106 protein-coding genes and 6 tRNA genes (1 of these 112 running past the window's edge) are annotated in these 115,343 nt (G+C 39.2%); 55 read left to right on the forward strand and 57 right to left on the reverse strand.

Annotation, left to right across the window (positions count from 1 at the left end):
- Positions 1-138: 138 nt before the first annotated feature.
- The 7 genes from F968_RS02280 to F968_RS02310 all read left to right on the forward strand — a co-directional run bounded on the left by F968_RS02280 (position 139) and on the right by F968_RS02310 (position 5,060).
- Positions 139-438 carry a hypothetical protein gene (locus F968_RS02280; RefSeq protein WP_004789841.1) on the forward strand — a complete coding sequence of 100 codons (300 nt, stop codon included), beginning with the start codon at positions 139-141 and terminating at the stop codon, positions 436-438.
- A gap of 116 nt (positions 439-554) precedes the next feature.
- Positions 555-2,063, forward strand: coding sequence for a glutamate--tRNA ligase (gltX, locus tag F968_RS02285; RefSeq protein WP_004789843.1), 1,509 nt, complete (start codon positions 555-557; stop codon positions 2,061-2,063).
- A gap of 57 nt (positions 2,064-2,120) precedes the next feature.
- Positions 2,121-2,196, forward strand: a tRNA-Ala gene (locus F968_RS02290).
- A gap of 25 nt (positions 2,197-2,221) precedes the next feature.
- Positions 2,222-2,297: transfer RNA gene (locus F968_RS02295), tRNA-Glu, on the forward strand.
- Between the two features lie 128 nt (positions 2,298-2,425).
- Positions 2,426-3,847, forward strand: a complete 1,422-nt coding sequence (locus tag F968_RS02300) for an amino acid permease (RefSeq protein ID WP_004789844.1) — start codon at positions 2,426-2,428, stop codon at positions 3,845-3,847.
- Between the two features lie 119 nt (positions 3,848-3,966).
- The gene (locus tag F968_RS02305) at positions 3,967-4,863 is read left to right on the forward strand and encodes a lipase family protein (protein ID WP_004789846.1); all 897 of its coding nucleotides are present in this window, start codon (positions 3,967-3,969) and stop codon (positions 4,861-4,863) included.
- Between the two features lie 121 nt (positions 4,864-4,984).
- A tRNA-Glu gene (locus tag F968_RS02310) sits at positions 4,985-5,060 on the forward strand.
- Between the two features lie 86 nt (positions 5,061-5,146).
- Here the strand turns inward: F968_RS02310 and F968_RS02315 are convergent.
- Positions 5,147-6,097, reverse strand: a complete 951-nt coding sequence (locus F968_RS02315; protein WP_004789848.1) for a hypothetical protein — start codon at positions 6,095-6,097, stop codon at positions 5,147-5,149.
- 274 nt (positions 6,098-6,371) lie between these two features.
- On the opposite strand from F968_RS02315, the gene F968_RS02320 reads away from it, so the two are divergent.
- The gene (locus F968_RS02320) at positions 6,372-6,710 is read left to right on the forward strand and encodes a hypothetical protein (RefSeq protein ID WP_004789850.1); all 339 of its coding nucleotides are present in this window, start codon (positions 6,372-6,374) and stop codon (positions 6,708-6,710) included.
- A 19-nt stretch (positions 6,711-6,729) separates the two neighbouring features.
- On the opposite strand, the gene F968_RS02325 is transcribed toward F968_RS02320, so the two are convergent.
- The 5 genes from F968_RS02325 to F968_RS02345 form a co-directional block, all read right to left on the reverse strand.
- Positions 6,730-7,686, reverse strand: coding sequence for a cation diffusion facilitator family transporter (locus tag F968_RS02325; RefSeq protein WP_004789853.1), 957 nt, complete (start codon positions 7,684-7,686; stop codon positions 6,730-6,732).
- A 131-nt stretch (positions 7,687-7,817) separates the two neighbouring features.
- Positions 7,818-10,976, reverse strand: coding sequence for an efflux RND transporter permease subunit (locus tag F968_RS02330; protein ID WP_004789855.1), 3,159 nt, complete (start codon positions 10,974-10,976; stop codon positions 7,818-7,820).
- Entirely contained in the window at positions 10,966-12,186 is a 1,221-nt protein-coding gene (locus F968_RS02335) for an efflux RND transporter periplasmic adaptor subunit (protein ID WP_004789858.1), read from the reverse strand. The genes F968_RS02330 and F968_RS02335 overlap by 11 nt, the downstream gene beginning before the upstream one ends.
- A gap of 2 nt (positions 12,187-12,188) precedes the next feature.
- Positions 12,189-13,604: a TolC family protein gene (locus F968_RS02340; RefSeq protein WP_004789860.1), complete on the reverse strand. Its 1,416-nt coding sequence runs from the start codon at positions 13,602-13,604 to the stop codon at positions 12,189-12,191.
- A gap of 54 nt (positions 13,605-13,658) precedes the next feature.
- Positions 13,659-14,057, reverse strand: coding sequence for a cation efflux protein, CzcI-like (locus tag F968_RS02345; RefSeq protein WP_212749648.1), 399 nt, complete (start codon positions 14,055-14,057; stop codon positions 13,659-13,661).
- Positions 14,058-14,214: 157 nt separating this feature from the next.
- On the opposite strand from F968_RS02345, the gene F968_RS02350 reads away from it, so the two are divergent.
- Entirely contained in the window at positions 14,215-14,907 is a 693-nt protein-coding gene (locus tag F968_RS02350) for a YidX family protein (protein WP_004789865.1), read from the forward strand.
- Positions 14,908-15,268: 361 nt separating this feature from the next.
- Complete coding sequence (locus tag F968_RS02355) at positions 15,269-15,652, forward strand: tetratricopeptide repeat protein (RefSeq protein ID WP_004789868.1); 384 nt, start codon at positions 15,269-15,271, stop codon at positions 15,650-15,652.
- 44 nt (positions 15,653-15,696) lie between these two features.
- Here F968_RS02355 and ettA read toward each other — a convergent pair whose 3' ends face one another.
- The gene (ettA, locus tag F968_RS02360) at positions 15,697-17,358 is read right to left on the reverse strand and encodes an energy-dependent translational throttle protein EttA (RefSeq protein ID WP_004789871.1); all 1,662 of its coding nucleotides are present in this window, start codon (positions 17,356-17,358) and stop codon (positions 15,697-15,699) included.
- Positions 17,359-17,653: 295 nt separating this feature from the next.
- Here ettA and F968_RS02365 point away from each other — a divergent pair, with 295 nt between their 5' ends.
- Both F968_RS02365 and F968_RS02370 read left to right on the forward strand, forming a co-directional pair.
- Positions 17,654-18,931 carry an O-acetylhomoserine aminocarboxypropyltransferase/cysteine synthase family protein gene (locus tag F968_RS02365; RefSeq protein ID WP_004789874.1) on the forward strand — a complete coding sequence of 426 codons (1,278 nt, stop codon included), beginning with the start codon at positions 17,654-17,656 and terminating at the stop codon, positions 18,929-18,931.
- 272 nt (positions 18,932-19,203) lie between these two features.
- Entirely contained in the window at positions 19,204-20,094 is an 891-nt protein-coding gene (locus tag F968_RS02370) for an SDR family NAD(P)-dependent oxidoreductase (protein ID WP_004789875.1), read from the forward strand.
- 65 nt (positions 20,095-20,159) lie between these two features.
- Here the strand turns inward: F968_RS02370 and F968_RS02375 are convergent, their stop codons facing one another.
- Positions 20,160-22,346 carry a solute carrier family 23 protein gene (locus tag F968_RS02375; protein ID WP_004789877.1) on the reverse strand — a complete coding sequence of 729 codons (2,187 nt, stop codon included), beginning with the start codon at positions 22,344-22,346 and terminating at the stop codon, positions 20,160-20,162.
- Positions 22,347-22,643: 297 nt separating this feature from the next.
- Positions 22,644-24,992 carry a Tex family protein gene (locus F968_RS02380; RefSeq protein WP_004789878.1) on the reverse strand — a complete coding sequence of 783 codons (2,349 nt, stop codon included), beginning with the start codon at positions 24,990-24,992 and terminating at the stop codon, positions 22,644-22,646.
- A 668-nt stretch (positions 24,993-25,660) separates the two neighbouring features.
- On the opposite strand from F968_RS02380, the gene ompR reads away from it, so the two are divergent.
- The 5 genes from ompR to F968_RS02400 all read left to right on the forward strand — a co-directional run bounded on the left by ompR (position 25,661) and on the right by F968_RS02400 (position 30,167).
- Entirely contained in the window at positions 25,661-26,425 is a 765-nt protein-coding gene (gene ompR, locus F968_RS02385; protein ID WP_000060753.1) for an osmolarity response regulator transcription factor OmpR, read from the forward strand.
- 17 nt (positions 26,426-26,442) lie between these two features.
- The gene (locus tag F968_RS02390) at positions 26,443-27,900 is read left to right on the forward strand and encodes an ATP-binding protein (protein WP_004789880.1); all 1,458 of its coding nucleotides are present in this window, start codon (positions 26,443-26,445) and stop codon (positions 27,898-27,900) included.
- Positions 27,901-27,927: 27 nt separating this feature from the next.
- Complete coding sequence (locus F968_RS19505) at positions 27,928-28,056, forward strand: hypothetical protein (protein ID WP_081399465.1); 129 nt, start codon at positions 27,928-27,930, stop codon at positions 28,054-28,056.
- Positions 28,057-28,091: 35 nt separating this feature from the next.
- The gene (locus F968_RS02395; RefSeq protein ID WP_004789882.1) at positions 28,092-29,606 is read left to right on the forward strand and encodes an acetyl-CoA hydrolase/transferase family protein; all 1,515 of its coding nucleotides are present in this window, start codon (positions 28,092-28,094) and stop codon (positions 29,604-29,606) included.
- Between the two features lie 129 nt (positions 29,607-29,735).
- A complete protein-coding gene (locus F968_RS02400; RefSeq protein WP_004789884.1) occupies positions 29,736-30,167 on the forward strand; it encodes a GNAT family acetyltransferase in 432 nt (143 codons plus the stop codon).
- 174 nt (positions 30,168-30,341) lie between these two features.
- On the opposite strand, the gene F968_RS02405 is transcribed toward F968_RS02400, so the two are convergent.
- A tRNA-Phe gene (locus tag F968_RS02405) sits at positions 30,342-30,417 on the reverse strand.
- 104 nt (positions 30,418-30,521) lie between these two features.
- On the reverse strand, positions 30,522-30,905 hold the full coding sequence (locus tag F968_RS02410) for a GNAT family N-acetyltransferase (protein WP_004789887.1): 384 nt from the start codon (positions 30,903-30,905) through the stop codon (positions 30,522-30,524).
- A 102-nt stretch (positions 30,906-31,007) separates the two neighbouring features.
- Here F968_RS02410 and hisB point away from each other — a divergent pair, with 102 nt between their 5' ends.
- From hisB to hisA, 5 genes are all read left to right on the forward strand, one after another.
- Positions 31,008-31,601: an imidazoleglycerol-phosphate dehydratase HisB gene (gene hisB / locus F968_RS02415; protein ID WP_002116767.1), complete on the forward strand. Its 594-nt coding sequence runs from the start codon at positions 31,008-31,010 to the stop codon at positions 31,599-31,601.
- The gene (hisH, locus tag F968_RS02420; protein ID WP_004789889.1) at positions 31,601-32,218 is read left to right on the forward strand and encodes an imidazole glycerol phosphate synthase subunit HisH; all 618 of its coding nucleotides are present in this window, start codon (positions 31,601-31,603) and stop codon (positions 32,216-32,218) included. Before hisB ends, hisH begins: the two co-directional genes overlap by 1 nt.
- A gap of 150 nt (positions 32,219-32,368) precedes the next feature.
- Positions 32,369-32,917 (forward strand): DUF805 domain-containing protein, encoded by a 549-nt coding sequence (locus F968_RS02425; protein ID WP_004789892.1) that lies wholly within the window; start codon positions 32,369-32,371, stop codon positions 32,915-32,917.
- 86 nt (positions 32,918-33,003) lie between these two features.
- Positions 33,004-33,645, forward strand: a complete 642-nt coding sequence (locus F968_RS02430; protein ID WP_034596091.1) for a 3'-5' exonuclease — start codon at positions 33,004-33,006, stop codon at positions 33,643-33,645.
- A 94-nt stretch (positions 33,646-33,739) separates the two neighbouring features.
- A complete protein-coding gene (gene hisA, locus F968_RS02435) occupies positions 33,740-34,471 on the forward strand; it encodes a 1-(5-phosphoribosyl)-5-[(5-phosphoribosylamino)methylideneamino]imidazole-4-carboxamide isomerase (RefSeq protein WP_000905538.1) in 732 nt (243 codons plus the stop codon).
- A 70-nt stretch (positions 34,472-34,541) separates the two neighbouring features.
- On the opposite strand, the gene F968_RS02440 is transcribed toward hisA, so the two are convergent.
- Positions 34,542-35,093, reverse strand: a complete 552-nt coding sequence (locus tag F968_RS02440; RefSeq protein WP_004789897.1) for a helix-turn-helix domain-containing protein — start codon at positions 35,091-35,093, stop codon at positions 34,542-34,544.
- Positions 35,094-35,190: 97 nt separating this feature from the next.
- Here F968_RS02440 and F968_RS02445 point away from each other — a divergent pair, with 97 nt between their 5' ends.
- Positions 35,191-36,093, forward strand: a complete 903-nt coding sequence (locus F968_RS02445) for a DMT family transporter (protein WP_004789898.1) — start codon at positions 35,191-35,193, stop codon at positions 36,091-36,093.
- A 33-nt stretch (positions 36,094-36,126) separates the two neighbouring features.
- Here the strand turns inward: F968_RS02445 and F968_RS02450 are convergent, their stop codons facing one another.
- Genes F968_RS02450 through F968_RS02460 form a run of 3 tightly spaced genes read right to left on the reverse strand, consistent with a single transcriptional unit; the run spans position 36,127 to position 38,151 of the window.
- The gene (locus tag F968_RS02450) at positions 36,127-36,522 is read right to left on the reverse strand and encodes a DUF4870 family protein (RefSeq protein WP_004789900.1); all 396 of its coding nucleotides are present in this window, start codon (positions 36,520-36,522) and stop codon (positions 36,127-36,129) included.
- Between the two features lie 36 nt (positions 36,523-36,558).
- Positions 36,559-37,188, reverse strand: a complete 630-nt coding sequence (locus F968_RS02455) for a DUF1294 domain-containing protein (protein ID WP_004789901.1) — start codon at positions 37,186-37,188, stop codon at positions 36,559-36,561.
- Positions 37,189-37,200: 12 nt separating this feature from the next.
- Entirely contained in the window at positions 37,201-38,151 is a 951-nt protein-coding gene (locus F968_RS02460) for a homoserine kinase (RefSeq protein WP_004789904.1), read from the reverse strand.
- Between the two features lie 112 nt (positions 38,152-38,263).
- Between F968_RS02460 and hisF the strand changes: the two genes are divergently transcribed.
- Positions 38,264-39,022, forward strand: coding sequence for an imidazole glycerol phosphate synthase subunit HisF (gene hisF, locus F968_RS02465; protein WP_004789907.1), 759 nt, complete (start codon positions 38,264-38,266; stop codon positions 39,020-39,022).
- A 41-nt stretch (positions 39,023-39,063) separates the two neighbouring features.
- On the opposite strand, the gene F968_RS02470 is transcribed toward hisF, so the two are convergent.
- On the reverse strand, positions 39,064-39,702 hold the full coding sequence (locus F968_RS02470; protein WP_004789908.1) for a hypothetical protein: 639 nt from the start codon (positions 39,700-39,702) through the stop codon (positions 39,064-39,066).
- 108 nt (positions 39,703-39,810) lie between these two features.
- On the opposite strand from F968_RS02470, the gene F968_RS02475 reads away from it, so the two are divergent.
- Both F968_RS02475 and aqpZ read left to right on the forward strand, forming a co-directional pair.
- Positions 39,811-40,815: an AraC family transcriptional regulator gene (locus F968_RS02475; RefSeq protein WP_004789910.1), complete on the forward strand. Its 1,005-nt coding sequence runs from the start codon at positions 39,811-39,813 to the stop codon at positions 40,813-40,815.
- Positions 40,816-40,947: 132 nt separating this feature from the next.
- Positions 40,948-41,637: an aquaporin Z gene (aqpZ, locus tag F968_RS02480; RefSeq protein WP_004789911.1), complete on the forward strand. Its 690-nt coding sequence runs from the start codon at positions 40,948-40,950 to the stop codon at positions 41,635-41,637.
- A gap of 221 nt (positions 41,638-41,858) precedes the next feature.
- Here aqpZ and F968_RS02485 read toward each other — a convergent pair whose 3' ends face one another.
- The 3 genes from F968_RS02485 to F968_RS02495 all read right to left on the reverse strand — a co-directional run bounded on the left by F968_RS02485 (position 41,859) and on the right by F968_RS02495 (position 43,923).
- Complete coding sequence (locus F968_RS02485) at positions 41,859-42,101, reverse strand: hypothetical protein (protein WP_004789912.1); 243 nt, start codon at positions 42,099-42,101, stop codon at positions 41,859-41,861.
- A 45-nt stretch (positions 42,102-42,146) separates the two neighbouring features.
- Positions 42,147-42,746, reverse strand: a complete 600-nt coding sequence (locus tag F968_RS02490; protein WP_004789913.1) for a LysE family translocator — start codon at positions 42,744-42,746, stop codon at positions 42,147-42,149.
- Positions 42,747-42,843: 97 nt separating this feature from the next.
- A complete protein-coding gene (locus F968_RS02495; protein ID WP_034596117.1) occupies positions 42,844-43,923 on the reverse strand; it encodes a DNA/RNA non-specific endonuclease in 1,080 nt (359 codons plus the stop codon).
- Positions 43,924-44,178: 255 nt separating this feature from the next.
- Here F968_RS02495 and F968_RS02500 point away from each other — a divergent pair, with 255 nt between their 5' ends.
- Positions 44,179-44,619, forward strand: a complete 441-nt coding sequence (locus F968_RS02500) for a hypothetical protein (protein WP_004789916.1) — start codon at positions 44,179-44,181, stop codon at positions 44,617-44,619.
- A gap of 56 nt (positions 44,620-44,675) precedes the next feature.
- On the opposite strand, the gene F968_RS02505 is transcribed toward F968_RS02500, so the two are convergent.
- Positions 44,676-46,553: a potassium transporter Kup gene (locus tag F968_RS02505; RefSeq protein ID WP_004789917.1), complete on the reverse strand. Its 1,878-nt coding sequence runs from the start codon at positions 46,551-46,553 to the stop codon at positions 44,676-44,678.
- A gap of 118 nt (positions 46,554-46,671) precedes the next feature.
- Here F968_RS02505 and F968_RS02510 point away from each other — a divergent pair.
- Positions 46,672-46,761 (forward strand) — tRNA-Ser (locus F968_RS02510).
- 65 nt (positions 46,762-46,826) lie between these two features.
- Here the strand turns inward: F968_RS02510 and F968_RS02515 are convergent.
- Together F968_RS02515 and F968_RS02520 are read right to left on the reverse strand one after the other, a co-directional pair.
- Positions 46,827-47,168: a DHCW motif cupin fold protein gene (locus tag F968_RS02515; protein ID WP_004789919.1), complete on the reverse strand. Its 342-nt coding sequence runs from the start codon at positions 47,166-47,168 to the stop codon at positions 46,827-46,829.
- Positions 47,169-47,320: 152 nt separating this feature from the next.
- Complete coding sequence (locus F968_RS02520; RefSeq protein ID WP_004789921.1) at positions 47,321-47,878, reverse strand: NAD(P)H-dependent oxidoreductase; 558 nt, start codon at positions 47,876-47,878, stop codon at positions 47,321-47,323.
- 116 nt (positions 47,879-47,994) lie between these two features.
- Here F968_RS02520 and F968_RS02525 point away from each other — a divergent pair, with 116 nt between their 5' ends.
- Both F968_RS02525 and F968_RS02530 read left to right on the forward strand, forming a co-directional pair.
- Positions 47,995-48,330: a winged helix-turn-helix transcriptional regulator gene (locus F968_RS02525; protein ID WP_004789923.1), complete on the forward strand. Its 336-nt coding sequence runs from the start codon at positions 47,995-47,997 to the stop codon at positions 48,328-48,330.
- A 27-nt stretch (positions 48,331-48,357) separates the two neighbouring features.
- Positions 48,358-48,576, forward strand: coding sequence for a DUF6500 family protein (locus F968_RS02530; protein ID WP_004789925.1), 219 nt, complete (start codon positions 48,358-48,360; stop codon positions 48,574-48,576).
- A gap of 83 nt (positions 48,577-48,659) precedes the next feature.
- Here the strand turns inward: F968_RS02530 and F968_RS02535 are convergent, their stop codons facing one another.
- Together F968_RS02535 and F968_RS02540 are read right to left on the reverse strand one after the other, a co-directional pair.
- Complete coding sequence (locus F968_RS02535; protein WP_004789927.1) at positions 48,660-50,516, reverse strand: NACHT domain-containing protein; 1,857 nt, start codon at positions 50,514-50,516, stop codon at positions 48,660-48,662.
- Positions 50,517-50,615: 99 nt separating this feature from the next.
- A complete protein-coding gene (locus F968_RS02540) occupies positions 50,616-51,164 on the reverse strand; it encodes a TetR/AcrR family transcriptional regulator (protein WP_004789930.1) in 549 nt (182 codons plus the stop codon).
- 758 nt (positions 51,165-51,922) lie between these two features.
- On the opposite strand from F968_RS02540, the gene F968_RS02545 reads away from it, so the two are divergent.
- Together F968_RS02545 and F968_RS02550 are read left to right on the forward strand one after the other, a co-directional pair.
- Entirely contained in the window at positions 51,923-52,825 is a 903-nt protein-coding gene (locus F968_RS02545) for a helix-turn-helix domain-containing protein (protein ID WP_004789932.1), read from the forward strand.
- 111 nt (positions 52,826-52,936) lie between these two features.
- Positions 52,937-53,938, forward strand: a complete 1,002-nt coding sequence (locus F968_RS02550) for an aldo/keto reductase (protein ID WP_004789934.1) — start codon at positions 52,937-52,939, stop codon at positions 53,936-53,938.
- Positions 53,939-53,985: 47 nt separating this feature from the next.
- Here F968_RS02550 and F968_RS02555 read toward each other — a convergent pair whose 3' ends face one another.
- From F968_RS02555 to F968_RS02580, 6 genes are all read right to left on the reverse strand, one after another.
- Positions 53,986-54,378, reverse strand: coding sequence for a hypothetical protein (locus F968_RS02555; protein ID WP_004789937.1), 393 nt, complete (start codon positions 54,376-54,378; stop codon positions 53,986-53,988).
- A 22-nt stretch (positions 54,379-54,400) separates the two neighbouring features.
- On the reverse strand, positions 54,401-55,144 hold the full coding sequence (locus F968_RS02560) for a hypothetical protein (protein ID WP_004789940.1): 744 nt from the start codon (positions 55,142-55,144) through the stop codon (positions 54,401-54,403).
- Positions 55,145-55,335: 191 nt separating this feature from the next.
- Positions 55,336-56,532, reverse strand: coding sequence for an ATP-grasp domain-containing protein (locus F968_RS02565; protein ID WP_004789942.1), 1,197 nt, complete (start codon positions 56,530-56,532; stop codon positions 55,336-55,338).
- Positions 56,529-57,740, reverse strand: coding sequence for an ATP-grasp domain-containing protein (locus tag F968_RS02570; protein ID WP_004789944.1), 1,212 nt, complete (start codon positions 57,738-57,740; stop codon positions 56,529-56,531). Before F968_RS02570 ends, F968_RS02565 begins: the two co-directional genes overlap by 4 nt.
- Before the next feature lie 14 nt (positions 57,741-57,754).
- Positions 57,755-58,645, reverse strand: a complete 891-nt coding sequence (locus tag F968_RS02575) for an FAD-binding oxidoreductase (RefSeq protein WP_004789947.1) — start codon at positions 58,643-58,645, stop codon at positions 57,755-57,757.
- Between the two features lie 15 nt (positions 58,646-58,660).
- Entirely contained in the window at positions 58,661-59,341 is a 681-nt protein-coding gene (locus tag F968_RS02580; RefSeq protein ID WP_004789949.1) for a hypothetical protein, read from the reverse strand.
- 351 nt (positions 59,342-59,692) lie between these two features.
- Between F968_RS02580 and F968_RS02585 the strand changes: the two genes are divergently transcribed.
- On the forward strand, positions 59,693-60,577 hold the full coding sequence (locus F968_RS02585; protein WP_004789951.1) for a DMT family transporter: 885 nt from the start codon (positions 59,693-59,695) through the stop codon (positions 60,575-60,577).
- 7 nt (positions 60,578-60,584) lie between these two features.
- On the opposite strand, the gene sxtR is transcribed toward F968_RS02585, so the two are convergent.
- Positions 60,585-61,496 carry a multidrug efflux pump transcriptional activator SxtR gene (sxtR, locus tag F968_RS02590; protein ID WP_004789953.1) on the reverse strand — a complete coding sequence of 304 codons (912 nt, stop codon included), beginning with the start codon at positions 61,494-61,496 and terminating at the stop codon, positions 60,585-60,587.
- Between the two features lie 141 nt (positions 61,497-61,637).
- Here sxtR and sxtP point away from each other — a divergent pair, with 141 nt between their 5' ends.
- The 4 genes from sxtP to F968_RS02610 all read left to right on the forward strand — a co-directional run bounded on the left by sxtP (position 61,638) and on the right by F968_RS02610 (position 64,270).
- A complete protein-coding gene (sxtP, locus tag F968_RS02595; RefSeq protein ID WP_034596118.1) occupies positions 61,638-62,882 on the forward strand; it encodes a multidrug efflux MFS transporter SxtP in 1,245 nt (414 codons plus the stop codon).
- A 23-nt stretch (positions 62,883-62,905) separates the two neighbouring features.
- A complete protein-coding gene (locus F968_RS02600; RefSeq protein WP_004789956.1) occupies positions 62,906-63,232 on the forward strand; it encodes a gamma-glutamylcyclotransferase family protein in 327 nt (108 codons plus the stop codon).
- A 111-nt stretch (positions 63,233-63,343) separates the two neighbouring features.
- Positions 63,344-63,419 (forward strand) — tRNA-Thr (locus F968_RS02605).
- A gap of 467 nt (positions 63,420-63,886) precedes the next feature.
- Positions 63,887-64,270, forward strand: a complete 384-nt coding sequence (locus F968_RS02610) for a hypothetical protein (RefSeq protein WP_004789957.1) — start codon at positions 63,887-63,889, stop codon at positions 64,268-64,270.
- Between the two features lie 544 nt (positions 64,271-64,814).
- Here the strand turns inward: F968_RS02610 and F968_RS02615 are convergent.
- From F968_RS02615 to F968_RS02630, 4 genes are all read right to left on the reverse strand, one after another.
- The gene (locus F968_RS02615) at positions 64,815-65,237 is read right to left on the reverse strand and encodes a GFA family protein (RefSeq protein ID WP_004789959.1); all 423 of its coding nucleotides are present in this window, start codon (positions 65,235-65,237) and stop codon (positions 64,815-64,817) included.
- 8 nt (positions 65,238-65,245) lie between these two features.
- Entirely contained in the window at positions 65,246-66,073 is an 828-nt protein-coding gene (locus tag F968_RS02620) for an SAM-dependent methyltransferase (protein WP_034596094.1), read from the reverse strand.
- A gap of 4 nt (positions 66,074-66,077) precedes the next feature.
- Positions 66,078-67,376 carry an FAD-dependent oxidoreductase gene (locus F968_RS02625; protein ID WP_004789961.1) on the reverse strand — a complete coding sequence of 433 codons (1,299 nt, stop codon included), beginning with the start codon at positions 67,374-67,376 and terminating at the stop codon, positions 66,078-66,080.
- Between the two features lie 434 nt (positions 67,377-67,810).
- Positions 67,811-68,683: a pirin family protein gene (locus F968_RS02630; protein WP_004789962.1), complete on the reverse strand. Its 873-nt coding sequence runs from the start codon at positions 68,681-68,683 to the stop codon at positions 67,811-67,813.
- A 277-nt stretch (positions 68,684-68,960) separates the two neighbouring features.
- Here F968_RS02630 and ycaC point away from each other — a divergent pair, with 277 nt between their 5' ends.
- Together ycaC and F968_RS02640 are read left to right on the forward strand one after the other, a co-directional pair.
- Entirely contained in the window at positions 68,961-69,587 is a 627-nt protein-coding gene (gene ycaC, locus F968_RS02635; RefSeq protein WP_002052204.1) for an isochorismate family cysteine hydrolase YcaC, read from the forward strand.
- 20 nt (positions 69,588-69,607) lie between these two features.
- On the forward strand, positions 69,608-70,582 hold the full coding sequence (locus F968_RS02640; RefSeq protein ID WP_004789965.1) for a LysR substrate-binding domain-containing protein: 975 nt from the start codon (positions 69,608-69,610) through the stop codon (positions 70,580-70,582).
- A gap of 103 nt (positions 70,583-70,685) precedes the next feature.
- On the opposite strand, the gene F968_RS02645 is transcribed toward F968_RS02640, so the two are convergent.
- Together F968_RS02645 and gabT are read right to left on the reverse strand one after the other, a co-directional pair.
- Positions 70,686-72,134, reverse strand: coding sequence for an NAD-dependent succinate-semialdehyde dehydrogenase (locus F968_RS02645; RefSeq protein ID WP_004789967.1), 1,449 nt, complete (start codon positions 72,132-72,134; stop codon positions 70,686-70,688).
- Positions 72,131-73,423: a 4-aminobutyrate--2-oxoglutarate transaminase gene (gene gabT / locus F968_RS02650; protein WP_004789969.1), complete on the reverse strand. Its 1,293-nt coding sequence runs from the start codon at positions 73,421-73,423 to the stop codon at positions 72,131-72,133. Before gabT ends, F968_RS02645 begins: the two co-directional genes overlap by 4 nt.
- Before the next feature lie 156 nt (positions 73,424-73,579).
- Here gabT and F968_RS02655 point away from each other — a divergent pair, with 156 nt between their 5' ends.
- Complete coding sequence (locus tag F968_RS02655) at positions 73,580-75,079, forward strand: MocR-like pyridoxine biosynthesis transcription factor PdxR (protein ID WP_004789971.1); 1,500 nt, start codon at positions 73,580-73,582, stop codon at positions 75,077-75,079.
- A gap of 65 nt (positions 75,080-75,144) precedes the next feature.
- Here the strand turns inward: F968_RS02655 and F968_RS02660 are convergent, their stop codons facing one another.
- Together F968_RS02660 and F968_RS02665 are read right to left on the reverse strand one after the other, a co-directional pair.
- Complete coding sequence (locus F968_RS02660) at positions 75,145-76,587, reverse strand: amino acid permease (protein WP_004789973.1); 1,443 nt, start codon at positions 76,585-76,587, stop codon at positions 75,145-75,147.
- Between the two features lie 327 nt (positions 76,588-76,914).
- Positions 76,915-77,463, reverse strand: a complete 549-nt coding sequence (locus F968_RS02665; RefSeq protein WP_004789974.1) for a helix-turn-helix domain-containing protein — start codon at positions 77,461-77,463, stop codon at positions 76,915-76,917.
- A gap of 68 nt (positions 77,464-77,531) precedes the next feature.
- On the opposite strand from F968_RS02665, the gene F968_RS02670 reads away from it, so the two are divergent.
- Both F968_RS02670 and F968_RS02675 read left to right on the forward strand, forming a co-directional pair.
- Positions 77,532-78,227 carry an AzlC family ABC transporter permease gene (locus F968_RS02670; protein ID WP_004789976.1) on the forward strand — a complete coding sequence of 232 codons (696 nt, stop codon included), beginning with the start codon at positions 77,532-77,534 and terminating at the stop codon, positions 78,225-78,227.
- Complete coding sequence (locus F968_RS02675; RefSeq protein ID WP_004789977.1) at positions 78,224-78,547, forward strand: AzlD domain-containing protein; 324 nt, start codon at positions 78,224-78,226, stop codon at positions 78,545-78,547. The genes F968_RS02670 and F968_RS02675 overlap by 4 nt, the downstream gene beginning before the upstream one ends.
- A gap of 41 nt (positions 78,548-78,588) precedes the next feature.
- On the opposite strand, the gene ssb is transcribed toward F968_RS02675, so the two are convergent.
- From ssb to F968_RS02690, 3 genes are all read right to left on the reverse strand, one after another.
- Positions 78,589-79,179 carry a single-stranded DNA-binding protein gene (gene ssb, locus F968_RS02680; protein ID WP_004789979.1) on the reverse strand — a complete coding sequence of 197 codons (591 nt, stop codon included), beginning with the start codon at positions 79,177-79,179 and terminating at the stop codon, positions 78,589-78,591.
- A gap of 51 nt (positions 79,180-79,230) precedes the next feature.
- Complete coding sequence (locus F968_RS02685) at positions 79,231-80,595, reverse strand: MFS transporter (protein WP_004789981.1); 1,365 nt, start codon at positions 80,593-80,595, stop codon at positions 79,231-79,233.
- 147 nt (positions 80,596-80,742) lie between these two features.
- Positions 80,743-81,825, reverse strand: coding sequence for a DUF475 domain-containing protein (locus tag F968_RS02690; protein WP_004789983.1), 1,083 nt, complete (start codon positions 81,823-81,825; stop codon positions 80,743-80,745).
- Between the two features lie 262 nt (positions 81,826-82,087).
- Between F968_RS02690 and tenA the strand changes: the two genes are divergently transcribed.
- From tenA to F968_RS02705, 3 genes are all read left to right on the forward strand, one after another.
- A complete protein-coding gene (gene tenA / locus F968_RS02695; protein WP_004789986.1) occupies positions 82,088-82,762 on the forward strand; it encodes a thiaminase II in 675 nt (224 codons plus the stop codon).
- 65 nt (positions 82,763-82,827) lie between these two features.
- Positions 82,828-83,199 carry a MerR family transcriptional regulator gene (locus F968_RS02700; protein ID WP_004789987.1) on the forward strand — a complete coding sequence of 124 codons (372 nt, stop codon included), beginning with the start codon at positions 82,828-82,830 and terminating at the stop codon, positions 83,197-83,199.
- A 103-nt stretch (positions 83,200-83,302) separates the two neighbouring features.
- A complete protein-coding gene (locus tag F968_RS02705; protein WP_004789989.1) occupies positions 83,303-84,109 on the forward strand; it encodes an SDR family NAD(P)-dependent oxidoreductase in 807 nt (268 codons plus the stop codon).
- Positions 84,110-84,152: 43 nt separating this feature from the next.
- On the opposite strand, the gene F968_RS02710 is transcribed toward F968_RS02705, so the two are convergent.
- From F968_RS02710 to F968_RS02725, 4 genes are all read right to left on the reverse strand, one after another.
- Positions 84,153-84,494, reverse strand: coding sequence for a GlpM family protein (locus F968_RS02710; protein WP_004789991.1), 342 nt, complete (start codon positions 84,492-84,494; stop codon positions 84,153-84,155).
- 52 nt (positions 84,495-84,546) lie between these two features.
- Positions 84,547-84,900: a DUF1304 domain-containing protein gene (locus tag F968_RS02715; protein WP_002053763.1), complete on the reverse strand. Its 354-nt coding sequence runs from the start codon at positions 84,898-84,900 to the stop codon at positions 84,547-84,549.
- A 66-nt stretch (positions 84,901-84,966) separates the two neighbouring features.
- Entirely contained in the window at positions 84,967-85,944 is a 978-nt protein-coding gene (locus F968_RS02720; RefSeq protein ID WP_004789994.1) for a zinc-binding dehydrogenase, read from the reverse strand.
- 3 nt (positions 85,945-85,947) lie between these two features.
- Entirely contained in the window at positions 85,948-86,550 is a 603-nt protein-coding gene (locus tag F968_RS02725) for a TetR/AcrR family transcriptional regulator (RefSeq protein WP_004789996.1), read from the reverse strand.
- A 295-nt stretch (positions 86,551-86,845) separates the two neighbouring features.
- Here F968_RS02725 and uvrA point away from each other — a divergent pair, with 295 nt between their 5' ends.
- Positions 86,846-89,677: an excinuclease ABC subunit UvrA gene (gene uvrA / locus F968_RS02730; RefSeq protein ID WP_004789997.1), complete on the forward strand. Its 2,832-nt coding sequence runs from the start codon at positions 86,846-86,848 to the stop codon at positions 89,675-89,677.
- A 69-nt stretch (positions 89,678-89,746) separates the two neighbouring features.
- Positions 89,747-91,081 (forward strand): anti-phage deoxyguanosine triphosphatase, encoded by a 1,335-nt coding sequence (locus tag F968_RS02735; RefSeq protein WP_004790000.1) that lies wholly within the window; start codon positions 89,747-89,749, stop codon positions 91,079-91,081.
- A 37-nt stretch (positions 91,082-91,118) separates the two neighbouring features.
- Here F968_RS02735 and F968_RS02740 read toward each other — a convergent pair whose 3' ends face one another.
- Positions 91,119-92,828 (reverse strand): GGDEF domain-containing protein, encoded by a 1,710-nt coding sequence (locus F968_RS02740; RefSeq protein ID WP_004790002.1) that lies wholly within the window; start codon positions 92,826-92,828, stop codon positions 91,119-91,121.
- 1,005 nt (positions 92,829-93,833) lie between these two features.
- On the opposite strand from F968_RS02740, the gene omp33-36 reads away from it, so the two are divergent.
- Entirely contained in the window at positions 93,834-94,739 is a 906-nt protein-coding gene (gene omp33-36 / locus F968_RS02745; RefSeq protein ID WP_004790004.1) for a porin Omp33-36, read from the forward strand.
- 62 nt (positions 94,740-94,801) lie between these two features.
- Here omp33-36 and F968_RS02750 read toward each other — a convergent pair whose 3' ends face one another.
- From F968_RS02750 to F968_RS02765, 4 genes are all read right to left on the reverse strand, one after another.
- The gene (locus F968_RS02750; RefSeq protein WP_004790005.1) at positions 94,802-96,769 is read right to left on the reverse strand and encodes a BCCT family transporter; all 1,968 of its coding nucleotides are present in this window, start codon (positions 96,767-96,769) and stop codon (positions 94,802-94,804) included.
- A gap of 167 nt (positions 96,770-96,936) precedes the next feature.
- Positions 96,937-97,629, reverse strand: a complete 693-nt coding sequence (locus F968_RS02755; protein ID WP_004790006.1) for an ion channel — start codon at positions 97,627-97,629, stop codon at positions 96,937-96,939.
- A gap of 171 nt (positions 97,630-97,800) precedes the next feature.
- Positions 97,801-99,516, reverse strand: a complete 1,716-nt coding sequence (locus tag F968_RS02760) for a cation acetate symporter (protein WP_004790007.1) — start codon at positions 99,514-99,516, stop codon at positions 97,801-97,803.
- 1 nt (position 99,517) lies between these two features.
- Positions 99,518-99,850, reverse strand: coding sequence for a DUF485 domain-containing protein (locus tag F968_RS02765; protein WP_004790008.1), 333 nt, complete (start codon positions 99,848-99,850; stop codon positions 99,518-99,520).
- 181 nt (positions 99,851-100,031) lie between these two features.
- On the opposite strand from F968_RS02765, the gene F968_RS02770 reads away from it, so the two are divergent.
- Together F968_RS02770 and F968_RS02775 are read left to right on the forward strand one after the other, a co-directional pair.
- Positions 100,032-103,529, forward strand: a complete 3,498-nt coding sequence (locus tag F968_RS02770; RefSeq protein WP_034596099.1) for a hybrid sensor histidine kinase/response regulator — start codon at positions 100,032-100,034, stop codon at positions 103,527-103,529.
- Between the two features lie 388 nt (positions 103,530-103,917).
- The gene (locus F968_RS02775; protein WP_004790012.1) at positions 103,918-104,685 is read left to right on the forward strand and encodes a hypothetical protein; all 768 of its coding nucleotides are present in this window, start codon (positions 103,918-103,920) and stop codon (positions 104,683-104,685) included.
- Positions 104,686-104,728: 43 nt separating this feature from the next.
- Here the strand turns inward: F968_RS02775 and F968_RS02780 are convergent, their stop codons facing one another.
- Positions 104,729-105,379: a response regulator transcription factor gene (locus F968_RS02780; protein ID WP_004790013.1), complete on the reverse strand. Its 651-nt coding sequence runs from the start codon at positions 105,377-105,379 to the stop codon at positions 104,729-104,731.
- A gap of 376 nt (positions 105,380-105,755) precedes the next feature.
- Here F968_RS02780 and msuE point away from each other — a divergent pair, with 376 nt between their 5' ends.
- Both msuE and sfnG read left to right on the forward strand, forming a co-directional pair.
- Positions 105,756-106,493 (forward strand): FMN reductase, encoded by a 738-nt coding sequence (msuE, locus tag F968_RS02785; RefSeq protein WP_004790014.1) that lies wholly within the window; start codon positions 105,756-105,758, stop codon positions 106,491-106,493.
- Between the two features lie 44 nt (positions 106,494-106,537).
- On the forward strand, positions 106,538-107,650 hold the full coding sequence (sfnG, locus tag F968_RS02790) for a dimethylsulfone monooxygenase SfnG (protein ID WP_004790015.1): 1,113 nt from the start codon (positions 106,538-106,540) through the stop codon (positions 107,648-107,650).
- 91 nt (positions 107,651-107,741) lie between these two features.
- Here sfnG and F968_RS02795 read toward each other — a convergent pair whose 3' ends face one another.
- Complete coding sequence (locus F968_RS02795) at positions 107,742-108,155, reverse strand: Lrp/AsnC family transcriptional regulator (protein ID WP_004790016.1); 414 nt, start codon at positions 108,153-108,155, stop codon at positions 107,742-107,744.
- Positions 108,156-108,260: 105 nt separating this feature from the next.
- Between F968_RS02795 and F968_RS02800 the strand changes: the two genes are divergently transcribed.
- A complete protein-coding gene (locus F968_RS02800; RefSeq protein ID WP_004790018.1) occupies positions 108,261-108,803 on the forward strand; it encodes a cysteine hydrolase family protein in 543 nt (180 codons plus the stop codon).
- A 42-nt stretch (positions 108,804-108,845) separates the two neighbouring features.
- On the opposite strand, the gene acs is transcribed toward F968_RS02800, so the two are convergent.
- On the reverse strand, positions 108,846-110,795 hold the full coding sequence (gene acs, locus F968_RS02805; RefSeq protein ID WP_004790021.1) for an acetate--CoA ligase: 1,950 nt from the start codon (positions 110,793-110,795) through the stop codon (positions 108,846-108,848).
- 294 nt (positions 110,796-111,089) lie between these two features.
- On the opposite strand from acs, the gene F968_RS02810 reads away from it, so the two are divergent.
- Together F968_RS02810 and F968_RS02815 are read left to right on the forward strand one after the other, a co-directional pair.
- Complete coding sequence (locus tag F968_RS02810; protein WP_004790022.1) at positions 111,090-111,665, forward strand: DUF805 domain-containing protein; 576 nt, start codon at positions 111,090-111,092, stop codon at positions 111,663-111,665.
- Between the two features lie 114 nt (positions 111,666-111,779).
- The gene (locus F968_RS02815) at positions 111,780-112,760 is read left to right on the forward strand and encodes a mechanosensitive ion channel family protein (protein WP_004790025.1); all 981 of its coding nucleotides are present in this window, start codon (positions 111,780-111,782) and stop codon (positions 112,758-112,760) included.
- Here the strand turns inward: F968_RS02815 and F968_RS02820 are convergent.
- The 3 genes from F968_RS02820 to F968_RS02830 form a co-directional block, all read right to left on the reverse strand.
- Positions 112,740-113,447 carry a 16S rRNA (uracil(1498)-N(3))-methyltransferase gene (locus F968_RS02820; RefSeq protein WP_004790027.1) on the reverse strand — a complete coding sequence of 236 codons (708 nt, stop codon included), beginning with the start codon at positions 113,445-113,447 and terminating at the stop codon, positions 112,740-112,742. The genes F968_RS02815 and F968_RS02820 overlap by 21 nt on opposite strands.
- The gene (locus F968_RS02825; protein WP_004790029.1) at positions 113,444-114,736 is read right to left on the reverse strand and encodes a 3-deoxy-D-manno-octulosonic acid transferase; all 1,293 of its coding nucleotides are present in this window, start codon (positions 114,734-114,736) and stop codon (positions 113,444-113,446) included. The genes F968_RS02820 and F968_RS02825 overlap by 4 nt, the downstream gene beginning before the upstream one ends.
- Positions 114,737-114,893: 157 nt before the next feature.
- Positions 114,894-115,343, reverse strand: the end of a protein-coding gene (locus F968_RS02830; protein ID WP_004790031.1) for an alkene reductase. 609 nt of this gene lie beyond the right edge of the window; the window shows 450 of its 1,059 coding nt (coding positions 610-1,059); its start codon lies beyond the right edge, outside the window; the stop codon is at positions 114,894-114,896.

Here is a 115,343-nt window from a genome sequence, read left to right on the forward strand (position 1 = left end):
GATAATTTTTGTAAAAAGTGTGACACAGTTCCACTTTTTTATTAAGATTTATGTTTAAATCGTAGCATTACCGTAATTTTACATTTCGTTAAACTCAAAAAATAGATGAAATGTAATAAACAGAGGGGATGATTAATAATGAGAATTCATTATGGAAAAGCGTTAAGCTTAAGTTTGGTGCTGGGTTTAGCATCACAGTTTTCTGCAGCAGCAGTACTTAAAGATACCCCAAATAAAACCGGGTCAGATAAGCAGACTTCGCTTATTGAAAAAGCTTTAGATCAACAGAAACGTAATCCTATTGTATTACCTTCTTCAGATGATGAGCTTAAGGTACTCAATACTATTCGCGTTACACCGACTCAAAATTTTCTTGCCGCACAACACGAACGTTTTTCACGTTTTGTTCAGGCAATCTTCCAGCCGCATGCTTCTTAAAATCTGAAACACCCCCTCTTCGTTTCAGTTTTAGCCCAGACTGACGTTAAATAAAACGTCAGAATACTGGGCTTTTTCGTTATAATAGTTTCAATTTTTATTTTGACCCATTACCTATGAAAGTTCGTACTCGTATTGCACCTTCTCCTACCGGTTTTCCTCATGTCGGCACTGCCTACATCGCTTTATTTAACATGTGTTTTGCGAAACAACATGGCGGAGAATTTATTTTAAGAATTGAAGATACAGACCAACTTCGCTCTACACCAGAATCTGAAAAAATGATTTTGGATTCATTGCGTTGGTTAGGATTAAACTGGTCTGAAGGTCCAGATGTAGGTGGTCCTCATGCACCGTATCGCCAATCTGAACGTATGGGAATTTATAAGCAATACGCATTAGAACTTGTTGAAAAAGGTCATGCTTTTTATTGTTTCGCTACTGCTGAAGAACTAGACCAGATGCGTGCTGAACAACAAGCACGCGGTGAAACACCAAAATATGATGGTCGCGGGTTAAAACTTTCTCAAGAAGAAGTGACTCGTCGCTTAGAAGCTGGCGAACCCCACGTCATCCGTATGAAAGTACCTGAAGAAGGTATTTGTAAATTTAATGACTTATTACGCGGGGAAGTTGAAATTCCTTGGGCACAAGTCGACATGCAAGTTCTTCTTAAAAATGATGGCTTACCAACTTATCATTTAGCGAATGTGGTTGATGACCATTTAATGGAAATCACTCATGTATTACGTGGTGAAGAATGGCTTCCATCTGCACCGAAGCATCAGTTGCTTTACCAATATTTTGGTTGGGAAATGCCGACACTTTGTCACATGCCATTGCTGCGTAACCCAGATAAATCAAAATTATCTAAACGTAAGAATCCAACATCAATTAACTACTACCGCGATATCGGCGTTTTGCCAGAAGCCTTATTAAACTATTTAGGCCGTATGGGCTGGTCAATGCCAGATGAGCGTGAAGTGTTTACGCTACAAGACATGATGGATAGCTTTGATATTCAACGTGTTTCACTAGGTGGGCCAATTTTTGATGTTGAAAAACTGAATTGGTTAAATGGTCAATGGATCAAAGGTTTAACACCTGGCCAATTATTAGACCGTTTATTAACATGGAAAAGTGATCGCAGCACTTTAGAAGATATTGCAGCTGCCATTCAACCACGTATTAATTTACTTTCAGAAGCTGTGAATTGGGCTGGTTTCTATTTTAACCATATGCCACAAATTACTGCTGAAATGTTTGAAAGCAAAAAATTGACTCAAGAACAGGTTCGTCAAAGTCTGCAATTTGCAATTTGGCGTCTTGAAGGCCAGTTTACTTGGAATAACGACACTGTTAGCCAGACCCTCATGGATCTTGCGAACCAGATGGAGATTAAATTACGCGATTTCATGCCAGCGTTCTTTATTGCAATTGCAGGTTCAACTAGTTCAACACCTGTAATGCAGTCGATGGTGACCCTTGGGCCTGATTTAACTTTTGCTCGTTTACGCCGTGCCTTAGAAGTTGTGGGTGGACCAAGCAAGAAAGAAGTTAAAAATTGGGAAAAACTCAATGAGAGCCTAAAATTGCCTAAAAATGAAGCAACTAGCGAAGCTTAATTCATTTTTTTGTTGACGTGTGAGCGCATCCCCCCTAATATTGCGCTCACACAAACTGGGGTCATAGTTCAGTTGGTAGAGCGCTACAATGGCATTGTAGAGGTCAGCGGTTCGATCCCGCTTGACTCCACCACGCTCCTTTGTGTTTGCCTCATCAAGTCCCTATCGTCTAGAGGCCTAGGACATCGCCCTTTCACGGCGGTAACCGGGGTTCGAATCCCCGTAGGGACGCCATATTCTGCTTTAAAAATTATAAAAAGACTCTATCGTCACCTTACTGTTTATTCTTTATCTCTTTCTAGATTGCACATTTGTCTATTTTATCTAAAATAGCGTCTTTCTTAATTCTCTCAATGTGTAATATGCAGCCATCTGACAATCAACTAGATGCTCATCAGCATCAGAACAGTACTGCACCTTTAAAAAGAGCCATGAGTACTCGCCATCTTGTGATGTTATCACTAGGCGGAGCTATCGGAACTGGTCTCTTTTTAGGTTCAGGGGAAGTCATTTCACAAACTGGAGCTATTGGCGCAATTATTGCCTACATTCTTGGTGGCGCGATCGCTTATATGGTCATGCTTTGCCTAGGAGAGCTTGCTGTACACATGCCTGTTTCAGGCTCTTTTGGTGCTTATGCCAAAAAATATATTAGTCCTAGTACTGGCTATATGATTTCTTGGATGTACTGGCTTACCTGGACGGCAACACTTGGAACTGAGTTCACAGCTGCGGCTTTACTCATGCAGGAATGGTTCCCCCATATTTCAATGTGGATCTGGACAATTGTTTTTGCAATCACTATTTTTGGCTTAAATATTAGTTCAACTCGCATTTTTGCTGAGTCTGAGTTTTGGCTCGCTCTTGTTAAAGTCATTACCGTTATTGCTTTTATTGTGCTCGGCCTGCTAGCAATTTTTGGTTTAATTCCTTTTCATGGCAGTCAAACTGCACCGCTATTTAGTAATCTTACAGCCCAAGGCTGGTTCCCACATGGTTTAATTCCTATTTTCACCACCATGCTGATTGTTAACTTTGCTTTCTCAGGCACAGAATTAATTGGCGTAGCAGCAGGTGAAACCAAAGATCCAGCTCAGAATGTACCCAAAGCAATTAATGCCGCGATTTGGCGTCTCCTTATTTTCTTTGTGGGTACCATTATTGTTATTAGCGCTTTGCTTCCCTTCCAGCTTGCAGGTTTAGGCGGTGAAAGCGTAAGTAGTAGTCCATTTGTTACTGTATTTAATTATATTGGCATTCCATATGCGGATGACATTATTCGATTTGTAATTATTACAGCTCTGCTTTCGGCAGCAAACTCAGGACTTTATGCCGCTTCACGTATGATGTGGTCACTGTCGGAACAAAAATTACTGCCTAGCGTATTTGCCACTCTATCAAAAAGTGGAACACCGATTGTAGCTCTAGTGGTAACGATGTTCGGTGCAATTCCGGGTTTATTGTCAGAGCAATTTGCACCAGAGACTATTTTTAAGAATCTACTCGGTGTAGCTGCTTTTACCATGGTTATTGTCTGGATGAGCATTTGTTTAAGTCAGTTCAATTTCCGCCGCCAATGGTACAAATCTGGTCATACTGTTAAAGACTTGCAATATGCCGCTCCATTATTTCCTATCGTTCCAATTTTAGGTTTTATTTTCTGCTTTATTACTTGCTTAAGTATGGCTGCAGACCCTGAAATGCGTGCTGGTTTTGTGGGCTGTCTGATTTTTACAGCTTTATGTTATGTCAGCTATTTTATTTTTTACCGCAATAAAGTCTAAATCGTTTTGATTGTTTTAAAGTGTAGCAAAAAGCTACACTTTTTTTTACCTAGATACTGGCTTTATAGAATCTACCGTTGTAGATTAAAATTTATATTAAAAACAATTCTTTGCCTACAATGAAAATTATATTTATCCATGGGATGAATCAACAGAATTACACAGCACATCGTTTAAAGGAGCATTGGCTAAAAGTATTTAAACTGGGCTTAAAACAATTACATTGTAGAGTTAATTTAAGAGATCTACATATACATATGCCATTTTATGGCGATTTAATGACGAAATATCAATTATCTAATCAATTAGACCTCAACACCTTACTTCCAAAATCTTTTAACTTTCATTTACCTATCCACTTAAACCAGCAATCCCCTACACCTAAGGAACACACTCCTTTTGTACCCCATCTTCCTCTTTCTCCTGACCAACCTGCAGAAAGTTTATCAGAACGCTTATATCTGACTTCACAGTTAGTAAAAGATCGTGTTCTTAAAGAAATGGTTGTGCTTTTAAATAACTTTCCCAAACTACATGAGAGCTTAATTCAACAATTCTTGATTGAAACGTACATGTACTTATCTAATCCTGATTTTATGTACGAAGTTCACCAAAGAATTTTAAAACAAATGCATGATGATGAAGACTGCATTGTAGTCGCACACTCTTTAGGTTCTGTGATCGCATTTCACTTGCTATCAGATCCCTCTTATCATTTTGCAGTACAACGCTTTGTTACCTTAGCTTCACCACTTTCTTTTCGGGTGATTCAAAGTAAACTTCCTATTCCGATTGAACGACCAAAATGCCTCAATGGTGATTGGTATAATTTCTACTCAAAAGATGATTTTTTAACTGCTTTTCCGTTAAGTGAAGCACCTTTTAATTTTACTCCGCCCATCATTAATCAAGAGATTTTTACTTTTGCCAACCAGCCGCATGAGATTTTAGGGTATCTACAACATCCGTCCGTTATAAAGGCAATTATTGAGCCTTTTCAGAAAAATGAAGGATAAATGTATATATTTTCTACAATTAGAGTTATTTTTAATCGGTTGACTCTTTTTTTTAATATTTCTTCAGAAAACTATTTGACACTTTTATTAAATCGACCTAATATACGCCCACCTCTGAAACGTCCCTATCGTCTAGAGGCCTAGGACATCGCCCTTTCACGGCGGTAACCGGGGTTCGAATCCCCGTAGGGACGCCAAATTCTAAAAAGCCACTGCAAATGTCAGTGGCTTTTTTCTTGCCTAAAAAATAAAAAGCCAATCAATGATCAGCTTTTCCTACGCTCTATGAGCTTGCAATTCCCACTTGTACTTCGAGGCGACCCGACTGTACCCGTAGTCCTCTAATTTCAAATTGATCTACCAATTGCTGGACCAACTCTCGACTTTCTCTCAAAATATTCAAACCAGGTAAAATACTAAAATCAGTCAAGCTCAAAAGCTTTTCAACCATCCAAGAGCGGTTATTAATAAAGTCAATAAATCCCGCCTGCTCTAGGTCAATAAACCACATACGGTGACCATCACGTTGGATACCCGGAATATCACCAATCAAATGATTAATAAGTGAGGGAATGGGTAACATATTTACGACTTCAAAACCAACCCGACCAATACGGCGCACAGCCCAATTTGACAGTGTTCCTCCATGACGAATCTGGACATCAAGACTTTCATCCATTTGACGTAGGCGCAAAAATTTTTCCTGCCCAATACGACATTCCAATACTTTAAAATCTAAACTTAAACGGTACATGAACCGATGATAATGCCCATCAATTTCGACTTGAAAACTATCATTCCCGCACTTAATTTTAATATCATCAATTTCAGAGCGATCAATGCGCTTACGAATTTGATTATTTAATAACATTTCAGGTAAGTACAACGTTAAGGTACTCTTCCCCAAAAATGTACGCGCCATTATCAATGCGACTTGGCGTGCGGTTTCACTGGTTTCAGACACCATCTCTCTTACAGTGCCGGCCGCCAGATTTGTCATTCCAACAACTCCACGTCTGGTGTGGGTAGTCACTTGATCGAGCGCATCTAAAGCAGCGTCAGCAACCTCTGCAATATTACGTGTGGTGTCGCTAGCAAACCCGACTGCATCTTGGGCATGTTGCAATGTCTTATGCAGTAATCGACGAGATAATGACGGTTTTGCGGTATCTGGGTTAGCTAAAACCGATGCTGTCGTTGTAGGCTGCGACTTATTGTCATCTTGTTGACCCAAGTCCCTCTCTCCTTTTTATATTTATTCCACGTCCTATTTACGAGTATTTAAGCTCATTTATAGTGCTAATCACACTTCATTTTTCTGTAGATTAGCATGCTCTACAATATTATTTTAATTTTTATGTGTACGGATAAATCATCAGTTTTTTATATTTCTTTGTTTATTCATAAGTAATTTTTTGCTAACTCACAGCGCTTCATCGATATCTTACAAATTTTTTTCTTTTCCGACATTTCCGTTAGAATAGATTCAAACTAAATGTGGAGTTCTCATGCAATATCGTTGCCCTCAATGTCAGAGTGTTAAAATTATGCCTGTAAGCCAAGGCATTAACAGCGTAAAACCAGCAGTTCCTAAAAGCCTTGCTATCTTGATTCCTGCACTTTTTGTACTTTTGCTCTTGGTTGTGATTAGCATTTTTATGTGGATTTTTGGCAATGGTGCAGGTAGCACTCTTCAAATTGCAACAGTAGTTGTTTTTGTTGTGACTGTAGGAGCAGGTTTTATGTTTTGGCGTGATTTGCCAGACTTTAAACTGTCTATGCAAGCATTTATGCAGTCACAAAAACATTGGAAATGCCGTGACTGCAATCACGAATGGGAAATTTAAAAAAAGTGTTCACATCAGCTTAATGCTGATGTGAATGTTCTTTGTCATTGTCATCATGCTCGTGTGAAGCATGTTGAGCAATATGCTGACAATTAATCTCAGCATCGTCTTCAATTTGCAATGTCACTTCGCCAATACCATGTTCATGAGAAAGCATTTCAACAGCATCTTGATAGAGCTTGGTACGGTCCGCTTGAGGCGCAAATAAGTGCACCGTTAAATGGATATTTTTAGAAGTAATCGCCCATACTTTAAGTTGGTGAATACTCTCCACACCGTTTAAAGAAAGCAGATCTGTACGTAACTTCTCAATATCCACTTCTTCTGGCACGCCTTCGAGCAAAATATTAATACTTTGTTTAAGTAAAACCCATGTTCTTGGTAATACCCAAAAGCCAATCAATACTGCAATAATTGTATCGACCCAGTACCAGTTGGTGAAGTAAATGATGAGTGCCCCAATAATAACGCCGACTGAGCCTAGCGCATCACTCAATACCTCTAGATAAGCACCTTTAACATTTAAGCTACTATTAGCACTCGACATGAGAATTTTCATTGAGATGAGATTAATCACCAAACCAATGGTCGCCACAATGAGCATTCCCATACTTTGAATTTCAGGTGGCTTAGAGAAGCGGATATAGGCCTCATATAAAATATAAATTGCCACCACAAAAAGCATGAGTGCATTAAATAAAGCAGCCAGAATTTCAAAGCGCTGATAACCGAAAGTGCGTTTATTATCGGCAGGACGTTTGGAAATTTGAATGGCGACCAAAGCAATTGCCAAAGCAGCTGCATCTGTAAACATATGCGCAGCGTCAGAAAGCAATGCCAAACTTTGTGTGATTAAACCTGCAATGACCTCAACAATTAAAAACGTTGTCGTAAGCGCTAAAGCAATCGTTAATTTCTTAGCATTACCTTCAGTCACTACAGCATGACTATGATCATGACCATGATGTCCACCCATTTTGCGGACTCCTTTTTATTTATCTTTATGGTGAGTTAAAAGTAACGATGAAGACACCATTACCTTTAACTCTTTCAAACACTTTTTTGAGTTGACTCTGTCATCAAAAAAGATATCTCAAATCGATGACATTATGAATGCTCAACACTTTTCGTCTTGCCTTCATTCATCCATCGATAAATGACTGGTAATAAAACCAGCGTTAATATCGTAGATGAAATAATGCCACCGATTACTACAGTTGCCAAAGGTCGCTGTACTTCTGCACCAGTTCCAGTTGCCAAAGCCATTGGAATAAAGCCAAGAGATGCGACACAAGCCGTCATGAGTACAGGTCTTAAACGTAAGATTGCTCCATTCCATGTTGCAGTTTGAATATCAAATTTTTCTCTAAGCTCTTTAATAAAGCTCAGCATCACTAGACCATTCAAAACAGCGACACCCGACAAAGCAATAAACCCGACACCAGCCGACATAGACAGCGGAATATCTCTTAGCCAAAGGGCAATAAGACCCCCTGACAAAGCAAACGGCACGCCACTAAAGACCAACAGGCTTTCTTTAACATTATGAAATACAGCCATGAGTAAAATAAAAATCATAGCAAGCGCCAATGGAACAACAATTTTCATTCGGGCAGCAGCTGAGGCTAAATTTTCAAATTGACCACCATATTCCAACCAATAACCTGCTGGCAGTTGTTCTTTTGCGAGTGTTACTCTTAATTCTTGAACAAATGATCCTAAGTCACGGCCTTCTACATTTGCAGTAATAATGACACGGCGCTTACCATTTTCACGTCCCACCTGATTTAAACCTGAGGTACGTTCAACTTTAGCGACATCTTGAAGCTGAATGAGTCCACCATTTGGTAGCTGAATCGGAAGTTGAGCTAAGTTTTGGATGGTACGCTGCTGGTCTTCTAGACGAATTTCAAAATCAAATCGTCTATCCCCTTGTAAAATCTGTCCAACATTTTGTCCACCAACACTTGCTGCCATAATATCTTGAATAGCTTTTGCAGATAATCCGTATTGCGCAGCCAGAGGTCGGTTAATTTCAACACTCAGCACCGGTAAACCACTCGTTTGTTCTACCTTAACCGCTGTGGCACCTGAAATTTTTTGTACTTTCTGAGCGAGTGCTTGAGCCTGCTCATTGAGTACTTGCATATCATCGCCAAAAATCTTGACACCAATATCACTCCGGATCCCTGAAATTAGCTCATTAAAGCGTAGCTCGATCGGTTGAGAGAACTCACTGTTATTACCGGGTAATGTCGCTAAGAAAGCTTCCATACGTGAACGCAGCTCAGCTAGCGTCTCTTTAGAGTTTGGCCACTGATTATGCGGTTTAAGTAAAATAACTGCATCAGAGATATTAGGCGGCATCACATCCGTTGCAACCTCAGCCGTGCCTGTTCGAGCAAAAACAGCTTTCACCTCTGGAAAGTTTTTCAAAATGAGCTTTTCAGTATTTTCCTGCATTCGCAGTGATTGCTCGAGCCCAGTACTCGGTGAACGCATTTGCTGCAAGGCAAAATCACCTTCGCTGAGTTGCGGTGCAAATTCACTGCCCATTTGGATAGCTAACACGCCTGTGAGCACTAAAATACTTAATGCAAAACTAACAACCACTATCTTAAGCTGATAAGCCCGATCGAGGACATCTCGGTATTTCTGCTTTAAAAGCTGCATCCAACGTGTTTCTTTTTCTTTTACTTCACCCGTAACAAAAAGAGCAACTGCCGCAGGTACAAATGTCACAGAAAGAATCATGGCACCCAATAATGCAATCACCACTGTCATCGCCATTGGATGAAACATTTTGGCTTCAACACCAGATAAAGCAAAAATAGGTAAATAGACCACCAAAATAATCATTTGCCCAAAAATAAGTGGTCGACGAGCCTGTTTTGCTGCAAGAAATACTTCTTTGAATCGCTCAGCTCGGGTAAGGGGTCGATGTAAAGCATGCTGTGCTTCTGCTAGACGTCGAATACAGTTCTCTACAATAACAACAGCACCATCTACAATAATCCCGAAATCAAGCGCTCCTAAGCTCATGAGGTTGGCACTAATGTTTTGTTCAGCCATACCTGTTAGGGTAAATAACATCGAAAGTGGAATAACGCAGGCTGTGATTAAAGCAGCTCTAAAATTGCCTAGAAAAATAAACAAAATCACAATAACTAGAATGGCACCTTCAACAAGGTTCTTCTGTACGGTTGCAATTGCTTTGTTTACTAAAGTTGTTCGGTCATAAACCGTTTCGATTTCCACACCTTTAGGTAATGTAGGCTGAATTTCCTTAATTTTGTTATCAACCGCCTGAGCAACGGTACGGCTATTTTCTCCCATCATCATCATGGCAATGCCAAGAACCGTTTCCTCACCGTTGTAAGTTGCAGCTCCTGTTCTTAAATCATGCCCAATAGAAACATTTGCCACATCGGTCACACGAATTGGTAACCCATTTTTGGTGCTCACAGTAATGTTTTGAATATCTTGAACACTACTTAGCATGCCTGGCACACGAACGGTGAGTTGCTCTCCATTTTCTTCAATGAAACCAGCACCACGATTTTCATTATTTTCTTGCAGAGCAGTTTGAAATTCATTGATTGAAATCTGAAGCTGCTGCAAACGTTTTAAATCAGGTGACACAATATAGGTTTTATTGTAGCCGCCAATACTGTTAATCTCTGCTACGCCTTTCACACGCTGCAATTGAGGACGCACAATCCAGTCCTGAATTTCACGTAAGTCCATGGCTGTATAGGCCGTACCATCTGCTTTCTTAGCGCCTGATTTTGCTTTTACCACCCATTGGTAAATTTCACCTAAACCTGTAGAAACAGGAGACATGACTGGATCGACTGATTCGGGCAGTTGCCCGTCCGCCTCTTGTAAACGTTGGTTAATCAGTTGTCTTGCCCAATAAATATCGGTTCCATCTTTAAAAATGATGGTGACTTGGGAAAGCCCATAACGTGAAATAGAGCGGGTTTGTTCCAGATTAGGAATACCAGCCATCGCATTTTCAATAGGATAGGTAATCCGCTGTTCAACCTCTAAGGCGGTATACCCATTGGCTTGAGTATTAATCTGAACTTGCGTATTAGTAATATCTGGAACTGCATCAATAGGAAGCTTTTGATAACTCCAGATCCCAACTCCAATCCAAGTCAGTACAAATAACATGACCCAAATAGCATTTTGAATAGCAAACTGAATAACTCTATCAAACAACCCTTCTGGTTTGGGTAGCTCTGGTTTATTAATGTCCATGCTCCGCCTCTCCTTTTTCCAGTTCGGATTTCAGCAAGAAGCTACCTTCTGCCACATAGCGCTGGCTTGGATTAATACCTTTTACAACTTCGACCCACTGACCATCTTTAGAACGTTGTCCCAACTGTACTGTGACAGGTTCAAACTCAAAGCCTGTTTTGACCATTTTTGGGGTAAAGATAACGTCTTTACCTTCGACTTGTTGAATCGCCTGAGCTTTTACACGGGTCACTTTTTGCATTGTGCCTGAAGAATTCAGCTCAACATTAACCATTAAGTTTGGACGCAATTCATTACTATTTGCCAAGACCTTGGCACGCACTTGTAAACGCCCCGTTTGAGCATCGGCTTCAGTTGTTAAACTTTGAACTTGAGCTTTAAATGCATTCCCAGTTTGTAAAGATTTAAATTCAATCTGCTGATTTGGCTGTAAATTCAGATTTGCGGTGCTTGGTAATATAAACTCCAGCCACAACTGATCAAGCTGATTAATAATAAAAAGCTGGTCTGCTAGCTGTACGTTTTCACCTACCACAATATCTTTGTTACTCACCATCCCAGCAATTGGCGCCGTTAAGGTATAGCGCCCTCCTGAACCCGAACCCACCCCGAAAGCACTTAGACGTGAGCGAGCTGCTTTCACTTGAATTTGTGCTTGTTGATAGGCGTTATAAGCTCGTTGATAATCTTGTTTGGCAGAAATTCCTTGAGACCATAAGCTACGTTCACGCTCGCAGTCCTGACGCGCTAAATCAAGATTAGACTGTGCAATTTGCAAATTCGCTTGTTGATCGACCAGATCTGGAACCAATAAGCTTGCGAGAGCCTGCCCTTTTTTAACCTGTTGCCCTAATTCAACATATACCGCTTCGACACGACCACTAAAGCTTGGCGAGACATGGGCTTGTCGGTCTGTATTCACAACCAGTTTTGCTGGATAAGTTTGAAGTTGAGGAACTTCACCTAGTTCAGCTTGTTCAATTTTTAAATTTTGTTCCTGCATTTGCTGAGCAGTGAGTAGCAGTGGTTTTTCACCTTCTTCATGGTGTTCTTCACCCTTTTCTTCAGCATGCCCGTGACCTTCCGATGCTTCAGAAGAATTAGATTTGTTTTTTGAATTTAAAACCAGTAAACCAATTAATAGTGCAGTGATTGCAGTAATCACCCCGACCCAAAGCCATTGAGAATTTTTCTTTAAATTTGTCGACATTATTATTCTCCTGCCTGAGTTGGGAATGTTTGACTTTGTTGCCAAGCACGTTGATTGAGTTGCATTAAGGCATCTTTCGCCATGATTTGCTCTGGTTCTAACCCAAGACGTAAACTTTGAATTTCAATTGAATTTTGCCAAGCTTGTTTTAATAGCTCGACTTTACGTAAGCGCACGTCTTGCAATTGCATGGTGGCTTGTTGAACATCGGTAACGGCGAACTTACCCAAACGGAAACCTTGCAATGTTTTTTGCTGAACTTGAATAGCAAGAGGAACTTGCTGATCATTCAGTTGTTTAAACTGGATGCGTAAACCTTTTAACTCTGATATTAGGGTTTCAATATCAACCTGATTTTGCTGTCGATAAAAGCTTTGCTGGCGTTGAGATAACTCTTGTTTGGCCTGAGCAATCTTGATTCCGTATTGCTGGCGATTAAAAAGATTTAAAGGAATTTCCACACCTAAACGAATTTGGTTATCCGTACTCTGTTCTGGAGAACGAGTGTTATTAACACCTAAAGTTACAGTAGGCTGCGGTCTTGCTTTTGCTTTAAGCTGTTGAATATTGGCTTGCTGCGCAAGAGCATCTAACTGGAAAGAACGCTCTAATAAATTATTTTGCACATCTTGGCTTGGTTCTACATTCGCTGCCAATGCCCATAACTGATTTGGACTTTGGAATAGCTGAAACTGACTTGAACCACCTCCCCATAAGTTCACCAATTGCTGTTTCGCAACTTGAAGTTTTAAATCAACTTGTTGGTATAAACGCTGATTTTCCAAGTGAGACATCCGCACTCGATCTACATCCACTTGCGCAATACTTCCTGCTTGATAACGCTTTTCCGATGCCAACAAATTTTCTTGGCTGACTTCTAGCTGCTCTGCAATAAGAAACTTTTCAAGCTCAAGCAAAGCTACTTGTGACCAGAAATATTTAACGATTAATCCAAGTTCAGCTTGATAACGCTGCTCGGCCAAATCAATTTTTGATATTTCCACTTTTGCCAAGTTTTGCGCAGCCTTACGTTGTCCAAAAATATCTAAAGGCTGAGAAATGCCTATCGCAAGTTCTTTTTCTTGATCACTTTGGAAACCAGTTTGTTCAATAGAAAGACTTGGGTTGGCCCATAAACGACTTTGCTTTAAATTGGCCTCAGCCATTTGCTGCTGTGCTTGCCAAACCCCTTGCTGACTTTGATATTTTTGTACCTGCTCTAAGGCTTGGTCAAAAGTAAACGCTGCTTTTTGAATATAACGTTCTTGTTGAATCTCAGACTGAGCCATCGCTACTTGTCCAGCCAATAGCATGGCAACAGATAGGCTTGAGATTGTTAAAACTTTTTTTAACGTTATCTTAACGTTATTCTCTAAGTGAGAAGTAGAACTCAATCGAGTTGAAAAAATAGAAGACATGTTTTTGCCCCGCAATAAATAAGAGATGCGGTGGGCTCGTTTTGGCTACCCCACCTATAGCGGGGATAAAACAGGAGGAGGTTTTAAAGCAGTAAGATGGGGCGACTGGTAAGAATTAGACCAGTGATAAATTTGTGAGAGTTCCTGCACATGCACTACAGGTGTTTCAGCTTGCTTTGCAACTTCAGTCATCACCACATGAAAACATGAAGGCAAATGATCATGATGATCTTGCAAATTTAAAGGCGGTTTATGAGAGGCGTTTCCAGCATCTTTCTGTTCAGTATGAGCTTGATGTGAAGGTTGGTATACATCTAAAGCTGCGTGATGCCCGAAATGATGCAATGCTTTTTCCTGATTTTCATGCGCGCAAAATGCAGCTGCCACATTCCATAAACTCTGGAATATGAGCAAACTAAACAAGACGGACATAAAAATTGCGGAACGTAGCAAAAGCACACCATTGAACTAAAAAGTTGAACAAAGGCACTATAACAGGCTCTAGGCATGTAATAAAATTACAAAACCTCGATTCATAAATCTCCGTTTTTTAATTTAGAACTTATCTCACGTTATACGAGACAAAAATAATTTCTTTTGAGTAACCTTTATGTACAAGCTTTTTTCTGCATCTATATTAACCATTTGTCTAGGCTTAACGGGCTGCGCGACCAATATGTTGTCCACCGCTTTACCAAATGAAACAACTGAAATTAAAACAACCACTTTAAAAACCGATCAAATTATTGCCTTAGGTCAAGCAGTTAAAAATGATCAAGAACAAGGCTTTGTATTTATCGGTCAAGATTATAATTATTTAATGACTGACGGTAGCTCAAACCTTTTAAATATTATCAAAAGTATTCCAGCAGAGCAGAGAACAATAAAGACACCATCACCTCTTGTACTTGAGATGGATGATTCCACCCATTTCCATGGAGAAATAACGATTCGTTATAATATCCCTACGTCCAAAATGGATGAAAAGCAAAAGGAACTTTTAAAGACCTTAGGTTTTAAGAATCAATTCATGGCAATGGAAAATCAACAACAAGTTTTTTATCCTTTCACCATCATCCGCTTTAAAGGAAAGATTTACCAAAAAGCAGAGAATCAAAAAATTCAACAGCAACTCTCAGTTCCCTATCCAGTCGCTTTACAGCAAAAAGATGAAATAACCAAGAAACATCCGTTTAAACGTGTAACACGCATGGCATTATACCCTTTAGCAATGACCTTTGATGTGATTACGGTAGCTCCATCATTAATATGGTCAGATTTACATGGTGACTTTAATAAATAAGATCTTTCACTCTTAAAATAAAAAAACCAGCCCTTAGGCTGGTTTTGTTTAAAAAAATTTCTTTTGTTTGATATTTATAACTTTTAATTAAACGTTCTAGTCAAAATAAATTGAAGAAAAAATCAAAAAATATTGTTTTCTATTTTTTTAAAACTCGGTCATACGCTAGGTATAAAGAGAAGCTCTAATTAATCTTCTTAACATAAAAACACGTGTAACTTTTATGTAAGCCAAAACTTCATTATTTTTCATCCAAAGGCGCTATATCACATTTACAAAAAAAAACATAAGATTTCAATATAAGGGACTAGCTTAAAAGTGTGAGTCAATTCAATCAAATTGAGGAACAAGGGAGACTATCATGAATATGAAATCAATCAAGCATGGGCTTAATCACTTGTTTGCTTTTGAAAACTTGCCATCTGATATGCATTCGCAAGCTGTAGATGAAATTGAACAAGGCTTACGCTTTGAAGAGTTAGCCGTACAAGATCATGAACGTATGCAAAATTGGTTAGATATTACTCCAAACGACCGCAATGCAATGTGGTGCTATCTCCGTGCAGCTTTAAGAGGTAACGCCGATGCTTCCTTTAAACTCGGTATTGGTTATCTTAATGGTCAATTTGGCCTAGATAAAAATTATAGTGAAGCTGAAAAATGGCTGAAAAAAGCAGCCAGTCAAGGTCACCCCGATGCGGAGCGTCGCTTACAAGAAGCTTTTAGTAAACTAGCTTTCTCATAAAACAAAAAACCAGCCCTTAGGCTGGTTTTTTCAATTAGCAGAGATTAACCGCTAATTTTTTTGTATTTCGTACGTTTTTGAACAGCGTCATCACCTAAACGTGACTGACGATATGCTTCATATTCTGCATAGTTACCTGCGTAGAATTCTGGCTGTTCATTTTCAAATGACAAAATATGTGTCGCAATACGGTCAAGGAACCAACGGTCATGCGATACCACCATTACCGTACCTGGGAATACAAGAATTGCATCCTCAAGCGCACGTAAAGTTTCAATATCCAAGTCGTTCGATGGCTCATCCAGTAAGATAACGTTTGCACCTAACTGTAAGATCTTCGCAAGTTGTAAACGGTTACGCTCACCACCAGACAATTCACCTACACGTTTTTGCTGATCTTGACCTTTAAAGTTAAAACGGCCGATATAAGCACGTGATGCGATTTCGTAATCACCGATTTTTAAGATATCTAAACCGCCAGAAACTTCTTCCCAAACAGTTTTATTATTATCCAAAGTGTCACGAATCTGACCAACATAAGCCACTTTAACTGACTCACCTAAGGTCACAGTACCTGTATCAGGTTGCTGTTCGCCAGTCATCATACGGAATAAAGTTGTTTTACCCGCACCGTTTGGACCAACGATACCAACAATCGCTGTTGGAGGTACGGTAAAAGTTAAGTTTTCGTACAACACGCGACCGTCAAATGACTTACTGATACCTTCAACTTCCACCACTTTGTTACCCAAACGTGGGCCAGGTGGAATGTAGATTTCAGATGTTTCATTACGTTGTTGGAATTCTTTAGAGTTAAGCTCTTCAAAACGTTCCATACGCGCTTTGTTTTTCTTTTGCTGACCTTTAGCATTTGAACGAACCCATTCAAGTTCTTTTTTCAATGCTTTAGCAAAAGACTCTTCTTGTTTATTTTCCTGCTCTAAACGAGCATTCTTTTGTTCTAACCAAGAAGAATAGTTACCTTGATAAGGGATGCCCATACCACGGTCAAGTTCAAGAATCCACTCAGCCACGTTATCCAAGAAATAACGGTCATGCGTAATCGCAACGATAGTGCCCGGGAAATCTTTCAAGAAACGTTCTAACCAAGTTACAGATTCTGCATCTAAATGGTTCGTTGGCTCGTCCAGAAGTAACATATCTGGTTTCGAAAGCAATAAACGGCACAGTGCAACACGACGACGCTCACCACCAGAAAGTAATGTTACGTCTGCATCCCAAGCTGGAAGATTCAAAGCATCCGCAGCAATTTCAAGCTGGTTGTTTAGGTTGTGTGCATCCCAAGCATGGATAATTGATTCTAATTTTTCCTGCTCTTTTGCAAGTGCATCAAAATCTGCATCTGGGTCTGCATATTCTGCAAAAACCTGATCAAGACGTTCTAACGCATCTAAAGCTTCACGCACGCCATCTTCAACGTTACCACGAACGTTTTTAGTTGGATCTAGCGGTGGTTCTTGCTCTAAATAGCCGATTTTAATTCCAGGTTGTGCACGAGCCTCACCAGAGAAATCTTTATCTACGCCAGCCATAATACGAAGCAGGGTAGATTTACCTGCACCGTTCAAACCGAGTACACCAATTTTGGCACCCGGGAAAAATGATAAAGAGATGTCTTTTAAGATTTCGCGCTTTGGCGGAACCATTTTAGACACTCGGTTCATCGTATAAATATATTGGGCCACGCAGGACTCCTCAATTGAAAAACCAATACATCGCATAAGCGATAAATAATCGCGCGTATTATACGCTGAAAACCTCATTGACTTGAAGTTATGATTTCCATCGTACGGATTTATCAAACAATTTTCTTTTTCAATAAGTTGCAAAATGTTTATGTATAAGATTTATACAGCGTTTCAGCGTATATTTTTCTATCTTTATTCCTAAAATTAGAAAACAAACCAGAATTTCTGCAATTTTCTATACCAATTTTAGGCTAGACTCGCTCAATATTTAACTCACGAAGATGAAGTAATCATGACGTATAAAGATGAAACCTTAGCCATTCATGCAGGCTATTCACCAGAGGCAACCACAAAAGCTGTTGCAGTCCCTATTTATCAAACTACCTCTTACGCATTTGATAATACCCAGCACGGTGCCGATCTTTTTGATTTAAAAGTTCAGGGTAATATCTATACCCGTATTATGAACCCGACCACTGCTGTACTTGAGCAACGCCTTGCTGCACTCGAAGGCGGGATTGGTGCTTTAGCCTTAGCTTCTGGAATGGCAGCAATTACTTATTCAATTCAGACGATTACCGAAGCTGGAGATAATATTGCTTCTGTCTCAACCTTGTATGGCGGAACGTATAATCTATTTGCCCATACCTTACCCAAACAAGGCATTGAAGTTCGCTTTTTTGATTATCAAAAACCTGAAAGCTTACGTAATTTAATTGATGATAAAACTAAACTTGTTTTTGTTGAGTCGATTGGTAACCCGCTCGGAAATATCATCGATTTAGAAGAAATTTCAAAAATTGCCCATGAATATGGTGTACCTGTCATTGTCGATAATACGGTTGCCACCCCTGCTTTATTAAAACCATTTGAATATGGCGCAGATATCGTCATTCACTCTCTTACAAAATATATCGGCGGTCATGGCAATAGCATTGGAGGGGCGATTGTAGATAGCGGCAAATTCCCTTGGGGTAAATATCCGGAACGTTTTAAAGTTTTGAACACCCCTGATCCAAGTTATCACGGTGTAAATTATGTCGAAGCTTTAGGTGAAGCTGCTTATATTGCACGAGCTCGTGTTGTACCACTACGTAATACAGGTGCGGCAATTAGCCCGCTTAGTGTTTTCTTGATTTTACAAGGCTTAGAGACCTTAAGCCTCCGCATGGAACGTCATACTGAAAATGCTCAAAAAATTGCGGAATATTTACAGACTCATCCAAAAGTAAAATGGGTTAATTACGCAGGTTTAAAAGATCATCCACAGCATCAACTTGCTCAAAAATATGTAAAAGGTAAACCTTCTGCAATTTTATCTTTCGGCGTACAAGATGGTCTCGAAGGGGGGACTCGCTTCATCGATGCACTTCAGTTATTTACTCGTCTCGTAAATATTGGTGATGCAAAAAGTTTGGCGTGTCATCCTGCAACGACGACTCATCGCCAGCTTAATGAACAAGAACTTAAATCTGCTGGTGTAAGCGAAGATATGGTACGCCTTTCAATTGGAATTGAGCATATTGATGACTTAATTGCCGATTTAGACCAAGCACTTTCAGCTGTATAACTTTTAAACTATTCAATAAGCCTCTAGAAGTAGAGGCTTTTTTATTTTTCATTTATTGCATAACTAAAAGAATTAATAGATTAAGATCGTATTTTAGAGTTTTTACTCTAAATAAATTGTTAAATTTCATATATTTACAGACTAGACAATTTTTAAACATCTATTAAGATAATAGCCATATTTATGAGTTCATTTGGATGAACCTACGGTTGTAAAAAATAAAAATTACATACCGGAATAAATAGTCCCTGCCCCTACTTAGGTAAAATGCTGTGAATAAAAAATTAGAAGCTCTGTTCCAGGAAAAGGTACAAGATAAAGTCATTTTAGTGACAGGCGCCTCGAGTGGAATCGGATTAACGATTTCAAATAAACTTGCTGATGCTGGTGCCCATGTTTTACTGGTTGCCCGTACACAAGAAACTCTGGAAGAAGTGAAAGCAGATATTGAAAGCCGTGGCGGTAAGGCATCAATTTTCCCGTGTGATCTCAATGACATGGACATGATTGACCAAGTATCTAAAGAAATTTTAGCAACTGTTGATCACATTGATATTTTAATTAATAACGCAGGTCGCTCTATTCGCCGTGCCGTACATGAGTCTTATGATCGTTTTCATGACTTTGAACGCACGATGCAATTAAATTATTTTGGTGCAGTACGCCTAGTTCTTAATATTTTGCCACATATGATTCAGCGTAAAGATGGACAAATTATTAATATTAGCTCGATTGGTGTGTTAGCAAATGCGACTCGCTTTTCTGCTTATGTTGCGTCTAAAGCAGCGCTTGATGCATTTAGCCGCTGTCTATCGGCCGAAGTTCATGCACACAAAATTGCGATTACTTCAATTTATATGCCATTGGTTCGTACCCCAATGATTGCACCGACTAAAATTTATAAATATGTACCAACACTTTCACCTGATCAGGCTGCTGACTTAATTGCTTATGCAATTGTGAAACGCCCGAAACGTATGGCAACTAACTTAGGCCGCTTAGCTTCAATGACATATTCGGTTGCACCAGGCATCAACAATATGTTTATGTCGATTGGTTTCCGTTTGTTCCCAAGTTCAGATGCAGCAAAAGGTGAAAAAACCGAGAAATTAAACTGGGCACAAAAAGCATATGCACGCATTTTCCCAGGTGAGCACTGGTAATTTTGAGTTGATGCCATAGTGAAAAAAAGCGCCTTATAAGGCGCTTTTTTTAATTCAAGAGCTGATCAATCAAGAAATTGGACATGCCCTGTTTTTACATCGTAAATTGCACCAACAACTACAATCTCACCTCGTTCCACCATATCTTGAAGCACACTGCTGTTGTTAATAATGTACTGGATGTTGTAGTGAACATTCATTGCTGTGACTTGACTGATAAAAGCATTACCTAATTCACGTGGCTGCATAATGTCATATACGCTATCAACCGAATGCATCAATGGCCCAAGCACATATTGAATGTGTGGCATTTCCTTCACATCAGACACTTGCTTTTGTTCTAGACGTAATTGGCATGCACTCGTCACAGCACCGCAATCGGTATGTCCTAAAACAACAATGACTTTAGAGCCTTTAGCCTGACAAGCAAACTCAAGAGAACCCAGTACTTTTTGCCCCGCAATATTACCTGCAATTCGTAAGCTAAACAGATCACCAATACCTACATCAAAAATCATCTCGGTAGGTGCACGTGAATCCATACAACCAAGCACTGCTGCAATCGGATGCTGCCCTTCATCTGCAGTAACACGAATTTGTCGATAAATATCTCTTTGTAGACGTTCATTTTTTACAAAACGTTCGTTCCCTTCTTTAAGTAAGTTGACGACCTGTTGAGGACTCAGCTTTTGTTGCAAGTCATGTGTACTAATATCAATATCAAGTACGGCATCATCAACATCTTGATAGTGCTGTTTAAACCCGACCAGTTTAAGATTTACTTGGCGTTTAATAGCCGTTTCACTTTGATAATCTTGAATAACTTGATAGATATCAGGATCGATTGAATCACATTGAGTCGCATCAATAATGAGTTGTTGATGTTTATGCACATGTTCCAATGCTGAAATAAGTGCAGAACGATTAAGAAAAGTCACTTGTGACGGAAGCTCAATACGAGTCACTACGCCATGTAAGCGCTTCTCTCTATAAACACGAATACCTTTATTAAAATTACCATAGAGAATAAAAGCACTACTGGTGAACAGACCAATTAAAATTCCCATTAAAAGATCGGTCAGTAAAATTGCAACTAAGGTAATAATAAAAGGTAAAAACTGTTTCCAACCTTTTTGATAAAGCTGTTTAAAGAGTTTTGGGTGGGTAAGCTTAAAGCCTGTCACGATTAAGATTGCAGCCAATGCCGACAGAGGAATCATGTTCATTAATGGCACAAAGAACAAAACCGCTAGCAGCAACAATACGCCATGAATAATGGTAGAGCATTTACTACGCGCGCCTGTATTTGCATTTACCGAACTACGTACAATCACTGAGGTCACAGGCATTCCACCAATTAAGCCAGAAATGATGTTACCTGTACCTTGTGCCCAGAGTTCACGGTTAGGAGGAGAAGAGCGTTTTTGAGGGTCGATTTTATCTGCCGCTTCCAGATTCAATAATGTTTCTAACGATGCAACGACAGCAAGCGTAATTGCTCCTGTGTAAATCATAGGCTCAGCTAAATAGCTAAAATCAGGGAAAATTAATACTTTTTCGGGTGCTTGTAAGATATTCGGCAATTGAATGAGGTTATCAACTTGCACTGCCCAAGGGGAGCCAATACTCACCAAAATAAAATTTAAAACCGCTGCCAACACAACTGCAATCAGAGCAGAAGGTAAAGTTAGTTTTTTGAGTGGACTACTATCCCACGCCAAAATTAAGAATAAACTGAGCAAACCAATGAGTGCAGCTCCTCCATCAAAACGCTGAAGAAATGCATCTGGCGTTGAAGTCCAAACCTGTTTCCATGAAAAATCAGAAAGCCCGAACAGATAAGGTAATTGTGTCGCAATCAGGATGACACCAATGGCCGCCAGTAATCCCAAAATGACATTATTTGGAATAAAGTTTGCAAAAAAGCCTAACTTAAATAATCCAAAGAGAATTTGCAGAACCCCTGCGAAAATAATACACAATAAAAAGGCGGCATAATTGCCGCCTAATTGTTCTAACTGTACAAGAATTACAGCAGTTAGTCCTGCTGCTGGTCCGGCTACACTGATGTGGGAGCCACTCAGTAAGCCAACAATAATACCACCAACAATACCAGCAATAATGCCAGAGATAATGGGAGCTCCTGAGGCTAAAGCGATACCCAAACACAGCGGTAATGCCACAAGGAATACGACAACTCCTGACAGGAGGTCTTTTAAATGAAATCTATTTTTCAGGTTTAAAACCGACATAAAACAACCATTTATAATAAAGAAATAAGCAAAGTTGTACTATTACAGCCTGAAAGTGATTAATTGCTTCAAGGCTTGGTTGATGGTGTCGGACAACTGAATATCGTTAAAGTTGAGTTATGCTATAACGTTGTATATTTGATTGTAGGTTTCACAACGTTTTGTTGATCTTAAGATTCACCTCATCTTTACGACTGCGATTTTTTTCTTATCTGCTTTTATATAACTGTTAAAAAATAATTCTTAACCTATAAAAAAAAGCCTCCGACTGGAGGCCTTTTTATCAATTAAAAACTCTTATTTAGAGCCTTTAATCCCTGCTTGTAGTAACAATGCACCTAAACCGCCAATCTTTTGTTCTTGTGGTTTATCTTGCTTGCTACGCTGAGGACGTTCAACTTGATCTTTACGCGGTTGAGGACGTTTACCTTGAGGTTTACGCTCAAAACGCTGTTCTGAGTTTTGTTCGCGACGTGGTGGACGCTGCGCTTTAACAGGAGCAGAACCTTCAGCACGCATACTTAAGTTCACGCGATTACGTTCAACATCAACCTGCATCACACGTACTTGTACGATCTGGCCCGGTTTTACAACTTTATGCGGATCAGAAACGAACTCATTCGCTAATTCAGAAATATGAACTAAACCATCCTGATGAACACCAATATCAACAAAGGCACCAAAGTTTGTGACATTAGTGATCACACCTTCAAGCTGCATGCCTTCTGTCAATTGACCAACTTCAGTAATATCTTCACGGAATTTAGCAGTATGGAACTCTGGACGTGGGTCACGACCCGGTTTTTCAAGTTCAGCTAAAACGTCTTGAATTGTTGGTAAACCGAATTTGTCATCAACAAATTCATCAGCTTTTACTTGGCGAATGATTTCAGTATTACCAATGATGTCTTTAACCGTTGTTGCTTTTGCTGCAACAATTTTCTCAACAAGACCATAACTTTCAGGGTGAACTGAAGAAGCATCTAAAGGTTCAGAACCATTTTGAATACGTAAGAAACCAGCTGCTTGTTCAAAAGTACGATCACCTAAACGCGGTACGCTTTTCAACGCTTGACGATTGTCAAAACGACCATGCTCTTTGCGGTATTCAACAATCTGTTGAGCAATTGCTTTGTTTAAACCTGCAATATAAGCCAAGATTGCTGGTGAAGCGGTATTTACATCAACGCCTACAGCATTCACACAGTCTTCTACCACTGCATCAAGTGTTTTTGCCAAACCGGTCTGGTTCACATCGTGTTGATATTGGCCCACACCGATTGATTTCGGATCAATCTTAACAAGTTCAGCAAGTGGATCTTGTAAACGGCGAGCAATAGAAACTGCACCACGAATTGAAACGTCAAGTTCTGGAAGTTCTGCCGACGCAAGTTCACTTGCAGAGTAAACAGATGCACCCGCTTCACTTACAGTGATTCGTGTTAAATTCAGATCAGTATTCGCAGCCATCATTTCAGCAACAACAGCTTCTGTTTCACGGCTAGCTGTACCATTACCAATTGCAATGAGCTCTACATTATATTCACGGCATAGGCGTGCAAGTTCAGCAATTGAGCCTTCTTTATCTTCTTTTGGAGCAAATGGATAAATCGTGCTGTGAGCGAGTACATCACCTGCATCGCTGATTACTGCCAGTTTCACACCAGTACGAATACCAGGGTCAACACCCAAAGTAGTACGGCTACCAGCTGGCGCTGACAATAATAAATGACGAAGATTTTCAGCAAATACCTGCATTGCTTCTGCTTCAGCAGTAAGACGTTTTTCTGTCAGCAATGAATGTTCGATTTGAGGACGAATCTTGCCTAACCAGAATAATTTTGCAGTTTGCTTTAAGAAATCCTGACGTGCTTGAGGTTGAACTTGCTCAAGGTTGTATTCGGTTTCGATACGTGCCAATGGTGCATCATCTTCACCATCTACTTTTAAACCCAATACGTTTTCTTGACGACCACGTAACATCGCTAATAAACGATGAGAAGGTAATTTGTTTAAACCTTCAGAGAATTCAAAGTAATCACGGAATTTTTTACCAACTTCTTTCTTTTCTTCAGATGCAACCGCACTTTTTAAAACCGCAGTTTTTGCAAAAGTTGTTTTTAATTCTGTAGTCAGTGAAATATTTTGTGCCCAGTCATCAATCAGAATATGCTGAATTGCATCTAACTGACTTTCAACATCTGGATAGTCTTCATGACTGAATCCAGCCAATGCTTCTGTCGGGTCAACTTGTTCAGCAATAATTTTTTCAGCAATTGGTCCTAAACCTGCTTCTTTTGCTTTAAAAGATTTACTCGTACGCTTAGGACGATACGGTGCATAGATTTCTTCTAAAGCATTTTTTGTTTCGGCTGCATTCACCCGCGCCAACAAGTCATCACTCAATTTATTCTGTTCTTGCAATGACTGAATAACCTTTTCACGGCGCTCATATAAATCACGTAAATACGCTAAACGAGTATCTAATTGGCGTAACTGCGTATCATCTAAACCTTGTGTTACTTCTTTACGGTAACGGGCAATAAATGGAACACTGGCACCTTCATCAATTAAGCGGATGGCAGCTTCTACTTGGTTTGGACGTACGGCAAGCTCACTTGCCAACTGCTGAACTAAGTCAGTCATCGTGTTTGATCCCACAAGGATAAAGTTTAAAAGCACTGATTATAAAGACCAAGCCCATAAAATCCACACTTGTTTGCGTATTCAAAACGTTTTTTTGTATTGACTCTGAATATTTATACTTTTTACGACTACTAGAACACATAAAAACAGGAGTTCAAGTATGAAAAAGTTGAGGCGGAGCTCTGTTTTTTAATCTTTATAAAATATAAACGTAGGTCTTGTGTCATGAAAGTGACAAAATTTTATTATAAATTATGAGAAAATGATAATATTGATACATTCCTCAAAAGCTAAAAACATAGCGATTCAACAAGGTTTTATTCGTCCAATCTTTTAACCAACCCAACCATCTGCTTACTTCAACAATTAAAAGCTTTATAACAACCAAGTTGGTTTACCTAAAATAACTTATTTGAAACAATTAGTTATTACTATTTAATTATTAAAAATTTATCAAATATTTAACTATTTGTTTTTTTAGATCAGTCTTTGCTAAATTATGGGCTTAAGATGTTGTTTTTTGGTTTCAAACCACCTTGAAAATTGTAATTTTGAGCAAATTGATACATAGTCTTAACGAGAACATCAGCATTATACTGAGGGCTTGCTGGCAATAAGCCTGACCGACCCAATAATATATAAATTATGACTTTAAAAGGGAGTACATCATGAGTTTAGTTGTACCTGCTGAACATCCTGAAACCGTACACAACGAAACGGATCGTGTCGAACGTATTTTAGTGGTCGATGACGATGTGCGTTTACGTACCCTCTTGCAACGTTTTTTGGAAGATAAAGGCTTTGTTGTAAAAACTGCCCACGATGCTTCGCAAATGGACCGTTTATTACAACGTGAGTTATTTTCACTTATCGTACTCGACTTTATGTTGCCAGTTGAAGATGGTTTGAGTATTTGCCGTCGTTTACGCCAATCAAATATTGATACACCTATTATCATGTTAACAGCGCGTGGTAGCGATTCAGACCGTATTGCAGGTCTGGAAGCTGGTGCAGACGATTACTTACCAAAACCATTTAATCCAAATGAACTTTTAGCCCGTATCCGTGCTGTATTACGTCGCCAAGTTCGTGAAGTTCCCGGTGCTCCAAGCCAACAAGTTGAAGTTGTAAGCTTTGGACCATGGTCTTTAGACTTGTCTACCCGCACGCTGACACGCGAAGGGCAAATCGTTACCTTAACGACTGGTGAATTTGCAGTATTAAAAGCATTGGTACAACACCCACGTGAACCATTAACGCGCGACAAACTCATGAATTTAGCTCGTGGTCGTGAATGGGGTGCAATGGAACGTTCAATTGACGTTCAAGTCTCTCGCCTACGTCGTTTAATTGAAGATAATCCTGCACGTGCACGTTATATCCAAACGGTATGGGGCGTGGGTTATGTATTTGTTCCAGATGGTGCGGAATAAGTTTGAGATAAGATAGAGTGAGTTTAGATCCAATCGCGCCACAAAACTTTACTGATTACGCTACCTACTCAGAACGGAAACGAACTCGGTGGGAACGTTTTCTCGACAAAATTAAGCCGCGCTCTGCTGCCATGCGTACCACTATTCTGGTACTGCTGGTGGTATTTTTTAGCTTATTTATGTCGTTATGGTTCTTTTGGCGCACTCTTTACTTACCTGAAATTCAACAACACGCGCGTTATCTTGCAGTTGAACTCGAGCTCGTCAACAATCCAGATATACGAATTTTTCATCGCGAAAATGAAGTCGATGTTGATGAGTGGTTACGTAATCGTGTTGGAATTGAATACATTACCAATCCCAAAGAATATCCAAGTGTCCGCGATAAAGTAATTGCTGAGTTTTTTACTAATCAAATCGAACAAAAACTGGCAAATGAGATTGGGGCTAAGAATGTTACGGTTTACTTCCAGTTTAAACCTAGCCCACGTATTTGGATTCAAACACCTGAAATGCATGGAAACTGGGTTCGTGAACCTTTAAAAACCTATGCAAACTACAGTCCTGAGCTATTAATTGGTTGGGTCGTTGGTGTTCCTCTACTATCAGCTATCATTATTTTGATTCTAGTAAGACAAATGAACCGCCCTTTGCGTCGTTTGCAAAATGCTGCCAATGAATATAGTAAATCAGGAACAGCGCCTTACCTAGATACCAATCATGGTCCATTAGAAATTCGACAGGTGAACCAAGCCTTTAACCGTATGGTCTATACGCTTGATCAAACCGAGCGTGAACGACGTATTATGTTGGCTGGTATCTCACATGATTTGCGAACTCCCTTAACGCGCATTCGTTTAACAGCAGAAATGCTACCTGACGAGTTCTTACGCGAAGGTCTGGTTTATGACGTAGATGATATGGATGCGATTCTTAATCAGTTCATTTCGTATATGCGTGATGGTTCAGATGAAGAGTTGAAAGACACCAATATCAATATGCTTTTGCAAGAACTTGTTGTGCAATTTAAGCCACTTGATATTCAATTCGAAATGCAGGATGTGCCCATTATTCCGGCACGTAGCCTTTCTTTAAAACGACTTATTGCAAACCTGATTAATAATGCAAAGCGCTATGGTGCTGAACCTATAGATCTCAGTGCAAAAGTTGAAAATGAAAATATTTTAATTACTGTTGCCGATCATGGTGAAGGTATTCCACCAGATCAAATTGAAGAATTAATGCAGCCCTTTGTCCGTGGAGATGCCGCAAGAACGATCCAAGGGAGTGGACTCGGATTGGCTATTGTCAAACGTATTGTCGATATTCATCATGGTGAAATTCAAATTCACAACCGTGAACAAGGCGGTTTAGAAGTTATTATTTCTTTACCGATCCCAAAATCAGTCCCTGAAGAAAATAGCTCGATCAATCCATTAGAAAAAATAAAACAAACTTTGAGTGAGCGCTTTTAATTTAACCAGTTGGTTATTAAAAGGCTCATTTTAAAGACAAATAAAAGCAATAAAAATCAATTAAATAAAAACCATAAATATAATTTATACCACCATTTATTTACAAAATTAGACCTTAGCCTAACACCTATGCACTTTTCAATTTTTCATAGCTAAAATCCCGTATGTTTTGACAATTCTGAGGATGTCCAATGTCTTTAAGTCGTATTCGCCTAGCTTCTCTTCATGACAAGGTCATCAGTGCTGAACAAGCTGCGCAATTCATCGAAGATGGAATGACCGTAGGTATGAGTGGTTTTACTCGTGCTGGTGAAGCTAAAGCTGTTCCACAAGCACTTGTAGAACTTGCAAAGAAAAATCCGTTAAAAATCACGTTAATTACGGGTGCCAGCTTAGGTAATGACTTAGACAAACAACTCACGGAAGCAGGTGTTTTATCTCGTCGTATGCCATTCCAAGTGGACAACACTTTACGTCGTGCCATTAACAATGGCGAAGTTATGTTTATTGATCAACATTTGTCTGAAACTGTTGAACAAATGCGTAACCAACAGCTTAAACGTCCTGATGTTGCGGTAATTGAAGCAATTGCAATTACTGAAGATGGCGGCATTATTCCAACGACTTCTGTAGGAAACTCTGCAAGTTTCGCTATTTTTGCCGAGAAAGTTATTGTTGAAATCAACACATCTTTGAGTGAAAGCTTTGAAGGTTTACACGACATCTATATTCCAACTTACCGTCCAACACGTACTCCAATTCCATTAACAAAAGTGGATGAGCGCATTGGTACATCTGCAATTCAAATCGATCCTGCAAAGATTGTCGGTATTGTATTTAACGATACTCACGATTCACCATCAACGGTAACTCCGCCAGATGATGAAACTCAAGGCATTGCAAACCACCTTATTGCTTTCTTTAATAAAGAAGTTGCTGCAGGTCGCTTACCAAAGAGCCTTGGCCCATTACAAGCGGGTATCGGTTCCATTGCGAATGCTGTATTAACAGGTTTAAAAGATTCTGACTTTGAAGACCTCATCATGTACTCAGAAGTATTACAAGACTGTACTTTTGAACTCATTGATGCAGGCAAAATGAAATTTGCTTCTGGTAGCTCAATTACGCTTTCTGCAAAATGTGGCGAGAAAGTTTTTGGCAATATCGAAGCTTACAAAGACAAATTAGTACTTCGTCCACAAGAAATTTCTAACCACCCTGAACTGGTTCGCCGTTTAGGTATTATCGGCATTAACACTGCGCTTGAGTTCGATATTTACGGCAACGTGAACTCGACTCACGTATGTGGTACTAAAATGATGAACGGTATTGGCGGTTCTGGTGACTTCGCTCGTAATGCTCACTTGGCAATCTTTGTGACCAAATCAATTGCTAAAGGCGGCGATATCTCTTCTATCGTGCCAATGGTGAGCCATGTTGACCACAGTGAACATGATGTTGATATCTTAGTGACAGAACAAGGTTTAGCAGACTTACGCGGTTTAGCGCCTCGTGAACGCGCTCGCGCTGTTATCGATAATTGCGTACACCCACTTTATCGTGATGCATTAAATGATTACTTTGATCGTGCATGTGCTAAAGGTGGACACACTCCTCATTTACTTCGTGAGGCGCTGTCTTGGCATGCAAACTTCGAAGAAACAGGTCAAATGCTTCAAGCAGCACCAGTTGCAAAATCAGCTTAAATCACGGGTTGAATTAAAGCACTCCTAAGGGGGTGCTTTTTTATTTGTGTAAATTATTAATAAACACTGCTCAAGCCCGAATTTTTATTTTATCTTTTGAGCACATCAAAACAAAAAGTAGAAATCCATATGTTTATCATTCGTCAATTTACAAATGCGGATCTGGAAGATGTCGTCATTTTATGGGAAAGCTGCGGCCTGACTCGACCTTGGAATAATCCTGAAACCGATATTTTTAGAAAAGTCTCACAACAAGATGATTTGTTTTTAGTTGCGATTAAAGATGAGCAACTGATTGGTACGCTTATGGGCGGCTATGACGGCCATAGAGGATGGATTAATTATTTGGCTGTTCACCCCCACCAACAACGCTTAGGCATAGCTACAGCCCTTGTTCAACAGCTTGAAAAGCGACTCATCGCTCGAGGCTGCCCAAAACTTCAATTATTGGTGCGTAAAGATAATTTGAATGTACTGAATTTTTATGAACAACTCGGCTATGACGAAGTAGAAGCGGTATGTTTAGGAAAACGTCTAATTAATGATAGTTCACATGATTAGAGCCTTATTTATTATCATTTTGGCATAACACAAAAAATAAACTGAGTTTGGGGATAAGTAAGTGTGCTTGTGGATAAAACGGGATTTATACACAAGTGAATTAACGAAGTGTTGGGCAAAATAGATAGACATGAAAAAAGCCTCATACGTTAATGTATGAGGCTTTTTCGAATATGGTGGCGAGACCCAGGATCGAACTGGGGACACACGGATTTTCAATCCGTTGCTCTACCTACTGAGCTATCACGCCGAAGTGGGCGTATTAAACAATGTTTATATGACCACGTCAAGCAACTTCCGTATTTTTTGTAACAAGTGATTATTTTTAAATCACCATCACATACGGACTGGCTGTTAATGATGTAATTTACCAATATGAGCCAAACAACGATGAATTGCACCGCAGCCCGGCTCAAAAATTTTAACGCCTTTTGACTCTTCTATACGACAAGCTTCTTCAACTAAGCGCTCAGCTACCCCACGACCACGGTTAGCAGGGTGAACAACAATATATTCAAGGACCTTGCTTTCACCTTGTCCTGAAGACCAGATTGCACCTATAATTTTGGTGTTAAATTCAGCAGTGTATAGCGTGGTATACTGTTGTAAATCTTGTTCAAGTTGTTCAATCGCATCGTGCCCGTCACCAAACTCCGGACTTGTATCATACAAACGCTCAAGCTGATCGCGGATCTCTGAATTATCTAGAGAACTATAAGCATGTACGGTAATAGGCATTGATTAACCCTCCTGAGCAAACTATGATGCTGTCACGAATTCGTCACAGCGAAATTGTCGTTAACATCCAATCATTTTTGACGTTTTTTGAGGAACGTGTCCATGACGCAACGTATCAGTGAAGTGGTTAGAAATACCAATGAAACCAAAATTCGAGTTCGATTAAATCTCGACGGTACTGGTCAAGGCACACTAAACACTGGAGTTCCATTTTTAGACCATATGATTGATCAAATCAAGCGACATGGCTTATTTGATATCGATATTCATTGTGACGGAGACCTCGAGATTGATGATCACCACACTGTAGAAGACTGTGGAATCACGCTTGGACAAGCTTTTGCACAAGCTTTAGGCGATAAAAAAGGTTTAAAACGCTACGGTCATTTTTATGCACCATTAGACGAAGCTTTATCTCGCGTTGTTGTAGATTTATCTGGTCGTCCGGGTTTATTTATGGATATTCCTTTTACTCGTGCACGCATCGGTACCTTTGATGTCGATTTATTTTCTGAGTTTTTCCAAGGTTTCGTAAACCATGCGCTTATGACCTTACACATCGATAATTTGAAAGGTAAAAATAGCCACCATCAAATTGAAAGTGTGTTCAAAGCGCTAGCTCGTGCTTTACGTATGGCATGTGAAGTTGATCCACGTGCAGAAAACACGATTGCATCGACAAAAGGTAGCCTCTAATGACACGTATCGCGTTACTTGATTATGGCATGGGCAATCTACACTCAGCAGCTAAAGCACTTGAGCATGTGGGGGCTACAGTCGATGTGACCAATGATCCAAAATTAATTGCACAAGCTGACAAAATTGTTTTTCCGGGCGTTGGTGCAATGCGTGACTGTATGCAAGGCATGCGTGAAGCAGGTATTGATGAAGTCGTACGTAAAGCTGCTTTTAATAAGCCAGTCCTTGCGATTTGTGTAGGCATGCAGGCATTACTACAAAGTTCTGAAGAAAATGGCGGTGTAGACGCACTCGGTATTTTTGACGGTGTAGTAAAGCACTTCCCTCAAATGGAAGGTTTAAAAGTACCACACATGGGCTGGAACCAAGTTCACCAAATGGACTCAAGCCATCCAATGTGGAACAACATTGAGCAAGATGCTCGCTTCTACTTTGTACATAGTTACTATGTCGAACCTAAAGATGAAAGCGTTGTGGCTGCGACTTGTGAGTATGGTGTGAACTTCTGCACAGCGATTCACAAAGATAATTTATTCGCGACTCAATTCCACCCAGAGAAAAGTCATATTGCTGGTTTGCAGTTACTTAAAAACTTTGTGGAATGGAATATTTAATCTGATTTAAAACTAAAAAAGATCAGGTCTAGATGGCCTGATCTTTTTTTTATTTACAATAATAACTAATCATTTATAGAATGATGTTTTATTCAACAAAATATTGAATATTTATACTTTTAAATAAAACCAAATGATCAGGAAAACAAAATGAATTCACCTTTTGAAAATCAATCCCTTCAACAAGATTCCCCCTTTAAAGCTAATGGTCGTTTTGGTCGACTCTCTTATGCTGCTTGGACATTCTTATTTTCACTCGTCATCGGCATCGTTGTTGTTGCCATCGCATTCACTTTTGGATTTACATCTAGTCAGGATCTAACTGGCCTTTCTACAGCAGGCATGATTGTCATCGCCATTCTTTATATTGTTTGCCTCTATGTAAGCTTTGTATTTACAATGCGTCGCTTACATGACCGCAATAATACAGGATGGCTATCATTGCTGATGCTTATCCCTGTCGTAAACCTCATTTTCATGATTTATCTCTTTGCGGCAAAAGGTACAGAAGGCAATAATGATTACGGTCCACAACGCCCTACCCCTGGTTGGGAACGCGTTTTAGGCTGGATTTATATTATTCTGATTCCACTTGCTTTTGTTTTTGCTATTGTTGCCACAATCATGGCTCCGACTTATGAAGGTTATGTTGAAAAAAGCGAAAGCGTTGTCATTGGTACACCGTCTCAGTCTCAATAATTTTTAAAGACAATCATAAAGCCTAGTTCTCTAGGCTTTATTCATATATAAAGCTAATAGCTCAATTCATTTGTATGCTGTTAAATATGTCCGAAGCCTCTCCCCTCCTTGATAAAGCCTCTATTCAACAACTTCCTCCTTTTGAAAATCTTAACTATCAAAATATTGTCGTGATTGAAAATATTGAGCAATGCAAAACTATTGAAGAAGAATTAAAAAACGCTGTAGTTTTGGGATTTGATTCTGAATCTAAACCGACTTTTCGAGTGGGTGAAGTGTCAACAGGTCCACATTTGATTCAGCTGGCCACAGCAAAAAAAGCCTATTTATTTCATGTCAATTCATCGACTTTAAAATTTTTACAGCCCGTTTTGTCTAACCCTCAGCAAATTAAAGTTGGCTTTGGCCTTAAAAATGATAAACACATTTTTCATAAAAAAGGCATTGAACTGGAAAGTTGTGTCGATCTAGCCAAAGGCTTTAGTCACTTTGGTTTTACACAGCAAATGGGGGTTCAAAAAGCAATTGCACTTCTATTTGGACAATATCTTGCAAAGTCGAAAAAAGTTGGAACTTCAAATTGGGCAAGAAAGCCACTTACATCACAACAAATAAGCTACGCTGCCGCCGATGCGTATGCTGCATTATTGGTATTTGAAGAGCTCAGAAAGCAAGAACTATTACCAGCTCACATTTCACAAACGATTCAAACCGCACTTCAAGCGTAAAGTTATAAAAGTCTTTTCTAAGGCTTAGCGATTGATCAATACTTTGCTAAGATGTGCACAATTTCATAATCATGATGAAGCAAGGAGCGGAAGCATGCTAATCATTCCAGCAATTGACCTGAAAGATGGTAAATGTGTGCGTTTAAAACAAGGGCGTATGGAAGACGATACCGTTTTCTCTGACGATCCAGTTGCAACTGCCCAGCATTGGGTAAATGAAGGCGCACGTCGTTTGCATTTGGTTGATTTGAATGGCGCTTTCGCGGGTACTCCAATTCATAAGCCTGTTGTTGAAGCAATTGCTAAAGCTCAGCCAGAATTACCAATTCAAATTGGTGGTGGTATTCGCTCACTAGAGACTATCGAACACTACTTAGAAGCTGGCGTGACTTTTGTCATTATTGGTACTAAAGCAGTTCAAGAGCCTGAATTTGTAGAAGAAGCTTGTAAACGTTTTGCAGGTCACATCATTGTTGGTATTGATGCCATGAATGGTATGGTTGCAACTGACGGCTGGGCAAACGTTACTGATGTGAAAGCAACTGACTTAGCAAAACGCTTTGCAGATGCAGGCGTGTCTAGCATTGTTTATACAGACATTGCTCGTGACGGCATGATGCAAGGCGTAAATGTTGAGCAAACTGTAAACTTGGCTCAATACTCAGGCTTACCCGTGATTGCTTCAGGTGGTGTAACTAACCTTGATGACGTTCGCAACTTAAAAGGCCAACCGGGCATTTTAGGTGCAATCACAGGTCGTGCAATTTATGAAGGTACTTTAAACCTTCGTGAAGCTCAGCTGTTGCTAGATGAAAACCGTCTTTAATTTTTAAGATGTAAAAAAAAGAGCCTGATTAGGCTCTTTTTTATTGCTGATGTGACAAATATATTCTTAATCAATACACCACATTTCGCATAAATTTAAGTACTTGGTTACCACTATTGATATAGGTATAAGTCACTGAACTAGCATATATAAATGAAGAACCAGCAACGATAGTTTTTGAACAATCTGGAAATTGTATGGTCAACTCGCCTTCTAATACATAAATAAGCTCTTGCCATCCTTCTGGGTCTGCTTCAGCAACATAAGACTCCCCCACTGCTAACGACCATGTCCAAAGCTCAACTTGCGAACGGGACGGAACTGAAGCCAAAAAAGTCGCTCTACTTTCTTCTTTTTCACCTTGCCAAGCCAGTGCATTAACCAAAGCTTGTTCTTTATGCTCAGGTGCACTCACAATCGTTCTAAAGTCTACACCTAACACAGCCGCAATCGCATCGAGTTTGGCCAAGCTTATATTGACCTGTCCTGTTTCCAATGCAGCAATCGTTCGTCTACTTACACCTGCCTGATCTGCCAAGTCCTGTTGGCTTAAATCTCGTTCATCTCTTAAGGAACGGATATTTGTGCCGACATGCTGTAAAACGGTACTGGACTGACTCATAAATTAACGCAGCAAATAAAATATGAGCAATATATTGCACAAAATAGAAGAATAGCGCAATATGTGCAGTATATTGCACAATTCTTTTAATTTGAGTATGTCACCAATTTCCCTGAGTTCAAGCAAAGCCCCACAGTTAGCACTCATTTTGATTACGATCATTTGGGGCGGAACATTTCTTACGGTGCAATATGCACTGCATTTTTCGTCGCCTATGTTTTTTGTGGGCTGTCGCTTTGCGGTAGCAGCGCTTACTTTGCTTGTTATTTCTTTAAAAAGTATGAAAGGTGTCACTTTAAAAGATTTAGGCGCAGGTTGTGTGATTGGTCTTGTTATTGCAGCAGGCTATGGTACACAAACGATTGGTCTGCAAACAATTCCAAGTAGTGAGTCGGCTTTTTTAACAGCACTATATGTTCCGCTTGTTCCTATTTTAATGTGGCTCATCTTTAGAAAAGTTCCCCATATTATGACTTGGGTAGGTGCTGCTCTTGCTTTTGTCGGTCTTGTGCTATTGACAGGCAATGGTTTTGAGAAAATTACATTAAGTTTTGGGCAACTTTTAACAGTGCTCGGGTCGTTTGCGATTGCTTTAGAAATTATTTTTATTAGCTACTTTGCTGGAAAAGTAAATTTGCGTCGCGTTACGATCATTCAACTCGGTGTAGCCTCTCTGGTTTCTTTTGCCATTATGCCTGTGGTGGGTGAACATACAATTCCTACATTTTCATGGCCGCTTGTACTCATTGCGGTTGCATTAGGTTTAGCGAGTGCACTCATTCAATTTGTGATGAACTGGGCTCAACGTGTGGTTGATCCTTCACGTGCTGCAATTATCTATGCGGGAGAGCCTGTTTGGGCAGGCATTATTGGTCGAATTGCAGGTGAGCGCTTACCACTTATTGCTCTTCTGGGTGGTGCTTTAGTGGTATTAGGTGTTTTAGTCAGTGAGTTAAAACTTAAGTTGCCCATTAAAAAAACTAAAAGAATTCGAGAATAAAAAAAGAGAGCTTAATGCTCTCTTTTTTATTTATTAAGGCTGATACATCGGACGGTTATCATTTAAAGCAATCAAGCCGCGAATGGCACGATATACAATCCAGATCCATGCAGCACCAATTACACCCACACAAAATACGGTCGATGAGATTGCAACACCTGCAAATAGGTCAGTATTTTCACCTGTAAAGAACAGGAAAATAAACGGCAGAAAAGCAATAATATTCCAAGCCAGATACCACCAGAATGTTCGGATTTGCCATGTAAAATGGCTTTCAAAAATTGAGCCTTGCACATCGGAACGTTTTACATAATTAATAATTAAAGCAATAACCGCAAGTAAGCCGCCTGTAAAAATAGCGACAATATAAAGTACATATAAAATAAGCGTTAAAGTACGATTTGGATCTTGGTCGATAGAACTATTCATTTTTATACCTCTCAAGTTTAATAAAACGATTTACTTTTATGAGCCCCGCAACACATTTAAGGGAGAAATTAGCCACAAAATCAAAAGTAAATGAAGGAATATGGTACAAAAATAAATCTTACGGAATGGTTGTTTTTGTGTTTTATGTCTCAGTTTTTGTTGTGCCCACCATGCGGCAGGCCAGCCTCCTAAAAAGCTGACAATGTGCAATGTTTGCTCAGGCACACGGCGATTACCCAATTGTGCGGCTTCTTTGTCTTGTGAATAAAGCCAATAGCTCAGTACATTCATCATTAAAATAAACAATAAGGTATAGGCCGGCAAAATATGAATAAAACTCATAATGCCCATTAAAACGAAATAAAACACGATCCCCATTTGCATTGCAGACCATGGACTGGCTTGAAAAGAAGATTGTGTTTTTACAGGCTTTGATGCTTTACGAGTTTGAGATGCTTTTAAATAAGTGACCTGCTGAGCACGAAAGCGACCTTGCTCATCGAGAATAATCAGATATTCTAGTGCACAGCCAATAATTGGCCGAGGACCGGGGCGTGCAAAATCTTTAATATGCAAAAAGACTCGCTCTTTTTCAGCATCATCCGGCTGAATAAAGCCGTAACCTTTTTCGTCGAACCATTCGACTAATCGCCCCTGATCTCGCATCTTTATTCCCTTTTATGCTTTTACATGACTTAAACGGTCTTGCATCATTGCTCGCATTTCCTGCGGGTCTTTTTGCAAAATGTCATCGCCGGTACGTCCTTCTTCTTTATTTTTTTGAGCAACTTGCAAGCGCATTGACCAAAAACGGCATGCTGCCATTGCCAAGAATACATCTAAACACTCAAGTTCATCTGAAGTAAGCACACGAACTTGTTGATATGCCGCTAAGTAAGCGGCTACTTTGTCAGAGTTTAAATGTGCTGCTGGATATTCGGTACAAAAATCATTAATGGTAATCGCAATATCAAACAGTAATTCATCTTGATTTAGCTCGTAAAAATCTAAAATACCTTGTAGTTGCTCGCCTTCAAACAAAGTATTATCACGGAACAAATCTGAGTGAATAAAGCCTGTTGGTCGGTTCGAGTATTGTGCTGTTTTAGCATTAAAAGCTTGATAAACCTGCTCAAGTAACGCTTGGTCATCTTGAGTCATATTTGGTTTAAGCTGCTCTGCAACACCTGTCCAGTACTGATGATCACGTCGATACTCACGCTCAAGCGGAAAATCTTGTAAAGCCACATGTAGCTTCGCCTGTGCGTCTGCAATTGCGGCAACTTGCGCTACTGTGGTTTGCATGGGATGGTGGCCCATGAGCCGCGGTGCAATCTGTGCAGGCTTTTCTGCAATCACATGAACTGCTTGTCCGCTATGTTTTAACGGCACAGCAACAGGGACATCATGAGTTCCCAATTGTTCAAGAACAGGAATGAGTTCGCCTGCCCCTTGTGCATCTAACTCTTCAAACACGGTAAGTACATACTGTTTGCGGTTTACATCAACCAAAAAATAATTGGTGTTTTGAATACCTCCCTGAATTGGGTTCAGCTCCAACACCTCTAATCCATAAGGTGCAGCAAAGGTGCGAACTTCATCTAAACTCAACGGGGTATAAACCGACATGGAAAACCTGCAAAAAACATCTGTGAAGTTTGATAGAATACCTCTTCCCTCCATGAAGGTGTAGCGCCTGTGTAGGAACTTTCACCAACGGCGATTATTTTTGGAAAAAGCTATGCTTGCTAAACGTATTATTCCTTGCCTAGACGTTGATAACGGACGCGTAGTTAAAGGCGTTCAATTCCTCGATATTCGTGATGCGGGCGACCCAGTTGAAGTGGCACGTCGCTATAACGAACAAGGTGCAGACGAAATTACCTTCTTAGACATTACCGCTACACATCATGGACGCGATACCACTTACCGTACTGTTGAACGTATGGCCGAGACTGTATTTGTGCCATTAACTGTGGGTGGTGGCGTACGTAAGGTTGAAGATATTCGTGCGTTATTAAATGCAGGCGCAGATAAAGTCAGTATTAACTCAGCTGCCGTATTTAACCCTGAATTTGTTCAAGAAGCTTCTCAGCACTTTGGCGCACAATGTATTGTGGTTGCGATTGATGCCAAAAAAACTGGCGATAACAAATGGGAAATCTTTACTCACGGTGGCCGTAAGCCAACGGGTATTGATGCGATTGAGTGGGCTGTACAAATGGCTGACTACGGTGCGGGCGAGTTACTCATTACCAGTATGGATGCCGATGGTACTAAAGCGGGTTACGACATTGCTTTAATGCGTGCTATTAATGACCGCGTTACCATTCCAACCATTGCCTCAGGCGGTGTAGGTAACTTACAACACCTTGCAGACGGAATTTTACAAGGTGGTGCCGATGCAGTATTGGCAGCAAGTATTTTCCACTTTGGCCAATATACCATTCCGGAAGCTAAACAATATTTAGCTGAACAAGGCATCGAAATGCGCTTGTAAGCTTATTGATATTTAAAGGGGCGATATGCCCCTTTATTTTTTTATGCAGCACCATCTACTGCATTCACCTCAGTAGTAAGTTCAGGCTTTTCTTTTTTCTCGACCCATTTTGCAGGGAAGATTTTCTCTACTGCTTGAGAAAGTGGTCTAGCAAATGCAGCAGGTAAACGCACACCCAAAGGATTTTGTTCTTTTAAATCTGCCGAAGACACCACACGTGTTCCCATTACATAATCAAACCAAGGTTTGGTTACACACCAATTGGCGTCTTGGTTAGAGTTCATGTGATGGTCGTAATGCCACGGAATTTTGCGCTTTGCCCATTCAGGCTCTAAATGTGCACGGCGATGAATATAATAATAATTACCAGCACTGTACCAAGCTGCAAGTGCCATACCTTTTGAAAATGGATAGAAAATAGCACTTGAAACGGTTGCTACGACTGCCAGTGAAATTAACTCATTTTTAGTTCGCCAGTTTCCAACGCCCTCAACATAGCAATCATCATGAAATTGTTGTTTACGGACTTCACGATGGTGTGCCCAATGGGATTCCATGCTTTTTGGCACGGGGCTATAGCGCGGTTTTCCAGCACGGTGTACACCATGCAAAATATATTTATGCGCCACCCATTCAAATGCATTCGCAACCGCAATTCCTGCAATGAACCCTTTTAACATCGCCTAACTCCTTTTTCTTTTATTCAGAATATAAAATTCGCTATGCTAGGTATTGACCAGAATTTATGGTTTCATTGACAAATCACGACAAGAAAGAGGTGGTTAGGGATGCCACAACTAAAAAACTATACAGGTTCTGTCTATGGGGGGCTCGGACATCTATTAAAAGCTTATTGTGAAGCCAATCAGTTAGCTATTCCTGAACAATTAGAACAAGTTCAAAATCTGGAACGCTTTGACTACGTGGTTTGGCGCGATCTATTAGAAATCATTTATAAACTAGACCCGAAGCCAGGATTAGGCCTAGAAATTGCCAAATATGTACAACCCAAACACTTAGGGATTATTGCCTACCTTGCTCTCTCTTGCGATAACTTAGGTGAAGCTTTAATTCGCTATCATGATTTTCATCGTCTGATTTATGACGGCAGCCCTTTAGTCGTCGAGCTACAAGGAAGATATGGTTCTATTCGCTGGGAAGCGACTGAGTTACACCCTACTCAGCTTACTGATGAAATCGCGATTGCACTGGTCATTCAGTTCTTACGTCTTTTTATGTCTCATGAAGATGTGCATTTACATGAAGTACATTTTTTAAATGCTGCCCCTAAAAATATCAGGGTTTATGAACAATACTTCCAATGTCCCGTTCGTTTTAGCCAGCCGCGTACAGAGTTACTCATTCCCATTACTGAAATTCATAAGCCGCTTAGCAGCGCCGACCACACCCTACAGCAACTATTGGTTCAGCAAGCACAAGCACTTTTAGAACAATTACCAAATTCGACCCAACTTGATCAGCGTTTACAGCATTCAATTTTGACTGGACTGCAAAAAAATCAATATCAAATTGAATATATTGCTGCTCAATTAGGCCTGTCAGTTCGACAGCTCCAACGGCATTTACAACAACAAAACACCACCTTTCAGGAGCGCGTTCAGCAAGTGCGCTTTATGCTTGCAACCGAGTATTTAAAAGACCCACATTTGAGCCTACAAGAGATTGCCCTTTTGCTTTGTTACTCCGAACAAAGTGCTTTTCAAAGAGCATTTAAACATTGGACTAATCAAACACCACAGCAATGGAGAGATCATTTTTTAGACAAAAAATAACCAACCAAAACTTACAAATCTTTTCTTGATTAAAACAACACTGAAAACAAAAATTTCATATAGTCACATGCTTCAAATTTATGTGACGTAATTCACATTAATTAAAATAGATTAAATAAATGAGTAATCAGAATGAATAAATATTTTGCTGAATTTCTAGGTACGTTTTGGCTAGTCTTTGGTGGTTGTGGTAGCGCAGTTTTAGCCGCAGCTTTCCCTGAACTTGGTATTGGCTTTGCAGGTGTAGCTCTTGCCTTTGGTTTAACCGTACTGACAGGCGCCTATGCTCTAGGGCATATCTCAGGTGGACATTTTAATCCCGCGGTAAGTGTTGGCCTTTGGGTCGGCGGCCGCTTCGATGTTAAAGATTTAATTCCCTATATTGTTGCTCAAGTGGTCGGTGCGACTGCTGCTGCATTTGTTCTCTACATTATTGCTCAAGGCCAAGCGGGCTTTAACGGTGTTGGTGGTTTTGCTTCAAATGGTTTTGGTGATTTATCACCAAATAAATTTGGTTTAGGTTCTGCGTTTATTATTGAAGTGGTACTTACAGCGTTCTTCTTAATCATTATTTTAGGATCAACACATGGTCGTGCGCCTGCTGGCTTCGCTCCTATTGCGATTGGTTTGGGCTTAACACTCATTCACTTAATCAGTATTCCGGTGACGAACACTTCGGTGAACCCTGCACGTAGTACAGGCGTTGCGTTCTTTGCTGAAACTGCTGCTTTAAGTCAGTTGTGGTTGTTCTGGGTAGCACCGATTTTAGGGGCTGTGATTGGGGCGATTATTTATAAGGTAGTTGCTGGGGAGAAGGATTAATTCTTTATATATAGCCTTAATCTACTATCGCGGTGGGTGACATGGATGTCACCTGTTGAGCAGGGGTACACGGAAGTACCCTCTGTTCAACAAAAGACTTTTGCTTACTTTTGGTCTTTCAAAAGTAAGAAATGTCTATACAAACTCAATAAGACCTAACGTGGTATTAAAGACTGTATGGCAGAATGACTATGCTAAACATCACACATAGAATGCATAAATTATAAAAACGGATTATTAATTTCTTGCTCAGCTGGACGTTCAATTTTCTCAGGCAATTCTTCTTTTTCCAAAGCCGCAACCACTTCATTTAAAAAGCTCTGTAAAGTCTTCGCTTGTTCTAATCCGATTTTGTCTTTAGTAATTTGTAAGTTGCCATAAATGCTGACGCAATCGACATCATTTTCTAATGTTAAATCTTCAATTGAAGAAGACTCTGTACCCTTTTCAAATGGTTTAAACATAGGTCTTGTCTCGTTGTTATATCTTCACAGTGTAATACGACCAATTTAAAAAAAATCGATCAAAATTAAAAGAGCCGATAAAATTAAGAATGCTCCCATCAATATATTAAAATATTTCAAACGGTTGCCCTGATTGAGCACCACTGAAAATTTATCACCACAGAACCCCCAAAAGAATAAGCACGCATAACAAGTGAAGAAATAAATAATAATAAAGATCGGCAAAGACTGCGGGTTCTCAATGCTTGTAAACATGGTAATGCCCGACACACAAGCTAACCATGCTTTGGGGTTGAGCCACTGTAGCAAAAAACCATCTTTAAAATTGGGAATAATAATATGCTCTACGGGAGCAGTTGAAATAGAAATATTGGCCGCAGAAAGAATAATTTTTATGCCGATGTAACAAACAAATAGTGTTCCACAAACTGCAAGGATTTTTAAAACAATAGGAAACTGAGTTAATAAACTCTGAAGACCAAATGCCATAAAAATTAAAAGCAAGGTAAAACCAATCGTGGCACCTGAAATATAGGGAAGCGATCTTTTTAAACCATGATTTAAACTGGTCGATAAAATGACAGTATTTACTGGGCCTGGGGTAATAGACATTGCAAATGAAAAAAGAAACATCGAAGCAAACATTGTTATTGTCCTTATTAAAATAGAATCCATAGACAGATCTGTCTATGGATTCTATTTTAAACATTTACGCTTTTGCAATAACAATCAAAAAAGCTACTTATTTCATTATTTGCAAGAAATAGTTCACCAATGCTTCAACCAGTTGCTTCACAATCGCTTGGCGTGTTTCTTCGTCAATCGTTGGAACTTTTGCTTCCATTGCTTCTGATGAACCACTTTTTTGTTTTTTAAACTGGTCTTGTAACGCTTTAATTTGATCAGCGTTTAAGTCCTGCTCACATTGACTCTCGCCATCCCAATGTAAATAGTCCAGCTTCTGATTTGGCTTAACCGAGGCTGCCGTTAAAGGGAGACGATAGACATTACGCTTTTGTTGCTCAGTTAACTGTGGGAACAGGTTAACGCCTAAGCGTTCTTCAAGGTAACAAACACTCACCACTTTCACTTGTAGAGAGTTATTGTTTGGTGCGTAGTAAGCCCCAATAGCGCCAGTTTTTGGCATATAGACCGCTTTATAAACGGCGGTTGGAACAATTACACCCTTTCCAATCGTTTTAAGGCGTTTACCCTCAAAAACAGGGCCAGTAACCACATAAACATCTTGTTTTTGCTTAGTGGCAAGGGCGCGTGTGGCTTCTTCAAGTTTACGCCAAACTTCCTGATTATTTTTAGGTGCTTGCGGCACCATATTACTTAACGAGAAACTATCGGATTGTGATTTTTTATTTGGCATGTCGCCATTTGGTGCCATATGACCACGGTCATAGCCTGAACCACGATAGTCACTTAATAATGCTCGATGCTTTTGATCAATACGGGTTTCTTCATGGAAGTTGTCTTCACGCTTAATTTTGACACTCAAACGTTCTGCATTTAAATGCTCAGCCGACCATAAAGGCGTTTTAGAAATGCCTGAATACAATACATTAAAGCCATTAAAACACAGCGGATAACTGTCTTTTTTTAAGCTATCTTTATTTAAAGCAGGGGGAACTTCTCGATAGAACTGATTAAGGCAAGTCGAGTTAGTACTTAAAGGTGAAAACCACTGCGAAATCTTTTCACTACCAAATGCAATCGCAAAACTTCCCGCAGCAATACAAACAAGAATAATCTTGCCAAAATGCTCACTTAGAGAGAATGAGTTTGTACCTTTACTGCGTTTTTTACTTGCCATGTTTTTATCAATACCACTGTCCACACGCAGCTTAACAATCCTGCTTTTTTAAGTATATCTCTTATCTTTCAAATGGTTAAAACATGGTCATCTTTTTTGTAACTCAATTTCCCATTACGTAACAATCTGTTGGAATTATGAGATGCTTTGGCTATTGAATTATGCCAATTGCGTATCTTTCGTTGAAAAACACTGATTGCTTATGACATGGTTAGCTCCACAAATTTGGATAAAAATATAATCGGAGTCCACTTAATGATCCATTCAAAGATTATTGGTATTGGCGTAATCACGGGATTATGTAGTATGGCCGCTTTGGCTGAACCAGCAGTCCAGCCAGGAGATACTTTAGAAAGTTTGTCTAAAGTGAAAGTTACGACAACGGTAAATGGCCAACCTGGTTCTATTAGCGATTTAGTCAATAGCGGACAAGTACAACAAGTTTCTGCTGCACCGACAAATGCGGCGCCTACTGGTGCTCCTATTCCGGCAGATGTTCCACCTGCTCCTCCAGCAGGCGGTGAAATGGCTCCTCCGGCTGCACCAATGGATGCAGTACCACCTGCACCGAACCAAGCTCCTCCAGCGCAACAAGATCCGAACACTCCACCGCCTCCAGCAGATCCAACTCAGTCGGCAGACCCGATGGCAAAAGATGGTGGTTTGCCAGCAGATGCACCTATGCAAGCTCAGTAATCAGAGCCATAAAAAAACCAAGACATTTGTCTTGGTTTTTTTATTACATCAAATTTTTAGATTTCGATTTGACTACCTAACTCAACTACACGGTTGGTTGGAATCTGATAGAAATCACTCACCGGACTGGTATTACGCTGCATAGAGATAAATAGTTTTTCTCTCCATGGAGACATGCCATCACCCACCGAATGAACAATACGATCGCGGGAAATAAAGAAGCTGATGTGCATTAAGTCGTATTCAAGACCGAGTTGTTCATAGGCCTGCATAAGTGCTTTTGGTACATTCATTTCATCTTTAAAACCGTAGAAAATTTTAATACGGAAGAAATGCTCAGCTAGGGTTTCTGTTGAAATACGTTCTTCTGGTGCAACAAATGGTACATCTTCAATAATGACTGTTACCAAGATATTGCGCTGATGCAGCACTTTATTATGCTTGATATTATGTAGCATGGCATGCGGCACAACGTTTGGCGTACCCGTCATAAAGACAGCATCACCTGGCACCCAGTGCACACTATTACCAATACTTTTCACAAACAAATCTAGCGATAACGTATCGTGTTCGAGCTTAGCAAAAGTAAGTTCACGACCACGTTTCCATGTCATTAAGATGGTCACTGCAATCGCACCAATTAATAATGGCACCCAACCGCCCGACAAGATTTTAAGTGAAGTTGCTGCGACTAAAACCGACTCTAAAATAAAGAATGGAATAATCAGGAGTAGCACTTTTGGCATGCTCCACTTCCAAGCCGAATAGATGAACACAGCAACCAAAATCGTGTCACACAGCATGGTTAAAGTTACAGCCAGACCGTACGCACTTGCCAAGTTTGAGCTGGTTTTGAAAATCAAAATTAAGATAATAATTGCGATTAAAAGCAACCAGTTTAAGAAAGGAACATAGATCTGACCTTCTTCAGACTCAGAGGTATGTTTAATACTTAAACGTGGTAAATAACCCAATTGGATCGCTTGGCGAGCAAGTGAAAACACCCCAGAAATTACGGCTTGAGAAGCAATCACGGTTGCCATGGTCGCCATAATAATCATTGGGTAAAGTGCCCACTGCGGAACCAATAAATAGAACGGGTTTTGAATCGCCGCTGGATCTCTTAATAGTAATGCACCCTGTCCTGCGTAGTTTAAAACCAAACACGGTAACACCACAAAGAACCATGCTAGACGAATTGGAACTGGTCCAAAATGTCCCATATCGGCATACAGTGCTTCACCACCAGTGACTGTTAAAACGACAGCACCCATAACAAAAAAGGTCATTACGGGGTGGTGATAGATAAACTGAATTGCCCAATGTGGACTAAACATGCCCAACACCACAGGAGTCTGAATGACGCTGTGAAGGCCTAATAATCCTAACGATAAGAACCACACCATCGTGATCGGGCCAAAAAACTTTCCGACAAAGGCCGTACCGTGTTTTTGTACCAAAAATAACGCGATGATAATGGTGATCGCAATTGGCATGATGAACGGGTCAAACACATTGGTTGCAATAGACAAACCTTCGACTGCCGAAAGTACCGAAATGGCAGGGGTAATAATACCGTCACCAAAAAACAGCGATGCACCAATAAAGCCAATCGCAATCATGTAGATTTTTTTGTTGTCGGCAATTTTGGCTTTACGCAAGTTCAATGCGAGTAAGGCCATGATTCCGCCTTCGCCATTGTTGTCTGCACGCATGACAATAGCGACATACTTGATGCTGATGATCAGCATTAAGCACCAAAAAATAATGGATAAAATTCCTAATACGTTTTCAGGCTGAATTCCCAACCCATGCGCTGCATGGAAGGACTCTTTTAAGGCGTAGAGTGGACTTGTACCAATATCTCCAAAGACCACCCCAAGAGCTGCCAAAGCCGTGGCAGGCAAGGTTGCTTTTTTGGCCGTATTTTGCATTGTGTAATTAAACCAATATGATTTTTATCGCAATCTTATCACCTCTATTATTTTTTTTCTGTAATGCTCATCTTAAATCTTGGCAGAACTGGTTTTTTTAGTTACTATCGCACGCCTTGGTGAGGTGTCCGAGTGGCTTAAGGAGCACGCCTGGAAAGTGTGTATACGTTTGCGCGTATCGAGGGTTCGAATCCCTCTCTCACCGCCAGAATTGAAAAAAGACCTAAATCATTTTGATCTAGGTCTTTTTTATTTAACTTAAATAAAATCAATTTAATCAACGATAAGTAGCTTCGCACCATTCAAACTAAAAGACTGATGTGGCTCTGAATTGTCCCCTACTTGATAACTCATGCCTGGAGTTAAAGTAAAGGTTCGACCATCCTTCAATCTACTTTCTAATTCGCCTTCTAGGCAAAATAATATATGCCCTTTTTCACACCAATGGTCTGCTAAGTAATTTGCTGAGTACTCGACAAGTCTTACTCTAATTTTATTTGCTTCTTCACCAAAAAATTGAGTTTTCCAATAAGCTTTTCCAGTTTCACCGCTATATTCAGTGACTTCAATTTCTTCCCAGTTTGTAATTTGAAATGGAAAAGGCGCGATATTCATTTTTTATTCCATAGAATGTCTTGTTGTATTTTCAACTTATAGACAAAACTATTTTTTGCAAATGATTTATTCAGAAATCAAAAAGATATCAAAATTTTTATCCATTCTTTAAGGACCCAAACCTCACGTTCAGGCCTCCCCCTTTTTTAAACCTACTCAGACAACGCTAGTAACTTTTGAACATACTGAACCGTATTATTTTCTATGTCTTGTTGAGTCGGAACATCATCGTCTTCTGAAGGGTTTGTGTCTAAACCATAAAATGCATGAAGCGGTTGATAGTCTGCCCCAACATATAAAGCTGTTAGTTCAAATGGGGTAAAAATCTTCTCCAAAGAAATTTGATACTCTCCGCTTTCTGAATAAACTTGTTCTTGGCCACCAGCAGACAGAGCCAGCATAAACTTTTTATTTTTGAGCTTGTCGCCTGTCGAACCATATGCCCATCCATACGCCAAAACTTCATCTAACCATTGTTTTAATAGCGGTGGGCAGTTAAACCAATACACTGGAAATTGAAATACTAAATTTTCATGTTCTTCTACAAGTGCTTGCTCTTTGGCAACATCAATCACCCCGTCTGGGTAGGCTTGATAAATTTGGTGAATCGTAAATTGATCAGGATGCTTTTCTAGTTCCTCAATCCATCTTTTATTTACAACAGACTGGTCTATGTGAGGATGCGTAACAATGACTAATGTCTTTTTCATTATGAAAACACTCTTATCGAAAAGTAGATAAATCGATTATAGAAGTGTGCTTTCCTAAATATAAGTACGGTAATTTGTGTTATATACTATACCAAAAGACAGTATGGATTTTAAAAATGGATGACTGCATTCCAACGTATACGCCATTAGAAGATACGGGTTTTGGCTACACCCTTTCTTTGATTAATGGCAAATATAAAATGATCATTATATATTGGCTCTATGGAAAAACGGTCATGCGTTTTAACGAGCTTCAGCGCTGCATTGGAATTATTTCTTTTAGAACGCTTAGCAATACGCTTAAAGAATTGGAAAAAGACGGACTGATTATTCGTAAGGAATATCCTCAAATTCCGCCAAAAGTTGAATATCGCCTTTCTGAAAGAGGACAGTCTTTAATTCCTTTATTAGATATGATGTGTGAATGGGGCGAGCGCAATAAGCCGTCTTAGTTTTATAGACTTGAAGTGATACTAAATATGAGAAATGAATTAAGAGAAATTTTTGTTAAGGGATGCGACGATAAAATTGAGAAGAAGGGAGACAATGTTGGTCTATCTTTTTATGCTTTTTTTAAAAATAAGAATGATAACCCTGAGTTACTAATGGAAGCAGCTCATTGGTGGATTATGGAGCATAAGCTAGATCACTTTGAGAAAGCTGTGAAGATTAAACAATTGGTTTTGAGTGAGCAGTAAAAATTAGAGTTATTTGAAAAGGCTTAAATTTAAATAATTTAAGCCCTTCCCTAAGACAACTACAATGGTTAATTTGAGATATATTAGATATCATCAAAATCATCACTGAGAACAGATGTCTCTATCTGATCTACTTCCTGAACTATTTGCTCAAATCTATCGCATATTTTGAACCAAGCCTTTTCCATTTCTATAAAAAACTTTTTATCCTCAATTACATCTGTAACTTTATCAATATCATTCTCATGATTAATCAAAAAATCATCTAACTGGCGTTGATTGATTAATTGTATCATTTGACTATCTACTAATTTTTCATCATAAGCATATGAAAAACCATCTCTAATTTCATTATCAAATGTTTGAAAAAATACTGGAGAAGTACCGTAGTTTATTCCAAAATGTGTTTCTTTACCCCCTTCGAACTCTTCTAAACATTTATATAAACTTCCCATAAATTTATTAAAATTAATTTCATCTTTTTTAAAATCTATATTCATTTCCTCTTTATATATATTCAAACCACCCAATAGATAATATTTTTTAAAAAAATAAGGTCTTAATACTTGCAAAAAATCGATATAGTTAGTATTTGAAAATCGAAAATAACTTTCTTTAATAAATTTTCTTTCAATAACATCTCTTGCTAAAGCTTCTGGCAAATTAGTAATAAAACTAGCAACATAATATTCTTGGATACTTTTATGTATAAAAGTATAGTCTGATCCATCTTTTAAAATCAAACAAGCAAATCTTGTGTAATCATTTATTAAGTCAGTATAATCAATATCAACAGATATATTATTTTTCTTTAAACTTTTTTGTAATAAACTTACAAATAAAGTTTTATCAAAAACAGTTTTCCTTACCAAAAATGATTCAAAACAAAATCTTTCAAAAACTTTTTCTAGTTGGTTTTGGTTAAGATTTGAAAAAGATTTTCTCTTTTCTATCCCCTTAGACTTATCATGAGTAAAAGTAACAACATCAAAAATATTTTTATAAAAATCAGAAACATGCTGTGGAACAGAAAAACCAAAAGTATATTGTTTAATATATAAAACGACCATTAATGGGGTAGTTAAAACGGATCTTACCTCAAAACTAGACGAACGGACTGAATCAATTAACTTTTGTTGATTCTCTTTATCATCAACAATTTTTTCTATTAATCCTTTCTGTTCTTTAAAACTATATGGCTTTAACGAAATTGTATAAAAATTTGGATTTTGAAGTATTATTGTCTCAGGACGGCTTGTAATAATAATTTTCAGTTCAGGATAATTTTTAGTCAAATTATCAATACTATTATATGTTTCTTGATATAGGTCTAAATCCACCTCATCAAAAGCATCAAGAAATATTGATATTTTCCCACTCTTCAATACTAATTTAAAAATTTCCTCATTATCTCCTACCCATGGACTTAAATAATCTTTAATTAATCTAATTAACCCCTTACTTTTTGAAATATTTTTTAATTCTATAAATACTGGTATTCTTTTATTTTCAATAAAATCTTCAATAGCCAAAGATCTTAAAAATATTGATTTACCTTGACCAACTGTTCCTTTAAATACTATATTATTAGACTCTATTTCTAGTTTATCTTTAATTTGTTCTATATGATTTATACAAAAATTTATTTTTTTATATTCTAATTGTGGTTGTTGAAAAAAATCAAATAGATTAACAGGACTATCTGCACCTGTTAATAAAGTTTTAACAGACATTAATTTAGAAATTGAACAAACTAAGTCTTCATTATTTTCAGAAAGATTATTTAATATTTTATAATTATCATATTTTCGTCTTATAAAAGTTGTTACTTCTTTAAGAATAGTTGGAGCAGCAGCCTTAAGAGCAACAGTCGAGATTCCTATAGCCATAACTTTAGTACCTTGTTTTTTAATAAAAAGTATTTTATCTACTTTATTCATTAATTAAAGTATTTATGTATGAAGATTTTCTTTTTTATTCTAATCTAATTTTGATATGGATTTCTTCCAAAAGCCCAACTCCCGTCGGGCCTCTCCCCATCAAACCCGACTTAAAAAATATTCAAGTAATGCATCCCTTTCATCGGTGTTATTAGTCCCCAAAAGCTGTACCATCGCGCCATCAATCACAAATAAAAACATGTGCGCATCTTCAACTGTAGCAGTCGCTTTTACAGTTAAAAGGAGTTTATGAATTTCTTTAATGAACCAGTTTCGGTAGTCAATCACGAGTTTATAAGCTGCTGGATAGATCTTTTCAATTTCAAAAATAGCTTTAAATGGCAACCGATAAAAGCCCTCTAAATTTGCATGTAAGAGGTAAATTTTCTTGAGTTTATCGAATGCCATGAGTTCGCGGTACGAATGAATAATTGAAAACACCTCATGTTTTAATGCATCTATTTGAAAAGTTAGGCTCATCTGAATGAGCCTTTCCTTGGAGTGAAAGTAGTTATAAAAAGTGGCTTTGGGGATTTTGGCTTCTTCAACGATTCGATCGACCCCGATGTAAAACCCATTTTGATTAAATAAATCTTTTGCCGCGTGGAGCACGCGTAATGCTCTAAATGAAGCTTCTAAATTTGGCATTTTTATACCGTTTAAAATAATTTTTTGTTGTATGTAAAAGAGATAGAAATGCCGTCGCTCTTAAATTGAGCGCTAAAAACAGGCATGCCAAAGCCGCACAAAAATGGTGTGCTCGCCTATCTCAGGTTTTATTGTTGCTATGATTTTTTAGTCGTAATGACCTATGGTTTAAAACCTAGAGTCGGTTAAACCGTTTTAAAGACCAGTGCGATATAGACGTAAAGACTTTGGCAAAGGCCAATAAAGAAAAAGAATTAGTACGCATATGCGGACTCCTTGTGTGTAAAGGAGTTCTACCCAATCACTGTCAAATGATGGTGGTAGAACGAGAGAAGGTTGACAGACTGACACACAAGAATCAGCACGCACAAGGCGTCCCTCCCTCGCCCTACCGCTACGAAGGGGGACGAACGAGTTCGCCACCAAAAAGAGAACTTTTTGATGTCTTGTGTGTTATATCGATCTGTCAAAATCGACTGGCAATGTGGCCAGCAGGCAAAGGATAATCCGCGTGTTTTTGAGTGTCAATGTGATATTGGCTATTCATTTATAAAGATTATTTTTATTTTTCATTGGCATAGTGATTTAACAATATATTTTCTTAAAGTTTAGTTTTTCTGGTCATTTCATTGTTAATTTATCATTCATTTTCAAACCGCTTAAACGAACCGATTGATCGCGTTATAAATAAAAGCTACAGTAAATAAAGTTTGAATTTTATAACTTTAAATAATTTGATAACGCATGCAGGCAAAGACATGGAAACCATACATGATTTTTATCGCCGCTTTTCTTTAACCAGAGATAGCGATTACTCGGTTCCATCGACTTCGTTTGGACATTTTAATGTGTTTCAACGTGATGCCTGCTCGTTTCTGACGCCTTATAGCCGCCGCGATTATTATAAAATTTCACTGGTTTTGGGCACAGGCGACCTTCACTACGCCAACCGCTGGATTCGGGTTGACCGTCCTGCTTTACTGTTTTCAAACCCAATGGTTCCCTACGCTTGGGAAATTAATTCGCCTGAACAGGCAGGTTGGTTTTGCCTATTTACCGAAGAGTTTGTAAACCAAGAATCGCGACAAAGCTTTTTAAAAGACTCACCGCTATTTAAAGTTGACGGCGACCCGCTATATTTTTTAAACGATCAACAAGTTGATGAAATTTCATTTATTTTCAAAAAGATGATGAATGAAATAAATTCAGACTATATTCATAAATACAACGTTTTAAGAAACTATTTGCACCTGATTGTGCATGAAGCCATGAAAATGCAACCGACCCAACAGTTTGAAAAACATAGTAATGCTGCGGTTCGGATTTGCCATTTGTTCTTTGAGTTGTTAGAGCGCCAGTTCCCCATCGACTCGCCCCATTTTCAGCTTAAACTCAAAACTGCAAATGACTATGCCTATGGCTTGTCGGTGCATGTGAACCATTTAAACCGCGCTGTAAAAGAAGCCACAGGTAAAACCACGTCTGAGCATATTAGCTCGCGCATTACGCAAGAAGCCAAAGCGCTGCTACAACACACCAGTTGGAATATTTCTGAAATTGCCTATAGCTTAGGCTTTGAATATTCAGCATATTTCACTAACTTCTTTAAGAAAAATACGGGCTTTTCGCCTAAAAAATTCCGCGAAGACTGTGTGGCCTAAAATCAGATTGTTTGATTTTTATAATTATTGGTTTGAATGTTATACGTCAGTTTGAGCCAAAACATTTTATAGTTTTTCTACTCAAGTGATTTTGCAAAAAGAGTGTGAAAAATGAAATATAGAACTTTAGGACAAACAGGCGAAAAAGTATCAGCACTTGGTTTAGGTTGCATGGGAATGAGCTTTGCCTATGGTGCCTCAGACGACACACAAAGCATTGCCACTCTAGAAAAGGCATTAGACCTCGGCATTAACTTTTGGGACACCGCCGACATGTACGGCAACGGCGCAAACGAAGTTTTGCTCTCAAAAGTTTTAGAAAAACATCGCGACAAAGTGTTCTTGGCGACCAAATTTGGCTTTCGTTATAAAGAAGACAACCTTAACCCACAAAACTCTTTAGAGTCTTATATCGACGGTTCTCCAGAGTGGATTAAAGTTGCGGTCGAAAACAGTTTAAGACGCTTAAATACAGACGTGATTGATTTGTATTATGCGCACCGCATAGACCCAAACATTCCAGTTGAAGACACCATTGGCGCAATGGCTGACTTGGTGCAACAAGGTAAAGTACGTTATTTAGGACTCAGTGAAGCATCTGCTGAAACCATTCGTAAAGCGCATGCGATTCACCCGATTGCAGCGGTTCAACATGAATATTCATTACTTACTCGTGAGCTGGAAGATACACACTTTCAAACTATTCGCGAGTTAGGTATTAGTCTTGTGCCGTATTCACCGCTATCGCGTGGTTTAATCACCAATACGCTTGATGTGAGCAGCCTAGACGAAAGTGATTTCCGTCGTCAGTTACCACGCTATCAAGGCGACAACTGGAAAAATAACCAAAGCTTGGCGCAAGCATTTAGCGAGTTTGCCCAAAGCAAAAACGCGACAGCAGCTCAAATGGCTTTGGCTTGGATTTTGGCGCAAGGTGACGACATTATTCCAATTCCGGGCACGCGTAAAATCGAGCGACTTGTAGAAAATGCAGGTGCTGTTGACCTTCATTTAACAGCGGCAGATTTGGCAGAAATCGACGCGATTATTGCGAGATATCCAAACATGGGCGCACGTTATAACGCTCAGCAACTTGCTGCGGTCAACCACTAATATCTAAGCCATAAAAAAAGTCCGACTCAGTGTCGGACTTTTTTTATTTAGTCTTTGCTATATGTACCTTGCTGGCGTCCACCTTCCCAAATCGCGTCTAATGATTTGTCAGAAATCGTTAGGCTTTCAGGGAAAATACTTAAATCCTTTTTAAATTTAGCCTCTGGTTTTAAGCCAATACAGTCACCGTTTTTCCACCATGTACCTTCGGCATATTGGTCTAAAGCACCCACAGCAAGCATCCATTTAAACTTGCCATCTGGCTGAAGTAAAAGTTCTGAACCGACTTCCATCACCCCATTTAAATAATAGTGTCCACTCCACGCCTCATCGGCTTTTTGGAATTTCACCTCTTTGCATGTGCTGGTTGGCTCGGCGTAAATTTGAGATGAAATGGCAATCATAGAAACGAGTAGCAACCGTGCAAATTTATTCATCATTCAATTCCTTATATTTTTAGTCTTATTTTCCAGACTCAACTTTTAAATAAGTTCCATCTGCATAAACGTTATGTCCAAAGCCACAACCCGAGTTGCCCTCGTTTTGTTTGACCTGAATGTAATTGCCTAATTTCGTATTAGATTTAAAATTGAGCTGAATTCGACAGTCTTCATTTTTATAGATCGTTTGCTTTTTATTGCTCGGCATTTTGGTGTCGAACTCGCCCATATTCGGGCCGTAGATCAAGCTTCTAAGCCCCATATATAAACCCGCATAGCTGATTGCATATTGGCCCTTCTCACGACTTACCGTGATGTGATCCCACTCACCAAAACCCGAGTAACGAACATATTCACCTGACAAATCATTTGATGCTTTAGATATAGGCAATTGCTTAAGATTAAACTGGCTCGATTTTGATTTTTCATCGAGCATAAACCATGCTCTCGCCCAAAGTGGTTGCCCCAATTTGGCATAGGCTAAGCCCACGTTATTGTTGGCAACTTCAATATCTCGGTCGGTAAATTTAACTGTGGTTTCATCTTCATTGGCTTTACAAAAAGCAGTCCAAGAGGCTTGGTTCTGAAAGTTTTCGAGTGCTTTTTTATATTGTTTTTGGTCGTAGTTTTTTTTACCTAAGCTCGCGTATTGCTTCACTTTATTACAGTTTTGTTGTAGCTCTTGTTCAAAAGAAAATTCTGCATGCGTAACCGCCAAAGCTGAAAGTGTGAGAACCGCGCAACCTGAAATAATAGATTTAATCATTTTTAAAATTCTTTAATAATTAACTAATTATATAATATGAGTAAGCTCTATAAATCACAATTCTCTGCAACAAAAGTCCATTAGAATGGTAGTTATGCACATACCTTTTGTTCTTTAATACTTCCATATAAAAAAGGCCTGAACATTTTAAGTTCAAGCCATTTGGTTTTTAGAATTTAGCCAAATCTCAACTAAGAAGATTCACTCAGACTCAAGTTAGAATGATGATTTTGACAAATTGCACTTTGCAAAATTTTCATACTATTTTTAATCGCATCTTCCACCTGTATTTGGCTATCTCCCATGAAATGAACTTTTGCAGGAATATTTTCATAACTAAAATTATTATGATCACCACTTTCCTGAATCAACTGATAGGTAATGGTTTCATTTTCTAGTTCTTTAATCCCATTAAATAAAAAACCTGAACTATAAGGATTAGGCATCATTAGAAAGCCCGTAATTTTCGTGTTCACTGGCTCTTGTGGAATTTTCATGGCAGCCTTAATCCACATTTCATATAAGTCGACTGACTCATTGCGTAATGTGATGAATGGAATTTCTCCGCCCCCGACTCGCCCACCTACTTCTAAAAAGACCAACTCGCCCTTAGATTCAATAAATTCAAGATGAATCGCTTGATCTTTTAATTTTAAGAATTTACATACGTCTAAAGTAAAACGTTCTACTTTTTGAATAAATTCAGAATTATCAATTGTTACAGAGCCTAATGGCGCACCATTTCTAAAGTCTAAACAGGTATTAATATATTTTGAGACTTTAAAGTAAGGCATTTGATTGTCTGAAATAATCGCATCGACGTGATAGATATCCCCTTCAACAAATTCTTCTACTTCATAGCCCTCATATGAAGATAAACGAGGAATATCGGCCAACTCACTAATTTTAATTACCCCTTCAGAAGCTGCACCTACCTGAGGTTTTAAAATAATCGCTGAGCCAATTTCCAGCAAAAACTTTTCAATATCTTGATACGAAGATACTTCAGCATATTTAGGGTAACGCACAGTCGAGTGAGCTAAAGCATCTTTCATTTTTTTCTTGTTACGACATAACAAATTGTCTTCGACAGTTGCCCCCACAATATTCAATTCAGTTCGAATGCGAGCAGCAGCATCGAGGTCATATTCTGAGATAGCAATAACGTAATCTATAGGTTTTTTCTTATAGATTTTTTTGGCCTGATCGAGAACGTCTTCTTCATTTAACTGCTCTAACCCAGCTATGCAGTAACAGTTTGAAGAAGTGATATAACGCATCGTTTCTGTTAATGAAATATAAGACACATGCACGGTATTGTGATCTATATATTTATTATAATCAGACAGTTCATCGTCATATCTATTGATGATTAATACATGTTTCATATGACTTTCACCTGCTCATGTATATGTTTGACTAAACTACGAATCTTATCTTCGCTTTCGGAACGGAAAATGAAGTAGCCTAATCGTGAGGTCCAATCATGGTTGCACGCCAGTTCATCATTTGTTTCATAGTAGAAGTGATGATGTACACATTCAGGTGCTTCTAACAGTTGATCTAAGCCACTAAAACCTTTGAACAGACGGTGATTACCTTGGGGCATAAAGGCAATTGCTGAAACCAGATTTTTCTCTATTGAAGGTGAATATGGCAGGTCTAAGTATTCGCTCAGTACCGCTTGAGCAAGGTCAAAATTAGTCGCCAGTTTAATTAACTCGACAATATTGTCGCCCGGTAAACGTGCCGCCAACTCAATTGCGACTGCTTTTCCTTGAGGTGTAACTCGCAGTTCTAAGTGAAAAGGTCCTATATTTAACTCTAAGGTTCTAATGACTTTTTCGGCATAGTCAAAAACATGTGCAGAAAATTGGCGGTCATATTGATTACCCACAATATGCCCAATTTCAACAAAGTAAGGTTCTGACCCTAATAGTTTTTCTGTCAGTGAAGCAAAGGTTATTTTTCCATCTGTATGGATAATTCCTTCAACGCTGTATTCTTTACCTACAATGTATTCTTCAACAATTAAATCACCACTGGCATAGAAACCAATATCGTTGGGCTTAGATTTCCAGATCGCTTCAACTGTTGTTAAAAGTTCCTCAAAATCTGCAACTTTTTTAACAGACATACTGCCCGCCATATCAACCGGCTTGACGACAGCAGGAAACTTAAAGCCTTGAGGTAATTCAATTTCTTTATCCTGTGAAATCAAGGCATATTTAATATCGCTTAAACCCGTCTTGGTTAGCTTGTCACGAAATTTAAATTTATTCCGGACTGTTTGAGCTGCCCTATATTCAAGAGAATTTTTGGCAAATGAGTTACCGAGCTGGGCAGCCATAAGTACTGCATATTCAACACCGGGTAATATGGCTTTTATGGTCTTTAACTCAACAATTTTAGAGAGTTGACTATGAAAATCACTGGTATCTATTTTTATTATTTCTTTTGCTTTTTGGCGCATTGTTCCATCAATGCTGCACTCTCCTTCATCAGTAGAAAAAACATATAAATCTATTCCTAATTCTTGAGCGGCATTTAAATAAGTCACGCCTGAAGAAATAGGTTCTATAACTACTACTGTCATTGTTACAGTCTCCGTTAGGGACCAAAACTTTCTAACTCACACAGAGGCTGATTTAAAATTTTATTAATTATTGGGGTAGAACCGACACCCACTGTTAACTCGTGAGAGTCCAAATAATTTGAAAAATCAAATCCATTATTCGTCCACGTACAAAACGGGATATTTATAATATTGACCTCAGCGGCAACTTGTTCTCGAAAAACATTTAAGCAATGTTGATGATAATCACTTAAAACTGACCGATTAATCGCATAGATATTTACTTTGGAAATAGGATTTTTTCGGATGAGATCTAATCCACGAGTAAGTGCAGCTCCCATGCCGCTTCCACCGCTTACAATATTGAGCGTAGAAATATCTTTATCGTATTCAGGTTCTATATGATTATTCAGGTTGTATTCTAATTGATCACCAATCGCTAGCTTTTCAAATAAGTTAGAAAATATTCCATTTGGTCTTAATTTTATGTGCAAAACAAAAAAATCATAATTTTTCACACCCAGTGAAACCACAGAGTAACTTCGAATTAAAGGTTCTGACGGGTGTTTGATATTCACAATTGCTTTAGAACTAAAGAACGTCCTTTTAATTTTAAATGTGAGCTCAACAATATTTTCAGAAAGAAAATTTCTAGTTATTAATTGAGCCACACTAAAATTATTAACCAATGGTGCGATTTCGACATCGCTCTGAGCATAGCTAATACAAGGCAAGAACTCTTTATCTATGGCAACTTGGTTTCCCGATTCATATACGACTCCACCTTTTAGTTTACATCGACAAACTCGGCACACACCTTTTAAACAGCCTTTCATCACCGTGCTATCAGGCACCGCATCGATGAGAGGCTGCTCAGAATCAGCAATGAAAATATGCTCTTTAATGCGAACATTCACCATTGGCATATTCTAATTCCATTGCTATGAAAGCGTTTCAGCACGCACAGCCTGAAAATACTCTCCCACCATCGGAACAAAGCTATTGATATGTTTGATGGCTAGATCAAAGTCTTCTTGTGTCTTAATTACAGAAGAAAGCATCTCTGTCATCATGCCACTATGGTCTTCAGCTTCATCGAATGCAACATGTGAAGCCGCACCCGATACAGCCTGATTCCCCATATGAACACCCGCTTTTTGGGTAATAAAATTATTAAATTTGTCGCCATAATATTCGAGGAACCAGTCCCAAACGACTGCTGGTAATGCCCCAAATTTCTCTACACAAAAGTTTAAATACCCCATCAGTTTCCATGTTTCAGGAAATGCATTTTTTGAAACGATCTGATCTGAAGAATAGCCATATTTAGTCAAATCCTGACCAAACATTTCATCGTGACCAAATTCATCATATAAATAATATGAAAGCTGTTTTGCGGCAGAGATATTATTGATTGCTGCAACACGCACTGCATTTGCATCTAATTCATTATTCATATGAATGCGAATAACACACTCTAAAATATGACGTTTATAATAATTTTCATCGAACCAGTCTTCATTATGAAATTTATGCATAATCTCATCTTTTTTAAACTCGCTATGCATAGCATGATCAACCGCACTTTCTAATTTTTTCAAACTTTCCTGTGAAAAAAACACGAATTATCTCCATTATATTTAAATTATTATCTAAGCATTAAATACTTATTTAGCTAGAATTAAGACTGTTATTAATTAAACTTAAAACAATCAAATATTATGTTTAAATATATTTTTAAAAATGTCAACAAAATATTATTTTTAAGAATTCCTAATTAAAATTAAACAAAATAATTTAATTAACAATCAAACAACAAATAATTTTTAATAAATAGATTAATTCAAATTAATATCCATCACCAACAAAATTTAAATAATTTATACTTCATGGAAAAGAAGGAAATTGACAGGGCTATATTGCGAAAAATAATGTAGACTCCTTATGGCTAAATATATGGAAGTATTAGAAAAGTGAATAATCTGATTATTGGGACTCTATTTGCGCTCTGTGCTGCTGCACTCAATGCCTCTATTGGGGTGATTAGTAAACTGCTTATGCACAGTGGCTTAAGCCCACAAGACATTGCTTTTTTAAAAACAGTCATCGCGTTCTTCTTTTTAAGTGTGTTTTTATTTAAAGTTCCTGTTAGCCAAAAAATTGCTTTTATTAGCAATACTCCAAGCAAACTGAGTGTCTTTGTCCAAATTGCGATATGTGCTTTTTTAGGGATTTTTTCACTATTCTTTTTCGAAACCATTGCCTACAACCATGGTGCTGCGGCCAATGTAGTTGTGGTACTCATGGCTTCAGCCGCTATTTCAGCTTTATTTTTTGGTAGATTAGTTTTAAAAGAAAGTATTTATATTCATTCTATTGCGGGAACATTATTAGCTGTAGCGGGTATTAGTTTAATTTCATGGAAAGGTGAAAATAGTTTATTAATGCTGATCAATGCCTCTATTGCAGGCACTGGCTATGGGCTATTTTCAGTATTAATTAAAAAATTCAGATTAAATGGTGGTTTATTCCTAACGAAGTATTTATTACTTTTTGGTAGTGTTTATCTTGCTGTTCCCTTTTTAATTAATTTTCATAGCATTAGTTTTAATACCAATATTATTTTAGGCTTAATAGGCTTGGCAGTTCTGCCAACCATTCTTGGATTTTATTGCACAACCAAAGCATTAACATATTTACCCGCAGCAAAAGTACAAGTGACCGAACTTTCTGAACCTATTTTTGCAGCACTGATGGCTTGGGTTTTCATTCATGAACAGCCGACTTTATCGTTTTTATATGGCGCAATTTTCATTATTTCAGGCATCTTTTTAATGAATAAAGCGCCTAAAGCATAAAATAATTTCATTGATATTCGTCTGCATGGTGACAAGCCACTTGCACCACACTGGCAAAATTAATTGCCATTTGTGAAGGGGCATGTTTTTTATAAGCAAGCCCTAAACCCACCGTAGGTACAGGTGCTTTCAAAGAACGATAAGCTACGCCTTGTATTTGCAATTGTTTAGTCGACTCCGGCACCAAAGATACACCTAAATTTGCAGATACTAACGATAAAATTGACACAATTTGCGGTGCATTTTGTCCAATTTTTGGTTCAAAACCACGCTCATGGCAGGCTTGTTTAATCGCATCGAAAAGCCCTGCGCTAATTGAAGGTGGCGAGACAATAAAATCAAGTTCTCGTAGCGTAGTTAAATCAATTTCTTGCGTTGAATTATCTAGACTCAAAGACTCCGAAGGTAAAGCAGCAATGAGTGGTTCTGCTAATAATTCTTGAATAATTAAACTATCTGGAATACTGCGAGGCGAACGAATAATCGCGACATCTAAACGGTCTTCAAGCAATAGGTCTATGAGCAACAAGGTATTGGCTTCTTCAAGTTTTAAACTAACTTTCGGATATTGCTGCTGGAAATAACGAACGCATTTAGGAATGAGAGGGTTCAACATTGAGGTGCCTGTAAAACCCAATCGTAATTGACCTACTTCTCCATTTGCTACCTGCTTAACCAAGTTCGCTGCATCTTCTACACGTTGTTGTACAGGCTGAATCGCATTTAAAAAGGCAAGCCCAGCTTCGGTCAACTCAACCCCATGCGGAGAACGGATAAATAAATCTGCACCTAGCTCTTCCTCTAAGTCCCGTATTTGCATGCTTAAAGGCGGCTGACTCATGTTTAAACGATGCGCAGCTCTGGTAAAGTTTTTTTCTTCTGCTACTGCTAAAAAGTAGCGTATATGTCTGAGTTCCATCGCTATATATAAAACATATCATGATCTATTGTTAAATATATTAGAAAAATACCACCTAAATTGCTAATTTTAATTTATCGAATTCTCTCGATGCAGCATGCCCCTCGAAGCACTGCTATTTCTTTCTGTCATGGTCATGATATGAGCTCTTCATCTACACCCAGTACCTTAAGCACTGAGGCAAATTCTCTTCTTTCCCGCGAATGGATTCACAAAGGGACAAAAGCCTACAAACATGCAGGATTTGCTTTATTCCTCGTAGGTTTTGCCAGTTTCTCTCTGATTTATTGTGTACAGCCACTTCTGCCAGCATTCAGCCAAAGCTTCCAGATTAGCCCTGCGAGCAGCTCTTTAGCTTTGTCATTAACGACTGCTTTTTTAGCCATTTCGATTGTGCTATCGAGCGCTTTTTCTCAGGCAATTGGTCGTCGTGGTGTCATCTTCAGCTCAATGCTGTGCGCAGCTATTCTTAATATTGTGGCTATGTTTACACCTAACTGGCACAGTTTGCTCATAGCACGAGCATTAGAAGGTCTATTACTTGGCGGTGTACCAGCCGTAACGATGGCTTGGATTGCCGAAGAAATCGCACCTGAACACTTGGGTAAAACCATGGGTTTGTATATTGCAGGTACGGCTTTTGGTGGAATGATGGGCCGCGTCGGCATGGGTATTTTGATTGAATATTTTTCTTGGCGCACTGCTTTAGGCTTACTTGGTGCAATCTGTTTTATTTGCTCGATTGCCTTTTTAAATCTACTTCCCGCTTCGCGTAATTTTGTACAAAAAAAAGGATTGAATTTGGGGTTTCACATGCAAATGTGGCGTACTCACTTAAGTAATTTAAAGTTACTTCGCCTATTTGCCATTGGTTTCTTGCTTACGAGTGTCTTTGTCACTCTATTTAACTACGCCACTTTCCGTTTAAGCGGAGCGCCCTATTCACTAAGTCAAACTCAAATTAGCCTTATTTTCTTGTCGTATAGCTTTGGCATGGTGTCTTCATCGTTGGCAGGAACGCTAGCCGATCGCTTCGGTAAAAAAACCATGATGATGAGCGGCTTTGCCTTAATGATTGTGGGTAGCCTCATGACATTACTCAGCTCTCTTTTCGGCATTATTATCGGCATCGCCTTTATTACCACAGGTTTCTTTATTACCCACTCACTCACCAGTAGTTCCGTTGGTGCCGAAAGTAAACAAGCCAAAGCCCACGCCAGCTCCCTGTACTTGCTGTTTTACTACATGGGTTCGAGTATTGTCGGGTCAGCAGGTGGCTGGTTCTGGTTACACGGTGGATGGAGTGCGATCGTAGGCTTAACCGTTGTACTGTCGTTACTTGGAATATTTTTAGTCGTTTATACCACACACGCAAAAGCGCATTAATTTTTAAGTTAAAGGAAAATCACATGTCGAGTTTATTTGTTTATGGCACTTTAGGCCCAGGCCGTCCTAATGCACATATACTTGAAAATATTGGCGGACAATGGTCAGAAGGTTGGGTAAACGGAAGCTTGCGCAATGAAGGCTGGGGAGCAGATTTAGGCTATCCGGGAATTGTGCTTGATGAAAGTACCAATCAAGTGCAAGGTTTTGTTTTTAGCTCAGAGCATTTAGACGCAAACTGGAAATTACTCGATGACTTTGAAGGTGAAGGCTATGAAAGAGTACCTGTGCAAATCACTTTAAATAGTGGCGAACGTGTTGATTCGTTTATCTATGTGTTGAAGTCTTAAGCTATTTCTAAAGTCCAAGCACATAAAGATTTAAAAATTGATAGAAAAAATTTAAGTGGTCATTTTTTGGCTTGTATTTTTTTTAAGAAACTGTAGAATTCATTCCACGTCGCCGACATAGCTCAGTTGGTAGAGCAACTGACTTGTAATCAGTAGGTCCACAGTTCGAATCCGTGTGTCGGCACCATCATTAAACCTCATGAATATTTGATTTATGGGGTTTTTTGTTGCCTGTAGGTTTTGAAATACTTACAGATTTATAATTATTATCAAAAAGTTGAGTGCAGACCTATTGATCCACACCCCCTCAAATTATTTTTCATATTTCTCTAATTCAATAACTATTTCTTTTGCTGCGGCTATAGTTTTATAGCAAAACATATTAAGAATATTTTTTCGATAAAAAGCTCTTGTCTAAAACTATGTTTTTTTAATTTGATAAATACTTATTATAAATCTAAGCTTAAAAATAATTTTCTAAAACGAATTTATTCTTTTAACAAGTGAAATAGAATGCTGCTAATTTATTAAAAAATATATAATTAAAATAAGAAATATTAAAAAGATACGATTATAATTCGCCACCAAATAAGGTCATATGAATAAGACCTATTTTATAAACTTTAATTCATTAAGATACCAATACGGAAAAATATGAAACTTCGTTTTATTTTACCTGCTTTATTTCTAACTGTGCCTTTAACAACATATGCTCAAGACACCACATCTCAAGCTCAAATGCAAACCACTGCAAACCCACCCATTTGCTTAATTGAGGGTACTCCTTCAGCAGAGCACTATAAATCTATTAAACGTATTAAAGCCGCGAAAGGAACCTATGGTGGTTTTGAAGAAGTAAAACCTAAATTAGCGATCATTGCCCGTAAATACGGTGCAGATGTAGTAATTAATTATCATCAAAGCCAAAGATTTGGTTTCTGGCCGTGGCGTATTGTACGTCCTGTACTTACAGGAACTGCGGTGAAATGGAATACGCCAGTTGATTGCACAGCCTTAGGCGGCAAACAAATTTATTAATACAAAATGAAAAAAGCCCAACATCCTGTTGGGCTTTTTTCGTATTTCGTTACTAGGTACACTTCCTGTAATACCTCACGTCCTGATGCTTAAACTTATTATTGTTGTTTTACGTTTCGGAACTTCCTGTTCCTGATGAGTTCATCATAGGCAATTCATCACGTCATAAAAAGACGCCAACTTCCCGAATGTATGTAAGAAAAAGCGTACATAGTGCTTTTAAATTCAAAACTTAATTTGCCTATATTTGAAAATAAAAAACGAAAATATGAATTTATGAAGAAGTTCAGTTCATCAATTAAATGAGAAAACGCTATAATGAACCTATTACTTTATTTCTAAAATATATTTAAAAATAACAAGGAACGAGATGTTTACTTTGCCATCAAATATTTTTCAGCCCTTAGTGATCATACTGGCATGCCTTATTTTCATTGTAAGTAAAATGCCGCAGCTAAAATATAGAAAAACTATATTATTTCTCGCTATTGGTAGCCTTACTTTAATGATTGTTTTAGGAATATTTGGCTTCTTTAATTAAGCCTTATTTCTTGCTCTTCTCTATCATTTTTTCAAAGTGTTTAAGGTTTGGGTTCAACGTATCCCAAGCGTAGGCTTGGCTCACAAACACCTCTGCTCTAGGCTGATAAAGACTTGGGTCATCAAGCGTACCTGCACGTATTGAAATCATTTCAGGGGCAATTTCAGGTAAGCCAAAAAGCTGAGAACCACAAGTCGGGCAAAATGCTCTTTTAATAGGTCGGCCAGAAGATCCTAAAGTCTCAAAATATTTAAGTTCACCATTCACTTTCAATTCAGATTGGTGAAAAAAAGCGATGGGTGCATATGCTGAACCTGTTGCCTTCTGGCAATCTCGACAATGGCAATTAAAGCTATAACGTGGTTCTGCTTCGCTTTGATAGCTCACAGCTCCACATAAACACGATCCTTGATATTTGGCTGACATGGCTCATCCTATTTTTTTATTGCTGTGATTTGAATATAACGTACATATCCATTTTGGTAGAGTTGTTGGCATAACTTTGCAGTCATTTGAATTTTTAAATTTGCCAATCCTCGGCTTTGATTTTGTCCTTGCTGATTTTGAATATACCGCGAAAAACCGAGTAATACTTGCTCAGATAAATCTTCAATTTGAATATCGACAAAACCTTGTTGTTCCAAGGTAGTTCTTAGTTTTTTTTCAGTCGGTACAGCATCCCAAGCGACATTTGCTGCTTTGAGTAAATAACAATGCTTTTGTTCTTGTAACACGGTCATGTTTTGACATGAATCGGCACGCATTAGGTAGTGAAAACCTAATCGTCCTTTTGAATTTAAAACTGGAGCGATGGAATCTAGAAATGAATTTAAATTGCTGTGATAAGCGGCATCGATACACAACACAGCATCGAAGTGTTGTTTAAATTCAAATTGTTTTAAATTTAAAAATGAACCACAAAAAATCTGACTTATTTCAGGAATAAGCCTTTGAATTTTATTAATACACTCGGGTTGTAAGTCAACTGCATTGAGGCTTTTGGGTTGATAGTGCTGTAGCCAGTGCAACAAACTTGCACCCTGTCCGCAGCCTAAATCTAAGAGATGATCTTTTGAATTTAAATTGATAGCTTGTGCCAAATGATCTGCCAATTGGCAACAAGCTTCACGGTAGTTTTGGGTATTTTTCCAAAAACCCAAATTTGTCCAAGCAAGCTCTTCGTTATCTCCCAAACTTGATGCATCAATTGCATATTTATGAGGGATAAGCCTAGAAAGAGCTGCTCGGACTTTTATTTTCACAATTTCAGTAACCGAGCTCAGGAGCAACTTCGACCTGAGGTTTTAAACCTACAAATGGTAAAGGTGCACCTAAAATTTCAGCAATATGCATTGCAGAAGTAACTGCTGACTCTAAAATTGGCAAGCCATCACATGACCATGAACCGCAGTAAAATACTTTACGGTTTAAGTCTAAATGGCGTTGTTGCAACTCTTTATTTAGGGCAACTGTTTGTGAGTCAACGACTGCACGCGTTAAAGTCACTTTTGAAATGATTTTTTTAGGATCAATATCAGTCACTGGGCGCCAAGTCTGGAACACTGGATTTTTACCCACAAGTGATGGTTCAACCGCATTCATCCAAACTGTGAATTGCTGACGCGTAAACTTACGATCCATCATATAGCTCAGCACTGACCAGTCTTTACGACGTGGTGGCATTACTGTTGCATCTGTATGAATAACAAGATCACCTTGCTCAAAACGGAATTGCTTAAGTAAATTCATATCTTCAGCAAATTGTTCAGGGTTCAAAAACTCATCAATTTTAGACGTTGGCGTTGCCACAATCACTCGATCAAATAAGTTCTTTTCACCTTGGCTGTTTTCAACCAGTACTTTCTCACCTTGTAATTCAACGTTCTTAATCGCTGATCCGCTATGAATGTCGATACCTTTAATCAAGCTATCTACAAATGCAGGTGTACCGCCTTTCATACGCAAAAGCATGTCGCCATCGGTCAAATGACGTAAAAACTCAAGTAGGTTTTTTGCTGGCCAATCGCCAATTGTTTTTGGATTACACGTACAAATTGTATAGAGCACCGGCATAACAACGCCATGCCAGAATACTTCTTCTATATCGTTCTGATTAATAAATTCAGCGAGAGTAATATCTTGATTTTTAGATTTAAAGAACTGATGAATTGCAGTTTTTAATTGCAACATCCCTTTTACAAGACGCCAGCCATATTGCTGAATGCCTTTACGATTATTGATAATCGGGAAATTACCAATACGGCTACGAGATGTGGTTAACCATGTTTCAGTACGATCTTCAAATAACCAGCTACATGACATATAAGTACGTACTGGAAAGGTTTTAATACCTAAATGAGCAGCGAGGCTGAGTGTGTTTTTCCATAAATGAGGATTCATCACACGTAGCGGTGCATCAATAATTCCACCATCGAACTCAATGCTATGGCTATCCATTCCCCGGCCAGGAAGTGCTTCAAATATCGTGATCGTATGCCCTGCATCTTTCAGAATTCTTGCTGCCGCAAGACCTGCCATTCCACTGCCAATAATTGCGATATTCAAAATGATGTCCCATTCTTTGAGAATTTTTTTGATTATCACTCATACCCCAAAAAAACACCGTATTAAAAACTACCAGATTTTTATTTTTTGCATCAACTTATATAGAAAATATTTAGCTTTTTGGCAAAGTCATTTTTTATATTTCCTTACAATCACATGGAAGCTCATAAAACCTTAAATTTTTTGAAAATTTAAAAAAAATCTTTTAAATAAAATAAGATAATTTAACTATATTTATATCATTCGTTTTACAACTATTATTTTTTGCGATATCATGACATCACAATAATGAGAAGCAAATCACATAAAACAATGCCGCAACAACAATGCCAACCATCATAAAAACAGAATCTTTACAGCGAAAAAGCCCGCTATTCACATTTGATAGCGGGCTTTTTATTACTTTAAATGACGAAAAATAAGACTTAAAAGATCTAACCTTCTTGCATGATTGAACCGAATTTTCCACGATTAAAATCATCAATCGCTTCCATAATCTCGGCTTTGCTATTCATCACGAATGGACCATAACCTTCGATTGGTTCGTTAAGTGGTTGGCCAGTCAACACTAGGAATTTAGTGTCTTCTTCAGCATTTAAACTAAACTCAACGCCTTCGCGAGATAAAATCGCAACGGTTTTACCTTCAAGACGGTTGGTATCATTAATGACCACTGCACCATCTAACACAACAACAAGCGTAGTATGTCCTTCAGGCACATAAAGGGTGTGTTTTTGGCCTTTGACCAATTTACCATCCCATACATTTAAAGGACTAAATGTGGTTGCAGCACCTTTTGCATCTGCATATTCACCCGCAATCACACGCAAATGACTACCATGCTCGTCTAACGCAATGTCTGGAATCTCTTTCGCTTCAATTGCTTGGTATTTTCCAGGCGTCATTTTTGAATGAGCAGGTAAATTTACCCATAATTGCACCATTTCAAAAAGACCGCCATGCTCTGCAAACTCAGGAGAATGGAACTCTTCATGCAAAACGCCTGCACCCGCAGTCATCCATTGTACGTCACCTGTTTTAATGGTTCCGCCGCCGCCGCTTGAGTCTTTATGAGTCACTTCACCTTGATAAGCGATTGTCACTGTTTCAAAGCCACGGTGTGGATGCGAGCCTACACCTTGCTGTTCGGTCGTTGGCGAGAAGGTATAAGGCGCTGCATAATCGAGTAGCAAAAATGGGCTTAGGGTTTGGCCTAAACGGTCATAAGAGAATAGGTTATATACAGGGAAACCATCACCCACCCAATGCATGTGGTTATTTTGATATGCACCAAGAAATTTCTTCATCTGATCTCTCCTATATATGTAGGATTTTCTTGAACTGAGATTGATTTTACGCCTCAATAATTGCAGTTTATAGATCAGGATTAGCAACACATTATTTCATCTATGAGACAATCATAAAGTTTGAGTTATTCTTTTTAAGATCGTCCTATTTTTAAAATTCTTAATCCTATTTTTTAGACTTAATCACGACAACAAACTCATCTAGCATAATTTTAGGCACTGATGACCTACTTAATAATTTTTGATTATTTATTTTGATAACACGAGGAAATAAAAAATGGCTCAAGATTACGTACGTTTAGACAAGGATAATGCTGCGGTTCTTTTAGTTGACCACCAAGCAGGTTTACTTTCTTTAGTTCGAGATATCGATCCAGACAAATTTAAAAATAATGTATTAGCACTTGCAGATGCTGCGAAATATTTCAATTTACCGACTATTCTTACTACGAGTTTTGAAAATGGTCCAAATGGTCCTTTAGTTCCAGAATTAAAAGAGCTTTTTCCAGATGCGCCATTTATTCCACGTCCTGGTCAAATCAACGCTTGGGACAATGAAGATTTTGTAAAAGCGGTCAAAGCGACAGGTAAAAAACAACTGATTATTGCTGGTGTGGTCACTGAGGTTTGTGTGGCATTCCCAGCTTTATCTGCACTCGCTGAAGGCTTTGAAGTGTTTGTGATTACTGATGCTTCTGGTACTTTCAATGAATTAACACGCGATGCTGCTTGGGACCGTATGTCAAAAGCAGGTGCTCAGCTGATGACTTGGTTCGGTATGGCATGTGAGTTACACCGTGACTGGCGTAATGATGTGGAAGGTCTCGGTGCGCTCTTCTCAAATCATATTCCTGATTATCGCAACCTGATGACCAGCTATAGCTTTAATACATCGCAAAAATAAGCTGAATTGCTAAGATTAGAGTGCCTAAGCGCTCTAATCTTAAATTTAAATGGATTGATCGGACATTGATAAGCTCTTTTGATGATTTTTATTATTTTTATTTAGTCGTAAAACACGGCGGCTTTAGTGCAGCCAGTGAAGCTGAAAATATTAGTAAATCTAAGCTCAGCCGACGCATTATTGACCTTGAAAATAAATTTAATGTGAGCCTGATTCAAAGAACAACCCGGCATTTCAAAGTGACTGATTTAGGTCAAGAATTTTATGAGGAATGCTGCAAAGTTATTGCTCAAGTTGAATGTGCAGAAAACGTTTTGTTAAAACAAAAAAGCGAACCTCAAGGGGTAATAAAAGTAAGCTGCCCACCTTTAATGATGCATTTTCAAATTAGAAAAATTTTAAATCAGTTTTTAAAAACCTATCCAAAAGTTGAGATTGCTCTTGAGCTGACGAGCCGTCGAGTAGATATTTTGCATGATGATATCGACCTCGCCATTCGCACCAATTTCGAACCGAATGAAGATTCAAATTTAATTGTTCGTGATGTGATTAAAACTGACCATTGCCTAGTGGCTTCGCCTGAATTACTGCAAGGCCGCATCATCCAGCATTATTCCGAATTACAGGAATTTCCAAGTATTAGCTTAGGGACTCAAAAGCAAAATTACATTTGGCATTTATGCAATATTCGTAACGGTGAATCGGTTGATATCCCTTATCAACCAAGAATAAAAAGTAATGATTTGGCAGGTGTCTACTATGCCGTGATGGATGGTTTAGGCATTGCCGATCTTCCCTTTTTAACTGTCGTATCTGAAATTCGTAAAGGCACACTTGTACATATTCTTCCTGACTGGAAGTCGAATATTGGCATGCTACAACTGGTTTATGTGTCCCGAAAAGGCCAACGCCTTGTGGTCGAAAAACTCATTGAAACCCTGATTGAAGAACTCAGGTGTTTACCCGAAAGCCATGAAGGGTATTTGCCGACTTAAATAAAAAAACCGGTCATGAATGGGCATGACCGGTTTTTGTGAAACATCACATACAGCATAACTGCATGTTTTCGTTCAGAACAAAACGAACTCGCTTTGTTCCTTACTCAGATAAGTCTACGCAGAGGTATTTCATTTCGACATATTCTTCGATGCCGAATTTGGAACCTTCACGGCCTAGACCTGATTGTTTTACGCCACCAAACGGAGCAACTTCATTTGAAATTGCACCTGTGTTAATGCCGACCATTCCGTACTCAAGTGCTTCACCCACTCGCCATTGACGAGCTGTGCTTTGAGTAAACAAATAAGCAGCTAAACCGAACTCGGTATCGTTCGCCATTGCCACTGCTTCGTATTCAGTTTTAAAACGGAATAGTGGTGCAAGCGGACCAAAAGTTTCTTCTTTAGACACTTTCATGTCTTGCGTTACGCCAGTTAACACAGTCGGTTCAAAGAATGTACCGCCAAGTGCCGAACGCTGACCACCAAGACGAACTGTCGCGCCTTTCTCAGTTGCATCTGCAATATGAGACTGAACTTTTGCAATCGCATCTTCATCAATTAAAGGTCCTTGAGTTGAACCTTCTTGACGGCCATCGCCAACTTTCAGCTTAGACACTGCTTCAACCAAACGGTCTGCCAACGCATCGTAAATACCGTCTTGAACATAAATACGGTTAGCACAAACACAAGTCTGACCGCTGTTACGATATTTACTTGCCATGATGCCCTGAACAGCTTGTTCAAGATTGGCATCGTCAAATACCACAACTGGTGCATTACCACCGAGTTCAAGTGAAAGCTTTTTAATGGTTGGCGCACATTGTTGCATCAAGATACGGCCAACTTGCGTTGAACCTGTGAAGCTTAACTTACGAACAATATCGCTTTCGCATAGGGTTTTGCCGACTTCAACCGCATCACCACTAATGTTAATTAAAACATCAGCTGGTAAACCCGCTTGTAAAGCCAATACTTCAAGTGCATAAGCGGTTAATGGCGTTTGTTCTGCTGGTTTAACCAACATTGAACAACCTGCAGCAATGGCTGGACCTGCTTTACGAGTAATCATGGCAGCTGGGAAGTTCCATGGCGTAATTGCAGCAGTAACACCAATCGCTTGTTTAATCACGAGCAAACGTTGGTTTGGTAAGGTTGGTGTCAACACTTCACCATCAACACGGCGGGCTTGCTCAGCAAACCAACGGATGAATGATGCTGCATAACCAATTTCACCACGTGCTTCTGCCAATGGTTTACCTTGCTCAGCTGTTAAAATTTGAGCCAGATTTTCTTTGTGCTCAAGCATGAGGTTGTACCATGCCAATAACACATCAGCACGCGCCAAGGCAGTTTGCTTTTTCCAAGCAGCTTGCGCTTTTGCTGAACGGTTAATTGCGGCTTCAACCCCTGCACGGTCATAGGTTTTCACCCATGCCAAAGTTTCACCTGTAGCAGCATCATTCACTTCGATATAATCATTTGATGCAGGTGCTTCTAATGAGATATCAGGATGTTTTAATAAATACTGCAAATTATTTTGAATCATGCAGATTGCTCCATTGCTTTTGCACTACCTGCTTTGAGTGTCGCAAAACCTTGTTTCAGGATATCAAGGCCTTGACGGAATTGTTCAGCAGGAATGGTTAATGGATATAAGAAACGAATTACATTACCGTATTTACCACAAGTAAGAAGTAACAACCCGTTTTCCATTGCATAGTTTTGTACAACTTTTGCTTGTTCAGCAGTCTCAAGCTCTACTGCAACCATTGAACCTAAAGCACGAATATCAGTTACGACGTCGCCTGTTGCTTGCTGAATATCTTTAAGTGCAACAACCAACTCTGCACCTAGTTCATTTGCACGGTCGCATAGGTTTTCTTCTTCAATCGCATCAATCACTGCGTGCGCAGCAGCAACCGCAATCGGGCTACCTGCGTAAGTACCACCTAGTCCACCTGGGTTTGGTGCATCCATCACTTCTGCACGGCCAACAACACCCGAAATTGGGAAGCCACCACCCAAGCTTTTCGCCATGGTGATCAGGTCTGCTTTAGTCTCGTAATAGTTCATTGCGAACAATTTACCAGTACGGGCAAAACCTGATTGCACTTCGTCAGCAACTAATAAAATGCCGTGCTTATCGCAAATTGAACGTAAACGTTTTAAGAACTCAGCTGGCACAACATTGAAACCGCCCTCACCTTGTACTGGCTCAAGCACAATTGCTGCAACATCATGTGGTGCAATATCTTCACTGAAAATATCTTCAACGCTTTCGATCGCTGCGTCTACTGAAATACCTTTAGCAGGTACAGGATAACGTGCGTGGAATACACCCGCTGGCATAACACCGAAATCACGTTTGTAAGGTGCAGTTTTACCTGTCATTGCCATGGTCATGAATGAACGACCGTGGAAACCGTTACCAAAAGTGATAATGCCGTGACGGCCTGTGTAACAACGAGCAATCTTCACAGCATTTTCAACTGCTTCTGCACCTGTAGTGAAAAAAGCTGATTTCGCAGGACCAGCAATTGGCGCACGCTCATTAATACGCTCAGCTAAAGCCACATAGCTTTCATAAGGTGTAACTTGATAGGCAGTGTGAGTAAATTTAGTAAGTTGTTCTGTCACCGCTGCAATGACTTTAGGGTGGCGATGGCCTGTATTTAAAACCGCGATACCACCAGCAAAGTCGATAAATTGGTTGCCTTCCTTGTCCCAAAGCGTGGCGTTTTCAGCTTTTTCTGCATACCACTGACACATCACGCCTACACCACGTGGAGTTGCTTGCTGTTTACGTGCGTTAAGTGCAGAATGTTGATTATCCATTTGATTCCCTCATATTTTCATCATCAGTTGCAGCTTTGGTTTTTTGCATCCTGTGCTTAATTTTCAGGGTGCTTTACAACGACTGCCTATGCATGTAATTTCGCTCGTCTGGCGGCAACTGACGAGAGCCATTTTTTAACTGTAGGAGAGAGCCAATTGCGTAGTTTACTTGGAGATCATTTATTACAACGGCTCCAACAGGACACCGAAGGTAAACTACATCAGCGCCTTTTCCGTTGTCTGCGTGGTGCCATTATTGATGGTGTCATTCAGCCTAAAACTCGCTTGCCCGCTTCCCGTGACTTAGCCAGTGAAATTCATGTTTCGAGAAATACTGTTCTTACTGCCTATGAACAACTACAGGCTGAAGGCTATTTAGAGGCTCGTACAGGTCATGGCACATGGGTTGCCGAAAAACTACCAGAGAGTTTTTTAAATACACAAAATAAGAAAAAAGCAGTTTCAAGTCCGAAAGTTCAAAACTCTTATGCGCTCTCAAATCGTGGCTCAAACTTATTAGGCTATGCCGCAGCGTCGCCACATCAATGGGGAGCTTTCGTGCCGGGAGCACCCGATGTAACAGAGTTTCCACATCATATTTTTAGTCGTATTCAGGCTCGCCTGAGCCGAGAGCCTGACATTAACCGTTTAATTTACAGTAATGCGGGTGGCTGTATTGAGCTTCGAAGTGCGTTGGCAGATTACTTACGCGTTGCACGTTCAGTTCAGTGTGATGCTGACCAGATTATTATTACCGAAGGTATTCACCAAGCGATTGACTTAGTTTCGCGTGCGCTTAGTGATATTGGTGATCGCGTCTGGATTGAAGATCCGGGGTATTGGGGAATGCGCAACACTTTACGTATTAATGGCGTAGACATTCAACCCATGCCAGTCGATGCCGAAGGCATTATTCCCGAAGAAAATCCAGTTAAACCACCCAAATTAATTTTTGTCACGCCATCACACCAATATCCACTGGGTTCACATTTAAGCCTAGATCGTCGACGCAAACTGATTGAGATTGCCCGCCAGCACAATAGCTGGATTGTCGAAGATGATTACGACAGTGAGTTTCGTTTCTCAGGCCAACCGTATCCGTCTTTACAAGGCTTAGAAAATGATGCACCTGTGCTGTACATGGGCACGTTTAGTAAAACCATTTATCCATCTTTAAGAATTGGGTATCTAGTGGTGCCTAAACCACTCTTTTCACCCCTACGTATTGTGGCAGCCGAGCTTTATCGTGGTGGACATTTGCTTGAACAAAAGGCCCTAGCAGAATTTATTCGTGAAGGTCATTACGAAGCGCATATTCGTCGTATGCGTTTACTTTATGGAAAGAGACGCGATTATTTAGTCAGTCTGATTAAACGCTATCTTGGCCCCGAATTTATTCATGAATATGACGAAGCAGCAGGGTTACACTTAGTTTTAAAACTACCAAACTCTTGCGATGATGTCGCGATTGCGGCAACCGCACTTGAACGTGGTGTCAAAGTTCGCCCACTTTCACAATACTACATGCAGTCACATGCACATGCAGAGCGTGGACTGCTGATGGGCTTTGCCTGTGTAAATGAAAAAGACATGGTGATGGCTTTTGGTGTCTTGCTCCAGTGCTTACGTGAAGCAGGTGTACCTACGCTGAATTAACTATTCTCTCGTATTAAGACAAACAAAAAGAGCCTCATTGTGAGGCTCTTTTTTTATTTAAAAATTTAAACTAACTTTTCTTCATGAGCATGAGTGAGATGGGTCGCTCTACGCTCTTTACCCCAACCCAATTTTTCAGACAACAATCCGAAGAACACAATAATGCCGAACAATGCGGTGGTGTAAATCACTTCTTTAAAATATGTACCTTCAATCAACATAGTCAGAATTGCACCAATAATTGCAAAGATCACTACATAGGTTAAGTAAGGGAACATCCACATTTTAAAGTCAATTTTCACGCCTTCAGCTTCTAATTTTTTACGCATACGAAGCTGAGAATAAGCAATGGTCAGGTACACATACAGTGTTGCTGCACCCGTCGTTAGCATGAAAAAGTCGTAAACATCCATACTCTTAGTTGCAGTTAAAACCACCGCAATCACAGAGAAGAAGCATGACACAATCACACCCACCCACGGACTGCTTTTACTGTTTACAGACCCAAAACTTTTCGGTGCATCGCCACGTTTAGCTAAAGAGAATAACATACGTGAACACGTATAAAGTGCTGAGTTAAAGCAACTACATACCGAGGTGAGAACTACAAAATTTACGATATGACGTGCACCTGGAATCCCGAGGGCTGACAAAGTCACACTATAGGTTCCCCAAGTTGAATCTTTCAAAAGTTCATTGTTGTGAGGAATCAAACATACCGCAACAAACATTGAACCTACATAGAATAAAATAATTCGCCAAACCACCGAGTTCGATGCTTTACGAATTTCTTTAGATGGATTTGCCGATTCTGCTGCCGCTACAGTGACAATTTCAGCGCCAATATAAGCAAACATGACCCCAAGCAAGGCGGTAATAACGGATGAACCACCATTAGGCATAAAGCCTTGAGAGGTTAGATTACTAATACCTGAAGCAGCCGGATTGCCCCAAGGCCACAAATGCATGATGGCTAAACTACCAATCACCAAGAAGATCACAATCGCAATGACTTTGATGAGTGCAAACCAGAACTCAAATTCGCCATAGTTTTTCACGTTTTGTAAATTGACTGCGACTAAGGCACCAATCACGACAACCATATAGGCCCAGATCGGTATAAATGGGAACCAATTATTTAAAATTTTACCTGCCACATAGGCTTCCCACCCCATGAGCATTGCGAGCGTACACCAATACAACCAGCCAATTGAAAAACCTGCCCAACGGCCAATCGCGCGGTCCGCATAAGTTGAAAAAGAGCCACTATCAGGGTTTAAAACAGCCATCTCGCCTAACATACGCATGATGAACCAAACGAGTAAACCACCTAAAGCGTAAGTTAGAAAAACTACAGGTCCCGTATTGTAAATAATACTGCCCGAGCCTACGAATAAAGAGCCACCAATTACCCCTGCAATCGAGATCATCGTTAAGTGGCGTGATTTGAGTCCATGTTTTAAACTTTGGGAGTGATTGGCTTCAGAACCATTTTGATGAGCTGCCATATCATTTTCCTTAATATATGGAGGATATCGGCTAGTCTCGGAAATCCTCCGAAGCCAAAAAATATCCCCTAAAAATTTAGCCGTTCTGCCCAATTCCTAAAACAGAAAAATCACTGAGCTTATCCGGCGCTTCCGTATGCATACTTCCAATGGCTTTAATTTGTCGTTTCGGCAGTCAAGAAACGAGAGCCATTTTTCGAATAAAAGAGAGAGCCAATTGCAAAATTTATACGCAAAATTGGCTCTTTTTGTCTGAAATGCGGGTAAATGGTTTTAAGTTTTTATTCTGAAAATAATTAAGTTTTAGTTTAATAAGATTGGAATTCTTTAGTTTTGTTCAGAGATTAATAACGCTTTTGTACCTGTTTCCAAGGCTCTAAAGATATGTTTCTGGTCGGCAGGGTAACAAATATAGTCTCCGACACCGAGCTCAACAGCTTCATCAATTAAACCCACTAAAGCTTTACCTTCGACCACAATAATGTGCTCCACAGAACCAACAGGATGAGGTTCAGAAAGACGGTCTTCACCTGGCTCAACAATCAATAAATACACATCGCGGCGCGCATGAGGCGGACAAGTCGCGAGCAAAATTGCCTTGTAATTAGCAATCTCCGAGCTCACCGTTGGACCATCGCCACAGCGAATGACTTGCACCTGATTGCTCGGTTCTTCCATCAAACGTGCAAATGGAATATTTAGAGCCACACAAAGTGCCCATAACGTTTCAATGCTTGGGTTACCTTGGCCAGCTTCTAGTTGAGAAAGTGTTGACTTTGCAACGCCTGCACGACGGGCAACCTCTGCCAAAGAAAGCCCTGCTCTTTGACGTTCACGATTTAAACCTTTGGCAATAATTTCAATTGGCTGAGACATTCACCACATCCGTTCTATAAAAAAAACGATCGTTCGTTTTGACAAAACAATCAGACTTATTCATTATAATGGAAAATCGTTCGTTATATCATACTATGTCCACATACGCTCTCATTAAGAAACTTAGTAAAGACACCACCCGCTCGATTTTCTTTGTCTGTCTAGCAACCAGTGTTGTTGGTATGTCTTTAGGTTCACTCGCCGCAAGCTATAGCTTAGCGCTCTGGATCCCGCTCTGCCTATCTGTATTTGTGCTCGCAGGAACTGCTGAATTTATTTTTATTGGCTTCTTGGCTGTAGGTGGTAGCCCAATTGCTGCTGCGGTTGCAGGACTACTCGTCAATTTAAGACATTTGCCTTTTGGGATTGCGGTCAATGAATTAATCAGAGGTAAATTCTCTCGATATTTCGGGGCTCATATCATGAACGATGAAAGCGTTTTGTTTGGCATGGCACAGCCCGATTTCGAGACAAAAAAAGCCGCTTACTGGCTATGTGGTATAGGTATCATGCTGACTTGGCCACTCGGTGTCACTTCGGGTTATTTTATTGGAAGTGCCATTCCAGACCCAAAAACGTTCGGTCTAGATGCCATTTTCCCTGCCATTTTAATTGCACTTACTTTTAATGCTTTAAAAAACAAATCTACTCGAAAAGCTGCATTTGCCGGATCAACTTTAGCACTGATGACTACACCTTTTTTGGCCTCAGGACTTCCAATTCTGATTTCACTTTTTGGCTTAATATTTGGTAGAAAAAAATGAATCAACAATTACTCATTATTTTGGGAATAGGCTTGTTAGCACTTGGAACATATGGGATTCGTTTTGCTGGTTTTCACTTAGGCGCCAAGTTTACTTTTTCTGAAAAATACCAAGTCTTACTGTCAAACGGCGCAACTGTTTTGCTCTGTGCGATTGCGGTCACGACGACATTTTTTGAAGGCCAAGATTTCGCAGGTTTCGCGCGTATATTCGGTGTTGGGCTAGCACTTCTCTTGGTTTGGAAAAAAGTACCACTTCTATTGGTAATTTGCTTAGCAGCCGCTGGTACGGCTCTAATACGTTTACTCGGAATTGAGTAATAAAAAAGGCGAGATAAACTCGCCTTTTTTTAAACTTCTGATTAGAACGGTAAATCGTCGTCTAAATCTGCTGGAGCAGACGCTGGTTGTTGTGGCGCTTTAGGAGCGAAACCACCACCTTGTGGGCTGTTGCCACCATTACCGAAACCACCTTGGCTACCATAACCACCGCCATTGTTTTGGCCATAGCCGCCACCTTGGTTATTATTATTTTGATAACCATTACCACCTTGTTGAGGTGCGTTAAAACGTGGTTGGTTAAAATCATTACCGCCAGCGAAACCTTGTTCACCTTGTTGACGACCATCTAACATTTGCATCTGTTCGCCACGAATTTCAGTTGTATAGCGCTCTTGACCATTTTGATCAGTCCACTGACGCGTGCGTAATGAACCTTCAATATAAACCTTAGAACCTTTACGTAGGAACTGCTGAGCAATTTCACCTAAACGGTTATGCAAAACAATACGGTGCCATTCAGTTTGTTCTTTACGCTCACCTGAAGTTTTATCGGTCCAAGCTTCACTTGTTGCGATTGAAAATTGAGTCAGCGAGCCCCCATTCGGAAAAGTTTTTGTTTCAGGATCACGACCCAAAGTACCAACCAAAATAACCTTATTTACACCACGCATTAGCTATCTTCATCCTATTCATTTCTATGTTTTACTTTATAAGAGTTATGCTTAAATGGCTACCTCTTTACCGAACAACTGCGTTAAATCACGTCGCGCAGCCTCATCAAGAGTCTGTTTATCGACTTTAATATAAGCAACTTGCTGGTCAGGCATCACCACAACTTCTTCTATACCACGAATTGCCAATAGCTGTGTGGTCCACTCATTCACCTGTTGCACTTGCGGTAATGGCAACACAATCGATGACAAATACCGCGGCTGAGCTAAACCAAAACTAATTAGCAACCATATTATAGCAATCCCTGTTAAGACACTCCATCCAATCGCAGTATTATGTAACATCAATAATTGACCACCTAGTGTGCCACCAAAAAAAGCACCTAAAAACTGACTACTGGCATTTACACCCATAGCAGTTGCTTTTGATTGAATTGGTGCACATTTTGATAACCACGATGGCAATAAAGCTTCCATCACATTAAAGGCAATGAAGAAAATACCTAGGCCTGCGAGTAATACATATTTTGATTGATAACCAAATATGAGCAGCAGCAAACCTGCAATAATGCCTGTAATTGCTGTTAAGAAAATTCCTCGCATTTTGCGATATTTTTCAGCCACGATAATGCTTGGAAATGCAAAAAACAGACTAATAACTAATAACGGTAGATACACCAAACCATGACTGGCTAAAGGAATATGGGCAAACTCGATAAGCTGTGAAGGCACATAAATAAACATGGCAGTCAGCAATAAATGCAATGCAAAAACCGAAACGTGTAAACGGTTTAAATCACCCATTTGAATGACTTGCTTAAGCTGCGCTAAGTAGCCTTGCTGATAATTACGATGATGACGAGTTACTTTAGGTACAAGCAATAACATCAAAATCGCGATTAAACCCATTATGGTCGTGACAAAGAACAAACCAGAAATGCCGACAAGACTTGTGAGCCAAGGCCCCAGACTAAACGCCACCACAAAAGACAGACCAATACTCATGCCCATCGCGGCCATGGCTTTAGTACGCTGCTCTTCGCGCGTCACATCGGCAAGAAGCGCCATCACGACTGCTGAAACTGCACCCGCACCTGCAATGGCACGGCCAATAATCACGCCATAAATCGTGTCAGATAAACCCGCAATTGCACCGCCAATTGCAAACAGCAATAAGCCAAGTACCACAAGAGGTTTACGACTAAAACGGTCAGCCAGTAAGCTAAAAGGAATTTGCAAAATAGCCTGACTTAAACCATAGACACCCACAGCCAAACCAATGAGTGCTGGAGTTGCATATTGATATGACTGCCCGACTACAGAAAAGACAGGAATAATCATGAACAAACCCAACATACGTAGCGCAAAAATACTACTTAAGGCAAAAGTTGAGCGACGTTCCAAAGCATTCATCATATCAATACACGTTTATCAAACTAGGCAAATTATAAGCCGATTCGTTTCTAAAAATACGGTACACCTTATTTAAATTAACGATTTCAGCTTAAAAAAATAAAGAGGCATTCAGCCTCTTTATTCTATCGAACTTTACTGAAAATTAGCTTAAGGCGACTGTTGCTCGCGCTTCGAATATTGAATTGAAGCAATAACAGCCCATACAATAAACGCTACACCAATTAAACCTGTGACAACTTCAGGTACATGTACGCCCGTACCACTTGCAATCATAATGAATGCTAAAGCACCAATTGCGTAATGCGCACCATGCTCTAAGAACACGTAAGCATCTAGCGTGCCTTTTTCAACAAGGTAAACTGTCATTGAACGGACAAAAATAGCACCGATTGCAAGACCGAGCATAATCACAACAACGTCGCTGGTAATTGCAAAAGCACCAATTACACCGTCAAAACTGAATGATGCATCTAATACTTCAAGATACAAGAAACCACCGATACCCGCTTTCACCACACCAGACGCAGCACCTGAGCCATCTTGTAATACAGCATTACCATTTTCATCAATTTCAGGCTCACCACCTAACAAATGACTTAATACTTCAACGCCAATGTAAACCACAATGCCCCAAATACCGGCCATGGTCACTGCTAAACGTTGGTGGTCATCTACATAACCTGCCATCACAATTAAAGCGATCAAAGCAATAAAAACAGACATTGCAGGTACGCTAGCTAAACTTGAAAGTTTAGTTTCAAGCCATCTAAACCAATGCGTTTCTTTCTCATCATCAAAGAAGAAGTTTAAGAAAACCAATAATAAGAATGTTCCACCAAAAGCTGAAATTTCAGCGTGGTGTGCCATTAAGCGTTCAGAATAAGTTTTCGGATCATTGAGTGCCAATTTTGCCACTTCAATAACACCCATATCAGCGGTTACAGCAACAATAACGACAGGGAAAATCAGACGCATACCAAAAACGGCGATTAAAATACCGACCGTTAAAAAGATCATTTTCCAGAACGGATCCCAATTACGTAGAACCGATGCATTCACGACAGCATTGTCAAAAGATAAAGAGACCTCCATTACCGCTAAAATCGCTGTAATCGTTAAAGCTTTAAGCATGGTAGACACGCCAGCTTCAGGTCCATGGGTAAAACCCCAATACGCGGATAGTGCTAAACACACCACCGTAAAAAATATCGAAAATCGGAAATGCTTCATGGATCAGACCTATACCAAGAACTAAATTTAATCTTTCTTAAAACCGCGGCTATTATATCGATAATTAACCACAAAACGATGTTGTTTTGTGCCGTTATTCCCGTTACTTTATCTCTATGTTTAATAAAGAAATTTATAATCTTTAATTAACTTATTAATCGTATTAAATATTTTCTTGCGATATATCTATCATTATTATTTTTGTATTTTAAAATTGATTTAAAATCCGGTTCAGCTGTCTTATTTTAAATGGAATGATTTTATGCTTTTTTCTCAAGAACTCTGGCAACGTAATTTAAATTTATATCAAAAAATTCTCGACCTGCCTTTTAATCAGGAACTTGCTAACGGTACTTTAGATAAAGAAGCTTTTTGTCATTATGTCATCCAAGACGCCCAATATTTAGTGGCCTATGGTCGCGTACTTGCGGTGGCGGCAGCAAAAGCGTTCGAGGCTGACGATATTATGCAATTTTCAGATGCAGCTAAAATTGCGATTGTGGTGGAGCGTAGTTTGCATGATGACTTCATGAAAAACTTTGGGGTGACCAAAGAAGAATTTAAAAATACGCCACTCACTTTGGCAGGCCACCATTACACGTCATTTTTAACAGCAACGGCTTGGTCTGAGAGCTACCCTGTCGTACTCGCTGCACTGTTACCTTGCTTCTGGATTTATGCCGAAGTCGGTAAAGATATTGTAGATAAATCAATTCCTAATAACCCTTATCAAGCATGGATTGATACCTATGCAGGCGAAGAGTTTCATATAGCCGTTCGTAATGTGATTGCGACGGTAGACAAGGTTGCTGCACGTTGTGATGCAGACACTTTAGAAAAAATGCATGCCGCGTACACCATGGGTGCAAAACTTGAGTGGTTATTTTGGGATAGCGCCTACCACCAAAGACAATGGCTAGGTTTAGACCATATTTAAAACTTCAAAAAAACCGGTCAGATCGTTCAATATGCTGACCGTTTTTAATAAAATGCGAGATAAATATGTATATCGGCGAATTAGCATCTTTAACTGGAGCCACTCCTAAAGCCATTCGGCATTATGAGAAATTAGGCTTGCTACCAGTCGCAAAAAGAAAAGGCAATTATCGTATTTATGAAGAGATCGATGTTAAATCAGTTAAGATGATCCGCCTTGCACAAGCTGTTGGATTTAGCCTTTCTGAGCTTTATGACCTGTCAGCTTTAAAATATAAAAATAATCGCTTTCCTGTAGAAATTGCACAGCAGCTTATTCAAAAAAAGAAACAACAAATTATTGAGCAAAAAAAAGCGTTAAACCGTTTACAAGAAGATTTAAAAGAACTGGAAGATGAGATTATTCAGACTTATATTACCAATAAGATTTCTGCCTAAAACAGCTGATTAAAATCTGCAAATAGCTTTCAAAATGAGTGCTTGACTCTGCCCTTAGGGACAAGGTTTATCGTAATGACTTCTTTTATTACGGACCAATAAAATGAGTGCGCATCTTTCTTTATTTAAAAACTCAACAGCATTAATTACAGGCGCATCTTCAGGAATAGGCAAAGCCTATGCTCAAGAACTTGCATCTTTAGGAATCCATTTAATTTTAACGGCACGATCTGAGCAGAAACTGCATGATTTAGCCGCTGAACTTGGAAACAAATATAACGTGAATGTTGAGGTGATCGTTTTAGATTTAGCTCAACCCAATTCAGCTCAAACCTTATTTGATGAAGTACAAGCTAGAAAATTATCGGTAGAGATTTTAATTAACAACGCAGGATTTGGAAAATGGACTAAATTTTTAGATCAATCTGTATCGATCTATCAAGAAATGATTACGCTTAATATCAGCAGCGTAACGTCTTTATGTTATCTATTTTTGCCCCACATGCTTGCCAACAAAAAAGGCATCATGATTAATATTTCATCGACAGGTGCGTTCCAGCCGTTACCTTATATTGCCGTCTATGGTGCAACTAAATCGTACGTATTGCAGTTTACTGAAGCGCTTGCAGGGGAATATGCATCTTCGGGTGTTAAATTTCTGGCAGTTTGTCCAGGCAATACCGAAACCAATTTTACTCAGGTGGCAAATGCAGATACGAGTGGCATGAAAAGCTCTACGGTAGATGATGTTGTCTCTGCTACAGTTCGAGCATTAGATAAGAATAAAGCAACGGTTGTGGTGGGATGTAGCAACTATTTGACGTCTCAATTACCTCGAATTCTTTCTCGCCAAAAGATGATTCATTTAGTTGAAGGCATGCTCAAAACCCGTGTTATTGAAACATTATAAAAAATGCTTCAATTTAAAAGATTAAGGGATTTCTCTTAATCTTTTAATGCTGAAATAGCTGCCAGCCATAAATTAAACCTGCCGCAGCGACCACCCAACAAAGGGTTGCCAATCCTAGACAAGACCACATCGACATCCGTGTTGCCAGCACATAAACAGCGACTAAATAAATGGCATAGGGAATAAGTGACCATAGACCAAATAGAGCCGTCTTTTGTAAAGCCTCAGCCCCTTTTTGTTGATAGACAATCACGTGAGCAATCAAGGCAAATGTAGGAAAAAGTGGAACTAAACCCGCAATATAAAATGCCTTACTTTTCGATAAAATCGAAATGATGAGGACAACCCCAGCCCCCAACATACACTTTAAAAATAGAGCCCACATGCGCTGATCCTATCTGGCCATTTCCATAGCAAAACGCAGTATTGTGCGCTTTTCAGAGAAAATTAACAGCGACTAAAGCAATTAATGCTGGAACTGCCTGAATATAAATAATCTTTTTACTCGCAGTCAGACCACCATAGATACCTGCAATGAGTACACAGCCTAAAAAGAAGTTGGCAATTGATGTCGCAAACGGTGCATCAGCCAATAAAGACCAAAACAAACCCGCTGCTAAAAAACCATTATAAAGGCCTTGGTTTTGTGCCATCACTTTGGTGAGTTTTGCTTTCTCTGCATTATTTCCGAATGCTTTCATGCCATAAGGTTTGTCCCACAAAAACATCTCTAACACTAAAATATAGACATGTAATATGGCAATAAGCGCAATGAATATTTGTCCGATCATATAATTTTCCTTTTTATTTTAAAGATATGAAAAAAAGATCAGTCTCTCGACTGATCTTTTAGTGTTTTATGGCTTTAACAATACTTTGCCTTGGCGAGCACCTTGCGTTGCTCTTTGAGCAGCTGTTTTGATCTCATCAAAACTAAATACGCCTTCTACAGGTAAGATTAATTTTTTCTGAGTTGCTAATGTTAATAGCTCAAAAATCAGTTCCTTTTTACGAGCGGCTGGCATTTCTTTGTTGACCACACTTGCCCAGAAACCTTTTACCGTCGCTTGTTTGAAAATTAAATCACCCGATGAAATCTGCATGGTTTCACCAGTCATACTACCAAACGAAACGAGCAGGCTATTTTCACTGAGTAGATTTAGCATTTCACCACTGGCGCTGCCACCAATCGAGTCCACACCCGCAATAAGAGGTTGTTCACCGTGAATCTGTTTAACCTGCTCTTTCCAATTAAGCTGATCGGTTGCAACAACATGTTGAATGCCTAATGCATGCATCTCGGCAATCGCATCAGTACGACGAACCAAATTAATCACAGGTAAGCCACGTGCCTGCGCAATCATCGCAACTGTTTTACCTACTGCACCATTCGCCGTGTTTTGAATGAGCCATTGACCCGGTTGAACATTTACAAAGTCCAATAGCATGAGGGCACTAATTGGCATACCGATCAGCTGTGCTGCTGTTTCATCATCAATTTCATTATTGAGCGGAATAAGTCCTTGCGCTGGTGCAATAAAATATTCAGCCCAGCTACCATGCACAGATGCCACTGCAATACGTTGACCTACTTGTACATGAGTAACACCTTCGCCTAATGCATCAACAATACCAACGGCTTCACTACCACCAATCGCAGGTAAAGTTGGCTTGTAGCCATAGCTTCCTCGTACTGTCCATACATCATGATTATGCATTGGAGACATAATCGTTTTAATACGAACTTCGCCTGCTTTTGGTTCGGGCTTTGGCATATCCGCCTGCTCTAAAACGTCTACAGGTTCGCCAAAATTACCATGGATAATACTTCGCATTCTTTATTCCTCTATCGGTTTTAAGAGTTTTTGGGTTGTTTCTAAAGCTAGATGTAGATGTGCTTTGTCTTGCGACAATTTTGTGAGTAAAGCTGCACCTAACCATAACTGATACATGACTTGCGCAATTTTTAAAGGCTCAATATGTTTTGGAATTGATCCTTCTTGTTGGCCTTCCTTAAGCAACAAAGCCAAACGCTGCGTTAATTTGTACACACCGTCATTGAGAATTTGACGCATATCTTCCGACAAGTCAGAAACCTCTGCCGCCAACTTCACAATCAAGCAGTTTTCAGCCCAGCTGCCATATACCGGATCATCAATCCACGCCTGCCACAATGCCATTAAACGGGCATGGGCACTTTGTTCACTGTGCTGCCAAAGTTGTTCCATACGAACTTTATAATTAGCCATGTACTGCTCTAGCAAGGCACAGCCAAACGCCTCTTTCGAAGCAAAGTAGTGGTAGAACGAACCTTTGGGTACGTCACACGTCTTTAAAATTTCTTGCAAACCAACACCGACAAATCCTTTGTGTAATACCAGTTCAAAGCTGGTATCCAAAATATGTTGTCGCGTAGTTTCACTTTTATTTAATCGTTTCATGCAGACACCATACCCCACTATTAGACCAGTCGTCTAGTAAAATTATGTTGCTCATTAAAATTTGCTAAGAGTAGAAATCAAAAGAGAGGAATGTTAAAAATACAACCTGCTTATTTAAACAAATTTTGTCGATTGTCGTTTAACCGTCACAATTTGTCGCTTTAAATCATTTTGTACCACTTGAACAATTTTAAATCGTTATCATATATAGGGTCTGTTGTTTATAACCAGTCAAACTGTACACGGCTGATGAATCAACACCTAAATTTTCATTAATACATAATTGAGATGTTTTATGAGCCAAAGTCATATCCGTATTCGAGGCGCACGTACCCATAATTTAAAAAATGTGTCTCTCGATATTCCACGCGATAAGTTTGTGGTAATTACGGGGTTATCAGGTTCAGGAAAATCTTCTCTTGCCTTCGATACCCTGTACGCCGAAGGACAACGCCGTTACGTCGAATCGCTTTCGGCCTATGCTCGCCAGTTTTTATCGCAAATGGAAAAGCCAGAAGTCGACTCGATTGAAGGTTTATCTCCAGCGATTGCCATTGAGCAAAAATCTACCAGTCATAACCCACGTTCAACGGTTGGTACGATTACCGAAATTTATGACTATTTGCGTTTGCTTTATGCACGTGTCGGTACACCTTACTGCCCTGAACACGACTTGCCGATGGTTGCGCAAACTATTTCTGAAATGGTCGATGCGGTAAAAACACTTGAGGAAGGCACGGCACTCATGTTGCTTGCCCCAGTCGTTCGTGAACGTAAAGGTGAATACAGTAACCTGTTCGAACAACTACAAGGCCAAGGTTTTGTTCGTGCCCGTGTTGATGGTGAAATCATTGATATTGATACGCCACCTGAACTCGACAAAAAGAAAAAGCACACCATCGAAGTTGTCGTTGACCGCTTTAAAGTGCGTGAAGACTTAGGTAACCGTATTGCCGAATCATTTGAAACTGCACTGCGTTTAGGTGGCGATATTGCCGTTTTGTCATGGATGAATGGCGAACATCCTGATCGCGTTTTTTCTGCCAAACACTCATGCCCTGAATGTGATCGCGCAGTTGCAGAGCTTGAGCCACGTTTGTTTTCATTTAACAACCCGTTTGGTGCCTGCCCTGTTTGTGATGGCTTAGGTACACGCAGTCATTTTAGTTCTGAAAAGCTGATTCCAAATCCTGATCTTGCGATTAGTGAAGGGGCTATTCGTGGCTGGGATCGTCAACGTCCATATTATTATTCAATGCTGCAAAAAGTTGCCGATCATTTTGGTCTTCAACTTGATACACCTTGGAACAAGCTAGATAAAGACACTCAAAAGAAATTCTTACAAGGTACAGGTAAAGAAAAAGTCGATTTAAGCTATATCGACGAGCGTGGCCGTAAACACACTCGTGTACAACCATTTGAAGGAATTTTGCCTCACCTTGAACGTCGTTATCGTGAGACTGAAAGTAACTATGTACGTGATGATTTAGCGCAATATCTCTCTAATGCAGCGTGTGATGCGTGTGATGGTTCACGTCTAAATGAAATTTCACGCCATGTTCGCGTTAAAGATAAAACGATTGCCGACATTACCCGCATGTCGATTGGTGATGCCGAAAGTTATTATCAAGATTTAAATCTTGAAGGTGCTAAAGGTGAAATCGCCGATAAAATCTTTAAAGAGATTCGAGAGCGTTTACATTTCTTGGTGAGTGTTGGACTTAACTATTTAAGTTTAGCTCGTTCTGCCGAAACGTTATCGGGTGGTGAAGCACAGCGTATCCGTTTAGCCTCACAAATTGGTGCAGGCTTGATGGGCGTCATGTATGTCCTTGATGAACCATCTATTGGCTTGCATCAACGCGATAATGATCGTTTATTACAAACGCTGATTCGCTTACGTGATTTAGGTAATACGGTATTAGTCGTTGAACACGATGAAGATGCAATTCGTGCAGCCGATCATATTATTGATATTGGTCCGGGAGCTGGGATACATGGTGGCGTGATTATTGCCGAAGGAACTTATGATGAATTGGCTAACCACGCTGACTCACTCACAGGTCAATACCTTTCTGGCAAACTCAAAATTGAAATACCAAAACAACGGACTCAATCACCACGTCCAGATGAGTTCATCAAGCTTTCTGGTGCAAGTGGTCATAATCTTAAAAATGTCGATTTGAAAATTCCGCTCGGCATTATGACTTGTGTGACTGGCGTTTCAGGTTCGGGTAAATCGACACTGATTAACCGTACTTTGCTTCCATTAGCTGCAACACAACTCAATGGTGCAACGACCTTAACAGCTGAAAAGTTTGACTCAATTGATGGTCTACAACACCTTGATAAAGTCGTTGATATTGACCAAAGCCCGATTGGACGTACGCCACGTTCTAACCCTGCAACTTATACAGGGTTATTTACGCCAATCCGTGAATTATTTGCTCAAACGCCAGAGGCAAAAGCGCGTGGTTATAGTGCAGGCCGTTTCTCGTTTAACGTGAAAGGCGGACGCTGTGAAGCGTGTGAAGGCGACGGCATGATTAAGGTCGCAATGCACTTCTTACCAGATATGTATGTGCCTTGCGATGCGTGTCATGGCAAACGTTATAACCGTGAAACGCTTGAAGTGGGCTATAAAGGCAAAAACATTTCTGATGTTTTAGAAATGACGGTTGAAGATGCTGCTGAATTCTTTAGTGCAATTCCAGTCATCCACCGCCGCTTAGAAACTTTAACTCAGGTAGGCTTAGGTTATATTCGTTTAGGTCAAGCTGCTACGACCTTATCTGGTGGTGAAGCGCAACGTGTAAAACTAGCGCGTGAGTTAGCAAAACGAGATACGGGTAAAACTTTATATATCCTGGATGAACCGACAACAGGTCTACATTTCCATGATATTGCCAAGTTGCTCGACATTTTGCATGAACTACGCAACAAGGGTAATACCATTGTGGTGATTGAACATAACCTTGATGTGATTAAAACAGCGGACTGGGTTGTGGACTTAGGTCCTGAAGGGGGTTCAGGCGGTGGTATGATCATTGCCGAAGGCACACCTGAACAAGTGGCTGAGGTTGAGATTTCCCACACGGGTCGTTTCTTAAAACCGATGTTGAAGTAGTATTTAAATTATTGTAATTTCATGATAAAACGATGAGATATTCATCGTTTTATTATTTTAAAGGGAATTATGTTAAATCATAACGAATTACAAGAAAGAATTAATCCCAATGCTTCTAAAGATGAAGACTGGAATTCAATATCAAATGATACCCCTTACCAAATTGATCGAGCTCGTATTATACATTCTGCTTCATTTAGAAGACTTCAAGCAAAAACACAGATTTTAGGGATAGGAGATAGCGACTTTTATAGGACTCGTTTAACACATTCTATGGAAGTCGCTCAATTAGGGTTTGGAATAACAGAAAATTTAAAATCCAGATACAAAGATAATCCCTTATTAGAACTAATTCCTTCGCAGAATGTAATTGAAAGTATTTGTTTAGCTCATGATATTGGTCACCCTGCCTTTGGACATGGCGGGGAGGTAGCCTTAAATTATTGCATGGTTAATAATGGTGGGTTTGAAGGCAATGGACAAACTTTGAGAATTGTTTCAAAATTAGCCGAATATACACAAGATAATGGTATGAATTTAACCAGAAGAACATTATTAGGTCTAATTAAATATCCAGTACCTTATTCTCAATATGAAATAAATTATCCAGAAAAAATAGTCTCACAATATTTAAATATTCCGTTAAATCTTTCTGACTATTATCCTCCTAAATGTATTCTTGATACAGAAGTAGAGTTGTTTAAACAATGGGTTGGCAATATTTTTACTTCGCATGATTTAAATAAATTTATGACTATAAATGCTAGAAAAAAAACGAAACCACTATATAAATCATTTGATTCTTCCATTATGGAATTAGCCGATGATATTTCTTATGGGATTCATGATTTAGAAGATGCCGTTGCTTTAAAATTAGTTAATGAAAATCAATGGCGTGAACAAGTTCTAAATAAAATTCAAAAAATTGATGTAGAACTTAATAATAGCTTAGAAGAACTTACTAAATTATTATTTGGGAGTACAAATAAAGATAGAAAACATGCTATTAGCAAACTCATACGTTACTTTCTAAAGAAAACATGTATATATAAACAAGAAATTTTTGAACATCCTTTATTAGATTACAATGTAACTCTTGAAGATGATCAAAATATTCAAGCCTTAGGAATAATTAAAGATTTTGTTATCGACAATGTAATTAAGCAACCTGAAATTCAAATTCTTGATTATAAAGGACAAAAAATAGTAATTGAACTATTTGAAGTTTTATCTACAAACCCAACAGATTTACTACCCCGCTCCACCCTTGATCAATATGAAAAAGCTGAGAATAAAAATAGAATAATATGTGACTATATTTCTGGTATGACAGATGCTTATGCCTCTCGTCTTTACCATAAAATTTTTACACCCAACATGGGTTCTGTATTTGATAGATTATAAGTAAAAGAGAGCAAATTTCTAGAATATAGAGCTTTGCTCATCCCTCAACTGCATTCCGACCTCGGGCCTTAGCTCTTAATAAAGAACGGTCAGCTTGCTCTAAAAGTTCTATCCAACTCGCCGCGCCTATCGCAAAACCAATACTCACAGACACATGCAATTTTTCATCGGAACCAGATAAACAAATCTCTTCTAAAGAAATCGCCATTCGAATTTTCTCTGCTAAAAGACGGGCATCTACAAATTGCACCTGTTCTAATAATATTAAAAACTCATCTCCGCCATAACGAACAATTAAATCTGAACTTCGAATATTTTGCTTTAACTGCTCTGCAATACTGACAATGACATGGTCGCCTACAATATGTCCATATTGGTCATTCACCTGTTTAAAACGGTCTATATCGATAATCATTAAACAGGTTTGAGTAAATTTTTGAGGATAACTTTCAACAATTTTTAAATATTCAGATAAAGCTAGACGGTTGGACACACCAGTTAATGGATCTGTATTGGCAATATTCTTTAATTGAAACTCAAAAGCATCGCGCTGCTGCAACATACGCTGTAATCGATCAATCGCTTCAAACAGGGAAAGGAATTCACCTTTGGTTGTCATATTCATTTCATCTGTCCAATGATTAGAACTACGCGATAAATCTAAAATTAAAGTTCTTGCTTTTATTAAAGGAGAAAATACCCTTCTTTGTGCATAATTCAGCGTAAGTAACGCTGTGGCTAAAGAAATTAAAGATATCAATAAAGTTAAAAGAAAACTTTTTCGGGCACTTATATTTTCTTGAGTTGCAATTGCTACACTTTCATCAAGAATATAACTTTGTAAATCAACCACAGTGGTAAATTTACCTACGATTGCCTCTGTCAATTGAGTACCATTTAAATCATATGGCTCCCCTTTTTGGCTTTCATCTAATAGGTTTTGTACAATCGGAATACCCTTATCTATAAATTCTGATTTCACTCGGGCATATAACCGACGGTATTCAGGAGTTTTTGCCTGTTCAGGCTGCAAGGTATCGACCAAAATCCATAAATATCTAGATTGATGCTGAGTTTGTAGAGAGCGCGCACGATTATTACTTGGAATTTCTTCATTAAAGCTCACAGGAGCAATAATATTAGACGCCATCCGTCCCGCCTGATCGCGCATATCGGTTAGAACTATAATGAGCGTAAAGTAATTAGAAATACGACTATCTTTACTTTTTAGCTGTAACATCAGTTTTTGCAGTATTTCCCTGCAATGATCCCAAACTCCAAACATTCCTAAAATAGCATTATCCATTTGAATAGAAGTTCTCGCTCCATAGGGAGTTTCACCATAATAATCAACGACCCGTCGGGCTTGTCTAAGATTTTCTTTGAAATTAGTTTGCAGCTCATTTGCTAATGAAACATAGCCTGCTTGTTTTAAGATAAGAATACTTGTATCAATTTGCTCATCGACAATTAAACGAAATTTTTTTAATTCTTGCTGATTCTTTAATAAATCATGAGGACTGCTCGACATCATTTTATTGGATGGAGCACGCTCCTTAGAAATTTTATAGGCAATATCGGCTACAGCTCTTAAACTTTTTATTTCGGCTAAAGCTTGTCTAGTTTTTATATAATCCTGATAGCTTCCCACAATAAGTGGTACAGCCATGAATAATAAGGACAAAATAATAACCAGCATAAAAAAGAACAGTCGATTACTAATATGCTCTGAACGTAATCCTGACATTTCTAGCTGGTACTCCGTAAATGTCCTGCCATTTTTAATACGATATAAATTAGGCTTAAATCCATCCTAGCATTTTAATAACTAGAATTTCATCAATAAAACCTTCATTTCTCTTTTAATAATTATAGGGCTTCTAGATTTTAGTAAGCTTAAATAAATAGTATCGAAAAATTAAATGATTTTTATAAAAAAACTCTATTTTACAGATTAAAAATTTTTAGCAATGATAATAAACATATCTAGTTATCCTCTTGGATGCGCTTCTCCCAGCATCCACTACCCAGCTTTAAGCTGGGTTCTTTTTGATCTATTATTTTTCCAATAAAGTTCATATAAATTTTCTTATAATTTTAAGATTTTCTTATAGATAAAAAAAAGCTCAACCTTGGGGAAAGCTGAGCTCGTAAAATCTGATGTGATACACACATCGTATCTGGGAAAGCACTTTAAATCCTAAAAACGTTAGGTAGTGAACTTTGCAATTGAATTATGTGACTTATCTCTACTTTTGTAAAGTCGATTAAATTAATCAGAATTAAAAATTTAATCGATTTTTTAACTTAAAATAGAGATTTCTTTTATTTTATTCACTTATATAATAATTAAAAATAGTTAAATTTTTTAGTTAAACTAATCTAAATATTGTTAACTATTCCTCAAAATAGTATGAATACGATAATAAATTGGTGATTTTTTACTCTACATGTAAGCAACTTTACATTTTAATTAATGTTAAAACCGATTGTATTAATCATTTTTTCCAATCATATTTGTAATAACTTTTAAACATTTATTTCTAAATTCATTATGAAATATAATTATTAGTCTCTTGTAAATGTTCATTTTTTTATCAGGTTGACAATTTACTTTTCATTTGATTAGTTTTTCACCAATTTTAACATAAGTGTCAAATATCTTTAACATTCCTTTTTTTCATTATTGACTTCATAAATTGTTACAATACAATGACCCCAGCTTTATCTCTTGTTATTGCTGGAAATGATTATGAAAAAACTTGGTTTAGCCACTGCTGTACTATTAGCCATGACCGGTGCTCATGCTTATCAATTTGAAGTTCAAGGTCAATCTGAATATGTTGACACAACTGCAAACGATAAAAACTTCACTGGTGACGTTGCTGGTACATACTATTTAAAAAATGTTGATACCACTAAAGGTCCTTTAGCTGAAGCAGCTTTCTTGAACCAAGCTTCTAACGTATCTGTAGGTTACAGCTACCAACAGTATGACCAAGGCAACGTAAACTACCACGTTGGTACTTACGGCGTTAAAGGTGAGGCATACGTTCCTACTCCTTACCTTCCTGTATATGCTAGCGCAACTTACAACCACACTGATGTTGATGGTAAAAACAACTTCTCTAAAGATGACAACGGTGACCGTTATGCATTAGAAGTTGGTGCTATGTTGTTACCTAACTTCTTAATGACTGTTGGTTATACAAGTGTTGCTAACCAATTCGCTTTAGACAACTTTGGCATCATCAGCAACGGTATCTATACTGCTGCTAACCAAACTGCTGCGATTCAAGACGACCAAGATGCTGTTACAGCACGTGCTAAATATGTAGGTCCAATCGATGGAACTAACATGGCAATTGGTTTTGAAGCTGCTGGTGCTTTCGGTCAAGAAAACCAATACGGTTTGAAAACTGACCTTTACTTAACTCCTAAGTTAAGTGTTGGCGCATCTTTCATTGGTAACGATGGCGTAGCTGACATCAAAGGTAATGACCTTGGTGAATTCCGTCAAGCTTGGGGTGGTAACGTAAACTACTTCATTACTCCAGCTGTAGCAGTTGGTGCATCGTACATGAAAGCTGACGTTAAAAATGCGTCTACTAGCTACGATACACAAACTATCGGCTTAAATACTAAATTCCGTTTCTAATTTAATTTAGAAATCGAATTAAAAAAAAGGACTCAATTGAGTCCTTTTTTTACAACTAAATATTAACTTCGTACAATATTTAAGAAATACAGATGACGTTCATATTGATCAATAATGTCTTGAATTAAATCTTCTTGCGTCCAATCCATCACATCATAATTTTGCCCGCCCTCTCTTAAAAAGACTTCAGCTTGGAAATATTGTCCATCTTCAGCTTCAGTACGCCCAATTAAAAAACTTGGCGGTACTGTTTCACGTGAAACAACTTTATAAATAAAATTAATTTCATTGTGATGGTCCACACGAAGTTGCATTCCATCTTCAAGTTGAGTAATTGAAACTTCTAAGTGACGGCGTCTAAATTCATGTTTGATATTTTCAAATGCACGACTTACTTGCTTCTCAATATATTCACGCACTTCTTCTTCATTATGAGGATAGTGCATGATTAACCCTAGACGCTGTTGCCAGCTTCGTGGATTATGAATCGCACGTGGTGTAATGCGTGCTTCTTGAATGGCTGTCATTTTGGTGACATCAAGATGCAATGCTTTTATTAATCCCCAACTCATTAAAAGCATGACCACAGTAAATGGCAATGCACTCATAATGATGGAAGCCTGAAGTGCAGCCAAGCCACCGACTAGCAATAAAATAATTGCGAGCACAGCCATCAGCACCGTCCAGAACAAACGTTGCCAAGTAGGTGAATTGTCCGTTTTTGACGTTAAATAATCTGTTACCAAGGCGCCAGAGTCGGCAGACGTCACAAAGAAAAGAATAACCAAAAGGGTGGCTAAAACATTCATAACACCTGACAACGGCAAGTGGCCTAAAAACTCAAAGAGTGCAACTGAAGAATCTTGTTGAACAGCTTGAATTAAAGTAGTTTGATGCTCATGAATAATGCTAAATAATGCAGCGTTTCCTAAAAAGCCCATCCAGATAATGGTAAAGCCTGTCGGGATGAGTAAAACCCCAACAATGAATTCTCGAATGGTGCGACCACGTGAAACACGTGCGATAAACATACCCACAAATGGTGACCATGAAATCCACCAAGCCCAATACAAAATTGTCCAACCACCTATCCAGCCATTTGGTTGGTAAGCATAAAGGTTGAAGGTCATTGTAAATAAATTAGCAAAATACTGACCTGTGTTTTGAATTGTCGTTTGAAGCAAATAAATGCTTGGTCCACAAATGAAAACAAACGTTAGTAAAATAACAGCTAAAATCAGATTTAATTCTGATAGGCGTTTTACCCCTTTATCTAGACCTAAAAAGACCGATAAAGAAGCCAAAATACTCACCACGACAATTAAAATAATCTGTATATGAGTGCTTTGTTCTATACCTAAAAGATAATGTAAACCAGAGTTAATCTGAGTGACACCAAACCCGAGAGAAGTCGCTACACCAAATACCGTACCAATGGTCGCGAATATATCGATGCTATCTCCCAATGGCCCATAAATCTTTTTACCAATGAGCGGATATAGGGCTGAACGGGTCTTTAAAGGTAAGTTATGTCGATATGCAAAATAGGCTAGAGATAATCCGACTACGGCATAAATTGCCCAAGCATGTAAGCCCCAATGGAAAAAGGTAACTCTTAATGCTTGCTGTGCAGCATCAATAGTCTGAGCATCCCCACTTGGTGGATTAACATAATGCATGACAGGTTCGGCAACGCCGAAGAACATCAACCCAATCCCCATTCCTGCTGTAAACAACATGGCGAACCAAGATCCATTATTATATTCAGGCTGACTATGATCTGGCCCTAATTTAATTCGGCCTATTGATGAACAGGCGATATAAATCAATAAAATGAGGAAGAAGGCAACAGATAAAACATAGAACCAGCTAAATGAATCAGTAATCCACTGTTTTAATTGCTGTGTTAAAAGTTCAAAAGAACTCGGAGCAATCACAACCACTGCTAAAAACAAAGCAATAATAATGACCGTACCAAAAAATACGTTAGGATTAACGTTTGCAAACCAACCTGGTTGTTTGGAAGGCATAACTCCTCCATGTTATTTTAATGAAAAATGACAGGCATTAAGCCGCTAGAGATATTCACGGAATGAACAAAGTTAAATCTTTCAATAGAGAAAGCCGATAATACTCTAAATAAACTTAAAGAATATTGCAGTTACAAAGGTGTAAATAAATTAAAACACCTCCTCCATTATTTATCTGAATTTTTTTTAGGGAGGTGGGTAATATATTGTAAAGCGATTAGACGAGTTACGATTAAAGCTAAATACATGACTCCACAGAACATTTGCAGCATGGCTAAAACACGCGCTGGTGGAGTGATTGGCATGAGGTCAGATAAGCCTGTAGCAGACTGCAAGCTAAAGCTTAAAAAGAGTAAATCTAACCAAGTTTGGAAGGCATGGGGGTTATTTGGATTTTGAAAGCTATAAGGGAAAACGAGCTGGCAAATGTTATATAAAAATGCAAAACCCCATGCAATCAGTGTAAAGACTGCTGCCGCCGCAAATAGTTCATCTCTTGTTAAATACCGATCAGCGAACATATAGCGAAATAAACCATAAGCTGCCGAAAAATAGGCCAACGCTTCACAGCTATGAGCAAATAGCTGAATATATAAATTGCTATATCCCAACACAATCAGTACTGATGAAAGAATTGCACCGCTCACAAATGTTAAGCCTAAAAAAGTAAACATGGGGGTCTGGCGAATAACTTTGGCAATCAATAATAAAGCAAGGACACCTAATGACCACGTTAAAGTCCGGTAAGGCAAACTATCAAATGTCAGCATGGCTAAAATCAACAAAATAAACTGAACGAATAACAGCCATGCAGAAGGCAGTAAACGAAAACTTGCCCAAAACTCAATAATAGATCGCATTATTATTTTCCTTGTTTCATTATGCTTTTTTGAGATTTAACAAATAATACTGTACACAAAATCAGGCAAACAAGTTGTTCTTTATTAATATCTAAACTTTAGATTGGAAATAAAATAAGTATAAAAAAAGCCCCGTAGGGCTTTTTAAAGAATGAGCTGACAATATTAGTCTTAGTGATCCGATGCACCAGATGCACCAATACCTGTCATTGAACGAACATACTGAGCATCGAAAGCAGCACGCTCTTTTTTAGCACGTGCAGAGTTGTCAGTTACCGAGAAGAACCAACAGCAAAGGAATGACAATGGCATAGCAAATAACGCTGGACCATTGAACGGGTTGATTGGTGTATCAGAGATTTTTAAAGTATCTACCCAAACTGCTTTAGAAAGAACAATGAGTACTACTGCTGTTACAAGACCAACAACACCACCAATAACCGCTCCACGAGTCGTTAAGCCTTTCCAGAACATTGAAAGAACAAGAATCGGGAAGTTTGCACAACAAGCTACAGAGAACGCTAAACCAACCATGAATGCTACGTTTTGCTTCTCAAACAAGATACCCAAAACCATAGCGAAGATTGCTAAGCCCAATGTCGCAATTTTTGACATACGAAGTTCAGAAGCAGGCGTCGTTTGGCCTTTCTTGAATACGTTAGCGTATAAGTCATGAGAGATTGCAGATGCACCTGAAAGTGTTAAACCAGCAACAACAGCAAGAATCGTTGCGAACGCTACTGCTGAAATGAAGCCCATGAATAAGTCACCGCCTAAAGCGTCACTTAAATGCACGGCTGCCATATTGTTACCACCAACAAGCTCAAGTTTGCCTGTTACTGCCATTTTTGCAACATCAAGGAATTGCGGGTTGTTTGATACGAAAAGAATCGCACCGAAACCAATAATGAAAGTTAAAAGATAGAAGTAACCAATAAAACCTGTTGCAACTACAACCGATTTACGTGCTTCTTTTGCATCTTTTACAGTGAAGAAACGCATAAGAATATGTGGAAGACCGGCTGTACCAAACATCAACGCCAAACCAAGAGACAAGGCATCAATTGGATTTGCCGCAAGTTTACCCGGCCCCATAATTTTTGAAGCATCGGCCAAACTGATATCGTGTACTTTACTGAAAACTTCAATTGATTGGCTGAACATGTTGCTGAAGCTGAAACCAACTGCTTTCATCACCATGAATGCCATGAAGGTTGCACCACTGAGTAACATGACTGCTTTGATAATTTGTACCCATGTTGTTGCCAACATGCCACCAAAAATTACGTATGCCATCATCAATAGACCAACGATGACTACAGCAATGTTGTAGTTCAAACCAAATAGTAATTTAATGAGCTGACCCGCACCTACCATTTGGGCAATCAGATAGAATGCCACGACAACAAGTGAACTGACTGCAGCTAAAGTACGTACTGGTTTCTCTTCAAGACGGAATGAAACCACATCTGAAAGGTTATATTTACCTAGGTTACGCAAACGTTCTGCAACCAAGAATAAAACAATTGGCCAACCTACCATGAACCCAAGCGAGTAAAGCAAACCATCAAAGCCTGAACTAAACACTAGTGCGGAAATACCAAGGAAAGATGCAGCAGACATATAGTCACCCGCAATTGCCAGACCATTCTGGAAACCGCTGATTCCACCACCTGCTGTATAGAAATCTTGTGTTGATTGGGTTTGCTTCGCAGCCCACTTCGTAATGAACAAAGTAAAACCAACAAAAATGACAAACATGATAATGGCATGCCAGTTGGTGGCTTGCTGTTCAGCTTCACCTAAGTCCGGACTTGCCATAGCCACTGTTGAATATAGCGATGCTGCTGCCAATAAAGCTTTCGCTTTTAATGAATTCCATTTCATATTAGTGTAGTCCTTTCTCATGCGTGATGGCTTCAACTTCCTTCAACGCTTCTTCACTCAACTGGTCAAGGGTACTATTCGCGATAAAGGAATACACACCACACAATAGGAAAGATAAAACGATAATTCCTAAACCTAGTGGGATTCCCCATGTCGTTACACCACCACTAAATGAACTCATCAAAAATTCTTTGTTGTAGCCAACAAGCAGCATAAAACCCACATAAAGAACTAACATGATGATTGTAAGCGTCCAACTTAATGTACTTTTTTTCTTGACCATCTTTTGAAACTTTGGATTGCGTAGAATCTGTTCTACTTGGTTCTGATCCATAACCAAACTCCTTGCCCTGTGCCCAGCCTTGGCCACTTTTTAATAATAGTTTCTCAGGATTAAAGTTAGCAAAATTACGTGTAATTCGTAACTTAGACTTTGGTCGTTAAAATTTAATCAATTTATAGCTTTGTTTCTGCTTGGGGTATGATAGGCACAAGGTTTTAATCATGTGAGTCATATGAACAGCTGGCTGATTATTGGGGTACTCACCCTTTATATAGCACTCTTATTTATTTGTGCTTTTTTTGGTGAAAAGCATGCCAGCCGTCTGAGTACACGTGGCCGCATGTTCTTGTTTAGCTTAACGCTAGGCGTTTACTGTTCATCATGGACATTTTACGGCGCGACTGGAGCAGCTGTTCGAGAAGGCGTCATTTTCTTGCCTATTTACTTAGGTCCTCTCTTATTTGTCTGGTTTGGTTATGACATTTGGCGACGCTTAGGCCGAGTACGCCAGCACCACGCAATTTCCTCAATTGCCGACTTTGTTGCTGCACGTTATGGCAAAAGTGGCGTCTTGGCTTCGCTAGTTACGATCTTGGCAGTAATCGCCATTATTCCCTATCTGGCCTTACAGTTACGTGCGATTGCTTTAAGTACTTCTGTCATTATGGAACAGAATGCTCATATCCATACAACGACCAATAGTGTTTTGCTTTTAACCAGTGTACTGGCTATTTTGGCCATGATTTTTGGTACAAGGCAAATTGCCAATACCGAGCAACATGGCGGTCTCATGTTAGCTGTGGCATTTGAATCTTTTGTAAAATTATTCGCGCTGATTTGCGTTGCTTTATTTTTTATTTTTGAAACACCAGCGAACCTTGCACAAGTCACATCAGATGTGAACCAAACCTTTCAAGAAGTTCAGTTGTTTGGAGTGCCTGAAACTTTCTGGATTCAGACGTTATTGGCAGGTCTAGCAATTATCTGTTTACCCCGCCAGTTCCACGTGGCAGTAGTTGAACTACGCGATGAAAAGCATATTCGCGGTGCGCGTAAATGGTTCGCGGTTTATCTGATTTTAACAATTTTAGCTATTATTCCGATCGCAAGCTGGGCATTACATGCAGCACCGAAGTTCTTAACTGTACCTGATGTTGCAGTACTTTCATTGCCCTTGAGTTATAACCAAGAATGGTTGGCTTTACTGGCCTTTTTAGGTGGGTTCTCTGCATCAACAGGCATGTTACTGGTTTCATCTGTTGCCTTGTCTATTATGCTCAGTAATGACTTGATTATGCCTGCACTCTGGCGTTTTAAGTTGCTATCACGTCACGATAAACATTTACCTAAAGTTCTTAAATTCAGTCGTCGTATTAGTATTGTCGCGGTGATGCTACTCGGCTTTTTATTCTTCCATTTCTTTAATGATATTAATCAGCTTTCAGTATTTGGTTTATTGGCATTTAGTGCCGTTGCCCAGTTTGCACCTGCGCTTATTGGAGGCTTGTATTGGCGAGGCGGAAGCCGCCAAGGTGTCTATGCTGGCCTCATCGTTGGATTTTTAATGTGGAGTTACACCTTACTATTTCCAACAATCTTACGTAGTTTGCCAGAAGCCTATCAGGAAACAGCCCAAAGTATTTTGCTTTTTGGCCCGTTTGGAATTAACGCCTTACGACCAGAGTCACTTTTTGGTTTTGAATCATTTGCGCCACTTACACACGGTGTTATTTGGTCACTCGGTTTAAATATTGTTTTATATATTTGGATTTCTAAACTTTACCGCCCAAGTGTGGCAGAACAAATTCAGGCAGAAAGCTTTTTCTACTATGAAACCAAACCTTTACCATCACCACATACCTCTACCGATTTAACTTATTTACCGCACGATGCTGCACGTTTAAAAGTAGGTGACCTGTTCGCTCTTGCTAAAAGAATTACAGGTGAACAGCCAACAACACAAGCATTCGAGAACTTTTGCGAGCAAAATCATCTAACGCTTAACCCCAATAGCATCGCCAATGGTATGTGGTGGCGGTTCACCGAACAATATCTAGCTGGCATTATAGGAGCTGCTTCTGCCCGTACTTTGCTGACTACAGCAATGATTAATAATGGTCTTGCATTAGGACAAGTCGCTAATATTTTAGACCAAGCTTCACAATGGCAACGGTTTAATCAAAACTTGCTGATGACCATGATTGACCACATGACCCAAGGGGTGAGTGTGGTTGATAAAAATATGTGTTTGGTTGCGTGGAATAACCAATATTTAAAATTGTTTGGCTACCCGAAAGACTTAGTTTATGTGGGTTGTCCAATTGCCGATTTGATTCGTTATAACGCTGAACGCGGCGAATGCGGCCCCGGTTCAGTCGAAGAACATGTTCGTAAACGTTTACACTGGATGAAAGTCGGAAGCGCGCATGAATTTGAACGAATCCGTAAAGACGGACGCGTTATTCAAATGCGCGGTAATCCTATTTCAGGTGGAGGCTTTGTTACAACATTCGCCGACATTACCGCTTTCCGTGCAAATGAGGCAATACTTGAAGCCCGCGTAAAAGACCGCACCCAACAGCTTGCCGATGCTTTAACCGAGCAACAGCTTGCACGCGAACAAGCCGATATGGCGAACATGTCAAAAAGCCGATTTATTGCAGCAGCCAGTCATGACTTATTACAACCCATGCATGCTGCTCGTCTCTTTAGTACTGTTCTTGAACAAAGCATTGCAACTGAAGAAGACCGTCAAACTTTGCAACAGCTTGACCGTGCTCTATATGGTGCAGAAAGTATGCTCTCTGCCCTACTCGATATTGCCCGCTTAGAAGGCGGTAGCATACAGCCAAAAAGACAGCCTTATCCGTTGCATGATTTACTCAGTGATCTTGAACTACAGTTTAAATCGATCGCTGCTCAGCGAAATATTTCACTCAAAGTTCACGATGTATCATTCTGGATTGACACAGATCCACAATGGATACGACGTATTATTCAAAACTTTGTGAGTAATGCACTGCGTTATACCGCCAAAGGCCGAGTGATTGTCGGTGTTCTACGATCGGCGCAAAAACCTGATCATATTCGTATTGGAGTCTGGGATACAGGACCCGGAATTGCCGAAGAACAACGTATTAAACTGTTTCAAGAATTCGAACGCTGTGGGCATTTATCACCTTGGGGTGAGCAAGGTCTAGGCTTAGGTCTTGCAATTGTGCAGCGTATGACAGGTTTGTTGAATTATCCGGTCCATGTCTACTCAGAGCTCAATAAAGGCTCCTGCTTTATGATTGAGGTTCCAGTCGTAGAAGCGCCAAAAGTGATAACTCCAACCGTGCAGGCAGTGCCTTTAAAAACTAAAGCATACCGGATTTTATGTTTAGACAATGATGAAACTATTTTAGAAGGAATGAGTAGCTTATTAGGTCGATGGGGTTATGAGGTTTTTAAAGCCACTGAACCAGAACAAGCACTAGAAATTATTCAAAAAGAGAATATTCAGGTCTGGCTTATCGATCAGCATTTAAACAACAACCAACTCGGTGTCGATTTTATTTTGCAAAATCGACAACATGACGTTCCAGTTGCTTTAATTACAGCGGACTCTCATCCAGAGTTACCTCAACAATTGAAAGAACTTAATATCGTTTTACTCAAAAAACCGCTTAAACCAGCCTCTCTAAGAGCATGGCTGTCGGGACTTAAAATTGCCAGTGCGGCAGATTAAACATTTTCCTCTCCCAAGCTTTTTATAGGTTTGGGAGAGATTTTTTGGCAAAAGTTATAGGTTTAATTTAAGCCAATAGGCAGAACTGCTCAAAAAGTCTACTTTTGATGATTAAATAGTTGGCTAAACTTTCCAACAGCCCTTTTTCTATGGCAAAGCCCATCTTTTTTGTAAGTGAACACTTGTATACTTAGTTACAATTTAATAAATATTTGTTTTTTAAAACTATTATCTAACCAAAACCACCACATAAGACTTTAGTCGTATTCTACTTGCATTCTTGATGACACATAACTATTCCAAACGCATTTGATAAATGTATAACCATTTTTAACCGATTTCTATATTAAGCACCCCTGCTCACGAATTAATGCAAAGGACAATTGCCATGAATATTTCCGATAACAGCCCACAAAACCAACTCTCATCTCAACAGTTTTATCGTCAATACAGTGCCAATGCTTTACTTCCTGAACTAGATTGGCAAAGTATTTTTCCCAATAGCAAACTCAATGAAGCCCATATCAAGGCGTTAAATACGATTTATCAGTGTGCAGTCCCACTCGCACTTAATGTATTTCATGATCTAAATTTTGATGTATTTGCACCTGCAGCTTATCATCCTCAAGGATTAGGTTTATTTGATAAATTGGCACAACAAGAAGAAAACTTCTTAAAGGTTCTTAGCGCTGAAAGTGAAAATCTTGACCATGACACACGTCATCAAATCTGGAGCATGCTACTCCGTGGCGGTGCGGTTTTGGTTTTCAAAGCTTGGCTTGGTCATGTCAAACTCGGCGAGAATCAGTTAGATATGACTCAATTCGATGAATTATCTGACTTACTCTTTATTAAAACGCACCCTGATCAACTTGCTGAACGACTACATGTCGATGAAAAAGCAAAACTCGACCATATCTTCTTAATGTATGGCAATGATATTTTCCTTGATCGCTTCAACAGCCTAGAAACAGCTGCACTTTTTGTAGATTTAGGCGTTTATGATGCAGCGTTTTTAAGCTTGCGTGATGACCGTGTAGCTGAATATTTAAAAAGTAAAGGCTATGTGACCCAAGAACAGATCGATGATTTGCAATGTGCACTCAATCCTTTGTACTGCGACAGCCTAACACCAAAGCAAGATTGCCTTGCTTAAGTGGCACACATAAAAAAGACCTCAACTGAGGTCTTTTTTATTTTTAGATTTTCTTATCTTCAATATTTAATGCACTAATTGCCAATACGGCTTGTGTACGGTTTTGCACACCTAATTTTCTAAAGATTGCTGTCACATGCGCTTTAATCGTTGCTTCTGACACATCGAGTTCATAGGCAATCTGTTTATTAAGCAAACCTTCCGCAACCATCATCAAAACACGGAATTGCTGTGGTGTTAAAGATTGAATACGTTCAGCTAAAGCAGTTTCATCTGCCGCTCGCGGATCAAGATTAAGGTTAGGTGGCAAATTAGGCGGTAACCAGATTTCACCTTCTAAGACGTGGCGAATCGCTTCACCAATATGACTTGGATGAGCAGATTTAGGAATATATCCCATCGCGCCATGTGCAATCGCACGCTGAATAATTGAAGTTTCTTCATGTGCAGAAACCACAATAATTGGAATAGCTGGATACTGTGCTCGTACATAGACTAGAGCAGAAAAGCCTGAGGCACCCGGTAAATTTAAATCGAGTAAGACTAGATCAGGTTCTGCCCCATTTTCCAAACGCTCATAAAACTCATCAACCGAAGCTGTTTCATGAATTTGTGCCTGTGGCAGGCTATAACGTACTGCTTGAATTAAAGCATGACGAAACAAAGGATGATCATCAACGATTAAAATATTCATAAGCGATTAAAGTAATCTTGAGCATAAGTATGGCCTATTGTAACCCTACTATTTAGATGAAAGATACGTTCATCTTATCCATTTTTATGCAAAATGTTGATAAATGCAGAACTTAGCTAAAATATTCAGATGTTTTTTAACATTTAATCAAAATTAATCTGTTTTTTATATAAGCTTACTTTTTATTATAAAAAATATATCACCTATAATTATATAAAATAAAATCAATAATTTAATATAAAAACTAAGTATAAAAATCCTCTATTTATCTTTTATATTTAAAACTGATAAGGTTGACCAATTTCGTTATTTTACAGTTTACCGTCGTTATTGATTAATAAGTCTAATCTCTTGTTTTAGACTTAGGAACCAAATTATGACTGGTATCACATCCCCAAAACCTTTAAATATTGTTGCTGTTTCTGGTGGCTTAAATACCCCCTCTAAAACGGAAAGTTTGGTTCAAGCCATTCTTGATGAGTTATCCGAAGCAACCGACATTAAAGTTCACTTTATTAAATTAAGCGAAATTGGGCCCTTATTAGGCGGTGCATTTTATCGCAACCAACTTCCACAGCGCGTACAAGATGATCTTGCAGCGGTTGAAGCAGCTGATGCTTTAATTGTCGGTACACCAGTTTACCGCGCATCTTTTACGGGTCTTTTCAAACATTTCTTCGATTTTGTTGAACAAACTGCATTGGTCGATGTGCCTGTACTTTTAGCAGCATCGGGTGGTAGTGATCGTCATGCACTGGTACTTGAACATCAACTTCGTCCATTGTTCAGTTTCTTCCAAGCACAAACTTTACCGATTGGTGTATATGCGACCGATCGTGACTTTACCCCTGAATACACGGTGAAAAGCGAGCAATTATCAGATCGTATTACGTTAGCAGTAGCGCGTGCATTGCCAATTTTAGAATGGGCACCAGCGAAAGGTGAACGTGCTGAAGTAATCAAGTCTAAGACTCAGCAAGCAAATCAAGAGCTTGGTATTAACAAGCAAATTGAGCAAGAAGAAGTATTACCTTCAGCGGCTGTGCCTGATCTTGATGCGGCAGAGTCTCGCTTGCATCACAAGTCTGGCAAATCATTAACGCATGTTGCCTAAGTGCAATATCGCTAAATAAAAATAACGAATTGGGAGAGCAAACCATGACGCAATTACAACAACCAATTAAATTTGCTTATTGGGTACCAAACGTAAGCGGTGGCCTTGTAGTAAGTAACATCGAACAGCGTACAGACTGGAGTTATGACTACAATGTTCGACTTGCACAGGCTGCCGAAAAAAATGGTTTTGAATATGCGCTCACCCAAATTCGTTTTACGGCGGGCTATGGGGCAGAAAACCAGCATGAATCAGTAAGTTTCAGTCATGCATTATTGGCAAAAACTGAAAAACTTAAAGTCATTGCAGCTATTCTGCCTGGCCCTTGGAAACCGGCACTCGCAGCCAAGCAACTTGCAACAATTGATTATTTAACTGAAGGCCGTATTGCCATTAATGTGGTGAGTGGTTGGTTTAGAGGAGAATTTGATGCGATTGGTGAAGAGTGGCCAGAACATGATCAGCGCTACGTCCGCTCTGAAGAATTTATTCGTACGTTAAAAGGAATCTGGACCACCGATAACTATAGTTTCGATGGTAAATACTATCAATTCCAAAACTACACACTTAAACCGAAACCTCTGCAAAAGCCTCATATTGAAGTGTTTCAAGGCGGCAGCTCACGGGCTGCACGTGACATGGCTTCACGCGTATCTGACTGGTATTTCACCAACGGTAATACCGTAGAAGAAATTCAAAAACAAGTCGAAGACATTCACACTAAAGCTAAAGCCAATAACCATCAGGTTAAAATTGGTGTAAATGCGTTCATTATTGCTAGAGATACCGAAGAAGAAGCAAAAGCGGTACTTCAAGAAATTATTGATAAAGCCAACACTGAAGCGGTAAATGCTTTTGGCGATGCAACACGTGAAGCAGGTGCAGCCTCTCCTGAGCAACAAGGTAACTGGGCAAAATCAAGTTTTGAAGATTTAGTGCAATATAACGATGGCTTTAAAACCAATTTAATTGGTACACCTCAACAAATTGCAGAGCGTATTGTGGCGCTTAAAAATGTAGGTGTTGATTTGATTCTTTCTGGATTCTTACATTTCATTGAAGAAGTAGAATATTTTGGGGAAAAAGTTCTACCACTCGTTCGCCAATTAGAACTTCAACAAGAAAAGGAGATAGAAATTCAAGCGAAATCAGCCTAAAAACTTCATTTAAAGCAGCGCAAGACAATAAAAACAATAAATTAAAAATAAAGACTTATTGGCTCCAAGACTCGGCTTGGAGCCTTTATTTTTAAGATTTCTCGACTTCTCGAATCACTGTTTCAACCGAATAACGGCACCATTTTGAAAGTTTCTCAATAAATTCATTTAATGCTGCGGGTTCAAAATGGCTGACGATCATATAGCAAGCATTGCCCATCACTTTAAAGCATTCATCGATTTGTTCATATTGCTTGACCAGATTTTCAATTTCCTCAAAAGCGCGTTGTTCATTTAAATGCAAATGAATAAATTGTTTATGCGAATATTGCACGGCAATCGTGTAATTTTTGATGACACCAGCATCCATCAACTGAGCAATTCGAGTGCCCACCGCCTGCCCTGTCCGGTGAACTCGCTGCCCAATTTCTTTATTGGTTAGTCGAGAATCGTGTTTAAGCAATGCAATAATTTTTAGATCAATCGGGTCTAATTCAATATTCATTTTTCATGGTGAAAGAAAACTGGCGGTAATGCTTTCATCTGACTATAGCCGATTTTACTGGCAGAGAATAATCTTGTTTTATCTCATATCAACAAGAGTGATCTCATGAAACAAGCACTATTAATTATCGATGTACAAAATGATTATTTTAAAAATGGCAAAATGGAATTGGTTGGACCAGAGCAAGCACTAGAAAAAATAAAACAACTCGAACAATATTTTAGCGAGAAAAACTTGCCAATCATTTATGTGCAACATATTAACCCGCCACAAGCGAGTTTCTTCCAAGAAAATACAGATGGAGTTTTACTTCACCCTGAACTCAGTACTGGAAGTGATTCATTAATCGTAACAAAGCACTATCCAAATAGTTTTTTAGAAACCGATTTAGATGAACTTTTAAAAACACATCAAATTGAGCAACTCGTGATTACAGGCATGATGACACACATGTGTATTGATTCAGGTACACGCGCAGCCAAAGAACTGGGCTATCAACCGATCTTAATTGCAGATGCAACCGCAACTCGCAATTTAAGCTATGACGGGAAAATTGTAAAAGCTGAAGACGTACAAACCGCTTTTTTAACTGCGCTTAGTACATTTGCAAATGTACAAAATACTGCTGACTTTTTAGGAAAGTCTTAAATAAAGCCCAATAAAAAAGCCCCATCTGGGGCTTTTTTAAAATTAGTTTTGTTTATCAGGATAAACAGTTTCAATTAACTGATCTACCACGGCAGGCTCAGCCAAAGTTGAAGTATCACCCAAACTATCAAGCTCATTTGCTGCAATTTTTCTTAAAATACGGCGCATGATTTTACCAGATCGGGTTTTAGGTAATACTGGTGCCCAATGTAGTGCATCAGGTGAAGCCACAGGTCCAAGCACTTTACGTACCCAGTTAATTAACTCTTTACGCAGTTCTTCCGACTCTGGCACACCCGCCTGTAAGGTCACGAAGGTACAAATGCCCTGTCCTTTAATATCATGAGGCATACCTACTACGGCTGCCTCTGCTACTGACTCATGCGAAACAAGAGCACTTTCAATTTCAGCAGTGCCCAGACGGTGGCCTGAAACGTTTAAGACATCATCAACTCGACCTGTGATCCAGTAATAACCATCTTCATCACGGCGAGCACCATCACCCGTAAAGTAGGTATTTTTAAAGGTCGAGAAATACGCTTCAATAAAGCGATCAGGATCGCCCCAAATGGTACGCATCTGGCCCGGCCATGAATCTTTAATCACAAGATTACCTTCAGCCGCACCTTCTAGCTCATTGCCTTCACCATCTACAATGGCAGGTTGAATACCAAATAACGGACGTGTTGCCGAACCTGGTTTTAAAGCTGTTGCACCTGGCAATGGGGCAATCAAAATACCGCCTGTTTCGGTTTGCCACCATGTATCAACAATCGGACAGCGGCCTTCACCAACAACGTTGTAGTACCAATTCCAAGCTTCAGGGTTAATAGGCTCACCGACCGAACCAAGTAAACGCAGGCTGCTACGGTTACTTTCACGTACAAATGAATCCCCTTCTCGCATCATCGCGCGAATTGCGGTTGGGGCCGTATATAAAATAGAGACTTTGTGCTTATCGACCACATGACCAAGACGTGCCCATGTTGGATATTGAGGGACACCCTCAAACATTAAAGTCGTAGTTCCATTTGCAAGTGGTCCATAAATCAAATAACTATGACCTGTAATCCAGCCTACATCGGCCGTACACCAGTACACATCATCTTGTTTTAAATCAAAGACCTCTTTAAAGGTACTTGTTACATAGACTAAATAACCACCTGTGGTATGCAAAACACCTTTAGGTTTACCTGTCGAACCCGAGGTATAGAGAATAAATAATGGGTCTTCTGCCTTCATCGGTTCTGGAGGACAGTTGGCATCCACTTCCATAATAATGAGGTGATACCACAAATCACGTCCCGGCTTCATTTCAATCGGGTTCGCATTACGGTAAACCACAACTACATTTTCAACGCACTCTGTACCCGGCAATTCTAGAGCCAAATCGACATTTTCTTTGAGTGGTAATAGTTTTCCGGCACGTAGACTTGAGTCTGCGGTAATCACCAGTTTAGCTTGACTATCTTCAATACGGCTTGCTAAAGAGTCTGGTGAGAACCCACCAAACACCACGCAGTGAACAGCACCAATACGGGCACAGGCCAACATGGCAATTGCAGCCTCAGTGACCATCGGCATATACAACACAACACGGTCGCCTTTACCAATACCATATTTCTTTAAAACGTTGGCAAAGCGGCAGACTTCGTCGTGTAATTCTTTATAAGAAACGATCTTATGGCGAGAAGGATGGTCCCCTTCCCAAATAATTGCAGGTTTATGAGGGTGTTCTTTAAGATGCCTGTCTAGGCAATTTGCTGATACGTTCAACTCACCATCAGCAAACCATTCAATTTTGAAATTGTCTTTGTCAAAACTCGTATTTTTAACTTGGGTAAATGGCTTTATCCAATCGACAATTTTAGCTTGCTCTGCCCAGAATTCATCTGGGTTCTCGATAGAGTGTTGATAACGTTTAAAGTAGTCTGCTTCAACAGTACGAGCTGTCTTTTTAAATTCCTCTGGTACTGGATAGATCTCATTCATACGCAACTTCCTTGATCTTGTGCATCCCATCTCGAGACTGTGGCTATTATTTTACTGGATCTTATTTGTATGCCTTTTCAGTATGATGACTGTTTCAAAGCCTAGACAATGCGACTTTGGTCATATATTAACCACTTACTCAAGCACACGAAATTATGAACATTTTTATAAAATTAAGTTGATTTAAAACATTTGTCTATAGCTTTTACTTTTATAATTTTTTCAAGATTTGATGGTTTTGATCATCAACAAAGATTATTTTGTCTCTCATATGCAACCTAGGAATAAAATAATATGTTTGCCCAAACAAGCTCCTCACGCCCACCTCAGCTCCCTTTTAAAGATAGTCCGTTTTCAATTCATGGACGCTTTAATCGCATGAGCTATTTAGGTGGTTATGGACTGATTTATTTAGTCACCCTCTTGGGCTATTTCATTTTGGCTTCATTTCTTGGAAATTTTCAGCTTTCAAGCAATTTATTTAATTTTGAATTTTATAGCTCTCTTTCTGGAGCCAGTGCTTTAGTAGTCTGGGCTTTTTCGCTGTTTCTGATTTATTTAAATATTGTACTCGTTGTTCGACGCTTGCACGATCTAAATAAGAGTGGCTGGATGGGACTGCTATTGTTCATTCCAGTTGTTCAGTTCTTTTTTATGATTTATTTACTGCTTGCCTCAGGTACAGCAGGTCCCAACGAATATGGTCCTGTTCGACCAGCAACGTTTATAGAAAAACTGATGGCTTGGCTTATTTTAGTCGCTATTTTAATTAGCCTTATTTCAACAGCAGGAATTTTTTATTATTTCTCAGGGACTGATACCTTAGCAACACCGACACAAATCTTACAAAAAGGAACGGAATACTTTTAATTAAAAAACACTTTATTATTTAGATGAACTCATTATAGTAGGCGCACATTTTATCTCCTACTATGATGAAAGCCGAAAATCGCTTTCATAAATTTTTTTTAATTGAGACTTGCCGTGGCTGATGAACAAAAATCCTTAACGGATGTCGCAAAAAATACAGGCGAACTTTTACAAGAAGCGGGCACTAAAACCACTCAAACGGTTTTAGCCCATACTGAAAAGTATCATGATGCCTATACCACTATCGACAAAATCGTGGATAGCTTTTGGGAACGTGTGCCTTATATATGTATTGCGATTATCGTTTTTATTATTTTTTGGCTACTGACCAAATTATTTAAGTTCTTTGTTCGTAAAACCTTAGAAAACCGCTCTTACACACGCCAAAACCTAGTTTTGGTCTTAAACCGTGTAGGCAGCACGACAATTCTATTTTTTGGTTTCTTAATTGCTCTCGTCATTATGATTCCAGGGTTCACACCGGGCCAACTCATGAGTGCCTTAGGTATTGGTTCGGTCGCAATTGGTTTTGCATTTAAAGATATCTTTCAAAACTTATTGTCAGGCATCTTAATCTTATTAAGTGAACCATTCCGCATTGGCGATTCCATTGTTGTCAATTCGCTTGAAGGAACTGTTGAAGATATTCAAATTCGTGCAACATTCTTACGCTCGCCAGATGGTCGTCGAATTGTTATTCCAAACGCAACTGTTTATACGAGTGCTTTAACTGTAAATACTGCTTATCAACAACGACGCTGTGAGTTTGTAGTCGGAATTGGATATGACGATGACGAACAAAAAGCCAAGCAGATTATTTTAGATATTCTTAATAATGACCGAAATGTACTCAGTCAGCCAGCCTTCTCGGTTAACGTTACAGCGTTAGCAGATTTCTCGGTTAACCTGACTGTACGCTGGTGGGTTGATACAACTGAAACTGATATTTCGTCATCTACGAGCACCATTCAAGCTCAGGTCAAGCAAGCTTTTAATGCGAACGGAATTAATATTCCTTACCCAATTCAGGAATTAAAAATGGCCGCAAATCAGCCACTTTTAAACCCTGAAGCATCAACTAAAGAGACGACCTAAAATATAAGAAATAGACGTTTCAGTTCTTAAAATACGGTTGCCTAAGCTCACAGCTTGGCAGCCGTTTTTTGTGAGCAAATCAATTTCATAGGGAATAAAGCCACCTTCAGGCCCAACGACTACACTACAAGCATGTGGAATATTCACTGGCATGCTCTGCTCGGCATAAGGGTGAGCCACATAGGCTGGTTTTTCTTTCGAGATCAAGCTTGGCAGAACGTCTTCAACAAAAGGTTTAAAGCGTTTGTACATGTGAATTTCAGGAACAATCGTGTCACCTGCTTGCTCAAGCCCTAAAGTCACATAGTTATCAAGTTGTTGCAAAAATGGAGTTTGCCAATAACTTTTATCTACGCGATAACTATGAATCAAACTAATTCTTTCAACACCTAAAGTCACACTATCCATGATCAAACGGCGTAAAACTTTGGGCCTTGGTAAAGCCACAATTAAATGAATCGGAAGTTTTGCAGGGACAGCTTCTTCACTAATAGGTCGTATACAAACTTCTTGCTCGTTAATCGAAATAATTTCAGTGGCATAACGTGCACCATTACGAACACCAACTTTTAGATTTTGGCCAACCGTAATATCAAGATGTTCACGTAAATGTTGTAATTGGCGCTTTGAGTGAATTGACCACTTGTCTGCCTGAATATCTTCAGGCTCTAGTAAAACGATATTCATGGTTTGTCGGCCAAATACCGATTAATTACGCCAATATGTTTTTGCAATGAACCTTGGTTACGTTGTAAGACTTTATGTGCTTGTTCCACCACTTGTTGAGCCTGATCAGGTTCAGCTAAACATGCCATCCAGATTGCCACAACTTGCTCAGCGTCTTGGGCAATGAGCACACCATTTTCGTCAATGAATTCATCGACAATGGTTTGGAAATTAAAGTAACGAGGTCCTATTACGGTCGGCACATTTAAAACCATAGGCTCTAAAATATTATGCCCACCGCCCGGCTCATTTAAAGAACCACCCACAAAACACACCTGACTTAAGGCGTACCATAACCAAAGTTCCCCCATACTATCAGCCAGATAAACCTGCGTACTCGTATGAATACTTTGGTTCAAACTTCTACGATGAGTAATTAAATCTAGGTTTTGGCAAATTTCAAAGACTTCGTCGAAACGTTCAGGATGTCGAGGTACGACAATACAAACTAACTCTGGATCTGACTTTAAATAAGGCTGAAGTGCTTGCAAAATTTGTTGTTCTTCGGGTGCATGTGTACTGGCAATTGTCAGTACTTTCCGTTGGCCCAAATACCATAGCTGGTGTAACTTTGCTGCCTGATTTATAAATGCTTCTGGTGCATGAATATCAAATTTAATATTTCCAACCACCTGACTTTTTTGTTGATCTAGGCCAAGCTCGACATAGCGTTGGCGAGTCGCATTATCTTGTGCCAACACCCAGTCAATTTGTTTCAACATCCCTGCTGTTAGACCTGAGACTCGGCTATAACCTTTAGCTGATTTTTCTGATAACCGCGCATTTAACAATAAACAAGGAACCTGTTGTAGCTTGGCTTGATCAATTAAATTTGGCCAAAGCTCAGTTTCAACCAATGCTAAAAGTTTTGGCTGATACAACTCAAAAAATTGTTTTAAAAGATACTTTTGATCGACAGGCAAATAAACTGCTTGAAATAAATCTAAATACGGCGCTTTTAAAAATAATGATTTGGCACGTGCCTGCCCGGTTTTAGTCGTATTAGTAACCAACACAGGTTGACCGAGTTTAAGATAATGCTCGATTAAAGGCTGCGCAGCATTGGTTTCTCCAACCGAAACAGCATGGAACCAAATTGCTCTCACATTTTTCGGAGATTCAAACGGCCCAAATCTTTCAAGACATTCCTGATTATATAATTCCTGGCTTTCTGCACGTTTTTTTATCCGCCAGTGGTAAAAAGGTTTTAATAAATGGAGTGCGGTGTTGTACCAAAATGGGGTCGCCAAGCGGTTTGCCTCAAATAGTCAAAGTTTAAAACTGGGGAAAATATAACATAGATAGAAAAAATGGCAGAGTTTCGATACCTAAACTCTACCATTACAAGAAAAGCGATTTACTGAACCCATAAATTAAAGAAATCAGTAAATCATCAGTTCAAAAAGTTTACGAAGCTTCTAGCGTTGGATAGTCTGTATAACCTTCAGCACCTTTCGCATATAAAGTTGTTGGTTGAAGTTCATTTAAAGGTAAGTCTTGCTCTAAACGCTGTAAAAGATCTGGGTTGGCAATATATGCTTTACCAAAAGATACTGCGTCAGCTTCACCATCACGCAAAATACGTTTTGCTGACTCTGGTGTTAAGTTCTCATTCGCAATCCATACACCATTAAATTTTTCGCGAAGTTTAGGACTAATACTGTCAGCAGCTTCATATTCACGAGAGAAAATGAAAGCAACATTACGTTGGCTTAGTTGTTCAACTACATAACCAAACGTTGCTAACGGGTTTTCATCACCCATATCGTGTGAATCACCACGTGGTGCAATATGTACACCTACTCGGCCAGCGCCCCACACTTCAATAAATGCATCAACGACTTCTAATAATAAACG

The sequence above is a fragment of the Acinetobacter sp. NIPH 817 genome, assembly GCF_000368405.1.
Taxonomy (GTDB): Bacteria; Pseudomonadota; Gammaproteobacteria; order Pseudomonadales; family Moraxellaceae; genus Acinetobacter.

What these genes read in the sequence shown, in the direction of transcription:
- F968_RS02535 (WP_004789927.1), bottom strand. Translation starts at nt 50,516, where the DNA reads ATGAATAAAGTAGATAAAATACTTTTTATTAAAAAACAAGGTACTAAA.
- F968_RS02350 (WP_004789865.1), top strand. Translation starts at nt 14,215, where the DNA reads ATGTACAAGCTTTTTTCTGCATCTATATTAACCATTTGTCTAGGCTTA.
- F968_RS02485 (WP_004789912.1), bottom strand. Translation starts at nt 42,101, where the DNA reads ATGTTTAAACCATTTGAAAAGGGTACAGAGTCTTCTTCAATTGAAGAT.
- F968_RS02355 (WP_004789868.1), top strand. Translation starts at nt 15,269, where the DNA reads ATGAATATGAAATCAATCAAGCATGGGCTTAATCACTTGTTTGCTTTT.
- F968_RS02495 (WP_034596117.1), bottom strand. Translation starts at nt 43,923, where the DNA reads ATGGCAAGTAAAAAACGCAGTAAAGGTACAAACTCATTCTCTCTAAGT.
- F968_RS02565 (WP_004789942.1), bottom strand. Translation starts at nt 56,532, where the DNA reads ATGAAACATGTATTAATCATCAATAGATATGACGATGAACTGTCTGAT.
- F968_RS02795 (WP_004790016.1), bottom strand. Translation starts at nt 108,155, where the DNA reads ATGAATATTGAATTAGACCCGATTGATCTAAAAATTATTGCATTGCTT.
- F968_RS02800 (WP_004790018.1), top strand. Translation starts at nt 108,261, where the DNA reads ATGAAACAAGCACTATTAATTATCGATGTACAAAATGATTATTTTAAA.
- F968_RS02700 (WP_004789987.1), top strand. Translation starts at nt 82,828, where the DNA reads ATGTATATCGGCGAATTAGCATCTTTAACTGGAGCCACTCCTAAAGCC.
- F968_RS02710 (WP_004789991.1), bottom strand. Translation starts at nt 84,494, where the DNA reads ATGTGGGCTCTATTTTTAAAGTGTATGTTGGGGGCTGGGGTTGTCCTC.
- F968_RS02760 (WP_004790007.1), bottom strand. Translation starts at nt 99,516, where the DNA reads ATGAAATGGAATTCATTAAAAGCGAAAGCTTTATTGGCAGCAGCATCG.
- F968_RS02810 (WP_004790022.1), top strand. Translation starts at nt 111,090, where the DNA reads ATGTTTGCCCAAACAAGCTCCTCACGCCCACCTCAGCTCCCTTTTAAA.
- F968_RS02470 (WP_004789908.1), bottom strand. Translation starts at nt 39,702, where the DNA reads ATGTTAAAAGGGTTCATTGCAGGAATTGCGGTTGCGAATGCATTTGAA.
- uvrA (WP_004789997.1), top strand. Translation starts at nt 86,846, where the DNA reads ATGAGCCAAAGTCATATCCGTATTCGAGGCGCACGTACCCATAATTTA.
- F968_RS02375 (WP_004789877.1), bottom strand. Translation starts at nt 22,346, where the DNA reads ATGTCGGTTTTAAACCTGAAAAATAGATTTCATTTAAAAGACCTCCTG.
- F968_RS02460 (WP_004789904.1), bottom strand. Translation starts at nt 38,151, where the DNA reads ATGTCGGTTTATACCCCGTTGAGTTTAGATGAAGTTCGCACCTTTGCT.
- F968_RS02560 (WP_004789940.1), bottom strand. Translation starts at nt 55,144, where the DNA reads ATGATTAAATCTATTATTTCAGGTTGCGCGGTTCTCACACTTTCAGCT.
- F968_RS02685 (WP_004789981.1), bottom strand. Translation starts at nt 80,595, where the DNA reads ATGATGAATGCTTTGGAACGTCGCTCAACTTTTGCCTTAAGTAGTATT.
- F968_RS02505 (WP_004789917.1), bottom strand. Translation starts at nt 46,553, where the DNA reads ATGCAAAATACGGCCAAAAAAGCAACCTTGCCTGCCACGGCTTTGGCA.
- F968_RS02525 (WP_004789923.1), top strand. Translation starts at nt 47,995, where the DNA reads ATGGATGACTGCATTCCAACGTATACGCCATTAGAAGATACGGGTTTT.
- F968_RS02450 (WP_004789900.1), bottom strand. Translation starts at nt 36,522, where the DNA reads ATGAATAGTTCTATCGACCAAGATCCAAATCGTACTTTAACGCTTATT.
- F968_RS02615 (WP_004789959.1), bottom strand. Translation starts at nt 65,237, where the DNA reads ATGTCAGCCAAATATCAAGGATCGTGTTTATGTGGAGCTGTGAGCTAT.
- F968_RS02410 (WP_004789887.1), bottom strand. Translation starts at nt 30,905, where the DNA reads ATGCCTATTACCGTACATGCTTATAGTTCTCTAGATAATTCAGAGATC.
- F968_RS02570 (WP_004789944.1), bottom strand. Translation starts at nt 57,740, where the DNA reads ATGACAGTAGTAGTTATAGAACCTATTTCTTCAGGCGTGACTTATTTA.
- F968_RS02780 (WP_004790013.1), bottom strand. Translation starts at nt 105,379, where the DNA reads ATGAATATTTTAATCGTTGATGATCATCCTTTGTTTCGTCATGCTTTA.
- F968_RS02545 (WP_004789932.1), top strand. Translation starts at nt 51,923, where the DNA reads ATGGAAACCATACATGATTTTTATCGCCGCTTTTCTTTAACCAGAGAT.
- sfnG (WP_004790015.1), top strand. Translation starts at nt 106,538, where the DNA reads ATGACGCAATTACAACAACCAATTAAATTTGCTTATTGGGTACCAAAC.
- F968_RS02320 (WP_004789850.1), top strand. Translation starts at nt 6,372, where the DNA reads ATGCAATATCGTTGCCCTCAATGTCAGAGTGTTAAAATTATGCCTGTA.
- F968_RS02340 (WP_004789860.1), bottom strand. Translation starts at nt 13,604, where the DNA reads ATGTCTTCTATTTTTTCAACTCGATTGAGTTCTACTTCTCACTTAGAG.
- F968_RS02550 (WP_004789934.1), top strand. Translation starts at nt 52,937, where the DNA reads ATGAAATATAGAACTTTAGGACAAACAGGCGAAAAAGTATCAGCACTT.
- sxtR (WP_004789953.1), bottom strand. Translation starts at nt 61,496, where the DNA reads ATGGAACTCAGACATATACGCTACTTTTTAGCAGTAGCAGAAGAAAAA.
- F968_RS02775 (WP_004790012.1), top strand. Translation starts at nt 103,918, where the DNA reads ATGAATATTTCCGATAACAGCCCACAAAACCAACTCTCATCTCAACAG.
- ycaC (WP_002052204.1), top strand. Translation starts at nt 68,961, where the DNA reads ATGGCTCAAGATTACGTACGTTTAGACAAGGATAATGCTGCGGTTCTT.
- F968_RS02365 (WP_004789874.1), top strand. Translation starts at nt 17,654, where the DNA reads ATGACGTATAAAGATGAAACCTTAGCCATTCATGCAGGCTATTCACCA.
- F968_RS02430 (WP_034596091.1), top strand. Translation starts at nt 33,004, where the DNA reads ATGTCCGAAGCCTCTCCCCTCCTTGATAAAGCCTCTATTCAACAACTT.
- msuE (WP_004790014.1), top strand. Translation starts at nt 105,756, where the DNA reads ATGACTGGTATCACATCCCCAAAACCTTTAAATATTGTTGCTGTTTCT.
- F968_RS02820 (WP_004790027.1), bottom strand. Translation starts at nt 113,447, where the DNA reads ATGAATATCGTTTTACTAGAGCCTGAAGATATTCAGGCAGACAAGTGG.
- F968_RS02325 (WP_004789853.1), bottom strand. Translation starts at nt 7,686, where the DNA reads ATGGGTGGACATCATGGTCATGATCATAGTCATGCTGTAGTGACTGAA.
- F968_RS02715 (WP_002053763.1), bottom strand. Translation starts at nt 84,900, where the DNA reads ATGATCGGACAAATATTCATTGCGCTTATTGCCATATTACATGTCTAT.
- F968_RS02690 (WP_004789983.1), bottom strand. Translation starts at nt 81,825, where the DNA reads ATGAAGCATTTCCGATTTTCGATATTTTTTACGGTGGTGTGTTTAGCA.
- F968_RS02630 (WP_004789962.1), bottom strand. Translation starts at nt 68,683, where the DNA reads ATGAAGAAATTTCTTGGTGCATATCAAAATAACCACATGCATTGGGTG.
- gabT (WP_004789969.1), bottom strand. Translation starts at nt 73,423, where the DNA reads ATGGATAATCAACATTCTGCACTTAACGCACGTAAACAGCAAGCAACT.
- F968_RS02280 (WP_004789841.1), top strand. Translation starts at nt 139, where the DNA reads ATGAGAATTCATTATGGAAAAGCGTTAAGCTTAAGTTTGGTGCTGGGT.
- F968_RS02335 (WP_004789858.1), bottom strand. Translation starts at nt 12,186, where the DNA reads ATGTCGACAAATTTAAAGAAAAATTCTCAATGGCTTTGGGTCGGGGTG.
- F968_RS02665 (WP_004789974.1), bottom strand. Translation starts at nt 77,463, where the DNA reads ATGTCTCAGCCAATTGAAATTATTGCCAAAGGTTTAAATCGTGAACGT.
- F968_RS02540 (WP_004789930.1), bottom strand. Translation starts at nt 51,164, where the DNA reads ATGCCAAATTTAGAAGCTTCATTTAGAGCATTACGCGTGCTCCACGCG.
- F968_RS02395 (WP_004789882.1), top strand. Translation starts at nt 28,092, where the DNA reads ATGTCTTTAAGTCGTATTCGCCTAGCTTCTCTTCATGACAAGGTCATC.
- F968_RS02705 (WP_004789989.1), top strand. Translation starts at nt 83,303, where the DNA reads ATGAGTGCGCATCTTTCTTTATTTAAAAACTCAACAGCATTAATTACA.
- sxtP (WP_034596118.1), top strand. Translation starts at nt 61,638, where the DNA reads ATGAGCTCTTCATCTACACCCAGTACCTTAAGCACTGAGGCAAATTCT.
- gltX (WP_004789843.1), top strand. Translation starts at nt 555, where the DNA reads ATGAAAGTTCGTACTCGTATTGCACCTTCTCCTACCGGTTTTCCTCAT.
- ssb (WP_004789979.1), bottom strand. Translation starts at nt 79,179, where the DNA reads ATGCGTGGTGTAAATAAGGTTATTTTGGTTGGTACTTTGGGTCGTGAT.
- F968_RS02425 (WP_004789892.1), top strand. Translation starts at nt 32,369, where the DNA reads ATGAATTCACCTTTTGAAAATCAATCCCTTCAACAAGATTCCCCCTTT.
- F968_RS02600 (WP_004789956.1), top strand. Translation starts at nt 62,906, where the DNA reads ATGTCGAGTTTATTTGTTTATGGCACTTTAGGCCCAGGCCGTCCTAAT.
- F968_RS02475 (WP_004789910.1), top strand. Translation starts at nt 39,811, where the DNA reads ATGCCACAACTAAAAAACTATACAGGTTCTGTCTATGGGGGGCTCGGA.
- F968_RS02305 (WP_004789846.1), top strand. Translation starts at nt 3,967, where the DNA reads ATGAAAATTATATTTATCCATGGGATGAATCAACAGAATTACACAGCA.
- omp33-36 (WP_004790004.1), top strand. Translation starts at nt 93,834, where the DNA reads ATGAAAAAACTTGGTTTAGCCACTGCTGTACTATTAGCCATGACCGGT.
- F968_RS02400 (WP_004789884.1), top strand. Translation starts at nt 29,736, where the DNA reads ATGTTTATCATTCGTCAATTTACAAATGCGGATCTGGAAGATGTCGTC.
- F968_RS02520 (WP_004789921.1), bottom strand. Translation starts at nt 47,878, where the DNA reads ATGAAAAAGACATTAGTCATTGTTACGCATCCTCACATAGACCAGTCT.
- F968_RS02330 (WP_004789855.1), bottom strand. Translation starts at nt 10,976, where the DNA reads ATGGACATTAATAAACCAGAGCTACCCAAACCAGAAGGGTTGTTTGAT.
- F968_RS02575 (WP_004789947.1), bottom strand. Translation starts at nt 58,645, where the DNA reads ATGCCAATGGTGAATGTTCGCATTAAAGAGCATATTTTCATTGCTGAT.
- acs (WP_004790021.1), bottom strand. Translation starts at nt 110,795, where the DNA reads ATGAATGAGATCTATCCAGTACCAGAGGAATTTAAAAAGACAGCTCGT.
- F968_RS02675 (WP_004789977.1), top strand. Translation starts at nt 78,224, where the DNA reads ATGAATCAACAATTACTCATTATTTTGGGAATAGGCTTGTTAGCACTT.
- hisB (WP_002116767.1), top strand. Translation starts at nt 31,008, where the DNA reads ATGACGCAACGTATCAGTGAAGTGGTTAGAAATACCAATGAAACCAAA.
- F968_RS02770 (WP_034596099.1), top strand. Translation starts at nt 100,032, where the DNA reads ATGAACAGCTGGCTGATTATTGGGGTACTCACCCTTTATATAGCACTC.
- F968_RS02725 (WP_004789996.1), bottom strand. Translation starts at nt 86,550, where the DNA reads ATGAAACGATTAAATAAAAGTGAAACTACGCGACAACATATTTTGGAT.
- F968_RS02500 (WP_004789916.1), top strand. Translation starts at nt 44,179, where the DNA reads ATGATCCATTCAAAGATTATTGGTATTGGCGTAATCACGGGATTATGT.
- F968_RS02645 (WP_004789967.1), bottom strand. Translation starts at nt 72,134, where the DNA reads ATGATTCAAAATAATTTGCAGTATTTATTAAAACATCCTGATATCTCA.
- F968_RS02455 (WP_004789901.1), bottom strand. Translation starts at nt 37,188, where the DNA reads ATGCGAGATCAGGGGCGATTAGTCGAATGGTTCGACGAAAAAGGTTAC.
- F968_RS02740 (WP_004790002.1), bottom strand. Translation starts at nt 92,828, where the DNA reads ATGTCAGGATTACGTTCAGAGCATATTAGTAATCGACTGTTCTTTTTT.
- F968_RS02755 (WP_004790006.1), bottom strand. Translation starts at nt 97,629, where the DNA reads ATGCGATCTATTATTGAGTTTTGGGCAAGTTTTCGTTTACTGCCTTCT.
- F968_RS02555 (WP_004789937.1), bottom strand. Translation starts at nt 54,378, where the DNA reads ATGATGAATAAATTTGCACGGTTGCTACTCGTTTCTATGATTGCCATT.
- F968_RS02660 (WP_004789973.1), bottom strand. Translation starts at nt 76,587, where the DNA reads ATGGCAGCTCATCAAAATGGTTCTGAAGCCAATCACTCCCAAAGTTTA.
- hisA (WP_000905538.1), top strand. Translation starts at nt 33,740, where the DNA reads ATGCTAATCATTCCAGCAATTGACCTGAAAGATGGTAAATGTGTGCGT.
- F968_RS02750 (WP_004790005.1), bottom strand. Translation starts at nt 96,769, where the DNA reads ATGCCTTCCAAACAACCAGGTTGGTTTGCAAACGTTAATCCTAACGTA.
- F968_RS02380 (WP_004789878.1), bottom strand. Translation starts at nt 24,992, where the DNA reads ATGACTGACTTAGTTCAGCAGTTGGCAAGTGAGCTTGCCGTACGTCCA.
- hisF (WP_004789907.1), top strand. Translation starts at nt 38,264, where the DNA reads ATGCTTGCTAAACGTATTATTCCTTGCCTAGACGTTGATAACGGACGC.
- tenA (WP_004789986.1), top strand. Translation starts at nt 82,088, where the DNA reads ATGCTTTTTTCTCAAGAACTCTGGCAACGTAATTTAAATTTATATCAA.
- ompR (WP_000060753.1), top strand. Translation starts at nt 25,661, where the DNA reads ATGAGTTTAGTTGTACCTGCTGAACATCCTGAAACCGTACACAACGAA.
- aqpZ (WP_004789911.1), top strand. Translation starts at nt 40,948, where the DNA reads ATGAATAAATATTTTGCTGAATTTCTAGGTACGTTTTGGCTAGTCTTT.
- F968_RS02300 (WP_004789844.1), top strand. Translation starts at nt 2,426, where the DNA reads ATGCAGCCATCTGACAATCAACTAGATGCTCATCAGCATCAGAACAGT.
- F968_RS02765 (WP_004790008.1), bottom strand. Translation starts at nt 99,850, where the DNA reads ATGGATCAGAACCAAGTAGAACAGATTCTACGCAATCCAAAGTTTCAA.
- F968_RS02530 (WP_004789925.1), top strand. Translation starts at nt 48,358, where the DNA reads ATGAGAAATGAATTAAGAGAAATTTTTGTTAAGGGATGCGACGATAAA.
- F968_RS02735 (WP_004790000.1), top strand. Translation starts at nt 89,747, where the DNA reads ATGTTAAATCATAACGAATTACAAGAAAGAATTAATCCCAATGCTTCT.
- F968_RS02490 (WP_004789913.1), bottom strand. Translation starts at nt 42,746, where the DNA reads ATGTTTGCTTCGATGTTTCTTTTTTCATTTGCAATGTCTATTACCCCA.
- F968_RS02720 (WP_004789994.1), bottom strand. Translation starts at nt 85,944, where the DNA reads ATGCGAAGTATTATCCATGGTAATTTTGGCGAACCTGTAGACGTTTTA.
- F968_RS02440 (WP_004789897.1), bottom strand. Translation starts at nt 35,093, where the DNA reads ATGAGTCAGTCCAGTACCGTTTTACAGCATGTCGGCACAAATATCCGT.
- F968_RS02445 (WP_004789898.1), top strand. Translation starts at nt 35,191, where the DNA reads ATGTCACCAATTTCCCTGAGTTCAAGCAAAGCCCCACAGTTAGCACTC.
- hisH (WP_004789889.1), top strand. Translation starts at nt 31,601, where the DNA reads ATGACACGTATCGCGTTACTTGATTATGGCATGGGCAATCTACACTCA.
- F968_RS02670 (WP_004789976.1), top strand. Translation starts at nt 77,532, where the DNA reads ATGGAAAATCGTTCGTTATATCATACTATGTCCACATACGCTCTCATT.
- F968_RS02515 (WP_004789919.1), bottom strand. Translation starts at nt 47,168, where the DNA reads ATGAATATCGCGCCTTTTCCATTTCAAATTACAAACTGGGAAGAAATT.
- F968_RS02610 (WP_004789957.1), top strand. Translation starts at nt 63,887, where the DNA reads ATGAAACTTCGTTTTATTTTACCTGCTTTATTTCTAACTGTGCCTTTA.